The sequence below is a fragment of the Streptomyces sp. NBC_00019 genome (assembly GCF_045041015.1).
GTDB lineage: Bacteria > Actinomycetota > Actinomycetes > Streptomycetales > Streptomycetaceae > Streptomyces.
Genome location: NZ_CP108302.1, coordinates 8,987,212 through 9,100,360, shown reverse-complemented (window position 1 = coordinate 9,100,360; position 113,149 = coordinate 8,987,212). Strand labels below are relative to the sequence as shown.

Below are 113,149 nucleotides of genomic sequence, written 5' to 3'. Positions count from 1 at the left end.
CGGCCGTCGGGGTGTCCGGCATGTACGAGGGCCGCTTCTCCGCGAACGTCACCAGCGGGGTCACCTTGCCGGCCTCGATCTGGGGTTGGGCCTCGCCGAGCTGGATGGAGGCGACGTCGACCTGGCCGCCCATGACCGCGGTGAGGGTGGGGGCGCCGCCGTCGAAGGGCACGGCGGTGGCGTCGACCTCGGCCTGGGAGAACAGCAGTGCCTGGCTGAGATGGCTGCCCGTACCGACGCCGGTGGTGCCGTACTTGACTGCCTGATCGGCGTCGACGATGTCCTTGACCGTCTTGAAGCCCGACTTGGCGCTGGCGACGAGGACGTAGTCGTCCTGGGAGAGGCCGGTGACGACCTCGTAGTCCTTGATGTCGACGGCTTCGTCGGCCGGGACGGCCAGCGGGGTGATGTAGGCCAGGGAGCCCACGAAGACCATCGCCGTGTAGCCGTCCGCCTCGGCCCCGGCGAGCTCCTTCGCGGCGAGGGCGCCATTGGCACCGGGCTTGTTGAGCACGGTGATGGTCTGCCCGAGGTCGGAGCCCGCGGGATCGGCGGCCGCTCGCGCGATCAGGTCGGTGCTGCCGCCGGCGTCCTGGCCGACGAGGAGGGTGATCCCGCGCTCCGGGAAGGCGGCGTCGTCCCCGGACTTCTGATCCCCGACGTTCCCACCGCAGCCGGCCAGCGCGAGTGCGGCGGCGAGCATGGCAGCCGCTGCGATGCGGGGGCGCACCCCGAGCCTTTTCTGCATGAGATCTCCTCAGGCGCGATGTGGGGGGGGTGGATCGTGCCGGGTTCACGGCGTCGCGCAGCCTAGGATCACCCTTCATGCCTGTCCAACTCCCTTAGTGCATCGGCTGATACCTTCTGTGCATGGGGTACACCCTGGAGCAGCTTCGCGGACTGGTCGCCGTTGCCGAGGAGTTGCACTTCGGCCGGGCGGCCGCGCGACTGCGGATCACCCAGCCGCCGTTGAGCCGCCAGATACAGAAGCTCGAGGCTGCCGTCGGCGTCCAGCTGCTGGAGCGCGACAACCGTCCCGTGGCACTGACTCCGGCCGGTGAGGCCTTTCTTGTCGAGGCGCGACGGATCCTGGCCATCGCCGAGGCGGCGCCGCATCTGGCGCAGCGCATCCACTCGGGATCGCGCGGTGTGGTCCGGCTCGGCTTCACCGCGGCTTCGACGTTCGGCACACTCGGCCACATCCTCAACGCGCTCGAAGAGCAGTTGCCGCAAGTGCGCATCGAGCTCCACGAGATGGTCACCCGCGAGCAGATCGCGGCGCTGGCGGGCGAGGAACTCGATCTGGGCCTCGCCCGCCCGCCGTTCGACTCCGAGCTCTTCGCGTCCCGGCTGCTCCAGCGGGAGGCGCTGCTGCTCGCGGTGCCCGCGGGGCACAGGCTGGCCGGTCTGGGCCGGCCGGTGCGCGCCGAGGACCTCACCGGGGAGCCGCTGATCTTCCACTCACAGCAAAAGGCCCGGTACTTCTACGACTTGATGGTGAGTCTGGTCCAGGTGGCACAGGAGCGCGTGGTGCACAGCGTCAGTCAGGTACTCACGATGCTGTGGCTGGTGTCGGCCGACCGCGGTGTCGCCTTCGTCCCTGCCTCCGCCGCGTTGCTCGGCATCCCCGACGTCGCGTTCGTGCCGCTGGCCACGCAGATTCCCGAACCGGTGGAACTGCATCTGCTGTGGCCCCGGCACTCACGCAATCCCGCACTCGCCCGTGTCCTGCTCGCCCTTGAGGACATCAGCCCCGAGTCCCCGTACCCGCACCGGACTTGACAGCCGAGTACGGGATGTGAACCGTCGTGGGTCAGCGGCCAGGTCACGGACACCGACGGCAACCCGGTCGCCGGGGCCCGTGGCGAGGTGGGGGAGGCCGACGACGGCCGCTACCGGTTCTGGGGGCCCACGTCAACAGGTGTGCAGGTCAGGCCCAGGCCGTCACCGGCGTGAACGAGCTGTCCTGACGGAAGGTGTCCGTGCCGTCCGAACGATCCACCCGCAGCTGGTAGCTGTAGTGGCGCAGGTAGTAACCGGGGTAGTTGTACGACTCGAAGCGAATCGAGCCGCTCGCCGTTCCCGTCCGGGCGACGAACGTCGCGTCCTTGGCGAACGTCGACGTGCCGTCGTTCGCGTCGAAGCGGGCGCGGAAGTCCCAGTGGCGCAGGTACTTGCCGGAGGAGTCGCGGAAGGAGTAGCCGTTGGAGTCGGCGAGGCCGGCCACGACGGTGAAGGTCGACGCCGTCTTCTCGGCGGTGGTGCTGGAGCTGGTCACCACCGGGAGGTTGAGCAGGGAGGACTGTGTCTGCCAGTAACGGGTGGAGTAGTTGGCCGACTGGAAGGACCGCGTGACGTTCTTCGCCAGGCTCGGGCCGCCCGTCACCGTCTCCTTGATCACCGTGAAGTGACGGGCCGTACCGGAGACCACGGGCAGGGCCGCCGGGGCGGACCAGGTCGCGAAGGTGTCGTAGCTGTCGCTGTAGTAGTAGTTGCCGTCGCCGTAGCCGTCGAAGAAGAGCCGCCAGGCGCCGTTGTCGAGCTGGACGAGCGCCGGACCCTCGCGGTAGCTGCCCCAGCCGGCCCAGTCGCCGGTCCTGGAGATCGTGTAGGGGCCGGTCAGCGAGGAGGCCGTCGCGTACTCGATGTACTTGGTCGTCTCGTTCTTCGTGAACGCGTGGTACGTCGAGCCGATCTTCACGAGGAACGTGTCGATGTGGTTCGAGCCGATGCCGGAGAGGGCCACCGGTGAACTCCACGCGGTCAGCGCGGAGTTCGTCGCCTTCAGCAGATACGGCGTGAAGATCCACTCGTCGCTGGTGACCGAGCAGGACACGATGACGCTCACGCTGCCGTCGCTGTCGACGAACCACTCCGGCGCCCACGCCCGGGACAGATTGGTGATCGGGACCGTGTAGTCGTACAGGAAGGTCCAGTTGACCCGGTCGGAGCTGCGGGCGAAGCCGATCGTGGTGCTGGCGTCCTGCCAGGTGTGGGTGGTGTAGGTGATGTAGTAGTAGCCGTTGGTGTGCTTGAAGATGCTGGCGTCGCGGATTCTGTTGCTCGGCGGGGTGTAGGCCGAGGACTTCAGCAGCCGGAAGTCGAGGGCGTCGTCCGACTGGTAGACGTTCACCGTGCCGTCGTTGCTGTTGAGGAACGGCACGATGGTGTAGCGGGTCGCGGAGCCGCTCGGCGGGGCGGCGGCGAAGGCCGCGCCGGGCAGGCCGCCCATCAGCACGGCCGAGGCGGGCAGGGCCGCCATCGCACGCAGCAGGGTACGACGGGACGGTGCGGGGGGTCGTGTGGTCACGGGCGGCTCTCCCTCGGACAAACAAACAACGCGGCTCTAATGTCCGACATGCCGAACGAGGTTCGGAAAGTCGATCAGAAGGTAGGGGCGAGGCCGAATCGCGTCAATGCTTTGCGCACGACCTGGTGAGCCCTGTGGGAAAGCTGTGCCGCACACTGGACTTCCGCCCCCGCCACGAGCGTTCCGGGACAGCGCTTCCACAGGTTACCGTTCGGTAGACAACGCGCTCCAAACGCGGAGGGGTTCACATGGCGCTCGACCGTGCCACAGGCCTGGCGGAGTCGGCCCGCGCCCTGGCCGACGGGGAGGTGACCTCCCGGGCCCTCGTGGAGCAGGCCCTGGAGCGGATCGCCACCAGCCAGGGTTCCCTCAACGCCTTCCGGGTCGTCCGGGCCGAGGCCGCGCTCGCCGAGGCGGACGCGGCGGACAAGGAACTCGCCGCCGGAGTGCGCAGGCCGCTGCTCGGCGTACCCGTCGCCGTCAAGGACGACATGGACGTGGCGGGCGAGCCGACCGCGTTCGGCTGCCAGGGAGAGTTCCCCGCGGTGGCCCAGGACGGGGAAGCCGTACGGCGGTTGCGGGCTGCCGGAGCCGTCGTCGTCGGCAAGACCAACACCTGCGAGTTCGGGCAGTGGCCCTTCACCGAGGGGCCCGCCTTCGGCGCCACCCGCAATCCATGGAGCGCCGAGCACACCCCGGGCGGCTCCTCGGGCGGCTCGGCCGCCGCCGTCGCCGCCGGCCTCGTACCGGCCGCGCTCGGTTCGGACGGCGCCGGATCGGTGCGCATCCCGGCCTCCTGGACCCATCTCATCGGCATCAAGCCGCAACGCGGCCGCATCTCCACCTGGCCGCTCGGCGAGTCCTTCCAGGGCATCACCGTCAACGGCACCCTGGCCCGCACGGTCGCCGACGCCGCGCTCCTGCTGGACGCGGCGAGCGGCAACCACGACCTCGACCCGCACCGGCCGCCCGGCATCGACGCCTGCGGCGCCGTCGGACGCGACCCCGGCAGGCTCCGCATCGCGCTCGCCCTGAAACCGCCGTTCACCGCGCTGCCCGCACGGCTCCGGCCCGAGGTACGGGCGAAGGTCGTCGAACTCGCCGAGAAACTCGCCGCGTTGGGGCACACCGTCGAGGAGGCCGACCCCCCGTACGGGCAGATCGGGCTCACCTTCATCCCGCGCGCCACCGTCGGCCTCGCCGAGCGGGTCGGCGAGGCCCCCTTCCCCGCGCTGCTCGACCGGCGCACCCGGGACGCCGCCCGACTCGGCCGACTGCTCGGCGGGGCACCGCTGCGGGCGGCGCGGCGGGCCGAGGCGGTCCTGCACCGTCGTATCGGCGGATTCTTCACGTCGTACGACGTGATCCTCGCGCCGACCACGGCCGCTCCCCCGCCGCGCATCGGCTCGATGCTGAAGCTGGGCGGACTGGCCACCGACCGCGCCATGATCGCCGCCTGTCCTTTCGCCTGGCCGTGGAACGTGCTGGGCTGGCCCGGTGTCAACGTCCCCGCCGGGTTCGTCGGCCAAGGGCTGCCCGTCGGGGCGCAGTTGCTCGGTCCGGCGAACAGCGAGCCGCTGTTGGTCTCGCTGGCCGCGCAGTTGGAGGCGGAACTGCGCTGGCACGAGGCGTGGCCGCCGGTGCGGGAGATCGCGACGGATTCCCCGGCCGCGTGACGGCGTTCGGCCCTTACCCTGTGACCATGGACGATGCGTCGATGGTCGGGCTCATGGGTCGGGTCACCGGAACGGTGGGGCCCGGGCTCGTCGGCGAGGTGATCGTCCGCGTGCGGGGCGGCGCCGAGCACTTTCTCGCCTACGCGGCGACCGGCACGGACCGTATCGAGCGGGGCACCGTGGTGATGGTGGTGGAGTACCAGGCGCCGAGGACCGTCTACGTCCAGGCGGCGTACGACAGTTGAGCATGCTCCACCGCAGGTGAGAGCGGTATGCGTCAAGGTTGTGACAAGGATCCGCAAGGGTCTGTACCCCGGCCTCGGCGAGGCGCACACTCCCTTCGTTCGGTGCCGAAAGGGCACCATCCAAAGGGGGCGAATGCCGATGGTCATCGGCGTCGTTGCGGGGGTCGCGGTACTGGCCGTCCTCGCGTTGATCGGTGTGTTCAAGATGATGTGGCGCGTGGCCGAGCCCAATGAGGCGCTCATCATCTCCGGCTCCAAGCACAAGACCGAGGGCCTCGAGGAAGGCATGGGGTTCCGCATCGTCACGGGGCGCGGCACGCTGGTGCTGCCCGGCGTGCAGGCGGTGCGCAAGCTCTCGCTGGACCTCAACGAGACCGAGCTGCACGTGGATTGCGTGACCCACCAGGGCATTCCGCTCAAGGTGCGGGGCGTGGTCATCTTCAAGGTGGGCGACGACTTCGTGTCGATCGCCAACGCGGGGCGCCGTTTCCTCGACCAGCAGAAGCTGATGTCGGAGCGGGTGCACAACGTGTTCGCCGGTCATCTGCGGTCCATCGTCGGCGGGTTGACCGTCGAGGAGATGATCCGCGACCGGGAGAAGCTCACCGGGCAGACCCGGGCCGCCTGCGGCACGGAGATGGAGAAGCTGGGGCTCATCGTCGACTCCCTGCAGATCCATGAGATCGAGGACCCGACCGGGTACATCCAGAACCTGGCGATGCCGCACGCGGCGGCCGTCCAGCGGGACGCGCGCATCGCGCAGGCGGAGGCGAACCGGCTGGCCACGGAGGCCGAGCAGAAGTCGTTCGCACGGATGGCGGAGGCCACCCGGGACAGCGAGATCCTCCAGGCCGGCTACCAGGCCGAGCGGGACAAGGCGGGCGCGAAGGCGCGCCAGGCCGGTCCGCTCGCGGACGCCGCGGCCCGGCAGGAGGTCGTCGTCCAGGAGACCCGGATCGCCGAACTCGAGGCGAACCGGCGGGAGCAGCAGCTCCAGGCGGACGTCCGCAAGCCCGCGGACGCCCAGGCCTACGAGAAGCGCACGCTCGCCGAGGCCGAGCGTGACGCACGCATCTCCGCGGCCGAGGCCAAGGCGAAGGAGACGGAGCTCGCGGCGGCGGCCGAGGCGACCCGGGTCAAGACGGCCGCGGGTGCCGAGGCCGAGGCGACCAAGGCCCGGGGTACGGCCATGGCGGCGTCGACCCGGGCCACCGGTGAGGCGGAGGCCGCGGCGGCTCAGGCCAGGGGTCTGGCACAGGCCGAGGCGACGAAGGCCAAGGGTCTCGCCGAGGCGGAGGCCATCAAGGCACGGGCCGCCGCTCTCGCCGAGAACCAGGAGGCGGTGGTCGCGCAGCAACTCGCCGAGAACTGGCCGGAGATCGTCAGGGCGGGTGCGTCCGCGTTCGGCAGCGTCGACAACATGGTGGTGCTCAACGGGGCCGACGGCATGGCGGACATGCTCGCCAAGGCGCTCACCATGGGCGGCACCGGGCTGGGGCTGGCACGTCAGCTGCTGGCGTCCATGAACCAGAACGGGCAGGAACCGGCGGGCACTTCGTCCCTCAACGGGATCGCGACGCCGCCGCCGGTTCAGAAGGTGCCGATGGACGACAAGTGACCCGTCACGCCTGATCACGGGGGCAGCCTCTAAGGTGCCCCCGTGACTGCGTTTACCGATGAGAACGTCCCCGGCCGCTTCGGCCCCACCGCGACCACCGAGGCCGACGTCCGCGAGGTGGGCCGGGTGCGCACCGAGTACTCACCCGCGCACGACGGCGACCCCGACCCGGGCGAGATCGTGTGGACCTGGGTGCCCTATGAGGAGAACGACGGACGCGGCAAGGACCGGCCCGTGCTCGTGGTCGCCCGGGAGGCCGCCGGAACGTTCCTCGCCGTGCAGCTGTCCAGCAAGCGCCACGACGGCGACCGGGAGTGGGTGGCGATCGGCAGCGGCCCCTGGGACCGCACCGGCCGGGACTCCTGGGTGGACGTCGACCGCGTCCTGCGACTGCACGAGGACGGTATGCGCCGGGAGGCCTGTGCGCTGGACCGGATGCGGTTCAACCTGGTCAGGCAGCGGTTGCACGAGCGCTACGGCTGGACCTGAAAGGTCTTCTCGAAAGCCCCCCGCACCACGCGGCCGGGCGTGCGGTCCAGCACCCCGAACACCACGTGCTCGAACGCGGACGCGAACCGCCCGTCCGGCCTCAGCAGTGCGTGGAACGCCCCCGCCACCTGCACGGGGTCGTTCTGGAACACCCCGCAGCCCCACGCGCCGAGCACCAGCCGCCGGTAGCCCTCGGCCGCCGCCACCTCCAGCACCCGCTCGGCACGCACCGCCAGTGCGTGCGGCAGCTCGGCCGTGCGCTGCGGCACCGTACGCCGTACGACGCCCGCGTTCGGCGCGGCGGCGGTCAGGAAGCCGGCGGTGTACGGCTCGTCCAGCAGACGGCCGCGGTCGTCCCGGAACACGGGCACGGCCGGTGAGTGGATGACACGGTCCGTGTAGAACGCGTCGCGGTGGGCGCGGTGGTGGTCGTAGAAATCCCTGGCCTCCCGTACACAGACGTACAGCGCGGAGGCTCGGCACAGGGCCTCCTCCTGGGCCTGGGCTCCGTTGAGATAGCCACCGCCCGGGTTGCGGGCCGAGGCGAAGTTCAGGACGGCCGGCACACCGCCGAGCCGGCGGGCGGCCTCCAGGCTGCTCTCGCCCGTGACCTCGACGAGCGTGTCGCCGGGCGGGCTCTCCGGCACGGGCACGGGATCCGGCCCGTACATCCGCGTACCGGCCCGTGCGGCCTCGGTCCGCGCGGCGATGGACACCTCGCGTCCGTCGGAGGCGCGGTAGAACCCGGCCTCGACGATCTGCTCCGTCTGCTGTGCGATGCCACGCAGGCGCGCGCTCATGGCGCCACCCCCGTGGGCGCCGCGAACGCGCGCCGTGCGCGCTCCCCCGTCGTGCTCATGCAGACATCGTGGGCGATGCTGGTCATACGGTGCAACGGAGTTTCCCGGCCTCGAAACACCCAGCAAACGCATAGAAAACGGAGATCGTCAGCCCCGATTACGACGATATGCACTCTTGTGCGATTCGCCGCGAGGGTTTTGGGTGGGACGAGTTCTGCCGGTCCGGCCAACATCATCCGGGCCGGCGGCATGGTGGAATCTCAGGAGGATCCCGACATGTCCGATTCGGTTACCGACTGTAGCGACTGTACGGAGCCCCGCACCGCTCTGTCCGCCGCCGAAGTGGAGGCCCTCGTCCGGGGCATCTGCTTCAAGACCGGACCACCCCGCACCGTCGGGGTCGAGGTGGAATGGCTCGTCCACGAGCTGCGCCTGCCGCAGCTCCCCGTCACACCCGAACGGCTCGAAGCGGCCTACGCCGCACTGCGGACCGTTCCGCTGAACTCGGCGCTCACCGTCGAGCCCGGCGGCCAGCTGGAGCTGAGCTCCCTGCCCGCCGCCTCCCTGACGGAGTGCATCAGCACCGTCTCTGCCGACCTCGACGCCGTCCGCGCGGCGCTCGCCGGGCACGGTCTCGGCCTCGTCGGCGTCGGCCACGATCCCTGGCACTCACCCCGCCGGTTTCTGCACGAACCCCGCTACGACGCCATGGAGGCGTGCCTGGACCGCACCGGCCCGGCCGGTCGCGCCATGATGTGCACCTCCGCCTCCGTGCAGGTGTGCCTGGACGCCGGCTACGAGGAGCCAGGGCCGCTCGGGCACGGGCGGCGCTGGTGGCTGGCCCACCAGCTGGGCCCGGTCCTGGTCGCCGCGTTCGCCAACTCCCCGCTGGCCGGCCGCGAGCCCACCGGCTGGGTCTCCACCCGCCAGCTGCTGTGGATGGAGATCGGCGCGGGCCGCGCGGGCGCTCCCCCGCTGGACGGGGACCCGCGCGAGGCATGGGCGCGGCACGTGCTCGACGCCCCGGTGATGTGCATCCGCCAGGACGACCGTGCCTGGGACGTCCCGGACGCCATGACCTTCCGCGACTGGACCCGCTCCGCGGCACCGAGGCTGCCGACCCGGGAGGACCTCGACTACCACCTCACCACGCTGTTCCCGCCGATCAGACCGCGCGGCCACCTCGAGCTGCGCATGATCGACGCCCAGCCCGGCGACGACGGCTGGATCGTGCCGCTCGCCGTGACGACGGCGCTCTTCGACGACCCCGAGGCCGCCGAGACCGCCTACCGCGCGGTGAAGCCGCTGGCCGAGCGGGCGCTGGGGCTGCCCGCCCCGCACAACCCGCTGTGGCTCGACGCGGCCCGCACCGGCCTCGCCGACCCGGAACTGCACGACGTGGCCGTCCAGTGCTTCACCGCCGCCCTCGACGCCCTGCCCCGGATCGGCGCGACCGCCGAGGTCAAGGGTGCCGTCGCGGCATACCTGGAGCGGTACGTCCTCCAGGGCCGCTGCCCCGCCGACGATCTGCTGGACCGGTTGCACGGGAAGGACCTCCGCTCATGACCGACGACGCCGAGACGCTCCGCGTCCGGGCGCTGCTCACCCTCACCACGGCGCGCGACCGCACGACGCTGCTGACCAGTTGTGTCGAGGACCCCGACCTCACCGCCCAGCACTCGCCGCTGATGTCCCCGCTGGTGTGGGACCTCGCGCACATCGGCAACCAGGAGGAGCTCTGGCTGCTGCGGGGTGTCGCGGGGCGGGAGGCGATGCGGCCCGAGATCGACGGCCTCTACGACGCCTTCGAGCACCCGCGCGCGGAACGGCCGAAGCTGCCGCTGCTCCCGCCCGACGAGGCCCGGCGGTACGCGGCGGAGGTGCGCGGCCGGGTCCTGGACCTGCTGGAGGGAACCGCGTTCCACGGCACGCGGCTCACCGAGGCGGGGTTCGCCTTCGGAATGATCGCGCAGCACGAACAGCAGCACGACGAGACGATGCTGATCACCCATCAGCTCCGCACGGGCCCCCAGGCCCTGACCGCCCCCGACCCGGACCCCGCACCCCTCCACACCGGCCCGGCCGAAGTCCTGGTGCCCGGCGGCCCGTTCATGATGGGCACCTCCGACGAGCCGTGGGCGCTGGACAACGAACGCCCGGCGCACCGGCGGGAGGTGGCGCCGTTCTACATCGACACGGCTCCGGTCACCAACGAGGCCTACCAGGAGTTCATCGAGGACGGCGGCTACTGGCTCGACCGATGGTGGGCGCCGGCCGGCTGGGACTACATCCGGCAGCACGACATCGACGCCCCGCTGTTCTGGCGGCGCGACGGCAACCAGTGGCTGCGCCGCCGCTTCGGCGTCACCGAGATCGTGCCGCCCGACGAGCCCGTGGTGCACGTGAGCTGGTACGAGGCCGACGCGTACGCCCGCTGGGCCAGGCGGCGGCTGCCCACCGAGGCCGAGTGGGAGAAGGCCGCCCGCCACGACCCCACCACGGACCGCTCGATGCGCTACCCGTGGGGTGACGCCGACCCGGCGCCCGAGCACGCCAACCTCGGCCAGCGGCATCTGCGCCCGGCCCCGGCGGGCAGCTATCCTGAGGGCGAATCCCCGCTCGGCGTACGGCAGTTGATCGGCGATGTCTGGGAGTGGACGGCGAGCGACTTCCAGCCGTACCCGGGCTTCGAGGCGTTCCCGTACAAGGAGTACTCGGAGGTGTTCTTCGGCCCCGAGCACAAGGTGCTGCGCGGCGGTTCGTTCGCCGTCGACGCGGTGGCCTGCCGGGGCACGTTCCGCAACTGGGACTACCCGATCCGGCGGCAGATCTTCTCCGGCTTCCGCACCGCCCGTTCCGCGGAGGGCGTCTGATGTGCCGTCATCTGGCGTATCTGGGCGACGAGGAGCCGCTCGGGCGGCTCCTCACGGAGCCCCCGCACAGCCTGTACCGCCAGTCCTGGGCGCCCCGGCACCAGCGCTACGGCACCGTCAACGCCGATGGTTTCGGGGTCGGTTGGTACGCCGAGGGCGACCCGGCGCCGGCCCGCTACCGCCGGGCCGGGCCCATCTGGGCGGACCAGTCCTTCGCGGACCTGGCCCGGGTCGTACGGACCTCGGCACTGCTCGCCGCGGTCCGGGACGCCACGCTGGCGGGCGCGGACGCCGAGGCCGCGGCGGCGCCGTACGCGAGCGGGTCGTGGCTGTTCAGCCACAACGGCGCGGTCAAGGGCTGGCCGCGCTCCCTGGCGCCGCTGACCCCGACACTGCCCGCCGCCGACCTGCTGTCGATGGAGGCCCGCAACGACTCGGCGTTCGTCTGGGCCCTGGTCCTCGCCCGCCTCCGCGCCGGCGACGACGAGAGCCAGGCACTGGCCGACACGGTCCTGGAGGTCGCCGAGGCGGCCCCCGGCTCGCGCCTCAACCTCCTCCTCACCAACGGCGAGACCATCGCCGCGACCACCTGGGGCGACACCCTCTGGTACCTGACGTGCTCCCGCGGCACGGTCGTCGCTTCCGAGCCCTATGACGACGATCCGCACTGGCAGGAGGTCCCCGACCGCACCCTGCTCGCGGCGAGCCGCACCGACGTGCTGCTCACCCCACTGAAGGAGCCGAGTGACGCCGCCTCGGCCATCGCACCGTCGAAGGAGCCCCGTACGTGAGCCCGTTCCTTCTCACCCGCACCCTGCCCGAGGACGCCACCGAGGCCGCCCTGCGCGCCGACGTCCTGCGCGGCCTGACCCGCACACCGAAGACCCTGCCGCCGAAGTGGTTCTACGACGCCCACGGCAGCGAACTCTTCGACCGGATCACGGAGTTGCCCGAGTACTACCCGACCCGCGCCGAGCGGGAGATCCTCGTCGCCCGGGCCGGCGAGATCGCGGCGGCCTCCGGTGCCCGCACCCTCGTCGAGCTGGGCTCCGGCTCCTCGGAGAAGACGCGGTACGTCATCGCCGCGCTGAGCGACCTGCACACGTACGTGCCCGTCGACGTCAGCGAGAGCGCCCTCACGCAGGCCGGGCACGCGTTGATCGCGGAGCGGCCGGCGCTGAACGTGCACGCCCTGATCGCCGACTTCACGGCCGAGCTCGCCCTGCCCGGGACACCGGGCCCCCGGCTGGTGGCGTTCCTCGGCGGCACGATCGGCAATCTGCTGCCGGCCGAGCGGGCGGAGTTCTTCACCTCGGTCCGCGCCCTGCTCTCCCCCGGCGACGCCCTGCTGCTCGGCACAGACCTCGTCAAGGACGAGAACGTGCTGGTGAGGGCATACGACGACGCGGCAGGGGTGACGGCGGCGTTCAACAAGAACGTCCTGACCGTCGTCGACCGCGAACTGGGGGCCGACTTCGATCCCGGCGCGTTCGACCATGTGGCGCTCTGGGACGCGGAGAACGAGTGGATCGAGATGCGGCTGCGCTCCCGTACGGCACAGACCGTGAAGATCCCCGCGCTGGATCTCGCCATCGACTTCGCGGCGGGCGAGGAGCTGCACACCGAGGTGTCGGCGAAGTTCCGGAAGGAGGGTGTGCGGGCCGAACTGTCCGCCGCGGGCCTGGAACTGGCCCACTGGTGGACGGACGAACAGGGCCGGTTCGCGCTGTCGCTGAGCACGGTGCGGTGACGGACGGCTCGCGCTCCGCCGCCACCTGGGGCACGGTGGAGCCATGACGAATCACACCTATCGGGTGACCGAGATCGTCGGCACCTCGCCCGACGGCGTCGACCAGGCCATCCGCAACGGCATCGGCCGTGCCTCAGAGACCCTCCGGAACCTCGACTGGTTCGAGGTGACCCAGGTGCGGGGCCAGATCGAGGCCGGACAGGTCGCGCACTGGCAGGTGGGCCTGAAGGTGGGCTTCCGCCTGGACGAGTCGGACTAGCGGCACCGGCTCAGGTCCGCCCCTCCCGCTCCTGCGCGGTCCTCAGCGCGGCGGAGGGGGCGGTCCAGCGCGCCCGTACGACGGTGAATCCGGCCCGTTCGGCGTCCTCGCAGACCAGTTCGTCGTCGTCCACCAGCACCCGGATCTCACGGGTGCGGGCGAGCCGGCGGAGGGTCTCCAGCTTGGTTCGCCGGGCGGGCCTGCGGTCGTTGTCGCGCCGCATGTGGACACGGCCCTCGGGCAGTCCCTGGGCGGCGAGCCAGTCGAGCGTGTCCTGTCGGCAGCGCTCGGGCCGGCCGGTGAGATAGACGACCTCGCACTCCTCGGCGCTCTCCAGGACCAGCGCGATGCCCTGCGCGAGGGGTGGGTCCAGGGGCGCGGCGGCGAAGAAGCCGTCCCAGTCGCGGGGCTTGCGCTCCAGGAAGCGCTGCCGGTGAGCCGTGTCCGCGAGGGTGTTGTCCAGGTCGAACACGGCGACGGGCGGTCTGCTGCTGTCGGTCACGCGCTCCACCCTAGAACCCGGCAACCCCATGGGCGGCCAATTGTTAATGGGATCCATTTTCATGTAGCGTCCTCGGTGCTCGCTGTCCCACCGAGGAGGTCCCTGTCATGGCTGTCCCCAAGCGGAAGATGTCCCGCAGCAACACCCGTCACCGCCGCGCGCAGTGGAAGGCGACCACCCCGTCACTGGTGCCCGTCACGATCGACGGCGTCCAGCACCTCGTACCGCAGAACCTCGTGAAGGCCTACGAGCGCGGCCTGCTGCGTCCCGAGGGCTGAGCCCCGATGCCCTACGACCGTCTGCCGGTCACCGTCCTGTCCGGGTTCCTCGGGGCGGGCAAGACCACGCTGCTCAACCATGTCCTGGCCAACCGCGAGGGCCTGCGCGTCGCCGTGATCGTCAATGACATGAGCGAGGTCAACATCGACGCCGCCCTGGTGCGGGGCGGCGAGGCCGCGCTGTCGCGGACCGAGGAACGCCTGGTCGAGATGACCAACGGCTGTATCTGCTGCACCCTCCGCGACGATCTGCTGGAGGAGGTGGACCGGCTGGCCCGGGAGGGCCGCTTCGACCACCTGCTCATCGAGTCGTCGGGCATCTCGGAACCGATGCCCGTCGCGGCCACCTTCGCGTTCGCCCGCGACGACGGGGCCACGCTCGGGGACGTCGCCCGCCTGGACACCATGGTCACGGTCGTGGACGCGGCCAACTTCCTGCCCGAGCTGGACAGCGGCGACGAACTGGCCGAGCGCGGGCTCGCCCCCTTCGAGGACGACGAGCGCACGGTCAGCGATCTGCTCGTCGACCAGATCGAGTTCGCGGACGTCATCGTCCTCAACAAGCTCGACCTGGTGGACACGGACGCCGCGACCCGGCTGCGGGCGGCGTTGCACCGGCTGAACCCCGTCGCCCGGATCGTCGACGCACGCCACGCCCGCGTGGACCTCCAACAGGTCCTGGGCACCGGCCTGTTCGACCTGGAGCGCGCCCAACAGGCGCCGGGCTGGGTCCGGGAACTCAACGGCGAGCATGTCCCCGAGACCGAGGAGTACGGCGTCTCCTCCACGGTCTTCCGCTCCGAACTCCCCTTCCATCCGGCCCGGTTGTGGACGTTCGTGACGGAGCACCTGGACGGCGGCGCGTACGGCCGCGTCCTCCGCTCCAAGGGCTTCTTCACCCTGGCCAGCCGCCCCCACGTCACCGGCCTGTGGTCACAGGCCGGCTCGGTGGCCCGCTTCGAGCCGTCCGCGGCGCGCGACGACGAGGCACCGTACGCGCAGGAACTGGTGTTCATCGGCACGGGGTTGGACCACGCGGAGCTGCACAGGGCACTCGCGACTTGCCTCATGGCGCCGGACGACGGCACGCTTTCCCCGGACCCCTTCCCGGCGTGGGACACGTACGGCATCGACGACGCCTGCGAGCACGAGGGCGTTCACGCGGCGGCCCCCTTGTAGCAGCGGGTCACTGCGCTGTGCGTTCCGTGATCAGTCGGTGGCACTGCCGCGCTCGTTCCGCCATCTCCGCCTCCGCACCGGCGAGTTCGGCCAGGTAGTGCAGCAGGTCTGTGATGGCGTCGCGATCCGGATCCTGTGCGAGGAACGCCAGAACGTCCTCGGTGGGGTCCGTCTCCGGTTCGAGCAACAGCGTCCGGAACAGGCCGAAGAACCGCGTGGAGTCAGCGTCCGGCGTCTGTGGCGAAGAGCTGAGCAGTTCGCTCCACCGCGCCCGGACGGTCGCGGGGCCCGACACGATCGTGTCCAGCATGAGCCTTTCGAACAGAAAGGCAGGATTTTCCGGCTCGGATGCGTCCGCCGCCGTGAGATCCTCCCGCGCACGATCGTGGTTGTCCGCCTCCCGGTGAGTGACGCCTCGCCGCCCGAGCGCCCAGGAGTACCCGGGATCGAGTTCGAGTGCGGCGGTGAAGTCGGCGATGGCCTCCTCGAAGTGGCCGGCCTGCCGGTGGGCTTCACCTCGCTGGGCAAAGACCCAGTCCAAAGTGGCATCGACGGTGAGGGCCGCGGTGAGGTCGGCGATGGCTTCGTCGTAGTGGCCCGCCACCCGATGGGCGCGGCCGCGGGACCCCAGCACCCAGACGTCATCCGGTACGAGCTCGAGAGCCGCCGTAAAATCGGCGACGGCCTCCTCGTAGCGGCCCGCCAGCCGGTGGACCTCACCGCGCTGCGCGAGCGCCCAGTCATACTCTGGGGCGAGAGCGAGGGCCGCGGTGAGATCGGCGACGGCCTCGTCGAGCCGGCCCAGTCCCCGATACGCCTGACCACGGGAGCCCAGAGTCCAGGCGTCATCGGGTACGAGGTCGAGGGCGGCGGTGAAGTCGGCGACGGCCTCCTCGTAGCGGCCCGCCAGCCGGTGGACCTCACCGCGCTGCGCGAGCGCCCACTCGTAGTCCGGGGCGAGGTCCAGGGCGGCGCTGAGATCGGCGACGGCCTCCTCGTAACGCCCCGCCTGCTTATGGGCCTGGCCTCGGGAGCCCAGAGTCCAGGCGTCAACCGGGCCGAGGTCGAGTGCGGCGGTCAGATCGGCCACCGCGTCTTCGCAGCGGCCCGTCAGTCGCAGGGCTTCACCGCGTTGGGCAAGGGCCCATCGGTCCCCGGGATAGAGCTCCAGAGCCGCGGTCAGGTCCGCCACCGCTTCGTCGTAACAGCCCGCCAGCCGGTGCACAAGGCCCCGGGAACCCAGCGCCCAGTGCAGGTCGGGGGCGAGAGCGAGGGCCGCGGTGAGGTCGGCGACGGCCTCCTCAGGGCGACCCGCCTGCTGATGGGCCTGGCCTCGGGACCCCAGAGCGAACGCGTTGGCGGGATCGAGACCAAGGGCGGCCGTGAAGTCGGCGACCGCCTCCTCGTGGTGACCCGCCAGCCGGTGCGCTTCACCGCGCGTTTCGAGCGCCCAGGCGTAGTCGGGCGCGAGGTCGAGGGCCGCCGTCAGATCCGCGACGGCCTCCTCGTAGCGGCCCGCCAGCCGGTGGGCCTCACCCCGCTGCGCGAGCGCCCACACGTACTGGGGATCCATCCCGATCGCCGCGGACAGGTCGGCGATGCTCTCGTCCAACCGCCCCGCCTGACGGTGAGCCTGACCGCGGGCCGCGAAGACGAAGGCCGATCCGGGCGAGAGCTCGAGGGCCGCGGTGAGATCGGCCACGGCCTCCTCATGGCGGCCCGCCAACCGGTGGGTCTCACCTCGCTCTGTCAGCGCCCAGTCGAGCGTGGGGTCCAGCTCGAGCGCGGCTGTGAGATCGGCGACGGCCTCCTCGTAACGCTCCATGCGCTGAAGCGCCTGGCCACGGGACCCCAGAGCGAACGCGTTGGCGGGATCGAGACCAAGGGCGGCCGTGAAGTCGGCGACCGCCTCCTCGTGGTGACCCGCCAGCCGGTGCGCTTCACCGCGCGTTTCGAGCGCCCAGGCGTAGTCGGGCGCGAGGTCGAGGACCGCCGTGAAGTCGGCCACCGCCTCCTCGTAACGCCCCGCCAGCCGGTAAGCCTCACCCCGCTGCGCAAGCGCCCACGTGTAGTGCGGATCGATCTCGAGCGCGGCGTTGAGATCGGCCACGGCTTCCTCGTAGTAACCCGCCTGACGGTGAGCCTGGCCGCGGAACGCGAGCAGCCAGTCGAGGGCGGGGCCGGTCTCGAGCGCGGCCGTGAAGTCGGCCACGGCCTCCTCGTAACGGCCGCACTGACCGTGCGCTTCGCCACGTTCGGCCAGGACCCAGGCAACGCCGGGGTCCAGTTCGAGCGCGGCCGTGAGGTCTGCCACGGCTTCCTCGTGGCGACCTGCCTGACGGTGAGCCTGGCCACGGCATCCCAGGGCGAGTGCGTGCCCGGGGTCGATCTCCAGGACGGCGGTGAAGTCGGCGATCGCCTCGTCGTAGTGGCCCGCCACCCGGTGCGCTTCGCCGCGGGCTCCGAGGGCGTCCTCGCGGACCGTGGGGTCGAGTTCGCAGGCGGCGGTGAGATCGGCCACGGCCTCCTCGTAGTGACCCGCCTCGATGTGAGCCAGACCGCGCCGGCCGAGGGCGCCGGCGTTCCGGGCGTCGGCCTGAAGGACCGTGGTCAAGGCGGCGATGACCTCGTCCCAACGGCCCAGCTGAGACAGTGCCTCGATGCGGACCTCCATGACCCAGTCGAGGGTCGGGTCCAGCTCGAGGGCGGCGGTCAGGTCGGCGATCGCCTCCTCGTAGCGGCCGGCTTCCTGATGGACCTGCCCTCGGCTTCCGAGGGCGAAGGCGTTCCGGGCGTCGGCCTCGAGGGCGGCGGTGAAGTCGGCCAGGGCTTCCTCGTGACGACCCGCCAGCCGGAGGGCCTCGCCCCGCTCGGCGAGGACCCAGCCGAGCGTCGGGTCCAGCTCGAGGGCGGCGGTGAAGTCGGCCAGGGCCTCCTCGTGACGACCCGCCAGCCGGAGGGCCAGACCGCGAGCCCCCAGGACCCAGTCGACGGCGGGGACGAGGTCGAGCGCCACGGTGAAGTCGGCCACGGCTTCCTCGTAGGCACCCATCAGCCGGTGGGTGTCCGCCCGGTCGGTCAGGACCCAGTCGAGAGCGGGTTCGAAGACGAGCGCGGCCGTGAAGTCGGCCACGGCCTCCTCGTAGCGGCCCGCGTCACGGTGGGCCCGGCCACGGCACCCGAGGGCGAAGGCGTTCTTGGCGTTGAGGCCGAGGGCCGCGGTGAGGTCGGTGACGGCCTCGGCGCTGCGGCCGGCCATCCGGTGGGTCTCACCTCGCTCGGCCAGCGCCCAGTCGAGGGTGGGTTCGATGGCGAGCGCGGCCGTGAAGTCGGCGATCGCTTCGTCGTAGCGTTCGGCCAGGCGGTGCACCTGACCACGGCACCCGAGGGCGAAGGCGTTCTTGGCGTTGAGGCCGAGGGCCGCGGTGAGGTCGGCGATGGCGTCCGCGTAGCGGCCGGCCTGAGAGTTGGCTTCTCCTCGTACGGCCAGCGCCCAGTCGGTCGTGGGTTCGATGGCGAGCGCGGCCGTGAAGTCGGAGATCGCCTGGCCGGGGCGTCCGGCCAGGCGATGGGCTTCACCTCGCTGGGAGAGGGCGAACGCGTCCTGCGGATCGATGTCGAGTGCGGCCGTGAGGTCGACGATGGCTTCCTCGATCCGTCCGGCCTGGACCAGGATTCCCCCACGAGCGCCGAGCGCCCAGGCGTCGCCCGGGCTCAGAGTGAGCGCGGTCGCGACGTCACCGAGCGCGGAATCGATGTGGCCGAGCAGCCGGTGGGCCTCACTGCGATACGCCCAGGCGCGGGCGTTGCGGGGGTCTGTGGCGACGGCGAAGTCCAGTTCGGCCAGGGCTTCCTCTTCCCGGTTGTCGAGGTACAGCATGCGGCCGCGATAACTGTGGGCCCAGGACCGTGCGCCGGTGCTCAGACCGGCGTGACGGAGCAGGGTGCCGAGAACCGTCAGACCGGGATCGTCTCCGGCGACGGCGTTCTGGAGGCGGCTCGTCCAGTCGAGGAGGGCGGCGTCGTCGGTGTCGCGGGCCGCCGTCCCCAGGGTGTCGGCCCACTGCCGCAGGATCGCCGTGTCATGGCCGGCGGCATGGACGGTCAGTTCCGCCGCGGCCGGCAGTTCGGCCGCGGGATGTGCGCACAGCCGGTGGTAGGTCTCGTCCAGACGGTGCCGCCGCCAGCCGGGATCGTCCCACCGTTTCGCCTCCGGAAGGCCCCGCTCCGTATCGGCCCGCCAGGCGGCGTGCGCCTCGGCGAGCCGCAGATGCGCCGCGGTCCAGCGCTGGGGGGACTGTGCGCGCTGCTGGCGGACCATGCTCGACCGCACCACCGCGTGGTACTGCTTGAAGTCACCGTGGCCACTGACAAAGGGCTGCCGGCACAGCCACTCCCACAGTCCTTCCGCCTCCTGCGGTACCGCCGCGGTGAAGACGTCCTCGTTCAGATACGGCGCGATCGCGCACGCCAGCACGGTCTCACGGTGTCGCAGGTCCGGGATCCACTGCACGAAGCGCTTGACCGCGCTGTCCACAACGTCCCCGCCCGCGTCCACGTCGTCGGCGGAGTCGGGCCGTGCCAGGGCCAGGAGTTCGACCAGCAGCGGCAACCCCATCGACAGTCGCAGCACCGCCTCCACCACCGCGGTCTCCGTCACGCCCCGCGCGGCGAGCAACGTCCGGGTCTCCGCCTCGGTGAAGACGTCCAGCGGTACGTCCGCCACCCACGCGCGCAGGGAGGACCACTCCCGTTCCCCGAGTTCGTCACGCCCGGCCAGCACCACCACGACATTGGCCGACAGCGGTCCGTAAGCGTCCTGCAACAGGTCACGCAGCCACTCGTCCAGGTAGCGGGCGGTCTCCTCCCACGTGTCGAAGAACAGCACCACCCAGCGGTGCCCGTCGCACAGCCGGCCCAGCTCAGCGACGAACGCGCGGCTCAGTCCGGTCGGGTCGCCGCCCCGTCCTCGCCGCTCATGCGCCCTCAATCCGGCCTGCAGGCGGTGCACCCCCTGAGCGACGGTGTCCGGGCTGGCCATCGCGGCGACCGTACTCACCACCGGAACCAGCGACGCCGCACCGAGTAACACCTCCGCCCCCACCCGGCTCGACGCCGACACCTCGCCCTCGGCCGCGCCTGACGCCGCCGTCGGTTCCGCGGCCGCCTCCTGCTCCCGCCGGTACCGCTCGGCCGCCCGGTCGAAGTCCTTGAGCCGGCCCGTCTGCTGACCGAGCTGGCGGGCCATCTCCGTCATGGCCTGGTGCACGTCGTGGACGTCGTTCTCGTCCACCACCGCGGTCACCGCGTCCGCGCGTCGCGCCGCCTCCTGCCATTGACGCAGCAGGGTGGACTTGCCCACCCCGCCGACGCCCCGCACATGGAACAGGAAGGCGGCCGGATCCGTCTCCGCGAGGGGGTCCTTCGCCAGGTTCTCGACGAACAGCGAGATCTGGGCACGACGGCCCACGAAATGCGCTTGCGCCCCTTGCCGGATGAGTTCACCGCGCGACCGGCCCCTGCGTTCTGCCCCCGTCATGCCCCAACCCCCTGCTCGGCCCGCCGAGCCCCTTCGTCTTCGGTGTCCCCGATCCGCACGGGGAAAACGCCAGAGGAAGAATGCCTCCCCACTGGAATACCAACCACCTCCCCCGGCGTCGAATAGATGTCCCCGGCACATCGCGGACGGATACGACGCGGACCACGGAGTCAGCACAGGAGGCCGGCAGATGCCCACCGAGTCGAAAGCACGCGGTTCCTCCGGCTCGCCACGGACGTCGGCGCGCCTCTCCGTCCTCGACCGTTCCCGCACCCGCGAGGGGCACTCGAACGCCGAGGCGCTGCGCGACACCGTGCGGTTCGCGCAGGAGGTGGAGGCTCTCGGCTATCACCGGTTCTGGGTGTCGGAGCATCACGGCGTGCCCGGTGTCGCCGGTTCCGCGCCGACGGTCCTGGCGGCGGCCGTGGCGGCCGCGACGCGGCGCATCCGGGTCGGCACGGGCGGCGTGATGCTGCCGAACCACCGCCCCCTGGTCGTGGCCGAACAGTTCGGCGTGCTGGAGTCCCTCTTCCCCGGCCGTGTCGACATGGGCCTGGGCCGCTCGGTCGGCTTCACGGACGGCGTCCGCAAGGCGGTGGGCCGCGACAAGGACGCCGCCGACGACTTCGCCGCCCAGCTCGACGAACTGCTCGGCTGGTTCACCGGCACCTCCCCGACCGGGGTCCACGCCCGCCCCGCGGAGGGCCTGACCGTCCCGCCCTTCGTCCTCGCGATGGGCGAGGGCGCCGCCGTCGCCGCCCGGGCGGGCCTGCCCATGGTCATCGGCGACCTCCGCAACCGCGAGAAGATGCGGCGCGGCATCGACCACTACCGCAACCACTTCCGCCCCTCCCCCTGGGCGCCGGAGCCGTACGTCGTCATCTCCGGCACGATCGCGGTCGCCGCCACCCCCTACGAGGCCCGCCGCCTCCTGATCCCGGAGGCCTGGTCCATGGCCCACTCCCGCACCCACGGCACCTTCCCACCCCTGCCTGCCGCGGAGCGCGTCGAGGCACTCACCATGACCGCCAAGGAACGCGACCTCTACGAGTCCGGCCTCACCGGCCACATCGCCGGCACGGAGGACCAGGTGGCGCACGAGCTGGAGACCGTACTCAAGGAGACGGGCGCGCAGGAGGTCCTCGTCACCACCAGCACGCACGACCGTGACGCGCTGCTGGACTCCTACCGACGGCTCGCCCGGATCGTGGACAGGGCGCGGGTTCCCTCCGCGTAGGACACAGAGGGAACAGCCTCAGAAGAGCGCTACCACGGCCTGCTGCACGGCGGTCGCCGCACCGGCCGGCGCCGCCACGGTCCGGCCCATGACGCCGATGGTGTCGGATGCGCTCTCGATGGTGCCGCGCTGGTCCGCAGGATTGCCGAGAGCCTGCTCGATGCGGTCGGCGGCCCGCAGTCCTGCGTCACGGTTCTCGTCGGCCTCGAGCACGATCTCAAGGGTGTGGACGTCGACATCCCCCGGGACGTGCTGGCCGTGTTCACCGGGGTCTCCGGGTTGGGGAAGTCGTCGTTGGCGTTCGGGACGATCTACGCCGAGGCGCAGCGGCGGTACTTCGAGTCCGTCGCGCCGTACGCCCGCAGGCTGATCCATCAGGTGGGGGCGCCGAAGGTCGGGGAGATCACCGAGCTGCCGCCGGCGGTGTCGCTGCAGCAGCGGCGTTCGGCGCCGACGTCCCGTTCGTCCGTGGGGACGGTCACCAACCTCTCGAACTCCTTGCGGATGCTGTTCTCCCGGGCCGGTGACCACCCGGCGGGGGCCGAGCGGCTCGACTCCGACGCCTTCTCGCCCCATACCGCGGCCGGGGCGTGTCCGGAGTGTCATGGGCTGGGCCAAGTGCACCGGACCACCGAGGAGTTGCTGGTCCCCGATCCGTCGCTGTCGATCCGGGAGGGTGCGATCGCGGCGTGGCCCGGCACCTGGCAGGGGAAGAACCTGCGGGACATCCTGGACGCGCTCGGGTAAGACGTGGACCGGGCGTGGCGCGAGCTGCCCGCCGAGGCGCGGGAGTGCATCCTGTTCACCGACGGGCAGCCGGTGGTCACGGTGCACCCGGTGCGGGACGCGGACCGTATCCAACGGCCGTACCCGGGCACCGACGGCCGGCGCGGCTAGTCGTTCGGCTGGGTGAAGCGGATGCTGTTGCCGAAGGGGTCGCGTACGCCGCAGTCGATGCCGTACGGGCGCTCGGTGGGTTCATCGGTGATCTCGACGCCGCGGCCGCGCAGGGTCTCGCACGTCTTGCGGCAGTCGTCGGTGCTGAAGATGAGGTGGCCGCCCATGGCGCCCTTGGTGAGAAGGTCGCGGACCTGGGCCGCCGTCTCCTCGGACAGCGCCGGCTGCCCCGGTCGCTCCAGCAGGATCTGCCGGTCCGGGTGGCCGGGGACGTTGACGGTGAGCCAGCGCATGAAGCCGAGGTCGGCGTCGGTGTTGACCTCCAGGCCGAGCTTGCCGACGTAGAAGTCGAGGGCCTCGTCCTGGTCGAGGACGTAGATCTGTGAGTGTGTGATGGCGGTGAACATGCGCCTCACGCTACCGAGCGGGCCGGACGAAAACTTATCCAAAACTGCTCAGTCGGCCGAGGCCCTCGGCCGGGTCCACGCCTTCGTGAAGCACGTGGGTACGGCGATCGCCGAGGTCTGCTTGCGGTACGTCCTCGGTGACCGGCCGACGATGTCGCTGAAGGTGCGGCTGAACGTCCCCGGGCTGCCGAAGCCGACCGCGAAGCAGATGTCGGTCACGCTGCGGTCTGTCTCCCGCAGCAGGAACATCGCCCGCTCGACACGGCGCCGCTGGAGATAGCGGTGCGGTGTCTCGCCGAACGTGGCGCGGAAGGTGCGGGTGAAGTGCGCCGGGGACACATGGGCGATCCGGGCCAGGGCCGGTACGTCCAGCGGCTGCGCGTAGGCGCGGTCCATGGCGTCCCGGGCCCGCAGCATGCGGCGGTTGGTCTCTTCGGCGGCGCGGCTCACACCGCCATCACATCACCTGTGCGACCAGCGCCGAGTGGATCCAGCCGGGTCGGTGCGACGTCGCGGGCTGGGCGGCCAGCGCGAGGGAGCGGCGGTCGGCGTGGCTGCCGGGCGGGATGACGTCCCGTACCTCCACCTCGGCCACCAGCCCCCGCGCCGACACCACCCGCCACACCGAGGCGAGCAGGGTGTCCTCGCCGACGAAGGCGGGCGCGGTGCTGGCCATGCCGCCGTCGAGCCGGTAGCGCAGCCGCACCGGCTGGACGGGGACCCCGGCGTCCAGGGCGGCCTGGAAGACGGCCCGGCGGAAGGTGCCCTGGGCGCGGCCGCACCAGGTGCTGCCCTCGGGGAAGACCGCGACCGCCTGCCCGCCGCGGAGCCCCTGTGCGATCCGGGCGACCGTGTCCGGGAGGGCGCGCAGCCGGTCCCGCTCGATGAACAGCGCTGCCCGGGCCACCACCGCGCCCGCCACCGGCCACTGTCGGATCTCGGTCTTGGCGACCATCCGGGCCGGGCGCACGGCGGCGAGCAGCGGGATGTCCAGCCAGGAGATGTGGTTGGCGACCAGGAGCAGTCCGCCGGTGGGCGCGGCGGCGCCGGTGACCCGGACCCGGACCCCCGCGGCCCGTACGATCCACCGGCACCACCGCCTCACGGACTCGGCGGGGATCAGCCCGCCGAGCGGCGACAGCACGACCCCGGCGAGCACCAGGACCAGAACCGCCGCCAGACGCAGCACGGCGCGCGGTACCGCCGTGCCGGACCCCGTCGGCTCCACACACGCCCCGGGGGTGCAGGGCGCGCTGGGCAGCCAGACGCTCATCAGGCCGGTACGAGGGAGAGGAAGTGCCGCAGATAGCGCGGGTTGACCCGGCGCATCGACAGCAGCACGTACAGGTCGGCGACCCCGAAGTCCGGGTCGTGGGCGGGCTTCCCGCAGACCCAGGCGCCGAGGCGGAGGTAGCCGCGCAGCAGGGCGGGCAGCTCACCGCGGCCGGCGGCGGGCTGTCCCGGGACCCAGGGCAGCAGCGGGCGTACGCGGTACTCCTCCGGCGCCAGGTGCTTGTCCCGCACCCGCTCCCAGGTCGCCGACGCCAGCGCACCGCCGTCCGCGAGCGGGATCGAGCAGCAGCCGGCCAGCCACTCGTGGCCGCGGTCGAGCATGTAGCGGGCGATACCGGCCCAGATGAGCCCGATGACGGCACCGTCCCGGTGGTCGGGGTGCACGCAGGAGCGGCCGACCTCGACGAGGCCGGGACGGAGGGCGTCGATGCGGGACAGGTCGAACTCGCTCTCCGAGTACAGCCGTCCGGCCACCGCGGCCCGCTCCGGCGGCAGCAGTCGATAGGTGCCGACGACCTGGCCGGTGAGGGTGTCGGTGACGAGCAGGTGGTCGCAGTAGGCGTCGAAGGGATCGATGTCGTGGCCCGGCTGCGGGGAGGACAGCAGGGCGCCCATCTCCCCGGCGAACACGTCGTGGCGCAGCCGCTGGGCGGCGCGTACGTCGGACTCGTCACGGGCGAGGGTGACGGTGTAGCGGGTGGGAGCGGCGGAGAGGGGCGGGGAGTCGAGAGCGGATACGGCGGTCATGGCTCACTCCAGGTCACGGGCCGGTTCGGGGACGGCACCCGGTGGGCCGGTTGATCCGGCCCGCACCCTCTGTTCTTCCTACGCCGATTGGCGTGTACGTGACCGGTTCCGGGAGCGCTGATGTGGGGAGGTTGAACGGCTCGGGCCGGATGTCCGGGGTGCCGGGCTCCGTCGACGGGCCGGTGTCGGACAGATGGCCGGCAGGAGGCAACCCCCGGACCCGGAGGACCGTCTCCCTTCTGGAGCTGATCACCGGGAACGGAGGCGCACGCGCGTGGGGGAACTGTCGGTACAGGTGCTGGAGGAGTTGCCCTGGGAGCGGCTGACGTCGATGTATCCCGGCGTGTCGATCCAGGAGGCTCGCCGGGTGCTGCTCCATCTCCTGCGCAGCGGTCCGGCGTCGACGGAGGACGACTGCTGGCCGCTGTTCTCCGCGCTCGCGCAACAGGAGCTCGGTGTCGGCTCGGCGGCCACGGCCACCCTGCCGTTCGTCGTCGCGCTCGCCGCCGACCCCGGCACGGGCGCCCGCGCCACGCTCGTCGAGCTGCTGGACAGCCTGGCCTCGTGTGCGAAGCACTGCGCGCCGCACCTGGTGGACCCGGGCTGGCCGGAAGCCTGGGAACAGGAGCGCGCCACGATCCAGTCCCTGCTCTCCGACCCGGATCCGACGGTGCGACGGCTGGCCGTGCCCCTCGCGGACGGCTCCGCTCGGCTGCTGGAGCGGTGGCGGGCCGAGCCGGATCTGTCGGTACGACTGCCCGTGCTGTTCATGCTGGGACGGCTCCCCGAGGACACCGAGGTCCGCGCGGTCCTGGCCGAGGCGCTCGGCGACGACGACCCCGTCGTACGGCTCGCGGCCGTGCACGCCGCCTCGGAGACGGACCCCGGGATCGCGCTGCGGGAACGGGAGCAACTGCTGGCGGCCCTCGTCGACCCCTCCGTTCGGTCACGCCGGGAGGCCGTCTGGTACAGGCCGGACGTGGAGTACCCGTACACCCGCGAGGATGTCGCCTTCTGGACAGCCGTCCTGTTCGAGGACATGCCCGCCGAGGCGACCGCGTTCCTGGCCCGGCTGGCGGCGACGGCTGACCCTGGCGAGGACACCGACCTGCTGCGGGCCGTGCTGAACCACTCCTGGCAGCTGCTGACCCGTCGGCGGTCCGTCGAACCCGCGCTGATCCCGCTCGCCGCCGGTCTCCTGGACCACCCCGACCCCGCCGTGCGCTATCGGGCCGTCCATCTCCTCGCCGCTCTCGGATCCGGGGCCGCCGCACACGCCGACCGGCTGGCCGCACTGCTCGACGACCCCGGCGAGGACGAGTTCCTGGAGGGCTCCGTCGGCGAGCAGGCCCGCTGGGCGCTGGCCCGGATGGACGACGCGAGGGCGCTGCCGGGCCTGGTCGAGGGACTGTGTGCGACATGGCGCGGGCGCCAGGGCCGGGGCTATGTCATCAGCGACCCGCGCAGCCCCGACCTCGCGGACGTCCTGGGCCCGCTCCAGGCGCACGCGGGCACTCTGCTGCCGGCGCTGCGGGAGGAGCTGCGGCGGGAACTGGCCGACCCCGACCTGCCCGGCTCGGTGCCGGCCGACCTCCTGGCGACGCTCAAGGCCTGGGGACCGGTCGCGTTGCCCGCGCTGCCGGAGGTCACGGCCTACCTGGCGGACCGCTTCCGCTGGCACGACGCCGCCGAGGCACTGGCGGCGATGGGCCCTGCGGCCGTCTCCGCCGCGCCCGCGATACGCGAGCGGATGGCCCTCGAACCACCGGAGAACCGCCGCTGGCTGCACTGGGTCCTCTGGCGCGTCGGCGGCGCGGACCCGGCCGAGGCGCTCCGGGCGCTCGGGGAGACCCTGCCGAAGCCGGGAGAGCCGCCGTATTTCCCGTTCTCTCAGCTCGCCGACTTCGGCCGCCGGGCCGCACCGTACGCCGACGAGCTGCGGCGCATTCTGGCGGAGGCCGAGGACGTCTTCGGGGTGGACGTGGCCGCGGCCCTGTGGACGGTGACGGAGGAACCCGAGCCCGCCCGCCCGCTCCTGGAGGAGCAGGTTCTCGCGTTCGCCTCGGGCGGCCACGAGCTCTACGGACTGTTCCACTCCGCGTTGCGGACGCTGATCCGCTTCCGCGCGATCGGCCCGACGGTACGGGACGCCCTGCGGGCCCTGCGCGACCAGGACCGTCGCATCTCGGCGTACGGCGACTATCGCGCGATCCTCCAGGACGAGGAGTTCCGCGAGCTGATCGACGAGGCGCTGGCCGTGTGAACTTGGCGGGACCGGGGATGAGCACCACGCCCGGTCCCGCCCGTCCGCACTGGACGGCGAACGGTCGGTGAGGGGCGCTACCGCTTCGCCACCTTGCGTGTGGCCCGCAACCACTCCTTGTTCATGCCGGTGATGGAGACGAGCGGGATGCCCTTGGGGCAGGCGGTCGCGCATTCGCCGGTCAACGTGCAGCCTCCGAAGCCCTCTTCGTCCATCTGCGCCACCATGTCCAGCACCCGGGTTTCCCGCTCGGGGGAGCCCTGCGGCAGCACGTTGAGATGGTTGACCTTGGCCGAGGTGAAGAGCATCGCGGCCCCGTTGGGGCAGGCGGCGACGCAGGCTCCGCAGCCGATGCACTCCGCGTGCTCGAACGCGAAGTCCGCATCCGGCTTCGGGACCGGCGTGGCGTGGGCTTCCGGTGCGGCGCCGGTGGGTGCGGTGATGTAGCCGCCGGCCTGGATGATCCGGTCGAAGGCGGTGCGGTCCACGACCAGGTCCTTGATCACCGGGAACGCCGACGCCCGCCACGGCTCGATGTCGATCGTGTCGCCGTCCTTGAAGGACCGCATGTGCAACTGACACGTCGTGGTGCGCTCCGGGCCGTGCGCGTCGCCGTTGATGACCAGCGAGCAGGCGCCGCAGATCCCCTCACGGCAGTCGTGGTCGAAGGCGACCGGGTCCCCGCCCCTGAGAATCAGCTCCTCGTTGAGGGTGTCGAGCATCTCCAGGAACGACATGTCCGAGGAGATGCCGTCCACCTCGTAGGTGGACATGGCGCCGTCGGCGTCGGCGTTCTTCTGCCGCCAGACGCGCAGGGTGAGCTTCATGCGTAGCTCCGCTGAGTGGGATGAACGTACTCGAAGACCAGGTCTTCCTTGTGCAGAACAGGGGCGTCACCGGTCCCGGTGAACTCCCACGCGGCCGCGTAGGCGAACTCCTCGTCCCGGCGGGCCGCCTCCCCCTCCGGGGTCTGGGACTCCTCACGGAAGTGACCGCCGCAGGACTCGGCGCGGTGCAGCGCGTCCAGGCACATCAGTTCGGCGAGTTCCAGGTAGTCGACGACGCGATTCGCCTTCTCCAGCGACTGGTTGAACTCCTCGCCGGTGCCGGGGACCTTGATGCGGCGCCAGAACTCCTCGCGGATCTGCGGAATGCGCTCCAGGGCCTTGCGCAGACCGGAGTCGGTGCGGGCCATGCCGCAGAACTCCCACATCAGTTCGCCGACTTCGCGGTGGAAGGAGTCGGGGGTGCGGTCGCCGTCCACGGACAGCAGGAGGTTCAGCCGGTCCTCGGTCTCCGCCAACACCTCCTGCACCACGGGGTGTTCGGTGGTGACCGCGTCCTGGTGGGGGTTGCGGGCGAGGTAGTCGTTGATGGTGGCCGGCAGGACGAAGTACCCGTCCGCCAGACCCTGCATCAGCGCGGAGGCGCCGAGCCGGTTCGCGCCGTGGTCGGAGAAGTTGGCCTCGCCGATCGCGAACAGCCCGGGGATGGTGGTCTGGAGGTCGTAGTCGACCCACAGCCCGCCCATCGTGTAGTGCACGGCGGGGTAGATCCGCATCGGCACCGCATACGGATCCTCGTCGGTGATCCGCTGGTACATGTCGAAGAGGTTGCCGTATTTGGCCTCGACGGCCTTGCGCCCCATCCGCGCGATGGCATCGGCGAAGTCGAGATAGACGCCCTGGCCCCCGGGGCCCACTCCCCTGCCCTCGTCGCAGACGTTCTTGGCGGCGCGGGAGGCGATGTCCCGCGGGACGAGGTTGCCGAAGGACGGGTAGATGCGCTCCAGGTAGTAGTCGCGCTCGTCCTCGGGGATCCGGTTCGCGGGACGGGTGTCACCCTTGGCCTTCGGCACCCAGATCCGGCCGTCGTTGCGCAGCGACTCGCTCATCAGCGTCAGCTTCGACTGGTGATCGCCGGTACGCGGAATACAGGTGGGGTGGATCTGCGTGAAACACGGGTCGGCGAAGTAGGCGCCGCGCCGGTGGGCCCGCCAGACGGCGGTGGCGTTGGAGTTCATGGCGTTGGTCGACAGATAGAAGACATTGCCGTAACCACCGGAAGCCAGCACGACGGCATCCGCGAAATAGGTGTCGATCTTCCCCGTCACGAGGTCCCGCGCGACGATCCCCCGCGCCTTCCCGTCAATGACGATCAGATCCAGCATCTCGGTGCGCGGGTGCATCTCGATGTTGCCGGCGGCGATCTGCCTGCTGAGCGCCTGGTACGCGCCCAGCAGCAACTGCTGGCCCGTCTGCCCCCGCGCATAGAAGGTCCGCGACACCTGCACACCACCGAACGACCGCGTGTCCAGCAGACCGCCGTACTCCCGCGCGAACGGCACACCCTGCGCAACGCACTGGTCGATGATCTCGACCGAGATCTGGGCAAGCCGGTGCACATTCGACTCCCGCGCCCGGAAGTCCCCGCCCTTGACGGTGTCGTAGAACAGCCGATGAATCGAGTCACCGTCATTGCGGTAATTCTTCGCCGCGTTGATACCGCCCTGCGCGGCGATCGAATGCGCCCGCCGAGGCGAATCCTGATAACAGAACTGCACGACGTTGTAGCCCTGTTCGGCAAGCGTGGCACCCGCGGAACCACCCGCAAGACCGGTACCGACGACAATGACCGTGTGCTTGCGCCGGTTGGCGGGGTTGACCAGTTTGGCCTCGAAGCGGCGCTTGTCCCAGCGCTCGTTGACGGGTCCGGCAGGGGCCTTGCCGTCGACGACCGGCTCACCGGTCTCATAGTCCACGAAGGTAGTCATGTTCAGCTCACCACTCCGGTCATCACGCCCACGGGCACGGCGAGGAAGCCGACCGTGAGCAGCAGCGCGAGGATGTCGGCCGTGGCCTTGAGGGCTCGGTCACGGGTGCGGCTGCCGGCGCCCAGGGTCTGCGCGGCGCTCCAGAAGCCGTGCCGGATGTGCAGGCCCAGGGCCAGTACCGCCAGGATGTAGATGACGTTGCCGTACCAGGTGGAGAAGGTGTCCACGACGTTCTGGTACGGCCGCCCCTCCTGGAAGCCGCCCGAGTGCACGGTGCCGGTCGTCAGGTCCAGCAGGTGCCAGACGATGAACAGGCCGAGGATGATCCCGCCCCAGCGCATGGTCCGCGTCGCGTAGCCGGCCCGCGGCTTCTTGTGCACGTACTTCGTCGGGCGCGCCTTGATGTCGCGGCGGCTGAGCTGGTACGCCGAGGTCGCGTGGGCGATCACCGCGACCACCAGCACCACCCGGATCAGCCACAGCGTCCACTCGTAGTGCATGAAGGGCTCGCCGAGCGTGCGCAGCCAGTGCGCGTAGTGGTTGAACTCGCCCGGCCCGAAGAAGATCTTCAGGTTGCCGATCATGTGGACGACCAGGTACATCAGCATGATCAGCCCGCTGACCGCCATGACGGTCTTCTTGCCGACGGAGCTGTCCCACACCGTGCGTGCCATGGACGGTCGTCGGTCCGTCCGCGTTGCCAGAGCCATGGCTCAAGACGCTAGGGCCCAGAAGCCTGATCGGTCCAAGACATGGTCCGGCTTGATTCGATAGTCAGCGGCTATCGTACGAGGATGCAGTTCCAGCAGCTCCAGTACTTCGTGGCGGTCGCGGAGACCCGGCACTTCACCCGGGCCGCCGACCTCGTCCACGTCGCGCAGCCGTCCCTGTCCCAGCAGATCAAGGCGTTGGAGCGGGAGCTCGGGGCGGACCTGTTCCTGCGGGCCCGGGGCAACATCACGCTCACCGACGCGGGCGAGGCTCTGCTGCCGCTGGCCCGGCGGATCCTCGCCGACGCGGACACGGCCCGGCACGAGGTGCAGGAGCTGGTGCAGCTGCGCAGCGGCCGGGTGCGCCTCGGAGCGACGCCGAGCCTGTGCACGGGTCTGCTGCCGGACGTGCTGCGCGCCTTCCATGACCGCTATCCCGGCATCCGCCTGATGATCGAGGAGGGCGGCTCGCACGATCTCGTACGAGAACTGGCCCGCGGCGCCCTCGACCTCGCGCTGGTCGTCCTCCCGCTGCCGACACCCTCACCGGCCCTGACGACGGTGGAGCTGCTGCGGGAGGACCTGGTCGTGGTGTCGTCCCCGGAGGCGCCCAAGCCGGGCGACGGCCGGCGCGCCGTACGCATCGCCGACCTGGAGGGCGAGCGTCTGGTGATGTTCCGGCACGGCTACGACCTGCGTGAACTGACGGTCGCCGCATGCCGCGCCGAGGGCTTCGAGCCCGACTTCGCGGTGGAGGGCGGCGAGATGGACGCGGTCCTGGGCTTCGTCCGGGCGGGGCTGGGCGTGGCGGTCGTACCGCGCATGGTGGCCGCGCGCTCGGGGCGGGGGCTACGGGTCACACCGCTGGCCCGGCCGGGGCTGCACCGGACCATCGCGCTGGCCCACCGCAGCGACGTGGCCCCGCCTCGGGCGGCGCGGGAGTTGCAGCGTATGTTGCTGGAACGCTGAGACGGAGGGGCCGTTGGATCCGAGTTTCCGGCCGGGTGATGTGCTGCGTGTGAGCTGCCCGGCCACTCCGGCCACGGTGGCGTGCGTCACCAGGTACGACATCTCCCTGAACTGGCCCTGGTGGCAGCGGGACCCCGACTGCGGGATCCACTGGACCGGCGGGGTGGTCCTGCCCTTCAGCACCACGCCCGGCAGCCGCTCCCTCTTCCGTACCGATCCGTCGCCGGACCGGCTCACCGCCGGCGACACCTGCACGGTCGGGATCCCCTCGACCGTCGTGCACGTCATCCGGGTCGACCGCTTCGACCCGCCGCTGGAGACGGGATGGCTGCCCCGCCCCACCGTGGCGGTGACGGTCCTGGAGGCCGGGGTGGCCCGCGACCCGGAACCGGGGGAGTTCGACGAGCAGGGCGAGGAGTTCCACCCCGAGGACGACATCCCCTTCGTCCTCGAACTCCTGCTGCGCCCCTACGCGTTCCTCGAACCCGGCGACGAGATCGCGGACGCGGCGGGGCGGGCCTGGCGCTTCGACGGGCCGTGGGAGTGGCGGCCCTTCGACGGGGCGGAGCCGGGCACCCCCGTGTGGCCGTTGACCCTGCTCGCCCGGGACGGCGGCCCGCTCGCGCCGGACGCGCCGGATCCGGTCGCGCGGGCCACCGCGACCGGCTCGCATGCGGCCGAGGCGGCGCGGTGGCAGGCGCTGGCGCGGGTGCGGCCGGCCGGTGTCGCGGGGCCGTGACGGCTCACCCCGTCCCGCGCCGCCGTACGACCGTGAGGTTCAGCCCGTCGCGTCCACCAGCGCCAGCTCGTGCAGCCGCTCCGGCGGACCCGGCCGGGCGTAGTACCAGCCCTGGGCCGTGTCGCAGCCCAGTATCCGCAGCTGTTCGGCCTGGGCGCCCGTCTCCACGCCCTCGACCGTGACCGCGAGGTCGAGGCTGTGGGCGAGGGAGACGATCCCCTCGACGATCTTGAGGTCGACGGGGTCCGCCGGGAACTGCTGCATGCTCTGGGTGAAGGAGCGGTCCAGTTTGAGGATGCTCACCGGGAGGCGGCGCAGGTTGGCGAGGTTGGAGTAGCCGGTGCCGAAGTCGTCCAGGGCGATGTCGACGCCCATCTCGGCCAGCCGGCGCAGCGGCTTCAGCAGGTCGTCGTCGGCGCCGATCAGCGCCGACTCCGTGACCTCCAGGCACAGCGCGTCCGGCTCCACACCCGCGCGCTCCAGGATGTCCACCGTGTCCTGCACCAGGCCGGGGTGGGTGAGCTGGCACGGCGACAGATTGACGTTGATGCGGAGCGGACCGGCTTCCTCGTGACGCTCTCGCCATGCGCGGGCCTGGCGGACCGACTGCTCCAGGACCCAGCGGCCCAACGGGACGATCAGGCCGGTGTGTTCGGCGAGCGGGATGAAGCGGTCCGGGCCCAGGACGCCGTGTTGCGGATGCAGCCAGCGCACCAGCGCCTCCGCGCCGCGCACGCTGCCGTCGCCGAGGTGCACCAGCGGCTGGTACTCGATGAAGAACTCGCCGCGCTCCAGGGCCGTCGGCAGAGCCGTGGTCAGACCGTGGCGGGTGATCGCGCGGGCGTCCGCCTCCGCGTCGGCGAGCTCGAAGCGGTTGCCGCCCGACGCCTTGGCCCGGTACATCGTGATGTCCGCGCTGCGCAGCACCTCCGCCGCGCTGCGCTCCCCCGCCGGGCCCTCGACGATGCCGATGCTGCCGCGCACGGTCAGTTCACGGCCGTCGACGCTGATCGGGGCGAGCAGCGCGTTCATGATCCGCGAGGCCAGCTCGTCGACCTCGCGCTCGGTGTCGGTGCCCGTCGTCAGCGCGACGAACTCGTCACCGCCCAGACGGGCGACCATCTCGCCGGGCGCGGTCGTGCAGGACTGCAGCCGGTCGGCGACCTCGACGAGCAGCCGGTCGCCGGCCGCGTGGCCGAGGCTGTCGTTGATGGTCTTGAAGCCGTCCAGGTCGAGGTAGCACAGGCCGAAGCGCTGGCCCGCGCCGGCGCCCAGCGCCTTCTCCAGCCGTTCGAAGAAGAACGTCCGGTTCGGCAGGCCGGTGAGCGCGTCGTGCGTGGCCTCGTAGCGCAGCCGGAGGTTGAGCAGCCGGCGCTCGGTGGTGTCCTCCATCAGCGCGAGCTGGTACTGCGGATTGCCGTCCGCGTCACGGAGCAGGGAGACGGTCAGGTTGGTCCACAGGACCGTTCCGTCAGGGCGGGAGAACGCCTTCTCCAGGTGGTAGTGCTCGCGCTCACCGCGGACGAGTTCGTCGTAGAGGGTCCATGTCTGGGGCGCGTCCTCGGGGTGCGTCCACTCCATGACGTTGCGGCCGCGCATCAACTGCTCGTTGATGCCGAACATGCGCAGCAGCGCCTCGTTGACCTGGAGGATGTTGCCCTCCAGGTCGGCCATGCCGATGCCTATGGCGGCGCCCTCGAAGACCGCGCGGAAGCGGGCCTCGCTCGCGTGCAGCGCCTGCGCCACCACGCCCTGCGCCTTCAACGCGGCCGCCGAGATGGCCTCCTGCTCGGCCAGGGTCCGCTCGCGCAGCGCCGAGGCGAACCCGGCGGCCATGGCGTGCTGCAGCCGCGAGGCGCGCACCCGCAGGTCCTCCTGGTCGCCCTCGCCGCCGCAGTACAGCACGAGGTAGGCGTCGACGCAGTCCAGCGTCCGGCTGAGCGCCTCCGGGTCGGTGCAGTGCACCGTGACGAGCGCGGCGCCGAGCGCGCGGCCCTCGTTCGCGTCGAAGGTCCTCGCCCGCAGTGCCTCGCTCAACCGGCGGGCCAACGGCAGGAGTTGTTCCTCGAACTCGGGCCGGGTCGAGGACGTCGTGGTCACCGGGAAGACGGCCCGGCTCCAGATCGTCGCGAACCGGCGCAGTCTGCCCTCCGGCCCGTCCGGCTCGGCGATCACGCGGTACGCCCCACGCCGGCGAAACCGGAGAAGGACCAGGGATCCTCGTCGTCGGGGTCCCAGGTCTCCGACTCCGGCCGCCAGTGCGGCATCGGCACCAGTCCCGGTTCCACCATGTCGTACCCCTCGAAGAACCGCGCGATGTCCTCGCGCGACCGCATGATCAGCGGGTTGCGGATGTCCTTGTACACGTCGACCGTGCCGGCGGCCCGCTCGGCCGGCAGCGGGATTCCCGCGTAGGACGCGTGAGTGAGCACCAGCAGACTGCCGGGCGCGAGCGCGTCACGCAGCTCGGCCACCGCACTGTACGGGTCGTCCTCGTCTTCCACGAAGTGCAGTATGGCAACGAGAAGCAGGGCCACCGGCCGGTTCAGGTCGATCAGTTGCTGTACTTCGGCGCTCGCGAGGATCTCCTGGGGCTTGCGGAGGTCCGCGGCGACGACGCCCGTGTCCGCGTTGTCCCTCAGGACGGCCTCGCTGTGGGCGACCGCCACCGGGTCGTGGTCGACGTAGACGACCCGGGCGCCGGGGCTGGCGGACTGGGCCACCTCGTGGACGCTGCCGAAGGTCGGGATGCCCGAACCGATGTCCAGGAACTGGGTGATGCCCTGGTCCGCCGCGAAGCGCACCGCGCGGCGCATGAACGCCCGGTTCGCCTGCATGATCTTGGGGAGTCCCGGCATGAACTCCATCGCCTTGCGGGCCGCCTCGCGGTCGACCTCGAAGTTGTGCGAACCGCCCAGGTAGAAGTCGTAGATCCGCGAAACGCTAGGCACCGAGATGTCGATGCTCCGTGGGGCCCAGGCGGGACGCTCCATCTATCTCTCCAAGGCGTAGGCGATCCGGTGTTCGAGCTGAGGCTACTGATCGCCTGCCAAAGGAGCGAGCGGAACCGGAAATTGACCGTCCGTTCCCGGTCACTGCCTGCGGCACGTGCCTGGTTGACCATGCCCAAGTCCCGCTGAAACAAGGCAAAACGGCCCGCCCCCTGCGTGCGGTGCGCAGGGGGCGGGCCGGTGGACCGCGCGCGGTGCGTGCTGTCCGGACTCCGCTGTCGCCTCGAACCTCCCTTCCGCGGTTCGGTTCTGACGGGTGGGGCTGTTCGGCCCGGGGAGATGACCTACTTCTTGATCGCCTTGCCGTCGGGTGCCACGGCGTACCACGTGCCGCCGACGCCCTGACCGTTGGTGTCGCCGGGCTTCTTGTCACCGGCGAAGGTGTAGATCGGCACACAGTCGATGGTCTGCTGCTTCAGTCCGTCGGGCCGGTCGAAGACCACGTAGCCCTGCCCCGTGGGACCGGACCCCTTCAGATCGATGCCCTTGGTGTCCTCGGCGTCGACCGGTGCGATGACCGGCCACTTCTCCAGGCACGCGCCGGTGCACGCCGTCTTCATCGGCCAGGGCGAGTCCTTCAGGAAGCGGTAGACCGTGTGGCCGTTCTTGTCGACGACGATCTCGCCGAGCTCCGGGTCGTTGCGCGTGGACAGCCCGGGCAGGTCGGCCGCCTCGGCGCCGCCCTCGCCCCCGCCTCCGCCACCGGCCTTCTTGCCGTCGGAAGCCAGCGCGTACCACTTGCCGCCCACACCCTGACCGTTGACGTCCCCGGCGTTGACGTCCTTCACATAGCGGTACGCCGGCCAGCCGCCGACCGTCAGCTGCTTGCTGCCGTCGGAGCGGGTGACCTCGCCGAGCAGCGACTTGTCGATGCCGTCGCCGGCCGTGGCGTCGTCCGCGGGCACGGGCGGCCAGGTCGTCGCGCAGTCGCCGTCACAGCTGGACTTCGGCGGTTCGGCGGTGTCCGTGTCGAAGCGGTAGAGGGTCAGGCCGCCGCTGTCCGTCAGCACCTTGCCGAGCTCGGGATTGGTGACGACGGCCAGCTTGCCCGCAGAAGTGGCCGGGGCCGCCGCGGAAGCGGAAGCCGAGGGGCTTGCGCCGCCGTTGCCCAGGCCGGACCCGATGCCGGTGCCCGCGCTGCCGTAGCCACCGGCCGCGGCCGTCGCGCCGACGTTCTGGCTGCTCGCGGACGGCGCTGCTTCCTGGCCGCACGCCGTCGTCAGCGCCAGCACCGCCGCAGCGCTCGCCACGAGCGATGCACTCCGCCAGGAGGTCTTCATCGTCAACTCCCCAAATTCGTACGGGTGTTGCAGCGCCCTTTTGCGCCGCCGCACGGCCATGAGTACGGACGGAAGTGGCGGTTGTGTTCAGCAGAGGCACATTTTTCTTTTGGGAGCCTGTGACGCGGGCCGCTCACTCGTTCGGGGCAATCCATCGGTACCCGGGAGCGGGGCAGCGCGTTCTGGGTTCATGATCTCCGTCGTGCAGCGACCCGAATCGACTCAATACGCCCCGACCATACGGGTGTTGTTGCTCTTGACACTGACATGGCTGGCCGTGGGCGTCCCGGCGAACACGGCGGCGGCCGATGCCTGCGCGTCCGCCTCGACCGGACCGGACGGAATCAAGGCGGTGGCGGTCGCCGGAAGCCTCACCTGGCCGACGCCCCCGTCGTGCCCGACGCCTTCGCCGAGCCCCAAGCCCACCCCGACGCCCACGCCGGTCCCGACATGCCCACCCGAGCCGTCACCGACGCCATCCCCACCCCCGCCCTCGAAGCCGAAGCCCACACCGTCACCGACACCCACGCCCACGCCGCCCCCGCCACCGGCGCCGCCCGCCCCACGGCCGGCGGCACCCCAGCCACAGCCGACACCCACCCCTACCCCCACACCCACACCAAGCCCGACCCCGACTCCGACCCCCACACCGCCGGCCGAGCCGGCCCCGGCCCCCACCGCGGCCCCCGTGCACTATCCCGCCTACAAAGCCCGAGCACCCCGGCAAGCCCCCCGCAGCGGCACCTCGCCGCTCACCTTCGTCCTGCTCATCACGGTGCCCGCGCTGGTCGCCGTCGCCGCGCTGCGTCCGCGCTGATCCCTGGAGGCATCCCTTGCCGGAATGGCTTGTTCTCACCCTCGCGATGCTGGCCGCCTGTGGCGTGGTGGTCATCATCTCCGTCGTCCGCCACAACGCGGCGGCCCAGGACGAGGACCCCAGCGAGACCCCGGACGTCATCGAGTACATGACGATGTGGATCGGTGTGGTGTACGCCATCGTCCTGGGCCTGGCCATCGCGGGCGTCTGGGAGGGGCGCAGCGCCGCCCAGGACCACGTCCAGGCGGAGGCCGTGGCCCTGCACGAGATCTCGGAGCGCGTGCGGGTCTACCCGGCCGACGCCCGTGACCGTATTCGGGACGATGTCAACGCCTATGTCGGACACGTGGTGAACACCGAGTGGAAGGCGATGGCCGACAACGGCAAGGCCACCCAGCGGGGCGCCGACCTCCTCGAGCAGATCCGCCACGACGTCACCGACTACGAGCCGAAGACGGACTTCCAGGCCCAGGCCTACCAGCCGCTCGTCGACCAGGTGGCAGCGGCCGACCAGGCGCGTACCGCCCGTATCAACTCGATGGGGGCGACGATGCCGGGCGTGGTGTGGTTCGGGCTGATCGGCGGGGCCGTCGTCACCATCGGCATGGTCCTGGCCCTGCAGATCCGGCGTACGGCGCGCGAGCTGATCCTCGCCGGGATCTTCTCCGCGCTGATCGCCTTCCTGCTCTTCCTGATCTGGGACTTCGACGCGCCCTACAGCCGGGGCATCACGGCGTCGGCGGAACCGTTCCTGAACCTCTTCCCGGACGCCAGGTCCTGACGCGCCCTCACCCCACCAGCCACCGGGGGACGGCCGCCACGCCGTCGCCGTCCCCCGACCGGCCCACATCTGTGCCCCATTCGCCCGACAGCGTTCGCGCACATGTGCGTACCTTCCTAGCGTTCCGATCATCGAGGTGCATTTCTGGCGCAAGCGGAAAAGGTCCGCTGCTGCTCCTCGGGGACCCGGAGGATTCACCATGCGCGCGATACGCGTAGCTTCGGCCGCTCTGCTGGGCGTCAGTGCCCTCGCCCTCGCCGCACCGGCCGCCGTCGCCCAGGGCGACAACATCACGCCGTTCGGCTTCAGCGTCCTGCCCTCGACCGTCGCGGCGGGCGGCCAGGTCACTCTGCAACTGGACCGGGACAAGGGCGGCTGCGTCGGGTCCGCGACGGTCAGCTCGGGGGTGTTCGACACGATCTCCATCCCGGGCAACCGCTCGTCCGCTACGGCGGTGGTCGACTGGGACGCCAAACCGGGCGCCACGTACAAGGTGACGTTCTCCTGCGACGGCGTCAGCGGTTCGACGCAGCTGACCATCGCCACCGGCCGCACGAACCCCACGCCCTACCCGTACACCAACCAGGGTGTGCACGCCGGTGAGGGCGGCACGGTCGCCGGGTTCGACCTGAAGGAGATCGGACTCGGTGCCGCGCTCATCGTGGGCTCGGTCGGGGCGGCGTACTACTTCTCGCGCCGCCGCACCGGCGAGGACGGCGCCTGACCGCTCCCCCGGACAGGCCTTCGCCCCGGATCCCTTCCCAGGGTCCGGGGCGAAGGCCTGTGCACGTGCGCGCAGCTGTGTCCGAAGGGGGAGATCAGATGCGCTTCTCCGAGCGGCGGCGCATCCAGAACACCCCACCGCCGACGGCGGCCGCGGCCACGAGTCCGCCGCCGATGGCCATGTCGGTCGGGGTCGCCCCGTTCGAGCTGCTGCCGCCGAGGCCGCCGCGGACACCGCCGATGACGGTGAAGGCGTCGTCCCTGGTGAGGGGGTTGCGGCCGTTGGTGCAGTTGACCGTGATGGAGTACAGGCCCGGGTTGGCGGTCGAGCTGACGGTGGCGGTGCCCCTGGCCGGGTTGCCAGGGGTCAGGCTCACCGGAGCGGTGAACGCGGGCGAGGTGGCGGTGCCACCGTGGACGCAGTTGTCGACGGTGATCGTCAACTGGCCACCGCGGGCGATGACGCTGGGCAGGGCGACGATGTTGCTCGGGCTGACGGCGCTGCCCGAACCGCCCGGCATCCCGTCGCGCGCTACGGCGGCGGGGGCGGCGAGTCCGAGGGCGGCGACCGCGGCGACAGAGGCCGCCAGGGCACGGGTGGTACGCATGTGATCCTCCGCGGAAGACGCCCCGGGAACGGTCCCCGGTGGATCGGCGAGAAAGCGCCTCCCAGAACGACCCTCAGATGCCGTGCACGCGGGCGCATTTCGGCGATGGTCCGTACTGGTGAGAGGACACGCCGAGCGATGAGCGCACAATCGGATATTGCCGCAGGTCACGGACCGTCAGAAAATTCCTGCCGTCGGCAACTCGGATGGCGCACCCATGGCGAGGGGGCCACCCGTTCGCTTCTGTCGCGTCGCCGGTTACGTCCGCCGTACTTAGCGTTCTCGTATGCGCGAATGACGGGGCGACGGTCGCGTCGAGAGGGGTAGTCGAATGTCTGCGTCCGAGCTGGCCGAACTGGCCGAGGAGGAGGAGCGGCGGAAGAAGCGCGCTCCTTGGGGCGTGATAGCGCTTGTTCTGCTGACCGGCCTCGCTCTCATTCGGAACGGTTCGGGAGAGTTCGATGTGGGTCCGCCGCAGCCGGCGACCGCCGCTGCGGCGGACAGCCGTGTTCCCGGCACCTTCGCCGGATCGGCGACACCGCAGCCGTTCTCCGAGCCCGACCGCATCAGGATCCCGACGATCCAGGTCGACGCGCCGGTCATGCCCGTCGGGCTGGACGCCGACGGCTGGGTGGGCGCGCCCCCACCGGAGGACCCGAACCTGGCCGGCTGGTTCACCGGCGCCGTCTCTCCCGGTGAGAAGGGCACCGCCATCCTCGTGGGCCATGTCGACAACAAACTGGGCCCCGCCGTGTTCTACGGACTCGGGGCCCTGAAGAAGGGAAATCGCGTCGAGGTGCAGCGCAAGGACGGAAAGACGGCCGTGTTCGAGATCTACGGCATCGAGGTCTTCGAGAAGAACAACTTCCCGGGCGACCGCGTCTACGGCTCCAAGGGCACACCGGAATTGCGAGTCATCACCTGCGGCGGAGGTTTCTCCAAGCAGAACGGTTACGCGGGGAATGTCGTCACGTTCGCCCGCCTGGTCGAGGTCCGCTGAGCGTCCCCGACCGGGCGGGCCGATCCGGCGCTATGCGTAATGCCGTCTCGGGACGGTGATGTGATAGCCGGAGTCCAGGAGTTGCGGCAGATAGTCGCGCAGCGCCCGGACACTCTGGGAGCGGTCGCCCCCGGCGTCGTGCGAGAGCACCACGACACCGGGGGCGGCGCCGTTCTCGACCCGGCCGACGATGGTGCGGGCCGCGGGGGCGGTCCAGTCGAGGGTGTCCACGGTCCAGGCGAGGGGATCCATGCCGAGTTCCGCGCCGAGCTGGAAGGCGGCACGGTTCCAGGCACCGTAGGGCGCGCGGAACCATTGAGGGCGTTCGCCGTAAGCCTCCTCGATGACGTCGCAGGTGCGTTCCATCTCGGAGCGGATGCGACCCCGGCTCAACCGGGTGAGCAGGGGGTGGGACCAGGTGTGGTTGCCGACGACATGACCCTCGTCGGACATGCGGGTCAGCAGGTCCTTGTTGTCGACCGCCATCTCGCCGCACACGAAGAACATCGCGCGGACGTCGTACTCCGCCAGGGTGTCCAGGATGTCGGGGGTGTAGCGGGGATCGGGCCCGTCGTCGAAGGTCAGCACCATGGTGCGGCCGCGCCCGGACACCCGTAGCAGGGGCTCGTGGCGCACCAGGGTGCGGCGGGGGGCGGTGCGTGGTGGGCCGTAGCCGGTCAGGGGCTGGAGGCGGTAGGCGGACGGCTTGAGCGGGCGGCGCGCCGGGGGGCCCGCGGCGGGGAGCACGGGCCGCTTCGAGGTGTCGCCGGTGCCGGCCGCGAACAGTCCGGCCGTGCCGGCCGCGCCGACGGCGGCGGCGCCGACGAGCAGGGCCCGGCGTCGCGAGAGCAGCCGTGTGAGGAACTGATCCTTCGTCATGACTCATCAGTCGCCCCAACCATGGCCGACGCACCAGGACTACACCGGTGCGGCGGCAGGAAAGCACCCGCCCGGCCTATGACGGACCGTCAGCGGCGGCGCACCAGTGGGAACGGCAGCGTCTCCCGGATCGTCAGGCCGGTGAGGAACATGACGAGCCGGTCGACGCCGATGCCGAGGCCCCCGGTGGGCGGCATCGCGTACTCGAGGGCGTCGAGGAAGTCCTCGTCGAGTTCCATCGCCTCGGGGTCTCCCCCGGCGGCGAGCAGAGATTGGGCGGTGAGGCGGCGGCGTTGCTCCACGGGGTCGGTGAGCTCGGAGTAGGCGGTGCCGAGTTCGGTGCCGAAGGCGACGAGGTCCCAGCGCTCGGCGAGCCTCGGGTCCTCCCGGTGCTGGCGGGTGAGCGGGGAGACGTCGGTCGGGAAGTCCTTGTAGAAGGTAGGCAGTTGGGTCTTCTCCTCGACGAGCCGCTCGTACATCTCCAGGACGACGTCGCCGCGGCCGTCGTCGCCGGTGTACGGCACGCCCACGCGGTCGCAGTGCCGGTGCAGCCGCAGCAGCTCGGTGTCGGCGTCGATCTCCTCCCCCAGTGCCTCGGAGATGGCGCCGTAGACGGTCTTGACCGGCCAGTCACCGGAGATGTCGTACTCGGTTCCGTCCTTGCGGGCGATCGGCGAGCCGAAGGCGGCGGTGGCGGCGCCCTGGATGAGTTCGCGGGTGAGGTCGAGCATGACGTCGTAGTCGGCGAAGGCCTGGTAGGCCTCCAGCATCGTGAACTCGGGGTTGTGCTTGTAGGAGACGCCCTCGTTGCGGAAGGTGCGGCCCATCTCGAAGACCTTCTCCAGGCCGCCGACGCACAGCCGTTTCAGATACAGCTCGGGGGCGATGCGCAGATACAGGTCGAGGTCGTAGGCGTTGATGTGGGTGGTGAAGGGGCGGGCGTTGGCGCCGCCGTGGATCTGCTGGAGCATCGGGGTCTCGACCTCGAGGTAGCCGCGGCTCAACAGGCCCTGGCGCAGGGCCTGTACGGCGGTGGAGCGGGCGCGGACGACGTCGCGGGCGGCCGGGCTGGAGACGAGGTCGAGATAGCGCATGCGGACCTTGGCCTCGGGGTCGGTCAGGCCGCGGCGTTTGTCGGGGAGCGGGCGCAGGCACTTGCCGGTGAGCTGCCAGGAGGTGACGAAGACGGTGGGTTCGCCCTTGTCGCTGGCGCCGGCCGTGCCCGTCGCGGTGATGTGGTCGCCGATGTCGATGTCGGTGCGGAAGCCGTCGAGGCCGCCGCGGTCCCGGGTCAGGGCGAGTTGGTGGTCGCCGGACCAGTCCCGCAGGGTGACGAAGACGATGCCGCCGAGATCCCGCACCCGCATGACCCGGCCCGCGACGGTGACCTGTTCGCCCTCGCGGACCTCGGCGAGGGTGTGGGTGCGCTCCGGGATGCCGACGGGGTAGGGGTCGATGCCCTCGGCGCGCAGCCGGTCCAGCTTCTGGTGCCGGATGCGGGCCTGTTCGGGCAGGCCCGCATCCGGGCCGGCTGTCCCGGCCTCGTCCCCTCCGTCGAGGCCGAGCGCCGACAGCGACGGCAGGCCCTCGGTGGTGGCCGGCCGCGGCTGGGCCTTCGGGTGCCCCTTTCCCCAGAGTTTGCGCAGTGACGGTACGGAAACGAAGCCCTCGGCGATCCCGGAGGCGAGGCCGATGCGGGCGAGGGCGCCGGTCTCGCCGTAGCAGATGAAGCGCGGGTACCACTCGGGGTGGTACTTGGCGTTGGAGCGGTAGAGGGCCTCCAGCTGCCACCACTTGGAGAAGAACAGCAGCAGTCGGCGCCAGAGCCGGAGCACCGGTCCGGCGCCGATGCGGGCGCCCTCCTCGAAGACCGAGCGGAAGACGGCGAAGTTGAGGGAGATCCGGCGGACGCCCGACTTGGGTGCCACGGCGCACAGTTCGGCGACCATGAACTCCATGACGCCGTTGGGTGCGCTGCGGTCACGGCGCATCAGGTCCAGGGAGACGCCGTCGGTGCCCCAGGGCACGAAGGACAGCAGGGCGAGCAGGTTGCCGTCCTCGCCGAGGGCTTCCACGAGGAGACAGTCGCCGTCGGCGGGGTCGCCGAGGCGGTCCAGGGCCATGGAGAAGCCGCGTTCGGTCTCGGTGTCGCGCCAGGCGTCGGCCTTGTCGACGACCTCCTCCATCTCCGCGTCGGTGAGGGCGGCGTGGCGGCGGATGCGGCAGTGGGCGCCGGTGCGGCGGACCCGGTTCACGGCCTGCCGGGTGACCCGCATGTCGCGGCCGCCCAGGTCGAAGTCGGCCACGTTCAGGATCGCCTCGTCGCCGAGTTGGAGTGCGCCGAGTCCGGCGCGGGCGTAGGCCTTGGCGCCGTCCTCGGAGGCGCCCATCGCGGCGGGCGCCCAGGCGTGCCGACGGGCCGCGTCGAGCCAGGCGGCGATGGCGTGCGGCCAGGCCTCGCGGTCGCCCACGGGGTCGCCGCTGGCGAGACAGACGCCGGCCTCGACGCGGTAGGTGACGGCGGCCTTGCCGCTGGGCGAGAAGACGACGGCCTTGTCGCGCCGGGTGGCGAAGTAGCCGAGGGAGTCCTTCTCGCCGTAGGCCTTCAGCAGCGCCCTGATACGGGCCTCCTCGTCGCCGTGGAGGGAGGCCTCCATGCGCTGGGAGCGGAAGAGGGTGGCGGCGGCGTTGAGGAGGGCGAGGGCGCCGAACAGACCGAGGAGGAAGAACAGGGCGCGGGGCGGTGCGCCGTCGAAGGAGCGGCCGGAGACCAGGCCGCCGCAGACCCGGTTGGCGGCCCACAGCAGGTGCTGGCCGCGCGGCAGGGTGCCGGGGAAGAGCTCGACCAGGCCCCATCCGGCCAGGATGCCCAGGACGAGGCCGGCCAGCAGGACCAGGACCGCCCGTCGGACGGCGGCGCGGCGGGAGGCGCCGTAGAACTCCTGGCGGGCGACGACGAGCAGGGCCAGCGCGAGTCCGCACACGACGAGGGACGGAACGGAGTCGGCGTACAGGCCGACGACCACGCCCAGGGCGTCGACGAGGACGAGCAGGCCCAGGTAGACGACGACCAGCCACCAGGCGACCTTCTTGCGGGCGGCGGTGGCGCCGGCGAGCAGGAACAGGAAGACGGCGTAGGCGAGGTTGGCGCTGACCGGGACGATCAGCACGTCGAGGAGGCGGACGACGGGGCGGAGGAGTCTGCGCAGCGGCGGGATGAAGGCGAGCAGCAGGCACAGCAGTCCGAGGGCGCCGAAGAAGGCCGCGAAGGCTTCCGGCACCCTGCTGAGGAGGCCGCTGCCGGGCCGTCGGGTCGGGCCCGTGGTGTCCTTCGCCGGTACGGCCTCGACGGTGGCACTCATGTTCCGACTGTAGGAACAGCCGGGCCGTATCGCCCGTCGGGAGGCCCCGCTCGGCGGCGGGACCTGGGGATTCCGATAGCCTCCAGCCGTGACGGAACAGCACTCGCACCAGTTCGAGCGGGGCACGGACGGGCCGAAGGTCATCGTGGTCGGAGTGGACGGCTCCGACTCCTCCTTCCGAGCGGCGGCATACGCCGGCGGCCTGGCCCGCCGCCAGCACGCTCTCCTCGCGGTCGTGTACGTGCAGCCGGTGATGACGGCGGGCGCGGCGCTCGGGGCGCCGGTCGCGGAGACGACCGACGAGATCGCCGAGGATCTGGTCGCCCAGATCCGGGAGGCGACCGAGCGCACCAAGGGGATATTCGATGTGCGGTGGGAGTTCCACACGTTCCGTGGGGACCCCTACAGCGGCCTGGTGCGGGCCGCGGACGAACTCAAGGCGGACGCCGTGGTGGTGGGCGCCTCCGAACAGGCCGGTCACCGGATCGTCGGCTCGGTCGCGGTGCGACTGGTGAAGGCCGGACGGTGGCCGGTGACCGTGGTCCCGTAGACCCGTTCAGAGGGTGCGGAGGAAGTCGAGCAGGATCTCGTTGAACTGCTCGGGCTTCTCCATGTGCGGGTAGTGCCCGGCGCCCTCGATGGTCACGGAGCGGCCGTCGGGCACGGTGTGCGCGAGCCGGTCCGCCATGGCTATGGCGTCGGAGGCGTCGAGGGTTCCGTGCACGGCGAGCACCGGGACCTCGATCTTCGGGACCCGTGACCAGGGGTCGGCCAAGGGCGTGAGCCAGTCCGTCTCGCCGGCCGTGTGCTTGGAGATGGTGTGCGCCGCCATCTCCCGCAGCCGTCGCACGACGTCCGGGGCGACGTCGTCGACCGTGCGGTGCGGTCCGGCCGCGTTCCGTCCGAAGGCCTCGACCCAGCCGTCGAGGTCGCCCGCGGCCAGCATGCGGGCCGACTCGCCCGCGCGCTCCAGCGTCCACGGATCGGCGTACTCGAAGGCGCTGGTCCCGGCGCCGCAGACGACCACCGCTCGGACCAGCTCGGGGTACTCCAGCACGGTGTCCGTCACCACCGCCGAGCCCATGCACAGACCGACCAGGACCGCGGGCCCGGCGTCGAGGTGGCGCAGCAGACCACCGAGGTCGTCCGCCCAGCGGAACGGCTTGCTCGCGTTGGCGGAGAAGCCATGACCGCGCACGTCAGGTGCGACGACCCGGAAGCCGGCGGCGACCAACGCCGGTATCTGCTCGTCGAAGACACGGTGGTCGGCGTACCCCGAGTGCACCAGCACCACGAGGTCCCCGGTGCCCAGGTCGCGATAGGCGAGGTCGCCGTCGGCGGACGTGTAGTAGCTCAGTTCAGAAGCAACTGTCATGACAACCAAGGTGTCATCTTCTGGCGGCTTTGACAACCCAGGTGTCACAATGGCGGCGTGAACGACATCGACTCACCTCTCCCGCCCGACGAGCTCGGCCACCGCGTCAGCGAGGTGTTCGACCTGGTCGGCGCGCTCTACCGGCGCGGCCTGCGCAAGCTGGAACAGGGCGAGGAGGTCGAGGGGGTCTCCGTCGGGGTGCGTTCCCTGCTCGTCCTGCTGCACAGATACGGACCCATGACGGTGCCTCAGATGGGCCGGATCATGGCGCTGACCCGGCAGTTCGTGCAGCGGATGGCCAACGAGGCGATGGACCGAGGCTGGGCGGAGGCCACGCCCAACCCCGCGCACCAGCGGTCCTCGCTCATTCGCATCACGGGGGACGGCGAGGCCGTCATCACCGCGATCCTCGCGCGCGAGCACGCCCTGAACCGGCAGGTCGGCGGCGATCTGACCGAGGCCGAGCTCAAGGCGTGCGCGCGCGTGCTGAAGGAGATGCTGCGGACGTTCGACCACGTGGACGTGGACTGACCGCCGGTTTCTCCCCCCTCACTACTGCCCCATCGTCAGACCGTCCTGCGCCGCGCCCCGGCTCAGCACCACCTCCCGGATGCGGTCGCGCACGCCGGTCAGCTCGGCGCCCGCCGCGATCACCTCGTTGAGGTTCACCACCCGGCCGGCGTCGACGTCGAACAGCTGCGGGATGAACTCTGCCTTCCTCACCTCCCAGCGGCCGCCCGGCTTCACCGGCGCGACGAAGGTGAAGCGGCCGATGGTGGACTGGTTGCCGCGCGGATCCTGCGCGCCCTGGTGGTTGAACATCTCGCCGGCGACCTGGTCACCCATGCCGTAGACCACCCAGGTGCCGTTCACCTTCTCGTACGCCTGCGGGACATGGGCATGGGTGCCGAGGATCAGGTCGATGTCGGGGCGGCCGCCCGTACGGGCCGCGGTGAGGGAGCGCGCCAGCGTGAGCTGCCGGTCGTCGGGGGCGTCCTGCCATTCGGTGCCCCAGTGCACGGACACGACGACCACGTCGGCACCGGCCTGCCGGGCGGCGCGGGCATCGGCGAGGATCTTGCTCTCGTCGATGAGGTTGACGGCCCAGGGCTGCCCCTGCGGCAGGGGGTAGCCGTTGGTGTCATAGGTGTACGCGAGGTGGGCGACCTTCGCGGCGCCCGCGCGCAGGACCGTGACGGTCCGGGCCTCGGCCTCGGTGCGTGCGCTGCCGGCGTGCCGTACGCCCTGGCGGTCGAGGGCGTCGAGGGTGCGGCTGATGCCCTGGGCGCCGTCGTCGAGGCTGTGATTGGAGGCGGTGGAGCAGCCGTCGTAGCCGGTGGCGGCGAGGCCCTCGGCGACTTCGGGCGGGGATTTGAAGGCGGGGTATCCGGTGTAGTCGCCGTCGGCGCCGTAGACGGTCTCCATGTGGCACAGCGCCAGATCGGCGCGGGAGACCACCGGTTCGGCACCGGACAGCATCGGGCGGAAGTCGTAGCCGGTACCGCCCGCGTCGAAGCGGGCGCGGTCGATGATGGAGCTGTGCGGGAGGACGTCGCCGGAGGCGACGAGTGTGAAGCCGCGGGACCCGTCGGCGGACGGGGCCGGACGGCCGGGGCGTTCGGGAGGTTCGTGGTCCTGGGCCTGGCAGGCGGCGCCCGCGGCCAGGAGGGCCGTGAGGGCCAGGGCCACCTGTCGTCTGCGTGCAATCATCAGCTCACCCCACTGTGATCATATTTACGCACAAATAAGTACGAAGATGAGCACCGCCGCAAACTGTCCGGGCACGTTCATTCGCCCTATGGGCGATGCGGAGGGAACCGTTCGTCGTACCGTTCGTCGACGCGATCGACCGTCCGCCGCAGATCCGGGTACATGCCCTGTCCCTCACCCGCACGCTGCGATGCCATACGGCCATGACGGCCGGAACCACGCTCACGAACGGGACGACCGCCGAGCACGAGCTCGCCGCACTGCAGCGGGAGCACGGCCGGCCTCTCTTCGCACTACTGCTCCGGCTGTGCGACGGAGACCGGCAGCGCGCCGAGGACCTCGTCCAGGAGACCCTCGTACGGGCCTGGCAGCATCCCGAGGCACTGCGCGCCGACGACTTCGATTCCGTACGCCCCTGGCTGCTGACCGTGGGACGGCGGCTGGCGATAGACGCCCGGCGGGCCCGGCAGGCGCGTCCACCCGAGGTCGGGGACGCGATCCTGGAGAACGCGCGGGTCTGTGCCGATCACGCCGAGCGGGCGGCGGCGACCCTCGATGTGCGCGAGGCTGTGAAGACACTCACTCCGGAGCACCGTGAAGTCCTGGTGCTGGTGTATTTCCAGGGGGCGAGTGTGGCGGAGGCCGCGGCAACGCTCGGGATTCCGCCCGGTACCGTGAAGTCCCGCGCGTACTACGCGCTGCGTGCCCTGCGCCGGGTCCTTCCCGGATATGCGGCCGACCTGCGCTGAAACCCATGTTGCGGCAAAGCCTTCGCAAAGCGCCTTGCTGAGGACCATGGTTGAGTAATCGGCTGTCTTCATCCGTGTTCCGCACTGGGGCCCGGCAACGGGCGACGCGCACGCACCGGAGGAAGGCAGGAAGGGATGCTGCACAGAGGTCAAGAGAGCACGGACGGCGCCGGCGGCGGTGAACTCACCGTCCCCATGGCCTGGTTGTACGCCGAGTACATCGCCGACGAGCTGCTGCGGACCGGCGATCTGATGCCGCCGACGTCCTTCGAGTTCCGCGCCGGGCGCGACGCCCTGGCGCTGACCATCTTCCTGTCCGACACCGACGGCGAGCTGTCCGGCATCCGGGTCGTCTCCCAGCTGGAGACGTGGCTGTCACTGACGGCGTACGACCAGCCGTGGCAGGACTGGGTGCGCGAGCGGATGGCGGGGCTCGCGGCCGAGGCGATCGAATCCGGGGCTCCCGCACCCGACTTGGACCTGGCCGAGGCGGCCTGGCAATGGTTGGAGGAGACCGAACTCCTCGCCCCGGACCTCAACGCGGTGCCCGGTGGAGGTTCGGGCATCGGCGACGACGAGGGCCCGCAGGTGTGGACGAAGGCCTGGCAGCTCGGGCTGCCGCTCGGGCATCTCGCCATCCACCTGTTCTAAGCCATGCACAGCCTCGGGGTTCCGGCCGCGCACGGTGTCGCAGGGGACGGTCCCGGACTTTTTTCGAACGGGACCAATCCTCGTGTTTGGCCGCTCCGAATCCAATGGTTGCGATTCTGTGCGGGGCTTGAGTGATTCGACGGTCCGCTGCGTACGGGTGGGAGCAAGGAGTAACCCCACCCACACCCAACGGCACGAGGATTCCGCATGAGGTCCCAGGAGAGGCATCGCGACGTCGCCGCGTACGCGCTCGGCGTGCTGGACGAGGCGGACGCCTTCCGCTTCGAGGATCACCTCATGGAGTGCCCTCGGTGCGCGGCGCACGTCACCGAATTCGGCCCCATAACCCGTCAGCTGATGCTGTACCGGCGCTCCACCCCGCAGTTCGTGAGTCCGCTGGCCAAGCCCGGCCCCCGGATGCTGGACCGGCTGCTCTCCGAGGTCGGGGCGCGCCATCGGTCCGGACGCAGGCGGTTCCTGTGCGCCGTGGCGGCGACCGTCGCGTTCGCGGTGGCCGGACCCGGGATCGTGGTCGTCGCCGGCGACGGGGACAAGGCCCGGCAGATCGAGGCGACCGACGCACGGTCCGGGGTGTGGGCCCAGGTCACGGCCGCGGACGAGACCGCGGGCGCCCAGGTGGAGCTGAAGGTGAAGGACGGGGCGGGCCCCCGCACCTGTCTCCTGGTGATCGTCGGCCACGACGGCACCGAGGAGACGGTCACCACCTGGAACGTCCCGCGCCACGACGCCCGTGAGCTGATCATGAACGGCGCCTCGTCCTACCACCCCGACCAGATCGCCCGTTACGAGGTCCGCTCCACCGACGGCGAGCACCTGGTGACACTCAACTCCGGCTGAGAGCGAACGCGGAGCACGGTCCCGGCGTCTCAGGAGCGACAACCGTTCGGTCCTGGGGGAACACATGCGTACACGCATCGCACGAACTGCCGGTCTATTGGTTCCGTTCGCGCTGCTCCTCGCCGGCTGCGGCAGCGAACACGGCTCACGCGCCCAGAGCGACGAGTCCAAATCCCGGGCCCAGAAGGTGGCCGACGCCTGGGACGGTTCACGGGCGGCCGAGGTGTGGCGCAAGGGGTACTACCCGATGGCGGACGTGGTCCAGCTGCCCGACAACGCCTTCCGCAACGAGGCCGACAAGCTGGCCTACGGGGCACAGAACTTCGTCCTCGACGGTGAACTGCCCACCACCTCGCCCGAGAAGGGCGAGGTCGAGTGGCGGAGCGGCGGTTCGCTCACCCTGCCCCTCATGGACGCGCGGCAGGCGTACGACAGTGTGGCCCGCGGCGGCGACGACGGACCGCATCTGACCGTGACCGAGGCGAAGTTGGGAGAGACGACCCTGGTCACCAGCCGGGGTCCGGCCACCGTCCCGGCCTGGCTGTTCACGCTGAAGGGGTACGACACCCCGCTCAAGCGCGTCGCGATCGAACCCTCGGAGCTTCCCAAGTCCCCGATCGGACCCGCCCGGGAGACTCCCACGGACTCGCAGATGCCGCTGGAACAGTTCATCAAGACCAGCGCGGACGGCCGGTCCGTCACTGTCCTCGCGGGCCACGGAGCCTGCGACGACGGGCCCGCGGTGCGCGCCCTGGAGACCGACGGCAGCGTGGTGCTGTCCGCGGCGATCGTGGGAACGGACGACGGTCCGTGCACCTCCAACCTGCTCATGGACAACGTGACCGTGAAGCTGGAACGCCGGCTCGGCGAACGGGTCCTCCTCGACGCGTTCACGGGCACGCCGGTGCCGTACGGGCGCCAGACCGAACACGGCTGACGCGCTACTTGAGCAGCCTCGACATCCTGCGGTCCGCCAAGGGCTTTCCGCCCGTCTGGCAGGTCGGGCAGTACTGCAGGGAGGAGTCGCTGAAGGAGACCTCGCGGACGGTGTCGCCGCACACGGGACAGGGCTCGCCGGTGCGGCCGTGGACACGCAGACCGCTCTTCTTCTCGGCCTTCAGCCGCCCGGCCGCCACACCGCGGGAGCGTTCGACCGCCTCTGTCAGGGTGCCTCTCAAGGCCTCGTACAGACGTCCCGTCTCCTCCGGGGTGAGGGCGGCGGCCAGTTTGAAGGGGGACATCTTCGCCGCGTGGAGGATCTCGTCGCTGTAGGCGTTGCCGACTCCGGCGATCAGGCTCTGGTCGCGCAGGGCGCCCTTGAGCCGGCGGCGTTCGTCCTTCAGCAGGTCCGCGAACCGCTCCTCGTCGAAGTCGGCCGCGAGCGGGTCGGGGCCGAGCCGGGCCACGCCCGGGACGTCCTGGGGGTCCTGGACGACGTACACGGCGAGGCGCTTCTGTGTGCCCGCCTCGGTCAGGTCGAAGCCGGCGCCCGTCTCCAGGGCCACCCGCAGGGCGAGGGGGCCCTTGCCGGGCCGGGGCGGGCCGTCGGGGAGCCGGTCCTTCCAGTGCAGCCAGCCGGCGCGGGCCAGGTGGGTCACGAAGTGCGGGCCGCCGTCGGTGACGAGGTCCAGGAACTTGCCGTGCCGGTGCACCGCGGTGACCTCGTGGCCCTCCACGGCGGTGAGCGGAGGGTCGTACGTCTTCAGGACGCTGATCGCCACGGGCAGCACCCGCACGATCTCGTGGCCGACCAGGTTCTCGGTCAGGAAGTCCTTGAGCGCTTCGACCTCGGGGAGTTCCGGCATACGTCCAGAGTGCCACCGGGGGCCGGAGTGCTCAGCTCCGTTCCCGCACCACGAACTCGCACCACACGCACTTGCCGCCGCCCCGCGCTTCCACGCCCCACACGTCGGTGAGCAGGTCGACCAGGAGCAGGCCCCGCCCCGAGACCCCCGACTCCCCCGCCTCGCGGCGGCGCGGCAGGGCGCTGGAGGAGTCCTCGACCTCGACGCGGAGCCGGCGGTCGGAGCCGGCCATGACCCGCAGGGTGACGATGGCGGAGCCCTCGGTGTGCATGAGGGCGTTGGTGACCAGTTCGTCGGCGACCAGCTCGATCTCGTCGGCCCGGTCCCGGGCGCCCCAGGCCCGGACCGCCGCGCGGATCATGTGCCGGGCCTCGGCCAGCGCCTCCGGATCGCCCGAGGCGACGTGCTGCTGGAGCCGGCCGCCGGACTGCGGGGCGTCCAGGCCCCGGCGGCGCAGCAGGAGCAGGGCCACGTCGTCGTCGCCGCCGCGTTCCTCGGCCACGTCGATCAGCCGGTCGGCGAGGTCGCGGACGTCCGCGGGACCGGAGGCGATGAGGGCGGTGAGGGTCTGCATGCCGTCGTCGAGGTCGGCGCCGGGCGTCTCGACCAGGCCGTCGGTGCACAGCATCAGCGTGTTGCCGGGGTCGAGTTCGACCGTGCCGACGGGGTACTCCAGACGCCCGAACTCGGCGGACAGACCGAGCGGCAGCCCGCCCTCGACGGGGACACGGCGGCAGCTGCCGTCGGCCTGCCGTACGAGGGGGTCGATATGGCCCGCCCGGACGACCTGGACGACTCCGGTGGCGAGGTCCGCCTCGGCGTACAGGCAGGTCGCGAAGCGGTCGGTGTCCAGTTCGTGCAGGAAGACGGAGGCGCGGGCCATCACGGTGGCGGGGGTGTGCCCCTCGGCGGCGTAGGCGCGCAGGACGATCCGCAGCTGGCCCATGACGGCGGCGGCGTGGGTGTCATGGCCCTGGACGTCGCCGATGACGGCGCCGACCCGGCCGCCGGGCAGCGGGATGAGGTCGTACCAGTCGCCGCCGATGTCCCGGCCGAGGGCGGCCGAGCGGTAGCGGACGGCGACGTCGGCACCGCGCACGCTGGGAATGGTGCGCGGCAGCATGGCCTGCTGGAGCCCGCTGGCGAGGTCCTTCTCCTGCTCGTAGAACATGGCCCGTTGCAGGCTCTGCGCGATGCTGGAGCCCAGCGCGACGAGGACGTTGCGGTCCTCGGGCGAGAAGCCGCGCCGGTCGCTGTAGAGCAGGCCCATGGCGCCGATGGGCCGGGCCTGGGCGATCAGCGGAAGGTAGGCGGCCGAGGTGATGCTCAGGTCGGTGATGTGCGGCCACAGCACCGGATAGCTTTCGGCGAACTCCTGCGGCGACTCGATGAAGCGCGGGGTCAGGGTGCGCACGACCTCGCTCATCGGGTACGGCTCGTCGATGCGGGTGACGTCGGTGCCGGGGACGAAGCTGCCCGCGGGGCCCTCCGCGACCAGCCGGATACGGCCCGCCTCGACCAGACCCATGACGAGGCTGGTGGCGCCGAGGTGGGTGAGGCCGTGGGTGTCCTTGAGGACGTCGATGACGTCGTCGACGGTGCGGGCGTACGCGAGGGCCGCCGTGGTCAGCTGGACGACGTTGGTCTGCTCCTGCCGGGCCTCGTCCCGGCTGGCCTGTCTGCGGCGGTCCTCGATGTCCTGGACTTCCTGGGTGGCGTCCCGGACGATGCCGACGATGCGGCGCGGGCGGCCCGTCTCGTCCCGCCGGATGTAGCCCTGGGTGTGGGTCCAGCGCAGTTTGCCGTTGCGGCAGCGGATGCGGAAGTAGGTGCCGTAGTTCTCGCTGCCGTCCTTCATGGCCTGGGAGACCAGGGCGTCGAGCCGGTAGGCCTCCGGGGACGGGACCCGGATCGCGAGGGTCTCGGGGTGGCCGTTGTATTCGTCGGGGCGCAGGTCGAAGACCTCGTGGGCCTGGGCGTCCATGTGGAACAGACCGGTGTCCAGGTCCCAGTCGAAGCTGCCCATGCGGTTGAGCGCCAGGATCGGGTCCGGGTGGGCGGGCCAGTCGTCCGGGAGTGACAGGGCGCTCGCTCCCCGATCAACCATGGGCCCACCTTGCCAGGGTTTGTCTGATTCTTCGACTGGTAGGGACCGACGCGTAGGGGTCAGCCTCCGAATACGCCGGTGGGGCTGTCGAAGATGCTGTCGGTCGCCGTCGGCTGGTCGGGACCGTCGGGGATCAGGCCGCCGCCGTCGGGGACGTCGGGGGTGTCCGGGACGGTCTCGGGACCGACCTCCTCCTCGGTGACCGACGGGTCCTCGACCGTGGGCTCGTCGGGCACGGTCGCGGTCGGAGGCGTCCCCGTGACCGTGGCGGCGGGGCAGGCGGGGTCCTCGGGGGCGGGAGTGCCGGTCACGGGGACGCCCGGGGTGGCGGTGACGGTCGGGGTGACGCAGTCGGTCGCCGGCCTGTCCGGCGCGGAGCTCTCGTCGCTCGGGGAGGCGCTCTCACCGGCGCTCGGGCCGACGCTCGGGTCTGCGCTCGCGTCCGTACTCGGACTCGCGTCGGACCAGCTCTCCGGAGCGCCGGACTCGCTCCTGGACGGGCTCGGCGTATGAGTCGATGTCGGCGCCGGCGGCTGCGGACGCGGTACGACGTGGTCGTGCCGGGTGTCATGCCCGCAGCGCCGCTCGATCCAGGTGTTGTCGACGATGTCGATGATCGTGATGTGGGTGATCACCCGGGGCGATGGGGCCACCACGACCACCTGGCCGTGCCGGTAGCCGGACCACGGCCGCCCGCTGGTGACCGTGCCGCCGCTCGTCGCCCGCGCCGGCGTGAGCGGGTTGCCGCAGGCACACCGGACCCGCGGCACGCCCCGGGTGTCGACGAGGACCGCGGTGCCGCTCTGGAGGACGGACTGGTAGGTGGTGGTGCGCCCGTCCCGGTAGCCGTGGTTGGTGACACGGGTGTCGGCGCGCAGCACGACCGAGGTCAGCGAGCGCAGATACGACGGGATCGAGTCCTGGGAGATGCCCTCGACCTGTGCGAAGGCCTGCCCCTTGGCCCGGTCCGTCGTGAGATGGCCGATCTGCCGGTTCACGTCACAGCTGCCGGACCCGACGGTGCCGCCGTACAGGCCGGGCGTCCCGCCGGAGATCGACCGCACGCCCGACTGTGCCGGTTGCCGCGTTCGGGTGACGGGCGAGGGTGTGGCCGCCGAGGTCTGCGTCGAGTCCGTGAAGGGGTCGGGACCCGGGGCCGCGACGGGCTGGAGAAAGAGTTCTCCGCTGGAATTCGTGGTCTCGTCGCCGGAGCCGACGCAGCCGACGGCGATCAGTGCCGTCGAGAGCGCGCAGGCCGTGACGAAGGTTCCGGTGGATGGACGCACCGTGCTCTCCCGCCTCACGCTGGGCAGTTCGTCACCATTGTCTGCTTCACTCACTTGGGTTACGCAAGCGGAGGCGCGGTACACGGAGCGTGACATAGGGTTCCGGCGCGACACTGGACGGAGGAGTACTGGCCGTGGACTGGTTCACCGCACCCGACTACTGGCTGAGCCGACTGGTCTTCCAGCGGGCCCTGGCCGGCGTCTACCTCGTCGCGTTCCTGACGGCGGCCCTGCAGTTCAGGGCCCTGCTCGGCGCGCGCGGCATGCTGCCCATCCCCCGCCATGTCCGGCGGATCCCTTTCAAGGCGGCACCGAGCCTGTTCCAACTGCACTACTCGGACCGCTTCTTCGCGGCCTGCGCCTGGTCGGGCTGCGCGATCTCGGCGGCGCTGCTGGCCGGCCTCGACTCACAACTGCCGTTGTGGGGCGGCATGTTGCTGTGGCTGATGCCGTGGGTGCTGTATCTGTCGATCGTCAACGTCGGCCAGACCTGGTACAGCTTCGGCTGGGAGTCCCTGCTCCTCGAGGTCGGCTTCCTCGCCGTGTTCCTCGGCAACGACGAGGTGGCCCCGCCGATCGTCGTGCTGTTCCTGTTGCGCTGGATCCTGTTCCGGGTGGAGTTCGGCGCGGGGCTGATCAAGATGCGCGGCGACGCGTGCTGGCGGAAGCTGACCTGCCTGGACTACCACCACGAGACCCAGCCGATGCCGGGCCCGCTGAGCTGGTTCTTCCACCATCTCCCCCGCCCGCTGCACCGGGCCGAGGTGGCGGCGAACCACTTCACCCAACTCGTCGTCCCCGTCCTGCTGTTCACCCCGCAGCCGATCGCCACGGCCGCCGCGTCCCTGATGATCGTCACCCAGCTGTGGCTGGTCCTGTCGGGCAACTTCTCCTGGCTGAACTGGATCACGATCGTGCTCGCGGTCTCGGCGCTGGAGCTCCCGGGCGACCCGCCTTCCCGGCCAGCCGCCCCGCTCTGGTACGAGATCGTGGTCCTGACCGTCGCCACGCTGATCGCGTACCTCAGCTACCACCCGGTGACGAACATGATCTCCCGCCGCCAGATCATGAACCGCTCCTTCGACCCGCTCCACCTGGTCAACACCTACGGGGCGTTCGGCAGTGTCAGCCGGTTCCGGTACGAGGTGGTGGTCGAGGGCACGGCCGACGAGGTGCCGCGCGAGGACTCGGACTGGCGGGAGTACGAGTTCAAGGGCAAGCCCGGCGACCCCCGGCACTGGCCGCGTCAGTTCGCGCCGTACCACCTGCGCCTGGACTGGCTGATGTGGTTCGCCGCGCTCTCCCCGTCCTACGCCGATTCATGGTTCGGCACCTTCGTGGAACGGCTCCTGGAGAACGACCGCGACACCCTCAAGCTGCTGCGCCGCTCCCCCTTCCCGCCCGACGCACCGCCCCGCTACATCCGCGCCCGCCTCTTCCGCTACCAGTACACGAGCTGGCGCGAGCTGCGGGAGACGGGCGCCTGCTGGGAGCGGACGTATGTGCGGGAGTATCTGCCGCCGACCAGGCTGGCGGGGGTGACTCAGAGGTCGTAGACCCTGGTGGCGGTCGTCTCGAAGATCCGCCGGTCATGGGAGCCGACCAGTTCCTGTGCCGCGTCCAGGACTTGGGCGTACGTCGCCGCCAGGCCGCACACCGGCCAGTCCGAGCCGAACATCAGACGGTCCGGGCCGAAGGCGTCCAGGACGACGTCGGCGTACGGGCGCAGGTCGTCCACGGTCCAGCCCGCGGGGTCGGCCTCGGTGACCATGCCGGAGAGCTTGCAGACCGTGTTGGGGTGCGCGGCGAGGGCACGGAGGCCGGCGGCCCAGGGTTCGAGGGGGCCGGAGGCGATGGGGGGCTTGCCCACGTGGTCCAGGACGAAGGTGAGTTGTGGCAGGGCGGCGGCCGCCTCGACGCAGGCGGGCAGTTGGCGGGGCAGGACGAGAAGGTCGTAGACGAGGCCTGCCGCGGCCACGGCGGCGAGACCCCGCCGTACGTCCGCCCGCAGCAGCCACTCCGGGTCGGGCTCGCCCTGGACCTGGTGGCGGATGCCCTTGAGGTACCGGCCGCCGGGGAGTTCCTTGAGGCGGGCCAGTTCGTCGGCGATGTCGGGACGGGTGAGGTCGGTCCAGCCGACGACACCGGCGATCAGGTCGTGTTCGGCGGCCAGCGCCAGGAACTCCGGGGTCTCCTCGGCGACGGTGATCGTCTGGACGAGTACCGTCCGGTCCACTCCGGCGGCCGCTGCCTCGGGGGCCAGGTCCGCGACGGTGAAGTCCCGACGGATCGGGCTGTCCTCGGCGATCCAGTCCTGGTCGCGCACCGACAGGTCCCACACGTGGTGGTGCGCGTCGACCGTCACGGCAGCTCCCACACGACGGGCAGGCCGGCGGCCGAGCCCTCGTCGGAGTAGTCGTGGACGACGTCGAGGAGCTCGGCCATGCGGGCCTGCCAGGCGACGTTGACCGGCAGTTTCTCCAGTTCGGCGAGGAGCCGGCCGTAGTCCTCGCACTCCAGGACGTGGAAGAGGTCGGTGCCGCTGCGCCAGATGGTCCAGGAGGTGGCGCCGGCGGCGCGGATCGCGTCGGTGAGTTCCTTCGGGACCTCGCGGTGGGCCGCGTCGTACTCGGCGATGCGGTCGGCGCGGACCTTGGTGTGCAGGGCGACTCTCATGACGGCTCCTCCACCGGCAGGTATCCGGTGTCCCTGAGCTCCTGCCAGAACTCCGGTGGCACCGCGGTCTCGAACTGGTCGGCGCAGTCGTGGACTTCGGCCGCCGAGCGGGCGCCGACGAGGACGCTGGTCACCGCCGGGTGGGCCGCGCAGAAGGCCAGGGCTGCGGCCCGCAGGGTGGTGCCGTGACGCTCGGCGACGGACTTCAGGTGCAGGGCCCGGTCCAGCAACTCGGGCGTTGCGCTGGTGTAGTTGTACGTCGCTCCCGGGCGCGGGTCGGCCAGCAGGCCGGAGTTGAAGGCACCGCCGACGACGACGGAGGTGCCGCGGGCGACGGCCGCGGGCAGCAGGTCGGTCAGCGCGCTGTGGTCCAGCAGTGTGTAGCGGCCCGCGCACAGCACCACGTCCACGTCGGTGTCGCGCACGAAGCGGGTGAGCATCTCCGTCTGGTTCATGCCGGCGCCGATCGCTCCGACCACGCCCTCCGAGCGGAGCTTCTCCAGGGCCGGGTAGCCCTCCCGGAAGGCCGCTTCGGCGTGGTCGTCGGGGTCGTGGAGGTAGACGACGTCGACGCGGTCGAGGCCGAGCCGTTCCAGACTGGCGTCCAGAGTGCGTCGGATGCCGTCCTCGGTGAAGTCCCAGACGCGGCGGTGCGTGGCGGGGACCGCGAAGCCGTCCGCGAGGTCGTCACCGCCGCCGGCCCAGGGCTCCAGGCGGCGGCCGACCTTCGTCGAGATCGTGTACTCCTCGCGCGGGTGCTCGCGCAGGGCCGCGCCGAGGCGGCGTTCGGAGAGGCCGATGCCGTAGTGGGGTGCGGTGTCGTAGTAGCGGATGCCGCGCTGCCAGGCGGCGGACACGGCCTCGTACGCCTGCTCGTCGGTGACCTCGGTGAAGAGGTTGCCGATGCCGGCGGCCCCGAAGCCCAGGCCGCTCGGGGTCCCGGGGGTCGTCACTGGCCCGCCGGGCGCAGTCGCAGGCCGTGCATGCCGCCGTCGACCGCGAGGGAGGTGCCGGTGGTGGCGCCGGACAGCGGGCTGGCCAGATAGGCGATGGCGCCCGCGACCTCGTCCGCCGAGACGAGACGGCCGGTGGGCTGACGGGCCTCCAGGGCGGCGCGTTCGGCGGCGGGGTCGGGGGCCTTGTCGAGGAGGCGGCCGATCCAGGGCGTGTCGGCGGTGCCGGGGTTGACGCAGTTGACGCGGATGCCCTCGCGGACGTGGTCGGCGGCCATCGCGAGGGTGAGGGAGTGCACGGCGCCCTTGGTCGCGCTGTAGAGGGCGCGTTGCGGGAGGCCCGCGGTGGCGGCGATGGAGCAGGTGTTGACGATGGCCGCATGCGTGGACCGGCGCAGGTGGGGCAGGGCGGCACGGGCGGCGCGGACCATGCCGACGACGTTGACGTCCAGGACGCGGTGCCACTCGGCGTCGTCGTTGTCCTCGACGGTGCCCTGGGCGCCGATGCCCGCGTTGTTGACCAGTATGTCGAGGCCACCGAGCTCCGCGACGGCGGCGGCGACCGCCTCGCGCACCGAGGCGTCGTCGGTGACGTCGGCCTTGAAACCGAGCAGCGGCTCCGCCACCGAGGAGGGGTTCAGGTCGAGGACGGCGACCTGGGCGCCGCGTGCGGCCAGGAGTTCGGCGGTGGACCGGCCGATGCCGGAGGCGCCGCCGGTCACCAGGGCTTTCAGCCCCTCGAAGTCACTCATGCCGCATGCCCCTTCTTGCCCGAGGTCTCGAGGTCGGCGGCCCAGAAGGCGCCGTCCGGGAATGTGTACCGCGCGATCGACTCGGCCTTCATGGCGGCCGAGAAGCCCGGTGCGGTGGGTGTCATGTAGTGGCCTTCCCTGATCACCACCGGGTCGAGGAAGTGGTCGTGCAGATGGTCGACGTACTCGATGACCCGGTCCTCGGTGGTGCCGGTGACCGCCACATAGTCGAACATCGACAGGTGCTGGACAAGTTCGCACAGACCGACGCCGCCCGCGTGCGGGCACACCGGTACGCCGAACTTCGCGGCGAGCAGCAGGATCGCGAGGTTCTCGTGCACGCCCCCGACACGGGCCGCGTCGATCTGGACGACGTCGAGGGCGCCGGCCTGGAGGAGCTGCTTGAAGACGACGCGGTTCTGGACGTGCTCGCCGGTGGCCACCTTCACCGGGGCGACGGCCTGGCGGATCGCCGCGTGGCCGAGGATGTCGTCGGGGCTGGTGGGCTCCTCGATCCAGTAGGGGTCGAACTCGGCGAGCGCCTTGGTCCAGCGGATCGCGTCGTCGACGTCCCAGCGCTGGTTGGCGTCGATGGCGATGCGGACGTCGGGGCCGACGACCTGGCGGGCGACACGGCAGCGCCGTACGTCGTCGTCGAGGTCCGCGCCGACCTTCAGCTTGATCTGCCGGAAGCCGTCGGCGACGGCCTGGGTCGCGAGCCGGGTGAGCTTCTCGTCGCTGTAGCCGAGCCAGCCGGGGGAGGTCGTGTAGGCGGGATAGCCGCGCTCCAGCAGCCCGGCCGTGCGTTCCCCGGCGCCCTCCCGGCCCTTGCGGAGGATCTCCAGCGCCTCTTGGGGGGTGAGGACGTCCGTGAGGTACCGGAAGTCGATCTGGGCGACCAGCCACTCGGGGTCGGCGTCGGCGAGCAGCCGCCACAGCGGCTTGTCGGCGCGCTTGGCTGCCAGGTCCCACACGGCGTTCATGACGGCGCCGATCGCCATGTGCATCACGCCCTTCTCGGGGCCGAGCCAGCGCAGCTGGCTGTCGCCGATCAGGTCGCGGTTGAGGGTCCCCGGGTCGGCGCAGAGTTCGCCGACGTCCCGGCCGATCACGTGGTGCCTGAGCGCGTGGATCGCGGCCACCTGGACCTCGTTGCCCCGCCCGATGGTGAAGCTGAAACCGTGCCCCTCGTGCCCGTCGGTCCCGTCGGTGCGCAGGACGACGTACGCGGCCGAGTAGTCGGGGTCCGGGTTCATCGCGTCGGAGCCGTCGAGCTCGCGCGAGGTCGGGAAGCGGATGTCGTAGGTGTCGAGCGCAATGATGCGAACAGGGGGGCCGGGGGTCGGTGACACTGAGGGCCTCTCGGTCGGGGTCGTGGGAACAGGCGGGTCAGTCCTGGGCGCGGCCGGTCGTCACCCGGGCGATGATCAGGGCGAGCAGGATGATTCCGCCGTAGATGGCCTGGATCCAGAAGGACGGCACCTGGGCGAGGGTGAGCAGGTTCTGGACGACGCCGAGGAGGAGTACGCCGGTCAGGGCGCCGAACATGGTGCCCTTGCCGCCGTCGAGGCTGATGCCGCCGATCACCGCGGCCGCGAAGACGGTGAAGATCATGTTGTTGCCCTGGTTGGCGCTGATCGCGCCCACGTACCCGGTCTGCATGATCCCGCCGACCGCGGCCAGCGTGCCCGCGACCACGAACACGCCGAGCATCACGCGTTCGACGCGGATACCGGCGGCGCGGGCCGCGTCGGCGTTGCCGCCGATGGCGTACAGGGCGCGGCCGATGCGGTGGTACTTCAGGACGAGTCCGGCGACCGCGAAGGCGACCGCCGCGACCCACACGGACATCGGGACGGTCAGGAAGGTGGTGGTCGCCAGGGAGTAGAAGCTGTCGGGCATCCCGAACAGCGTCTTGCCCTTGGTCGCGCCGACCAGCAGTCCGCGCAGCACGATCAGCATCGCGAGCGTCACGATGAACGCGTTGAGCTTGAACTTGACGACGAGGATGCCGTTGAAGGCGCCGACGGCGGCGCCCACCAGGAGCACCGCGAACAGCGCGAGCGCGGGCGGGAGTTCGGTGCCCCAGCCGGACTGGGCGGCCGGCAGCACCAGCAGCGCGCCCACGGCGGGCGCGATTCCGACGACGGACTCCAGGGACAGGTCGAACTTGCCGGTGATCAGCACCAGTGACTCGGCCAGCACGACCATGGCGAGTGCGGCGGAGGCGCCGAGGATCGAGATCAGGTTGCGTTCGGTGAGGAACGAGTCGTTGACGATCGTGCCCAGCACCATGAGCACCAACAGGGCGGGTACGAGGGCCAGTTCGCGGGCGCGGCGCAGCAGGACCGTACGGGCCGACCGGGGGGCCAGGGCTCGTACGGGCGCGAGCGGCCGGGCCGCCTTGGTGTCAGCCATGGTCCACTCCTTCGATGGAGGCGATCAGCTCGTGGTCGCGCCAGCCCGCCGGGTGCTCGGCGACCACGCGGCCGTGGAAGAGGACGAGGACGCGGTCGCAGCGGCGCAGGTCGTCGAGTTCGTCGGAGACGACGAGTACCGCGGTGCCGTCCTCGCGGGCGGTGTCCACGCGGGCCAGCAGGGATTCCTTGGACTTCACGTCGACGCCCGCGGTGGGGTTGATGAGCACCAGCAGGCGGGGGTCGGAGGCCAGGGCGCGGGCCATGACGACCTTCTGCGCGTTGCCGCCGGAGAGGTCGGACACCGGCTGGTCGGGGCCCTCGGTGTGGATGTCGAGACGCTCGATCAGCTCGGTGGCGAAGCCGCGCTTGCGGTCACTGCCGACGAAGCCGAAGCGGCCGAGCCGGTCCAGGACGGTCATGGTGGCGTTGTCGCCGATGGTCATGCCGAACACCAGGCCCTGGCCGTGCCGGTCGCGCGGGACACACCCGACGCCCGCTTCCAAAGATCTGTGCACGTCCCCGAACGGCAGCGGCCGGCCGTCGAGTCGGGCTGTGCCGCCGGTGGGCGTGTGCAGCCCCGTGAACGATTCGGCGAGCTCGGTCTTGCCGCTGCCGCTGATGCCGGCGAGCCCGACGACCTCGCCGCGGCGGACGGTCAGGTCGACGTCCCGGTAGGCGCCTGAGGTGAGGCCTCGGGCCTCCAGGACGACGGGTGCGGTGCGGTCGACGTCCCTCACCGCCACGGTCTGCTCGGCGATGGTCTCTCCGGCCATGGCCTCGACGAGGGCCGCGCGGGGCATGTCGGCCACGGGGGCCGTGGTGATCCAGCGGGCGTCCCGCAGGACGGTGACGGTCTGGCAGACCTCGTAGACCTCCTGGAGATGGTGGGAGATGAAGAGGAACGTGACGCCGTTCTCCTGCAGGGCCCGCATCCGGGCGAAGAGCCGCTCGATCTCCCGCTTGTCGAGCTGGGCGGTCGGTTCGTCGAGGACGATGAAGCGGGCTCCGAAGCTCAACGCCCGGGCTATCTCCACCATTTGGCGGTCCTCGACCTTGAGGTCGGCGGTGCGTGCCTCCGGGTCGACGTGCACGTCCCAGGTGTCGAGGAGCGCCGCGGCTTCTTCCCTGAGGCGGCGCCAGCTGATGAAACGGCCCTTGAGGGGCTGCCGGTTGATGAACAGGTTCTCGGCGACGGTGAGTTCGGGGACGACGGTCGGCTTCTGGTAGACGCAGGCGACCTTGCGGCGCCAGGCGTCCCGGTCGGCGAGCGCGGGTGCGGGCTCGCCGTCGAAGCGGACCTCGCCCTCGTCGGGCGCCTGGAGGCCGGTGAGCACGGTGACCAGGGTCGACTTGCCGGCGCCGTTGCGGCCGACGAGGGCGTGGGACTCGCCGGGCAGGACGGTGAGCCTGCCGTCGGCGAGCGCGGTGGTGGGGCCGTAGCGCTTGACGATGCCGCGGGCCTCGACGAGGGGGGTGCCGGCCTGGCTGCTCATCCGACCGTGTTGCCCCACAGCTCGGGGTCGTCGACGTTCTCCTTGGTGACCAGGGGGGCGGGCAGCTGGTCCTCGAGGATGCCGCTGGGCAGCTTGACGATGGTGGAGTCGTGGTCCGTCGGGCCGGGCTGGAACGTCTTCCCCTGCATCGCCGCCTTGATGTAGTACATGCCGTACTTGGCGTACAGGTCGGCGGGCTGGGAGACGGTGGCGTCGATCTCGCCCTTGCGGATGGCGTCGTACTCCTGCGGGATGCCGTCGTTGGAGACGATCGTGATGTGGCCGGACTGGCCGGCCTTCTTCAGCATCCCCTTCGACTTCAGGGTCTGCAGCGTCGGCGCGAGGTAGACGCCGCCGGCCTGCATGTAGATGCCCTTGATGTCGGGGTTGGCGTTGAGGAGGGTGTCCAGCTTGGAGGCCGCGGTGTCGGACTCCCACTTGGCGGGGATCTCCAGCACCTTCAGCTTGGGGAAGTTCTTCTTCACACAGGCGCGGAACGCCTCCGAGCGGTCCCGGCCGTTGACCGAGGCGAGGTCGCCCATGATCTGCACGACCTTGCCGGAGGGGATCTGCTTGCCGAGGTAGTCGCAGGCCTTCTCGCCGTAGGCGACGTTGTTCGCGCGCACGACCATGGCGACCTTGCCCTTGTCGGGCGCGACGTCGACGGCGACCACGGGGACGCCCTTGCGTTCGGCCTGGTCGAGGCCGGCCTCGATGGCGGCGCTGTCCAGCGGGGCGACGACCAGACCCTCGACACCCTGGTTGAGCTGGTTGTTGATGTCGGTGATCTGCTGCGAGGGGTCGCTGTTGGAGTTGACGGTCTTCAGCGCGTCCACGTCCTCGGACTTCGCCATCTTCGGGACGTAGTCGTTGTACGACTGCCAGAACGGCGAGGTGAGCAGGGGCAGGATCACCCCGACCTTGCCGGTGCCGTCCCCTTTCCCGCCGCCGGCCGAGTCGGCGCTGTCCTTGGTGCTCCCGCACGCGCCGAGCACGAGCGAGGCGACCGCGGCCGCTGCCACCGCGCCGACCATCCGAGACCTGTTCCGCTTTCGCACTGTCCTGCAGGGCATCTGACGGCTCCTCGTTGAGCGTGTTCGAGCAGATGACCGCATACTTATCAGACCACTCTGCCGGAAGAACACCCTCCGACGGCGTATTTTCCGGAGTTTGGGCCGTAGTGGTCGGACCACATCCGTGGCTAGACTTCCGCCACCTGGTGAGTGGAGGAATGGCGTGGCCGACGAGACCGCCCCGCAGAAGGGCACCGTGACCCAGCGCGCCATCGACCAGATCAAGGCGATGATCGGCGAGGGACGCCTGGAGCCGGGCCAGCGGCTGCCCACCGAACGGGATCTCGCGGTCCAGCTCGGCATCTCCCGCAGCTCGATGCGCGAGGCGATCCGCGCGCTCACGGTGCTGGGGGTGCTGGAGGCGCGACACGGGTCGGGCATCTACGTCACACAGCTGGAGGCCGGGGATCTGCTGGAGACGTTCGGCGTGGTCGCCGATCTGTCCCGGGGGCCGCGTCTGGTGGAGCTCCTCGAGGTGCGGCGCATCCTGGAGTCGACGGCGACGGCACTGGCGGCGGCGCGGATCACGCCGGATCAGCTGGCCGAGGTGGAGAAGCATCTGACCGCGATGAACGCCACGGAGGACCCCGAGGAGATCCTCGCCCACGACATCGCCTTCCACCGCGAGATCGCGACGGCCGCGGGCAACGAGACCATGGCGGCGATTCTGGACGGCCTGTCCTCGAGGACGTTCCGCGCCCGGGTCTGGCGGGGCTACCAGGAAGAGGGTGCCTTCGAGCGGACGCGGCGCGAGCATGCCGCGATCCACCGGGCGCTGCTGGCCCATGATCCGGAGGCGGCGCGGGCCGCGGCGGCCGCTCATGTGGGGGAAGTGGAACAGTGGCTCAAGAGCCAGCTCGGGACCTAGACGGGGAGCGTTCGTACCTGCGCCTCCGGCAGCTTGCTCCACCAGTGGCCGTAGCGGCTGTAGACGTTCGGCTCCCGGTCGGCCAGTAGCGCGCCGAGCGAACGGGCCTCCTCGGCCAGGCCCTCCCATGCCGCACGCGGCAGGTCGTGGAAGGCCGTCGCCTCGATGCCGCCCGCGACCGGCCGCCACACCCCGGCCACGTAGCCGTCGACCAGCAGTGTCGGCAGTACGTCGCCGTTGGTACGGATCACCAGGCGGCGGTGGTCGGGCGGGATCACCCGGCTGCGGTCGTGATGGGCGAGCAGGGCGCTGTCCCACATCGCCATCAGGCGGGGCGGGGCCGGGGTGTCGGCGGGTGGACGCGGGCTGCCGGGGACGTCGTACACCTTCGTCCCCTCCGGCCCCTCCAGTTCCTCCACCGTCTCGCCCAGCGCGCTCAGCGCCATCCGGACCCGCGCCCGCTGCACCGTGGCGAACTGCGCCACGTCCGCGATCGAGGCAGGCCCGAAGCCTTCCAGGTACCGCAGGGTTAGGGCCTGCAACGCCTTCTCCTGCGGCGCCGGTTCGCCGGTGAAGCGTCCCTCGGCCGCCGCGACGTACGCGGGCGCGTACGCGAAGGACCACGGCCCGCCCGTCGGCACATGCACCAGCGGCGCATACGACCGCAGCCCCCACCACGCCCCGTCCTTCTTCTCCGCGCCCACCCGTTCCGCGAGCCACGCCGTCATGTCGCCGTTCGACCGGGGCTGCCCGGCGAACTCCAGCAGCCCCGGCTCCAGTTCGGCCGCGTCCGCCGGTGTGAGCCCGGCGGCGGCGAAGCGGTGGCCGAACCGGGAGGCGTACAGCGTCGGCCGCATCGCCTCCCGGACCATCCGGTAGTCGTCGCAGTGGACGGCGTGCAGGGTGATCCGGAGCAGGGTCGCCTTGACGAGAGTGCGGTCGGCGAAGGCGGCGTCCAGGTCGGCCGGTGCGAAGCCGTCGATCCGGTTCCACAACGCGAGGTACGGCGACGCCGGCTGTTGCGCCTGGAGGGCCAGGAGCCGCCGGACCGCTTCGGCGACCCCCGACGGCTCCCGGCGCAACAGCAGCTGACGGGCGAGCGTGGCCCGGTTGAGTTCCCGCGCGGTGATCGTCACGTCCCGGATTGTGCCCTCCGGAACCGGAGCGTCACCAGCTCGAACGGGCGCAGTCGCAGCGCCACCCGGTTGCCGTCACGCTCCACCGCTTCGTCGGCCAGTTGCCGCTCCAGCAGGTCCGTGGCCGCGACGTCCACGACCTCGAAGCCCGCCGTGAGCGTCGCCCTGGCCCGGCCCCCGTGCGCCTCGTGCAGCCGCACCACGACGTCACCGCTCCCGTCGTCGGCCAGCTTCACCGCTGTGATCACGACCGCGTCCTCGTCGACCGTCACCAGCGGCGCCACCGCGACGGCCCCGGTCACCCGCCGTTCCGGCAGGTTGATCCGCCACCCCTCGCGCACCGCGTCCCCGATGGACGCCCCGGGAATCAGCGCGTGCCGGAAGCGGTGGACGCCCTGGTCGGTCTCGGGGTCGGGGAAGCGGGGGGCGCGCAGCAGGGAGACGCGGACTGTCGTCGTCGTACCCCTGTCGCTCTCGGTGCGGACCGTGCGGGTCACGTCGTGGCCGTACGTCGAGTCGTTGGTGAGGGCGACGCCCCAGCCCGGTTCCTCCAGGTGGACGAAGCGGTGGTTGCAGGCCTCGAACTTGGCCGCCTCCCAGCTGGTGTTGGTGTGGGTGGGGCGGTGGAAGTGTCCGAACTGGGTCTCCGAGGCATAGCGTTCGGCGTGCACGTCCAGGGGGAAGGTCAGTTTCAGGAACTTCTCCGTCTCGTGCCAGTCCACCTCGGTGTCCAGCAGCAGCCTCCGCTGGCCAGGCGCGAGTGACAGCACCTGGGTGACGCGGGACGAGCCGAAGGACCGTACGATCCGGACGCCTTCGCCTTCGGGGGCGATCTCGTCCGCGTCGGTCAGGTCCGTCACCGTGTTGCGGTAGAACTCGTCGACGTCCCACGCGTCCCACATGTTCGGGAAGTCCGGGTGGAGTTGGAGGAGGTTGGCCGCGGCGCCCGGGGCGACGGTCTCGCGGTCCGCCTCGATGTCGTACGCGGAGACGACGAGGCCCTGGGCGTCGATCTCGATCCGCAGCAGGCCGTTGTCCAGGACGAAGCCGCCTGAGGGGCGCGGGGTGAGGCGGGTGCGGCCCTCGGCGGCAGGTGTGTTCGCGCCGCCCGCGGGGACGCCGTCGCGGGTGTGCGGTGCCGAGTTGAACACCAGCTCCCGCACGCCCTCTCCGGCCAGGGCGCGTTGGGCTCCCTCGATGATCGCGGTCAGTTCCCCGGCGATCCGCTCATACGTCCGCCGCGCCTCGCGGTGCACCCAGGCGATCGACGAACCCGGCAGGATGTCGTGGAACTGGTGGAGCAGCACCGTCTTCCAGATCCGGTCCAACTCCTCGTACGGGTAGGGGAGTCCGGCGCGTACGGCAGCCGTCGCCGCCCACAGCTCCGCCTCTCGCAGGAGGTGTTCGCTGCGCCGGTTGCCCTGCTTGGTCTTCGCCTGGCTGGTGAGGGTGGCGCGGTGGAGTTCGAGGTAGAGCTCGCCGACCCAGACGGGCGCGTCGGGGTATTCGGCCTCGGCCTTCTCGAAGAACTCCGCCGGAGTCTCCCAGACCACGGTCGCCGAGCCCTCCAGGTCGCGCAGTCGGGCCGCCTTGGCGACCATCTCGCGTGTCGTGCCGCCCCCGCCGTCACCCCAGCCGGTCGGGGCGAGGGAGTGCCGGGCGACCCCCTTGTCCTTGAAATTCCGGGCCGCGTGGGCGATTTCACTGCCCTTCATGGAGCAGTTGTAGGTGTCGACGGGCGGGAAGTGCGTGAAGATCCGGGTGCCGTCGATGCCCTCCCAACGGAAGGTGTGGTGCGGGAACTTGTTCGTCTGCGACCAGGAGATCTTCTGCGTCAGCAGCCACTTGGAGCCCGCGGCCTTGATGATCTGCGGGAGTCCGGCGGCGAAGCCGAAGGTGTCCGGCAACCACGCCTCGTCGTTCTCGATGCCGAACTCGTCGAGGAAGAACCGCTTGCCGTGCACGAACTGACGGGCCATCGCCTCCGAGCCCGGCATGTTGGTGTCCGACTCCACCCACATACCGCCGGCCGGCACGAACCGCCCGTCCGCCACCGCCTTCTTCACCCGCGCCCACACCTCGGGCCGGTGCTCCTTCACCCAGACCCACTGCTGGGCTTGGGACATGGCGAAGACGAACTCCGGCTCGTCGTCCAGCAGGGCGGTCATGTTGGAGGTCGTACGGGCCACCTTCCGTACCGTCTCCCGCAGCGGCCACAGCCACGCCGAGTCGATGTGGGCATGGCCGACGGCGCTGATGCGGTGGGCGGAGGGCACGGCGGGTTCCGACAGCACCGTCTCCAGGCGTACCCGCGCCTGCGCGGCGGTGCCGTTCACGTCCTGGAGGTCGATCGCGTCCAGCGCCTTCTCCAGCGCCCGCACGATCTCCCAGCGGCGTGCGGAGTCCATGGGCAGCTCGTGCATCAGCTCGCCGAGCACTTCCAGGTCGAGGACGAGCTGCCACACCGTCTCGTCGAAGACGGCGAGGTCCATGCGGGTGAGTGTGTACTGGGGCTCGCTGCCCGCCGTCTCCTTGTCGCCCAACTGCGTGGGCAGGAAGGGGTGGTAGTCGAGGATGACGGGGTTGGAGGCGGCCTCGATGTGCAGCCGCACCTCCTCGCCGCCCTCGACGGGCGCGCCGATCCTGACCCACTGGTTGCGCGGGTTGAGGCCCTTCACCGGGGTGCCGTCGGGCCGGTACACCAGGCCCTCGCACTGGAAGCCGGGCATGTTCTCGTCGAAGCCGAGGTCCAGCAGGGCCTCGACGGTCCGGCCGGCCCATGCTCCGGGGACGGTCCCGGTGACCCGGAACCAGCTGGTCCCCCACGGAGCACCCCACCGGGCGCCGACCTCGATCGGCTCGGGCTCGGCCGCCAGCCCCTCGGCGACCGGCACGGGTTCACCGGGGGCGTTCCACACCGCCACCTCCAGCGGCACGGACTCGGGGTACACGGCGGGGCGGATGCGCTCGTCGAGGACGCGCTTGAGACGGGCCTCGACCAGACGGCGGTCGTCATGCATGCGGGGTGCTCCCAGGCTGAGGGGGGATGGTTACCAGGTGTGGGTGACGGTGGCCGGAGCCGACGACGTGTACAGCTCCCCCACGGAACGCGGTTCGAACCGTGCCGTCCGCTCACCCTGTCCGGACCGGAGGCCGTCGAGGAAGTACGCCTTCCGGCAGGTGAGGACGGTGCGTCCGGTGGGGTTCACGAGCGGGTGCCTCCTTGTGGGGTGCGGAGTACCTGGTCGGACGTGACGACCTCGGTGATGCCGCGCGCGGTGAGGTGGTCGCGGTCCGCGGTGCGCGTGTCGAGGACGGTGGTGGGTCGGGCGCCGTCGGCGACGAGGCGGAAGAAGGCGTCGTAGACCGGCCCGCCGGGTGTGCACAGCGAGCGCCTGGACGGGTGGGCGGGGACGACGAGTGCCGTGGTGCGGGGTGCCGGGGCGGATCTGTGCTCGCCGGCCGCCTTGGCCAGCACCCGGGCGATGTCCTTGGGCCGGCGGTCGTTGGTCAGCAGGCCGAGCCCGTATTCGAGCGCGGGGAAGTCGGCGAGGTCCCGCGACACGTCGTGCGAGCACCACCAGGTGATGCCCCACAGGTCGGGGCAGTCCAGGGCGTTCGCGACGGTCGCCTCGGTGAAGGCGGCGGCGTGCTCGGGCGGGACGAGGGGCGCGGGTGCGCCGACCTCCTGGAGCCAGACGGGGCGGTGCGGGTCGTCGGCCCATGCCTTGCTCAGCTCGACGAGGTACGCGGCGTGGTGCTCGGTCGGCACGGAGGTACGGCCGTGGCGCTGGGCGGTGCCGTTGAAGACCCAGGAGTGCACGGCCGTGACGGCGCCCAGGCGGGCGGCCTGCGCCGGGGTGAACGGCTGGTCGTCCTGGTACCAGGTCGCGTCGTACTCGGCGTGCAGATGCAGCCTGCCCGGCGCCCCTTCCTCGCAGGCGGCGAGCAGGCTCGTGAGCCAGGCGTCGATCTGGTCGGAGGTGGCCCGGTCGGGGTCCGGATGGGGGTCCGCAGAGAACTGGTTGACCTCGTTGCCCAGGGTCATGCCGATGAAGTTGGGCCGGTCGGCCAGTGCCGCGGCGAGGGTGCGCAGGTAGGCCGCCTGGCCCTCGACGACCTCCGGGTCGGTGAAGAGGTTGCGCCGGTGCCAGGTCCGGGTCCAGGCCGGCAGGAAGTCGAAGCTGCTCAAGTGCCCCTGCAGACCGTCCACGTTGACGTCGAGTCCCCGTTCGGCGGCGGCGTCGGCCAGCCGCACGAGGTCCGCGACGGCCCGCTCGCGGATCAGGGTGCGGTTGGGCTGGAAGTACGGCCACAGCGGGAAGACCCGGATGTGGTCCAGGCCCAGAGCGGCGATCGAGTCGAGGTCGGCGCGGACGGAGTCGAGGTCGAAGTCGAGCCAGTGGTGGAACCACCCTTCGCTGGGGGTGTAGTTGACGCCGAAGCGCACGGCAGCAGGCATGCGGTAGTCCTTGAACTCGGTGGCGAAGACAGCCTGTTCAGCCCTTGACCGCGCCCTCGCCGACCCCGCGGAAGAAGTACCGCTGGAGACAGGCGAAGAGGACGATCAGCGGTGCCACGGCGATGACGGTGCCCGCGGCGACGAGGCGTTCGTCGTTGGCGAAGGTGCCGTGCAGATAGTTGAGGCCGATGGTGAGCGTGAACTTGGACGGGTCGCTCAGCACGATGAGCGGCCACAGGAAGTCGTCCCAGGCGCCCATGAAGGCGAAGATCGCGACGACCGCGAGGGTTCCCTTCACCGACGGCACGGCGATGCGCAGGAACCGCTGCCAGACGTTGGCGCCGTCGACGTAGGCCGCCTCCTCGATCTCGTACGGCAGATTGAGGAAGGCGTTGCGCATCAGCAGGACGTTCATGGCGCCGATGCAGCCCGGCAGGACCACACCGATCAGGGTGTTGTTGAGGCCGAGCTCCCGCATGGTGGTGAACTGGGCGATGATGATGCCCTCCACGGGCACGAGCATCGCCAGGATGAAGGCCAGGGTGGCGGCACGGCGGCCCCGGTAGCGCAGCCGGGCCAGCGCGTAGCCGGCGAGGGCCGAACCGACGCAGTTGATCACGACGTTGGCGGTGGCGACCTTCAGGGAGTTGAGGGCGTAGTCCCAGACGGGGATGGTGTCGGCGACCCGTTCGTAGTTGTGCAGGGTCGGGTCCCCCGGCAGGAACTTCGGCGGCGAGCTGAAGATGTCCTCGGTGGGGCCCTTCAGCGAGGTCGACAGCTGCCAGAGGAAGGGGCCGACGGTCAGGGCGAGTACGGCGAGCAACAGCACGTACCGCAGGGCGAGTTCCCCCACCCGTACGCGACGGCCGTGCTCGTCGGTGACGCGGGGTTCGCTCGCCGCGGGAGCGGGACGGACCTTCTCGATGACGCTCATGACTCGTCCTTCCGGTCCGCGCGCAGCACGAGCAGCATCAGGGCGACGGTGACGACGAAGACGACGACCGAGATGGCGGAGGCGTAGCCGACCCGGCCGGTCAGACCCGTGCCGGTGCGTTGGACGAGCATGACGAGCGTCGTGTCCTCGCCGGCCGGACCACCGCTCGGTCCTGCCATGAGATAGACCTCGGAGAACACCTTGAAGGCGGCCACTGACGACAGCGCCCCGACCAGCACCATGGTCGACCGGACGGCGGGCACCGTGACCGACAGGAAGCGCCGCACGGCGCCCGCGCCGTCCACGGAGGCGGCCTCGTGGAGTTCGCGCGGCACGTTCGCCAGTGCCGCCAGGTAAATGATCATGTAGTAGCCGAGGCCCTTCCAGACCGTGACGGCCATGGCGCTCAGCAGGAGCAGCCACTGGTCGCTGAGGAAGCCGACCCGGCCGACGCCGATGGTCTCCAGCAGGGAGTTCACCAGACCGCGCTCGTCGAGCAGCCACACCCAGATCAGTCCGACCACGACGATGGATGCGACGACCGGGGTGTAGAAGGCGGACCGGAAGAAGGTGATGCCGGGGATGTTCTTCTGCACGAGCAGCGCGAGCAGCAGGGGCAGGATCACGAGTGCGGGGACGACCCCGAGGACGTAGAGCGTGCTGTTGCGCAGTCCGATCCAGAACATGTCGTCGTGGAGCAGCTCACGGAAGTTGGCCAGTCCGACGAACTTGCCGGGGATGAGGGTGCGGCGGTCGGTGAAGGCGTTGACCAGCGTCGACACGAACGGGTACAGGATGAACGCGCCGGTGATCAGCAGGCCGGGTGCGGCGAACAGCCAGGGGCTGGTGGGCAGTTGGCGCCGTACGCGCCGCACCCCGCGGGCCTCGCGCACCCGGGACAGAGTGGAAGCCATCGTGCGCTAGCCCTGCTGCTGGAGCAGTGTGTCGCAGGCTTTGACAGCGTTGTCGAGGGCTTCCTTCGGGCTCTCCTTACCCTGCAGTGCCTTCGCGACCTCGTTGCGCAGCGCTGTCTTCATCTGCTCGCTGAACAGCACCGGTGTGTAATTGACGGCGTTCTTCAGCGACTTGGCGGCGGCGATCCGCACCCGTGTCTCGTCGGTGCCGTCCTCCTTGGTGAAGTACGGGTCGTCGAGCGAGCCGGCGGTGCTCGGGAAGATGGCTACCTGCTTGGCGAAGGACATCTGGTGCGCGGCGTCGGTGACGTAGTGCGCGAAGGCGACCGCGGCGGGCTTCTTCTTGGTCTGCGCGTTCACCATCACACCCATCACGTACATGTTGACGTGGCCGGTGCTGGTGATCTGGTCGGTTATGCCGATGTTCTTGTACAGGTTCGGCGCCTGCTTCTTGAAGTTGCCGAGGTCGAGGGCGCTGCCGGGGTTCATGGCGACGGCCCCGGTGAGGAACTTCTTGCCGGAGGACTCGGGGGTGGCGGTCAGCGCCTGCGGGTCGAGGGCCTTCGCGTCGTACAACTCCTTGTACTTCGTGAGGAGTTCGACGCCCTTCGCGTCGTTGAAGGCGAAGGCGGTGCCCTCCTTGTTCATGAGCTCGACGCCGTAGCGGCCGAAGTCCTCGACGGTGGGCACGTTGGCGAGGGTGGCGACCTTGCCGTCGGTCTTGTCGGCCAGCTCGAGGGCGTCGGTGAAGAGTTCGTCGTACGTCTTCGGCGGCTGGTCGGGGTCGAGGCCCGCGTCCTTGAACAGGGCCTTGTTGTAGAAGAGCGGCCCGGTGTTGAGGTACCAGGGGAAGGCGTACGTACCGGTCATCCCAGGTATCTGATGGCTGGCCCAGGCCCCCTCCAGATACTCCTTCTTGTACTTCGCGGCGGCCTTGTCCAGGTCGAGTGCCAGGCCGGCCTTGGCGAGCGGGGCGACGAGGTCCGGGGAGACGTTGACGACGTCGGGCAGGGTGCCTCCGGCGGCGTCGGCGCTGATCTTGTCGGCGTATCCCTCGGCGGGCTGGTCGATCCACTTCACCTCGGTGCCGGGGTACTCCTTCTCGAAGTCGGCGATGACTCCCTCGAAGTAGTCCTTGAAATTGGCCCTGAGGTTCCAGGTCTGGAAAGTGATGTCGCCCTCGATCTTGCCGGAAGCGTCGGTCGAGGAGCCGTCGTCGCTCCCCGAGCCGCAGGCGCTCAGCGGCAGGACGAGACAGACGGCGGCGGCGACGAGGGCTCTGCGGGAAACGGGCACGGCGGAACGGCCTCCTTGTGCAGCGGGGTCGGTGCGGCGGGGTTGGCCAACGACGGAGACCTTGCACGCCGGTTCCCAGGCCCGTCAATGGAGCCGGCCGAGCTAATTTCTTTAGTTACTAATACGCATTAGGATCTTCCAGCTGAACCGCATTAGCTTGACCTCACTGAACCGCATTAGTGCATACTGGCCGGAAATCCACCGCAGGAATGGGGAAACACCGTGTCAGGCAAACGCTCACCCGCGCGTCGGCCGACGATGAAGGACATCGCGCGGCACGCCGCGGTCTCCCAGAGCGCCGTCTCCTTCGCGCTGAACGGCCGGCCCGGTGTCTCGGACGACACCCGCGAACGGGTGCGCCAGGTCGCCGAGGAGCTCGGCTGGCGGCCCAGCACCGCGGCCCGGGCACTGTCCGGCGAGGGCGCGGCCACGGTCGGCTTCGTGCTCGCCCGCCCCGCGGACACTCTGGGTGTGGACTCGTTCTTCCTCCAACTCGTCTCCGGCATCCAGGAGGTGCTGGCGGAACGTCATCTCGGGCTGCTGTTCCAGGTGGTGGAGGACGTCGACGACGAGTGCGCGGTGTACCGGCGCTGGTGGGCCGAGCACCGGGTGGACGGGGTGCTGGTGGTCGACCCGCGCACCGCCGACCCGCGCCCGGACCTCCTCGACGAACTGGGCCTGCCCGCCGTGGTGATCGGCGGCGCGCCGGACGAGCGGCACCCCGGTCTGTCGACGGTGTGGGCGGACGACGCGGGGGCGATGGCCTCCGTGGTGGACGGCCTGTACACCCTCGGCCACCGCCGGATCGTGCACATCGCGGGGCTGCCGGGGCTGGCCCACACCGAGCGCCGGATGCGGACGCTGCGCGCCGAGGCCGAGCGGCGTGGGCTGACCGGGGTGGAGTCGGTGACCACCGACTACTCGGACGCGGAGGGCGCTGCCGTCACCCGCCGGGTCCTGGAGGCCGCCGATCCGCCGACCGCGCTGATCTACGACAACGACGTGATGGCCCTCGCCGGTGCCGCCGCCGCGACCGGGCTCGGCCGCCGCGTACCGGCCGACGTGTCGGTGGTGTCCTGGGAGGACTCGGCGCTGTGCCGCATGGTCAAGCCGTGGCTGTCCGCGCTGTCCCGGGACAGTGTGGAGTTCGGCCGTACCGCGGCCCGGGAGCTGACCGCGCTGCTGGACGGGGGGCCCGCGCGGACCGTACGGGTACCGGTGCCGCGGTTGATCGAGCGGGACAGTACGGGGCCGGCGCGGGGAGTCTGAGACACGAGGTGGCTGACAGGCCGGGTGGCTGATCCACTCGGTGGCTGACAAGCCCGGTGGCCGACAAGCCCGGTGGCCGATCCACTTCTCGCGCTCGCGCGGCGCGGCCCGGGCCGCCCGAAACGAGCCCGTCCCTTCCGCGCCCCTCCGGGAGATAATGGGCCGCATGCGGTTACGGGGAACGGCCTGTGCCACCGCCGGGCTGACGCTGGTCGTCGCGATCGGCTGCACCGGGGTCGACGACGAGGCTGCGCCGGCACCGAAGAAGACCTCCGCGTCGGCCCAGCCCTCCACGGTCACCCCCACGCCCTCCCCCAGCAGAAAGCCCGTCAACCCGGTCTCCCTGCCCGCCCTCATGGCGAAGAAGCACCGGGGCTCCGACCTCCGCCTGGGCACCGTCCTGGCCCGCACCGACGCCTACACCAGTTACCGGGTGACGTACGAGTCGAACGGTCTGACGATCTCCGGGCTCATGAACATCCCCCGCGGCAAGGGCCCCTTCCCGGCGCTGGTGCTGGCGCACGGCTACATCGACCCCGCCGTGTACACGACCGGCCGCGGGCTCGCCCGGGAGCAGGACCTCCTGGCCCGCAACGGCTACGTCGTCCTGCACACCGACTACCGCAACCACGCGGCCTCGGACGACGACCCGAACAGCGACATCGACCTGCGCCTCGGCTACACCGAGGACGTCATCGGCGCCGCGCTCGCGCTGCGCGACTCCGGCCGCCCGGAGATCGACGGCGACCGGCTCGGGCTGCTCGGCCGCTCGATGGGCGGCGGCGTCGTGTACAACACCCTGGTCGTGGCGCCGGGCCTGTTCGACGCGGCGGTCGCCTTCGCGCCGGTCAGCTCCCGCCCGGACGAGAACATCGACCAGTTCCAGCGCTCGGACGACGACCCGATCGTCACCGAGATCGACGCCAAGTACGGCACACCCGAGGAGAATCCGACGTTCTGGCGGGAGGTCTCGCCCCGCACCTATGTGGACCGGGTGACCGAGCCGCTGCTGATCCACCACGGCACCGCGGACGACACCTGCCCGATCGTCTGGTCGGAACAGATGGCCGCCGCCCTGAGCGCGGCCGGCAAACGCGTCGAGCTCCGCAAGTACCAGGGCGAGGGCCACACCTTCTACCCGCGGTGGCCGTCCTCCATGGATGCCACGATGGACTTCTTCTCCCGGCATCTGCGGTGACCCGACGGGCGGCCACCAGGTCGCCGACGCCCTGGTGACCGCCCTGCCCGAGTACCCTCAGCGCCGCGACCTGTACATGGCGAACTCCGCCATCCGTACGGCGGTCCGGGACCCGGTGACCCGCACCCGCCACCGCCGCGCCCGCACCGGGACCGGCAGCAGCAGGATCCGGCTCGCCCCGACCGTCCCGGCCCGGGTCACCTCCGTCCAGGCTCCGTCGCGCAGCGCCTCCACCACCAAGCTCTCGACCTGCTGACCGTGCGCGATGTCCTCGGCCAGCCGGAACCGGTCCACCTCGCGGGCGGTGCCGAGGTCGACGGTCACCAGGCCGGGTGCCACGGTCGTACGGGCGCCGCGCGCCAGGTCCTCGGGCAGCTCCCGGTCGATGCGTTCCCGGAACTCACGCAGCCGGGTCACGTCCGCCGCGGGCAGCAACCCGTCGGTGTCCGGCGGGATGTTGAGCAGGAGCACCGAGTTGCGCCCGACGGACCCGAAGTAGATGTCCGTCAACTGGTCCACGCTCTTGGGTTGTTGGTCGGCATGGTAGAACCAGCCGTCCCGGATGGACACATCGCACTCCGCGGGCCACCACTGGAGGTAGTCGGTGGTGGGCTGCGCCCGCACCAGCGCGGCACGGCTGCCCTGGTCGGCGGTGTCGTAGGACAGGGCCCAGTCGGTGCGCCCGTACTGGTTCTCCTTGACCGGCACGACGCTCCACTCGTCCTCGCGCGCCAGCCCGCTCTCGTTGCCGACCCAGCGCAGGTCGGGGCCGGTGACGGCGATCGCCGCGTCCGGCGCGAGAGCTGGGCTCGCTCCCACCTAGCGAACAGGGTGCGGAGGCCGGCCACTCGATCGGGTGATCGTCGGCTGGTCGACTTGCGGCTCGTTGGGCCAGTCGGGGTACTGTCGCCGTGCGATTTGGGACGCCGGGTGCGGTGCCAGCGTGCGGGGCCCCTGTTCCACCAGTGAGATGGTTCAGGGCCTCCCCGTCGCCTCTGGCCGCACCCACAGGCCAGATCGTGAGGGACTCTGCCCACTCGGCTCGGACCACGGACACGATCCGTGTCGCCGCCCGGGATGCGAAAGCAGATGACCAGTGCGCTCAAGACCGTTCGGGGCGTGCCGGCAAGCGGGCTCACCCCCGCTCGCTGCTCAGGAACGGTAGAGGACGAAGCCGTTGTGGTCCTCAACCGTTAAGGGCGACGAGCCCGAAGTCGCCGTCGCGCAGGCTGCGGGCCCACTGGTCGGTATCTAGACCGGTGGGCCGGCACCCATCGACGTCCTCGTCCCCCGTCCCCCATTCCAGGCCGGTGAAGGTGTTGACGCCGAAGTGCAGGAACGCGGTGCGCTCCAGCGCCTGCCAGGCGATCTGCCGTGGGGTGGGCCGGACTTGGGACGCCTTGCGCACCAGGTCCTCGGCCGTGTCGTCGGGGCTGACGGGGATGCGGTACGCGGGTTCTGCCGGAAGGGGGGCTCCGGCGGCGGACGTCGGGGTGAGGCCGGTCGCGAGGAACGCGGAGACCGAGCCGGCGACGAAGGTGCGTCTGGAGACGGTCATGGAGGTGGGGCTCCTCAGGTCAGCTGCCATACGGCGGGCGGGTGCTGGTCGGGCGGGTACTGCACGATCCGGCCGTTCGTCACGCTCATGGACATCTGCGTGATGGCGTTGACGAGGCGGTATCCGTCCCCGGTGCGCCGCAACTCCCAGCGTTGCAGCGTGTTCGCGGCGGCGCAGGTGTCCCAGGTGGCCTCGACGCCGGGCTGGAGCGGGACGTTGAGCGTGAGCTTGCCGCCGCTCACGGCGAGGCAGCCGGCCGGGCCGCGCAGGGTCACATAGCCGTCCGGTGTGCGCGCCACGTCGGCGTCGAAGGACACACCGTCCGCCTCGAAGGTGTACGTCCCGTCCGCCACCGGCGGCTTCGTCGGGTCCCGCCATCCCGGCGCGTGCCCGACAGCCGTACCGCGCGCGGTGAACTCGGCGTACGTGGCGTCCGGATGCGGGTCGCCCCAGGTGGCCTGGGCGATGTGGCGCAGGGCGGGCCAGAGCCGTACCGCGACCTCGTTCTCCGTCTCCCCGCGCCCGTTGTCCGGCCAGAGGCTGATCTTGGCGCCGGTGATGCCCTCGGCGGAGGTGAGCCGCTCGCCCTCGAAGCTGCGCGGGTCCCAACTCTGGTCGTACAGGCCCTCGGTGTCGCTGTGGAAGCCGCCGCGGACGAGGTAGAGGGCGTAGGCCGCGTTCATCAGCGGATAGCCCTGGGCGATGATCCGGCTGGGCTTGACCGTCACGTTCAGCCAGTGCTCGACGGTCGTGCCGGCCGTCACCGGGACGGTGTTGGCGCCGCTGAGCCCGTCGTTCCAGATGCGCAGCTTCTTGCCCTTGCCCGCCGCGTAGGTGTGGACGCGGTTGACGAAGTCGATGAAGGCGTCCTGCGGGGTGGCGCCGGAACCGTACCTGTCCTGGGCGTACTTGAGGATCTGCGGGTACTTGGCGAAGTCGGAGCCGAGCATGTACTCGTCGGCGCCCATGTGCCAGGCCGGGGCCTTGAAGACCTGGGTGTACTCGTCGATCAGGCCGGTGTAGTAGTCGAAGGCGGCGGGCCGGGTGATGTCGAGCCGCGAGGGCTGCTTGTTGCCGTCGGAGTCGGTGAGCTGGAGATCGGGGCGGTTCTCGATCCACGGGTCCATGTGCCCCGGGGAGTTGATCTCCGGGATGATCTCGACGTGGTACTTCTCGCCGAGGGCGACGAGCCGGCGGATCTCGTCCTTGGTGTAGTAGCCCCAGGTGTTCGCCTCGGGGTGGGCGTCGCTCTTCACCTTCAGTTCGAGGAGCAGCTGGTTGAGCTTGTTGTACGCCATCTCCCGGACGAGGTTCTCCAGCCAGGGCAGGGAGATGTGGATGTAGCAGGCGCAGACGCCGACTCCGCGTTCCTTGTAGCGCGGCACGTCGACCGTGCGTCCGGCGGGGATCCTGTCTTCCTGGGCGAGGAGTTGGAGGAGGGTCCGGGTGCCGTGGAAGGCACCGGTCTCGGTGGCGCCGGTCACCGACAGCCGCTTTCCGGACCGGAGTTCGTAGCCCTCGGCTCCGAGCGACTTCCGGGACGGCTGGATGCCGACAACGATGTCCCCGGCTCGCGCCGCGCCGCCGACGACCGGCACGGTGCCGTGTCCGGCCTCCCGCAGATCGTCGGCGAGGGTGTCGGCGACTCTGCGCTCGGCCGGACCGTCCGCCACGAGACGGGTACCGGGTCCGAAGTCGTAACGGCCGGATTCCGGTGTCCAGTTGCTCAGCGCGGGCACCGTGATCGGCGGCCGCGTCCCCTCCTCGGCGACCGCCGGGACCGGCGCCAGGAGCAGGGCCAGTGCGGCGGCGACGCCCAGGATCTGACGTCTCGGAAACGTTCTCACGAGCGACTCCCATTCATCGGATGACTGATGATTGGGCGACCCCCAGGGACTGTCAATGGGACGAGAAGTCGGCCAAGTTGAGCCATTGATCGGATGACCTGGGCTTCTTCGGATGCCCGGTCGCGAAAAGTCCAAGAACACCGGCGCGAATGTCCAAGGCGGCTCTCCGCCCGCCCGAAGGCCCGGCCCGGGCCCGTCCCCCTCTCGACGTGACGCCCGAGCAGAGGCACAGTTCTCCCTACGTACTCGCCAGTACCCCCCGAGGAGCACCCGTGACCAGCTGGATCGGCCGGACCGCCGCCGAGATCGCCGCCGCCGTGCAGGAGAAGCGGGCCACACCCCGTGAGGTGGTGGCCGAGCACCTCGCCCGGATCGAGCGGCTCGACGGCCGTATCGGTGCCTTCCGGACGGTACGGGCCGAGGCCGCGCTCGCCGAGGCGGACGAGGTGGGTGCCCGCGCCGACCTGGCCGAGCTGCCCCTCGCGGGCGTGCCGATCGCCGTCAAGGACAACCTCGCCGTACGCGGCGAGTCCAAGCGCGTCGGCTCCGCGGCCACGCCGGACACCCCCTCCACCGAGGACCATGTCACGGTGGCCCGGCTGCGGGCGGCGGGTGCGGTGGTCGTGGGTCTGACCAACGTGCCGGAGCTGTGCGTCTTCGGTACGACGGAGGGCGTGCACGGCACCGCCCGCAACCCCTGGGACACCTCGCGCACCGCGGGCGGCTCCTCGGGCGGCAGCGCGGCCGCGGTCGCCGCGGGCCTTGTGCCGATCGCACTGGGCAACGACGGAATGGGCTCCCTGCGCATCCCGGCGGCCAACTGCGGCCTCGTCACCATCAAGCCCGGCCACGGCGTGGTCCCGGCGGGCGTCAGCGACGGCGACTGGTTCGGCATGTCCGAGAACGGGCCCCTGGCCACGACGGTCGAGGACGCCCGGCTGATGCTGGACATCCTTGCGGACACGGAGCCGGCGTCCCCGTCCGCCGCCGCGACGCACACGATCGCGCTCTCCCTGCGCAGTCCGATCGCCGGCATCGCCATCACCAAGCCGTACACGGCCGCCGCCCGGGAGGCCGCCGGAGTCCTGATGAAGGCGGGCCACCAGGTCCGCCGCGCCGACCCGTCCTACCCGATGTCGCTGAGCTTCACCTCGCTCGCCCACTGGACGGCGGGCACCTCCGAGGACGCCCAGGGCCTGGACCCGCGACAGCTGACACGCCGCACCCGGGTCCACGCGGCGGTGGGCCGCCGCTTCGTGAAGGGAGTGCGCACCGGCGCGAGCCGCGACGCACTGCGCCGCCGCCTGGAGCCGTTCTTCGAGGAGTACGACGTCCTGCTCACCCCTGCCCTGGCCCGCCGCTCCCCCAAGTCGGTGCCCTGGCACGAGCGGGGCTGGCTCCGCAACGTCCTCGCCAACACCAACTACTCGCCGCTCACCCCGCCCTGGAACCTCACCGGCTGGCCCGCGATGTCCGTCCCCTTCGGCAAGCTCCCGTCCGGCGCCCCCACCGCCGTACAACTGGTGGGACGACCGGGCTCGGAGGCGGTACTGCTGGAGGTCGCGGAGCAGCTGGAGAAGCTGCACCCGTGGGAGCGGACGGCACCGCTGGACTGAGCCGGGTCAGCCCCAGCCGGGCGGCAGGTGGTCCACGGAACTGCGTGGCGAAGCCGCAGCCGTGCTCCTGGACGACACTCCGTACTCGTCGTCCCACGCCTGCCAGGCGGCCTGATAGGCGCCGGCGTCGGAGAAGTCCTCGGCACACGGCTCACGGTCGCTGAGCCGGTCGTCCTCGCCGACGTAGGAGTCGGGGTGCGGGAAGGGGACGGCGAGCAGCTCGTGCGCGGCACGGGAGTTGTTCTCCCACCACCAGTCCTGTTCCGTCCGCGCCAGCCGGGAGACGGTCCCGCCCGCGCCCGCCTCCAGCAGATACGCGCGGTACTCGGCAGGGAAGGAGACGCCCAACTCCCGCTCGGCCGCTGCCACCTCGGCCGTACTCAGAGGCGGTGTCCCCACCTAGAGCGCCTTGTACATCACGTGCAGCCCCACCAGTCCCTGCCGCGGATGCTCATACGCGTCCGGCACCGTGCCCAGGACGGTGAAGCCGAGGGAGGTCCACAGGGCGACGGCCGGGTTCGTCTCGACGACGGCGTTGAAGACCATGCCGCGGTATCCGTCGGACTTGGCGGCGGTCAGGACATGCTCGGCGAGGGCGCGGCCGATGCCCCGGCCCGTGTGGTCGGGGTCGACCATGAAGCCCGCGTTGGCCACGCGGGCGGCGGGGCCGCCGTAGTTGGGGGTGGTGTAGGCGGAGGCGACGACGGCGCCGGTCTCGTCCTCGACGACGTACACGCGCTTGGCCGGGCTCATCCACAGTGCCCGTGCCGCCTCCTCGGAGGTGTCCGGATCCCAGGCGTAGGTCTCCCCCTCGGCGACGATCCGGTGCCAGAAAGGCCAGATGCGCGGCCAGTCGTCGGCCGCGGCTTCTCTGATCAGCATGGGCATGAGTCTGGCACGCCCATGCTGACGGCGATCGCGACGGGGCTCAGTCCACGCTGGGCAGGATGTGGGGCTCGGCCAGGTCGTCCTCGTATCCCGCGAGACGGATGGGCGCGGACCGCGCCCACACGTCGAGGCTGCCGAGCTGTCCGGGCCGACGGCCCGCTCGCTCGGGGCGTTCCTTGGGCCGTTGATCGCGATTGGTCTTCTCCGGTGTCACCGCGCACTCCTTATGTGTCGGGTCACCCTCGGGGCATACCGGTCAGTGTGCGATCTGTCACCGGACGCCCGCTCGGGTCTGAGTCGAGAACAGCTCGGACGCGGTGGCGCCGGTCACTCATGTCAGAACAGGCCGTGGTGATCGGCTGCCCCAGGACGGACCGTGGGTGTGGGTGGGACCCCGTACTGCTGTCCGTCCGCTACAGATTAACCAAATGAGCGGAGGCCCGCTCGATGGGGCTGAAAACAAGGGGTTACTTTCCCAAGTCGCCTGTGTGCGCTCGGTCCTACTATGTGCGGGTTTGCCATCTGATGCCCCGTCGAGACATCACCCGTTCGGCCTACGTCGGCGATCGCGCCTTCGAGCACCCCGACAGCGCAGTTCAAGTCCCGTTGGCCGAATCGCAAGGCGGCCATGATCTGCTGACGGACGGCAACGGCTTGTCCGGCGGGAGGACTGGCGCATGGAGCTGCGCAGTGTCGAAGAGCTGATGGATCTGCTGTACGCCTGTCGGCATGAGCACGCGCTGCGGACCGCCGCGCTGCTGCGCCGGGGCCGGCCCGCCGACAAGGAGCTTCAGGTGGCGGGGCTGGTGCACGGCATCGGGCAGCTGCTGTGCCCGGGCGACGAGACCTTGCGGGCCGGGCGCGCGGCCGAAGCCGTGCGGCCCCTGCTGGGCGAGCGGGTCTATCACCTCGTACGCCGTCGGGGTCCCGTCGGCGACGAGGACCTGCTGCGTCTGCGGCTGGCGGACGAGGAGAGCCGGACCGCGGGTTTCGACGCCGGGGTCCTGGAGGACTGGCGCACCGTCCTGGAACTGGTGGCGGCCCGGAACTCCCGTCTCGGGGCTGTCGACTGAGGGTCCGTCATGAGACGGTACGCCGATGACGTCGCCGTACGGACTTCAGGGCAGGGCCGCGATCGTCACCGGCGGCACACGTGGCATCGGGCGGGCGGTCGCCGGGCAACTGGCGTCGGCGGGCGCGCTGGTGTGCGTGACCGCGCGGGACGCGGCGGAGGTGCGGCGGGTCGCCGCCGAGCTGGACGGCGTCGGCGTGGCGGGGAGTGTGGCGGATCCGGCGCATCTGGACGAGGTCGTCCGGCTCACCCTGGGTGCGTTCGGCCGGATCGACGTCGTCGTCAACAACGCGGCGACCAACCAGCCGTACGGCCCGCTCATGGACGCCGATCCGCAGGCGTGGCGGAAGGCGTTCCTCGTCAACGTGGAGGCGCCGCTGCGGCTGGTGCAGGGCGCGTGGCGGGCGTGGATGCGGGAGCACGGTGGTGCGGTCGTCAACATCTGCACGGAGGGCGCGGAACATGTGGGCCCGCAGATCGGTGCCTACGGAACCAGCAAGGCCGCCTTGCTCCACCTCACCCGACAGCTCGCGGGCGAGCTGGCCCCGCGGGTCCGGGTCAACTCCGTCTCCCCCGGTCTCGTACGCACGGAGATGGCCCGTTTCGTGTGGGAGCCGGGCGAGGACGAGCTCGCGGCGGGGCTGCCGCTCGGACGGATCGGGGAGCCGGAGGACGTGGCCCGGGCCGTCGTCTGGCTGGCCTCGGACGCGGCGGAGTGGGTGACCGGGGCGGACCTGCTGGTGGACGGGGGGACACGGGTGCGGGCCGCGTACTCCTCCGGGGCGAACGCGGTGCACGAGCGGCTGCGCTCGCAGGCGCCGGGAGCCGGCTGAGTGCGCGTGCCCGAGATCAAAGCGGTTACGCGGTGCCCTCCGACAGGGCGACAGGCCCGCGGGCCTGCGTGGGATCGAACCAGAAGAACGCGTGACCATCGCACCGGGCACACCGGCGCTCCACCGTCACGGTAGAACGCCGGCGCCCGGGCCCGCGAGCGAATAAGGGCCTACCACTTACCGGGTGCGTAGTCCTTCATGAAGACGCCGTACAGGTCCTCGCCCGCCTCGCCGCGCACGACCGGGTCGTAGACGCGGGCCGCGCCGTCGACCAGGTCGAGGGGGGCGTGGAAGCCCTCCTCCGCGAGCCGCAGCTTGTCGTAGTGGGGGCGCTCGTCGGTGATCCAGCCGGTGTCGACGGAGGTCATGAGGATGCCGTCGCTCTGGAACATCTCCTGGGCGCTGGTCCGGGTGACCATGTTCATCGCGGCCTTGGCGGCGTTGGTGTTGGGGTGGCCCGCGCCCTTGTAGCCGCGGCCGAAGACGCCTTCCATCGCCGAGACGTTGACGACGTAGGCGCGGCCGCTCGCCGCCTTCCTCGCCGCCTCGGCCATCGCCGGGCGGAGCTTGCTGATGAGGATGAACGGCGCCGTGTAGTTGCACAGCTGGGTCTCGAGGAGCTCCACCGGGGAGATCTGCTCGATGGTCTGCACCCAGGTGTTGGTGTCGACGACGTCCGGGACGAGACCGCCGGCGTCGATGGCGGTGCCGTCCAGGTGCCGGGCGACGCTGGCGTTGCCGGCGACCAGGGCGAGGTCGGCGACCTGCTGGGCGTCGAGGCCGCTGATACCGACCGGCAGCGCGGCGAGGCCGTCCACGGCGCCGGAGCCGAAGGCGCCGATGACATGGTGGGCGGGCAGCTCACCGGCGGGCAGCGGGGCGCTCTCCCCGTCGACCAGCGCGGCGTAGGCGGAGGGCAGGCGGCGTACGGTCTGCGTCGCGTTGTTGATCAGGATGTCCAGCGGTCCCGCCTCGGCGACCTGGTCGGCGAGGGCCACAGCTTGGGCCGGGTCGCGCAGGTCGATGCCGACGACCTCCAGGCGGTGGATCCAGTCCGCCGAGTCGTCCATGGCCTTGAAGCGGCGGATGGCGTCCTTGGGGAAGCGCGTGGTGATCGTGGTGTGCGCGCCGTCGCGCAGCAGCCTGAGCGCGATGTACATGCCGATCTTGGCGCGGCCGCCGGTGAGCAGGGCGCGCTTGCCGGTGAGGTCGGCGCGGACGTCGCGCTTGTCCCGGTTCAGGCCGGCGCAGGCCGGACAGAGCTGGTGGTAGAAGTAGTCGACTTCCACGTACCGGGTCTTGCAGGTGTAGCAGGAGCGCGGGCGCTGGAGTATCCCGGCGATCCTCCCGGCCTCGGTGACCGACGACGGCAGGATGCCCTCGGTCTCGTCGTCGATGCGCTGGGCGGAGCCGGTCGCCGTGGATTCGGTGACCGTCTTGTCGTGCGCGGTCTTGGCGGCCCGGCGCTCCTGGCGACGGCGCTGCTTGACGGTGCGGTAGACGCTGGCGGTGGCCCGGCGCACGGCGATCGCGTCCGGGTGGTCGACCTCCAGCTTGTCCAGCTCGTCGAGCACGCCGAGGCAGACGGCCAGTCGCTCCGGGTCGATGCCGGGTCCGTACACGGCCTCGTCACCGGGCTCGTGGACGACCTCGTCCGTGGTCGCCGGGCCTTCCTCTGTCACCGTCATCGCGCTGCCGTTTCCTTGGCTCACCGTGCGGCGCTCCGACCGCGTCCGCTTTCGAACAGGGAATTCTACGGAGCGCCGGGCCGGTCCTCCAAAAACGGAGACGGTCAAGCCTCGCAGGCGGTGATGAGCGTCTCGACCTCCTCGGTGAGGGCCCTGGCCAGTACGTCGAGGTCCGGTACCGCCTCGGCGTCGGCGACGAGGCCGTAGTGGACCCGCCCGCGGTACGTCGAGACCGCGACCGCGAGGGACTGGCCGCGGGCCAGCGGCGCGAAGGGGAAGACCTCCGTGACCTGGTTGCCGCCGAGCTTCAGACCCATGCTGGGCAGGGGGACGCTGGTGACGAGGATGTCGAACCAGAGCCGGGCGGCCTGGCTCACCAGCGGCCCGCCGAGGCGGTGTCCCAGCGCGGGGACGTGGTCCGCGAGCAGGGCGACCGCGCCCGCGCCCCGGTTGGGCCCCGCGTCCTTGTTGCGGTCCATCGCGGTGCGGACCGTGTCGAGGCGGGCGAGCGGGTCGGGGTCGTCGACCGGAAGCCGTATCAAGTAGCCGGAGAGCCGGTTGCCCTGTGGGTGCGCGGTGCGCGGGCGGCGCTTGGAGACCGGGATCAGGGCACGGGGTGCGACGCCCTCGCTGCCGTCGCCGCGCTCGTCCAGCCAGCGGCGCAGGGCGCCGGCGACGACCGCGATCAGGACGTCGTTGACGGTGCCGCCCTGGGCCTTGCGCACCCGGTGCACGTCGTCGAGGTCGACGACGACTCCCGCGGTACGGCGGGTTCCGCTCGGCTCGGCGGTCAGTGCGGACGACGAGCGCACCCCGACGGTGGACAGGGCGACGGACGCGCCGATGTCGAGGGCGCGGCCCACGTCGGAGACGGTGCCCTTGATGAACCCCGGCAGCTTGCGTACGTCGGGGAAGAAGCCCTTCGCGGGCTCCTCGGGACGCGGCTTGCGGGCCGGCAGGTCCATCGGGTCGAGGATGGCGGCCGCGAGGGTCAGCGCGCGCAGCCCGTCGGCCAGGGCGTGGTGGAACTTGAAGAGCACGGCGAAGGAGAAGCCGTCCTCCCCGGGGAGCACATGGGCCTCCCACGGCGGCCTGCCCCGCTCCAGCGGACGCTCCATGAGCCGCCCGGCCACCTCGTGGAAGTCGGCGGTGGGCGCGTGCAGCCGGACATGGTCCAGGGGGTCGAAGTCGGGGGCGAGCTCGCGCGTGGCGCCCCCGAAGGCCAGCGGCTGCCAGACGTCCCGGATCCGCATCCGCAGCCCCGGCACCGCCGCCGCCCGTGCGGCGAGCAGGTCGGCCGCGTGGGCGCCCGCGGCGGGCGAGTGGGCCGAGAAGACGCCGAGGGCGCCCAGGTGCATGGGGTGTTCCGGGGACTCGATGTTCCAGAAAGCCAGGTCGAGAGGGGCGAGCAGGTCAGATGTCAATGGCTTGCCTCGCGTCGACGACGGGTGAGCAAGCAGTCAATCGCCCACACGTGATTACGGTCAAGTACGATCAAGCTACGCACAGTTAACAGCAGATTAAGTCCAGCCATGGGCGCCCCAGCAGCCACAGGGGCGCCCTTCACTGTGTCTCAGGACACCTGCTGGCCCTTCCCGAGCGCGATCACGCCCCCCTTGGAGACGGTGTAGAGCTCCGCGTCCCGCTCCGGATTCACCCCGATCGTCGCACCCGGCGGCACCTCGACGTTCTTGTCGAGGACGGCGCCGCGCACCACCGCGCCCCGGCCTATGCGGACGTTGTCGTGCAGGATCGAGCCCTGGACCACCGCCCCCGGGTCCACTCTGACGCCCGGCGACAGAATCGACCGCGTGACCTGGCCGCGGATCAGGCACCCCGCACTGATGATCGACTCGCTGGCCATGCCGCCCGCGTTGAACCGGGCCGGGGAGAGCTGGCCCGAGTGGGTGTAGATGGGCCACTGCCGGTTGTAGAGGTTGAACGCGGGGCGCTCGGCGATGAGGTCCATGTGGGCGTCGTAGTAGGCGTCCAGGGTGCCGACGTCACGCCAGTAGCCCTGGTCGCGGGTCGTCTCACCGGGCACGTGGTTCAGGCTGAAGTCGTACAGCTGTGCCTCACCCCGGTCGGTGAGCTGGGGCAGGATCGAGCCGCCCATGTCGTGCACCGAGTCCTCGTCCTCGGCGTCCCGCTGCAGCGCCTCTATCAGGGCCTTGGTGGTGAAGATGTAGTTGCCCATCGAGGCGAAGACGCACTCCGGGTCGTCCGCGAGCCCGGGCGGGTCGGCGGGCTTCTCCAGGAACCGCTCCACGGTCAGCCCGTCCGACCCTGGCGTGATCACGCCGAACTGCGAGGACTCCGAGCGCGGCACCCGGATGCCGGCCACCGTCACCCCCGCCCCGCTCTCGATGTGCTGGGTGAGCATCTGCCGCGGGTCCATCCGGTACACGTGGTCGGCACCGAACACCACGACGTACTCGGGCTCCTCGTCGTGCACGAGGTTCAGCGACTGCAGGATGGCGTCGGCGCTGCCCAGGTACCAGCGCGGGCCGAGCCGCTGCTGGGCCGGGACCGGGGTGACGTAGTTGCCGAGCAGGCTCGACATCCGCCAGGTGGTGGTGATGTGCCGGTCCAGCGAGTGCGACTTGTACTGCGTCAGGACGCAGATGCGCAGGATGTCGCCGTTCACGAGGTTGGAGAGGACGAAATCGACCAGCCGATACGTTCCTCCGAAAGTGACCGCTGGTTTCGCGCGGTCCGCGGTCAGGGGCATCAGGCGTTTGCCTTCTCCGCCCGCCAGTACGATGCCGAGCACCGAAGGTCCGCCACGACGCATGGCCGCTCCCCTCACCCTGGTTGACCCATGCCTGCCCTGGACTGGGGCTTAGTACGCCTGTTTGAGGATCTCCTCATAGAGCCGCACCGTCCGCCGCGCCACCGCGTCCCAGCCGAACTCGCCCACGGCACGCTCCCGTCCGGCCTCGCCCATCCGCCGGGCCCCCTCCGGATCACTGAGGACCGAGTCCAGCGCACGTGCCAGCGCGGGCTCGAAATCGTCGTCCACCGGGACGAGCACGCCGGTCTTGCCGTCGTCGACGACCTCCGGGATGCCACCGACCCGCGAGGCCACCACGGGGGTTCCGCACGCCATGGCTTCCAGGTTGACGATACCGAGAGGTTCGTACACCGAAGGGCAGACGAACACGGCGGCGTGCGTGAGGAGTTGGATCACATCCGGACGCGGCAGCATCTGCGGGATCCAGTGGACGCCCTCGCGGACGCTGCTCAGCTCCTGGAACAGCTCGCGGAACTCGCGGTCGATCTCCGGGGTGTCGGGCGCTCCGGCGCACAGCACGACCTGCGCGGCCGGATCGATGTCCCGTACCGCGCGCAGCAGATGGGGCACGCCCTTCTGCCGGGTGATGCGGCCGACGAAGAGCACGAAGGGGCGGTCCGGGTCGACGCCGATGCGGGTGAGGGCATCGGTGCCGTGGTCGGGCCGGTAGAGCGCGGTGTCGATGCCGTTGTGCACGACGTGCACGCGGGCCTGGTCCAGGGCCGGATAGCAGGCGAGGATGTCCTCGCGCATGGCTCCCGACACGGCGATCACCGCGTCGGCGGCCTCGATCGCGGTGCGCTCGGCCCAGCTCGACAGGGCGTACCCGCCGCCGAGTTGCTCGGCCTTCCAGGGGCGCAGCGGCTCCAGCGAGTGCGCGGTCATCACGTGCGGGATGCCGTACAGCAGCTTGCCGAGGTGGCCGGCGAGGTTGGCGTACCAGGTGTGCGAGTGCACGAGTTCGCGGCCTGCGAGGCCCGCGGTCATCGCGAGGTCCACGGAGAAGGTGCGCAGCGCGTCGTTGGCGGTGTCCAGCACGGGCCAGGAGCGATGGCGTACGACGCCCTCGGCGCGGCCCTCGCCCCAGCAGTGCACGTCGAGGTCGATCAGGGAGCTCAACTCCCGGGCGAGGAACTCGACATGGACGCCCGCGCCGCCGTACACGTCCGGCGGGTACTCCCGGGTCAGCAGTCCCACTCGCACCCGGAACCCCCTGTTCTCAGCGGCTGGTTGTTCCTCATGGTCACCCAGATGCGGCGCCCGGGGAAGACCGCGGGGGCCGTGTGAAGCAACAGTCGCCGCAGACACCCCCGCCGGGCACGCGGTAGTAGAGGCAGCAGCTGCGGCGCCGGAGGGTGCCCGCGTCGAGCGCGCCGGCGAGACCGGGATGGGCCAGGAGTTCCGTGACCAGGGCGCGGGTGCGGGCGACGGCGTCGGGGCGGTCGTTCGCCCGCGCCCATCCAGCCAGCTGCCGGGCGGCGCCGGCCAGCGCGGAGGCCGCGTTGCCGCGCAGCAGACCGGCCGCGACCCGGTACCGGGTGCGCAGCGCCACCGCCAGCGGTTCGAGGTGGCCCTCCAGTACGGCCTCCGCGAGGCTCGCGGCGTCCCCGGGCAGCGGGCGGACCTCGGTGAGCCACAGGTCGTCGGGGGCGCTGGCGTCGGCGTCCCAGCGCACGAGCCGGGCGTCCAGGTCGGGGATGCGGCCGTACAGGACGGCACAGCCGAGCGCCGCCGACCACAGCCGGGACGCGAGTCCCTGGTGGGCGATCGAGGCGGCGATGCGTGGCTCGGGGGCGCTCAGCAGGCCGGAGACCTTTTGAACACGGAAAGTCATGGAATTTCCGTAAACATCATACTTTTCGTCTTCGTATGCCTGAGCGAGCGTCGGCAGTGTTGAACGCGGCGCTGCGCCCGTGCGTAGGAGAAAGAAGCCGCCGAGCGGGCGGAGCGCGGCGAGATCGGCATCGAGGTCCACGAGGAGCAGTAGTACCAAGGCCCCTAGGGGCTGCCCCCAGGAGGGCTCTGCGTGGTGTCACCCACCTTGGGGAGGACCCACCCTCCGTAGTACTCCATCGGCAGTAGGACCCATTGCCTGCTCAGGTACGACGACGGGAATGGCTTTTCGCGGCATCGTGTTGCACATGGAAGCCGACCGTTCGCCGCGCCGGGGCCATTGCCCCTGCCTCACGCAGAGGAGCAGCTCATGAGCGCCCTCGCGTTGTCCGTGGTCCTGTCGCTCGTTTCCGCCGTCGCGTACGCCGGTGGGGCGATCGTCCAGGAGCAGGTCGCGGTGTCCTCCCCCGAGCAGCAGTTCGCGCCCCTGCGGCGGGCGAGCTGGTGGGCGGCGGTCGCGCTGAACGGCCTCGGCGGACTGCTGCACGTGGTGGCGCTGGCGTACGGCCCGCTGAGCCTGGTGCAGCCGCTGGGCGCCCTGACCATCGTGTTCGCCCTGCCCATGGCGGCGCTGTTCGTGCGCCGCAAGGCCGGAGCGACGGCCTGGCGCGGCGCGATCATGTCGACCGTGGGTCTGGCCGGTCTGCTGTCCCTGGTCGGCACGTCCGACGCGCAGTCGCTGGACACGACACAGCGGGTGGCCGTCGCCACGGCCACCGGCCTGGCCGTCGTCGCGCTGATGATCGCGGGCCGGGCGGCCCACCGGCACCCGGCGGTGCGCAGCATCCTGCTCGCCACCGCGTCCGGCATCGCGTTCGGCATGTCCTCGGTGTTCACCAAGACCGTCGCGGTCGACTGGACCGGCGGTGTGTCGACGGCGGACGTTCCCTCCCTGGCCGTGATCGGCGTCCTGGCCACGGCCGGTGTGCTGCTCTCCCAGGCCTCCTACCGCGGTGCCGGTCTCGCGGCCCCGCTGGCCACCCTCACGGTCGTGAACCCGGTGGCCGCGGCCGCGGTCGGCATCACGATGTTCGGCGAGACCTTCCGCTACGGCACCACGGGCACCCTGCTCGCCCTGGGCTGCGCTGTGGTGGCGGCGGGCGGTCTGATCCTGCTGACGACCGAGCGGCTCGCACGCACCGAGACGCAGCCGCTGCCCGAGCCTGCCGCCGCAAAGGTGAGCGTGCCGACCGCCAGGGTGAACGTGCCGGAGCCCGCCACCGCCCAGCAGCTGCTGGCCGGCCTGGCCGAGCCCGCCACCGCCGAGGAACTGCTGGCCGGCCTCCCCGAGCAGTCGGCGGTCCGGGAGGAGGTCCTGGTCCCGGCGCCGGAGTCGGTCCAGGACGTCGCGCCGCAGGAGCCCGACGATTCACCGGTCTTTCTCTACGGCCCGCTCTACGGCGCGTCGTACGTCCCGATGCGGGTCCCCGACCGGCATCGCATGCGGGTCAAATCCTGACCGCACGCGACCCGCACACGACCACGTCCCCGACAGATCTCAGAGCCTGACGCCGCCCGTCCGCAGATACGTGACCGGATCGATGTCGGTGCCGAAGCCGGGCCCCGTCCGCACTTCGAAGTGCAGATGCGGGCCCGTGCTGTTGCCCGTGGACCCCGAGCGGCCGATCCGCTGGCCGGCGCCGACGCCCTGTCCGCTCTTCACGGAGATCGCCGACAGATGCGCGTACTGGGTGTACCTGCCGTCCCCGTGCCGGATCACCACCTGGTAGCCGAACGAACCGGCCCACCCGGAACTGACCACCCGCCCCGCCGCGACCGCCTTCACGGAGGTGCCGGTGGGGACGGCGAAGTCGACGCCGGTGTGATAGCCCTTCGACCAGGACGAACCCGCCTTGTGATACGGCGTTCCGGTGGGGGCGTCGACCGGGGCGACGAGGGAACGACTCGTCTCCCTCGTCTCCTCCGTGTCCGAAGCCGACTTCTCCGACGTCGACTTGGAGGACGTCTGGGTGGTCGTCGTGACCGCCTTGCCGCGCAGACTGAGCCGCTGTCCCGGCAGGATGAGGTCGGGATCGGCTCCGATGGTCTTCCGGTTCGCGGCGTAGAGCCGCTGCCAGCCGCCCTTGACGTCCTCCCGGTCGGCGATGCCGGAGAGGCTGTCGCCGTGGACCACGGTGTACATCTCGGCCGTCCCTGCCCGGGACTGGGGTGTGGTCTGCGGCTGTACGTCCTGGACGGAGCTCTTGGTGGACCCGGCGGGGTGGATGTCCGGGGTGTCGCCCCCGCGGGTGAGCCCGGCCCCGACCGAGCACACCGGCCAGGCTCCCGGCCCCTGCCCGTCCAGCACCTTCTCCGCCACGGCTATCTGCTCGTCCTTGGTGGCGAGATCGGCCCGCGGCGCGTACCGCGTGCCGCCGAACGCCTCCCAGGTGGACTGGGCGAACTGCAGTCCGCCGTAGTACCCGTTGCCGGTGTTGATGCTCCAGTTGTTGGTCGACTCGCACGCGGCGACCTTGTTCCAGGTGTCCACGTCGGCCGCCTGGGCCGTGCCGGCGCCGATGAGCGGCATCGCCATTCCGGCACCGCCCGCCGTGACGGTGAGTGAGGCGCGGTTGATCCTGTTCGGCTGATACCGGCGGTGCCGGCCGCGTACGGCCATGGAGCTCCCCCTCGACATTCGTCAGGAGGGCCAAAAGTAAGCGCCCCGAACAGGCCATGACAAGACGGCAATCAGCCGCCCTGCACCGCGAACAACCAGGAACGCGCCGCACTTTCACAACGGCTGAGGCAGATGGGGCCGTCGTCCGTATCTGCGTACGCCACGCCGAGCACCCCGGACATGCGCTCGGCGTAGCGGCAAGTCAGGATGGTCGGTGGGGCGATACTGACGTGCACGACCGGCACCACCGATACCGGATCCTTTAGGAGCCAACCGAATGAGCAATACAGCCCAGATCGGCGTCACGGGACTCGCGGTCATGGGCCGCAATCTCGCCCGGAACTTCGCACGCAACGGCTACACGGTCGCGTTGCACAACCGGACGGCGGCGCGTACGCACGCCCTGGTCGAGGAGTTCGGGAACGAGGGCGACTTCATCGCGGCGGACACCGCCAAGGAGTTCGTGGCGGCACTGGAGCGGCCGCGGCGGCTGGTCATCATGGTCAAGGCGGGCGATCCGACGGACGCGGTGATCGACGAGTTCGCACCGCTCCTGGAGCCCGGCGACATGATCATCGACGGTGGCAACGCGCACTTCGCGGACACCCGCCGCCGTGAGAAGGCACTGCGCGAGCAGGGCATCCACTTCGTCGGCATGGGCGTCTCCGGCGGCGAGGAAGGTGCGCTCAACGGGCCGAGCATCATGCCGGGCGGCCCGAAGGAGTCGTACGACTCGCTCGGACCCATGCTGGAGAAGATCTCCGCGAAGGCGGTCGACGGTGCGCCCTGTGTGACGCACGTCGGTCCCGACGGCGCGGGGCACTTCGTGAAGATGGTGCACAACGGCATCGAGTACGCCGACATGCAGCTGATCGGCGAGGCGTACCAGCTGCTCCGCGATGTCGCCGGGTACTCGCCCGCGCAGATCGCGGACATCTTCCGGACCTGGAACACAGGCCGGCTGGACTCCTACCTGATCGAGATCACCGCCGAGGTGCTGTCCCACGTGGACGCGGCGACCGGCAAGCCCTTCGTGGACGTGGTCGTGGACCAGGCGGAGCAGAAGGGCACGGGGCGGTGGACGGTACAGATCGCCCTCGACCTCGGCGTCCCGGTCTCCGGCATCGCCGAGGCGGTCTTCGCCCGGTCGCTGTCCGGGCACGCGGAGCTGCGGGAGGCCTCGCGGGGGCTGGCTGGGCCCAAGGCGACCGCGCTGAGCGAGGCGGAGGCCGGCGCGTTCGCCGACCGGGTCGAGCAGGCGCTGTACGCCTCGAAGATCGTGTCGTACACGCAGGGCTTCCACGAGATCGCGGCCGCTCGTGAGGAGTACGAGTGGGACATCGACCTCGGTGCGGTGTCGGCCATCTGGCGTGGTGGGTGCATCATCCGCGCCGCGTTCCTGGACCGGATCCGGGCCGCGTACGACACGCGGGCCGATCTGCCGAGTCTGCTGTCCGACGAGACGTTCGCCCGTGAGATCGCCGACGCGCAGGACGACTGGCGTGAGGTGATCGTCGCGGCGACCCGGCAGGGGGTGCCTACGCCGGGGTTCTCGGCGGCTCTGGCGTACTACGACGGGCTGCGTTCCGAGCGGTTGCCTGCGGCGCTGACGCAGGGGCAGCGGGACTTCTTCGGGGCGCACACGTATCGGAGGGTGGACCAGGAGGGGTCGTTCCACACGCTGTGGGGTGGGGACCGGTCCGAGGTGTCCGCGTAGTGGGGTGAGTGCGGGCCCGTGGGGGCTGGTCGCGCAGTTCCCCGCACCCCTCCGGGCACATCCAGGTGGGCGGTGTTCTTACGCCGCCCACCTGTTGCGTTCAGCTCAGTGGAGGTCCGGGCTCCGGGTTCGGTACCGGCTCCGGGCCCGGTGGGACCGGGGTCGGTGCGGGATCGGGAGTCGGGGTCGGGCCCGGTGCCGGAGGGGTCGGCTGCGGTGGGGGGCCCGGGTAGGGGCCCGGGGTCGGGCCCGGGTGGACGGGGTCCGGGAACGGAGTGGTCATCGTGTCCTCCAGCCAGTGGTGACGTCGGCTCTGGACTACTCCCCCGCGTACCCGGCGTCCGCCGCCCCAGTCACCCGGATGGACCGCGTCAGAAGCGCCCGGGGTGGGCCGCCAGCCAGCCCTTCGCCGCGCGGAGCAGCTCGGGGCCGGCGGGCGGGGCCTCCTCGGGGTGGCGTTCGGCCCACTTGACGACGTAGGGGCAGAGCGGGGCCACCACGATGCCCTCGCGCTCGGCGGTGGCGTAGAGCTCGCGGGCCAGGGAGCCCGCGATGCCCTTTCCCTCGTGGGCCGGTTCCACGATCGTGTGGACGGGGACCAGGGCGCGCTCGGGCGATTCGAGGACGAAGTACTCGATGCGGCCCACGACTTCACCGTCGCCGAGGGCCTCCAGGCGGCCGGCCGGGCGGTCGTCGCGGATCTCGATGTCGCTCATGGGCACGCTCCTGGTCGAAAGCCGTACAGGGATCAGGCCGGTACCGACTGCGGGCTGCGCTCCTGGTCCGAGCCCGGCACCGGCTCCGACGGGTCCGCGCCCAGGGCCACGATCCGGTTGTCGCGGTCCACGTGCACGACCCTCGGCTCCAGGGTCCGCGCCTCGGCATCGGTCACTTGAGCGTAACTGATGATGATCACCAGGTCGTCGGGGTGGACGAGATGCGCGGCGGCACCGTTGATGCCGATCACTCCGGAGCCTCGCTCGCCCTCGATGACGTACGTCTCCAGGCGGGCGCCGTTGGTGATGTCGACGATGTGCACGAGCTCGCCGGGCAGCAGGTCGGCGGCGTCGAGGAGGTCCGCGTCGATGGTCACCGATCCCACGTAGTGCAGGTCGGCCTGGGTGACGGTGGCGCGGTGGATCTTGGACTTGAACATGGTACGAAACATGAAGAAGCTCCCGTTTGGTCAGCTCCCTGCCTGCTGTGCAGGTCAAGGGCGGTGGCGGAAGCGTACAACCCGGTGCGACGGCGGGAACGTGAGACCCGTCACGCAGCAAATCGATGACCTGCCGACTCGCTTCCGTGCCCGTCATCCGCCGCGGTCCTCGGCCCGGAACGATCAGTGATGCGGACGGCCCCGGTGGTGACGCCGGCCGGCACGGCCGGGTGCGCCGGCGTCGCACCGGGCCGTCAGCTACGTCGACTGACCGGCTCAGCCGCCGCTCTTGCGCCTGAACGAGCGCTGGCTCGAAGCCGGGCCGTGTGCCGCGCGTACCTTCGACGCGTCGGGGTTGGCGGCGACATCGGCGGCGTCCGCCTGGACACCGCGCTTGCGGTCCAGGGCTTCGCGGAACTTGCGCTTGAGGTCGTAGTTGCCGTCCTCGTCCGGCGCCAGAGGGGACGTCTCGGCGGCAGCCGGCTCCGAACCTTCCGGGGATGCGGGCTCTGCGGTCATGGTGACCTCCTGGGTTCGGGGTGGGGAAGCACAGCTTGTCATGCCGGGCGCGGTACGGGTTGCCGGGTCCCGGCCACGCACCGGGACCCGTGCCACCGCGATGTTCCGTCGGGGCGCCTCACTCCAGGCCGGTGGGCCTCCGTGACGCCGCCATCGCCTCGTCCACGTCCGTCAGCGGCCGCAGCCGGTAGGTGTAGGCGTAGTCGCGGTCGGCGAACAGCTTGTACTCGTCGTGGGTGTGCGCGCCCCAGCTGTTGTCGCCGCCGACGCCCATCTGGTGGTGGCTCAGACGCAGGACGACCTCCTTGCGCGGGGTGAGCTGGTAGTCGTGGCGGGCGCCGACCGAGAGGTCCTCCGGGGTGAAGTGGGAGGCGTTGACCTCCAGGAGCGGTTCGCCGGTGACGAGCAGCCCGGGGCCGTCGCCGCCGGTGAGGGCGATCCAGCGGACGTCGGTCTTGTTGCCGCTCTCCTGGGGGCGCAGGTAGGAGGTCCGCTGGCCGGTGACGGTGCCCGAGTACAGGCCCACGTCGGTGGCGTTGTTGCGGTCCCAGTGGTTCTCCTCGGGCCCACGGCCGTAGTAGCGCAGCTTCTCCAGACGGGCGGGCAGGAAGAGCAGGGTTCCCACCTCCGGGATGTACGGCAGCGAGGAGGCGCCCGGGTGCAGGGTGTTGTCGACCTTGATCTCGCCGTTCCCGAAGACCGTGTACGTGGTGGTGTACGTCGACTCGGTGGTGGTGGGCAGGGTGCCGGCGACCTTGATCACGACGGCCTTGTCGTCCAGGGTGCTGACGACGACGTCCGTGACCTTGCGGTCGGTACCGGCGTCGCGCCAGGTCTGGTTGCGGATGTGCTGGCCGTTGCCGTGGTCGTTGTCGGTGGGGGCCCGCCAGAAGTTGGGGGCGGGGCCGGAGGAGATCAGCTCGGCGCGCCCGGCCCGGTACGAGGTGATGACGCCGGTCTTCTTGTCGACGGTGACGGAGAAGCCCTTGCCCGTGACGGTGACCGCCCCGTCGGCGTCCTTGTGGCTCAGCGCCGGGACGCGGGCCGGCGGCAGCGGTGTCACGGCGGGGCTGTCGGAGTCGACGGCGAGTTGCTGCCTGGCCACCTCGAAGCCGGCCTTGGCCCACTTCGTGGTCTCCGTGGTGGTGAAGGACAGCTGCAGGAAGTACTCCGCGCCCGGCGCCGGGTCGTCCGGCACCTCGAAGGGCACGGTGATGTCCTTGCTCGACAGCGGCGCGAGGTCCAGCTGGGCCCTGCTCAGTCTGCCGCGCCGGACCACCTTTCCGTCGGCGACGAGCTCCCATCGTCCGTCGAACTCGCGGAGGTTGGTGAAGAGGTACTCGTTGGTGAGGGTCACCGCCCCCGAACCGCCGGACGCCCAGGCCGCGTTGATCGCCTGGTAGATCTGCCTGACCTCGGCGGACTTGCCGGTGAGGCCGCGGTCGGCGGTGACGATGCCGTCGCCGGAGAAGGCCCCGTCGTTGGGGTTGTCGGCCCAGTCCCCGCCATAGGCGTAGAACGTCCTGTCCCGGGGCCGCTTCTCGCTGAGGTCAACGGTGGCGGCGTCGAACCAGAACCGTACGCCGTCGTCACCGGGTCCCCGGCCGGCGGAGGCGATGTCGGCGGCGCTCAGCGCGCGGGCGTACACCCGGGCCCGTCGGACGGTGCCGCTGAACTCCCGGGTGGGGTTGTCGACGTCGGTGGCCAGAGCCAGGGACGCGGTGTTGTTCGAGGGACGCCGGGTGGTGGTGCGGGTGGCCCGTATCTCGCCGTCGACATGGAGGGTCAGGGTGCCCGCGTCCGCGTCGAAGACGCCCGCGACGTGGTGTTCGCGGCCGGTCCAGTCGTCCGGCAGCGGCCAGCTCGCGCTGACCCACTGACCGCCGCCGTAGATGAAGAACTCCAGGTTCCTGTCCGTCTGCTTGAGGGCGTACTGGGTGTCGCCCTTGGCGAGGATCGGCTGGTGGTAGCCGGTCACATGCGGGGTGACCCAGGCCTCCAGGGTGAGCGAGCCGGTGAGGTCGAGGCTCGGGTCGCGGGCGAAGACGGTGCCGCCGGAGACGCCCTCGGTGCGGGTGAACGTGCCGGCGGGGGCCTGGATCTCGCCGCGCAGTGCGGCGGGTCCGGACTCGGTGAACCGCTTGCGCGTGGGCGTGGGCCACTCGAGGGCCTGGTCGACGAAGTCCCAGATCCAGCCGCCCTGGAGGACGTCGTAGCGGCGGACGATGTCCCAGTACTTCTTGAAGTTGCCGTTGGAGTTCCCCATGCCGTGCGAGTACTCGATCATCACGTACGGCCGGGTGTCGTTCGTGTCCTTCGCACGCGCCTCGACGCGGGAGGGACTGTCGTACATCTCGGAGCGGATGTCGCTCATGCCCGGGCGGTCGTCGCCCTCGTACTGGATGACCCGGGTGGTGTCGTACGACTTGATCCAGTCGTACATGGCGTTGAAGGTGCTGCCGCCGCCGGCCTCGTTGCCGAGCGACCAGATGACCACCGAGGCGTGGTTCTTGTCGCGGTGGACCATGTTGCGGGCGCGGTCCACGCAGGCCTCGGTCCAGTCGGCGTGGTTGCCGGGGTACTCGCCGCGGATGCCGTGGGTCTCGAGGTTGGTCTCGTCGACGAGGTACAGGCCGTACTCGTCGGCGAGTTCGAGCCACTGCGGGTTGTTGGGATAGTGCGAGGTGCGGACGCTGTTGATGTTCAGCCGCTTGATGATCTCGATGTCCTCGACCATGTCCGCGCGGGTGAGGGCCGAGCCGCGCACCGGGTGCATCTCGTGGCGGTTGGTGCCCCGGAAGGAGACCGGCTTGCCGTTGATGCGCATCAGGCCGTCCTTGAGCGCGAACTCGCGCAGGCCGACACGGTGGGAGAGGGTCTCGATCACCTTGCCCGCCGGGTCGCGCAGGCGGAGCACGGCGGTGTAGAGGTCGGGGCGTTCGGCCGACCACAGGCGCGGCCGGGGCACGGCCTTCGCGGCCTGTACGGTCTCCTCCTTGCCGGAGTCGAGTGCGACGGCCTGCTGCAGCGGTCTGGGCCAGACCGGGTGCCCGCTCGGGTCGTACAGCTGGGTCTCGACGGAGTACCGGCCGCCGCCCTGGCCGCCGTAGTCCCGCACGCTCGCGGTGACCGACAGTTCCGCGGACCGGTAGTCGTCGCTCAGCGGGGTGTCCAGCCTGAAGTCGCGCAGGTGCACGGCGGGCGTGGAGTACAGGTGGACCGAGCGGAAGATGCCGCTCAGCCGGATCATGTCCTGGTCCTCGAGCCAGTCTCCGTCGGAGTAGCGGTAGACCTCCACCGCGATCTGGTTGATGCCCGGCTTCAGGTGCGGGGTGATGTCGTACTCGGCGGGGTCGTAGGAGTCCTCGTGGTAGCCGACCAACTCCCCGTTGATCCACACGTAGTGGGCGGACTTGACCCCCTCGAAGTGGAGGAAGGTCCGCCGGCCCTTCCAGTCGCGCGGCACCGTGAAGGTGCGGCGGTACTGGCCCACGGGGTTGTGGCGGGTCGGTGCGGCCGGTGGCTGCGCCTCCTCGCCCAGGCCGTTGGGGCCCCACCAGGGGTAGGTGATGTTGATGTAGATCGGGCGGTCGTAGCCGTGCAGTTGCCAGGCGGAGGGGACGGGGATGGTGTCCCAGTCGCTGTCGTCGACGTCCGTGCGGTAGAAGTCCGTGTCGCGGTCGTCGGGGCGGTCGGCGTACGCGAACTTCCACTTGCCGTCGAGGCTCAGCCGGTACGGGGAGCGGGTGCGGTCCGCGGCCAGGGCCTGTCTCACGTCCGCGTACGGCATGAGGGTGGTGTGCGCCGGCTCGGACCCCAGCCGGAAGACGGCGATGTTGCCGTTCCACTCGGGAGTGGCCGCCGCGTCGGCGGCTCGTGCCGCGGTGATCGATCCGGGCAGGGCGAGCGCGCCGAGGACAGCGGCACCTCCCTCCAGCAGACGGCGGCGGCTGACGGGCGACACGGGAAAGTGCGACATGACCGTGGCCTTCCTCGGGACGACAGTGTGGGGGCACTGCTTGAGTGAGCGTCAGATCCTGTTCGGTGCTGTTGGGAAACCGAACGCACACTAGGTTGTCGGCCCGAGCGAGGCAATGATGTTGTCGGTCTTTGTGTGAACCTGCGGGGTTGACGTGCCGCGTGTGACTCTTCTATGCGGCCGCCTCGATCTCCGTGGCGTCGGCCGACCGCTCCTCGAACTGCGTGCGGTACAGCTCGGCGTACCGTCGGCCGGCCGCCAACAGCTCCTCGTGCGTGCCCCGTTCGACGATCCGACCGCCCTCGACCACCAGGATCTGGTCGGCCGCCCGGACCGTGGACAGACGGTGGGCGATGACGATCGCGGTCCGTCCTTCCAGAGCCTCGGTCAACGCCTCCTGGACCGCCGCCTCCGAGGTGTTGTCCAGGTGGGCGGTGGCCTCGTCGAGGATGACGACGCGCTGGCGGGCCAGCAGCAGCCGGGCGATGGTCATACGCTGGCGTTCGCCGCCGGAGAGACGGTAGCCGCGCTCGCCGACCACCGTGTCCAGGCCGTCGGGGAGGGAGTCCACGAGGGCCTCGAGGCGGGAGCGGCGCAGGGCGTCGCGGAGTTCGTCCTCGGTGGCCTCCGGGCGGGCCAGCAGCAGGTTGGCGCGGACCGTGTCGTGGAAGAGGTGGCCGTCCTGGGTGACCATGCCGAGGGTGGCGCGCAGCGAGCCCGCGGTGAGGTCGCGGACGTCGGTGCCGCCGATCCGCACGGCGCCCTCGTCGACGTCGTACAGCCGCGGGAGCAGTCCGGCGATCGTCGACTTGCCCGCGCCGGAGGAGCCGACGAGTGCGATGGTCTGGCCCGGTTCGGCACGGAAGGAGATGCCCTTGAGGACCTCGTCGCCGCCCCGGGTGTCGAGGGAGGCGACCTCCTCCAGGGAGGCCAGGGAGACCTTGTCGGCGGACGGGTAGCCGAAGCGGACGTCGTCGAACTCGACCGCGACCGGCCCGTCGGGGGCGTCGAGAGCGTCCGGCTTCTCCTCGATCAGCGGCTTCAGGTCGAGCACCTCGAAGACCCGCTCGAAGCTGACCAGGGCGCTCATCACCTCGACGCGGGCTCCGGCCAGGGAGGTGAGCGGGGCGTACAGCCGGGTCAGCAGCAGGGCGAGGGAGACGACCGCGCCGGGCTCCAGGGTGCCGCGCAGGGCGAACCAGCCGCCGAGGCCGTAGACGAGGGCCAGTGCCAGGGCGGAGACCAGGGTGAGGGCGGTGATGAACACCGACTGCGCGGTGGCCGTGCGGACACCGATGTCGGCGACCCTGCGGGCGCGGGCCGCGAACTCCTCGGACTCCTGCTCGGGGCGGCCGAACAGCTTGATCAGCGTGGCGCCGGGCGCGGAGAAGCGCTCGGTCATACGGGTGCCCATCGACGCGTTCAGCGCGGCCGCCTCCCGCTGCATACGGGCCATCCGGCGCCCCATCCGGCGGGCCGGGATCACGAAGACCGGCAGCAGGACCAGCGCGAGCAGGGTGATCTGCCAGGACAGGGTGAGCATGACGGCGAGGGTGAGCAGCAGGGTGACCAGGTTGCTGACGACTCCGGAGAGTGTGTTGCTGAACGCTCTCTGTGCACCGATGACGTCGTTGTTGAGTCGGGAGACCAGCGCTCCCGTACGTGTCCGTGTGAAGAACGCGACCGGCATGCGCTGCACATGATCGAACACAGCCGTCCGCAGATCGAGGATGAGTCCCTCTCCGAGCGTCGACGACAGCCGTCGGCCGAGGATGCCCAGCGCCGCCTCGGCGACCGCGATGAGCGCGATGAGCAGGGCGAGCCGTACGACGGTGCCCTCGTCATCGCCCGTCACGATCGCGTCCACGACGTGTCCGGCGAGCACCGGGGTCGCGACGGCGAGCAGCGCGGTCGCCACCCCCAGCGCCACGAACTGTGCGATGCGGGTGCGGTGCGGTCGGGCGAACGCGCCGATGCGGCGCAGCGTCGCGCGGGCGAAGGGCCGCGTCTCCTGCTCGGCGTGCATCACGCTCTGCAGCTGTGTCCAGGCTGTGGTTTCCATGCTCATGGGAGCGAACGTACGACCTCAAGCGTTGTTGAGGTCAACACCCCCTGGACGTCCGTCCCCAGGATGTCCATCCCCAGGACCTCTCCCCGCCCGAAGGATCCGATGACCGTACGCAATCCCCCGGCCGCCCTTCCGCAACCCGCAGTTGGCACGGCCCGGAAAACCTCTGAGGACGTGAGCCTCCGTCGCGTCCCCGCCCGCAGGATCCGTCAGATCCTGTGTCTGCTTCCGCTTCTGCTCGTCACGGTCGTCGCCGTGCAGCACCGCTCGGTCCTGTCCGAGGGCTTCGGCCATCTGGAGTCGGCCGAGTGGCCCTGGCTGCTTGTCGCGGTCTGCGCGACCTGTCTGACCTGGGTCGCCGCCGCCTGCACCCGCCAGGGCGCGGTCGTGGAGGGGCTGCCCAAACGGCGGCTGCTGGCGACCCAGTTCGCGGCCGGCGCGGCCAATCACCTGCTCCCCACCGGCCTCGGCGCGAGCGCGGTCAACCTCCGGTTCATGACGGTGTGCGGGCTCCCGCTGGCCCGTTCCTCGGCCGCCCTCGCCCTGTATCTGCTGGCGGAGTCGATCGGCCGGCTGACCCTGCTGGCCGCGCTGCTGATCGCCTTCCCCGACGCGCTGAGCCTGGGAGCCCTCCTTCCCGAGGGCGCGCTCGGCGCGCTGCTGCCCGCCCTGGGCCTGGTGCTGCTCGTGGCGGCGGGCGTGCTCGTGTTCGTACGGCGGGTGCGTACGACCGTGACCTCGTTCCTGCGCACGGCGCTCTGCGAGGCACGCGAGGTGCACACCCGGCCCGCCCGGGCGTTCGCCCTGTGGGGCGGTTCGCTCGCCTTCCCCGCGCTGCAGGCGGCCGGGCTGGCCGCGGTGGGGCAGGCGCTGGCGCTGCCGGTGGCGCCGCTGCACATCGCGGTGGCGTATCTCGCGGCGACGGTCGCCGTCGCGCTGGTGCCGACGCCCGGCGGGATCGGCTCGGTGGAGGCGGCGCTGGTCGTGGCGCTGGTGGCGGCGGGCGGTCCGGCGGCGATCGCGACGGCCGTGGTACTGGCCTACCGGATCATCACCGTGTGGCTTCCGCTGGTTCCGGGGGCGTTGACGCTCGGGGCCCTGGTACGAATGAAGGTCATCTGACTCAAGGCCGCCTGACCGAAGGAGCCCGCGATGCCCGTCCGGAGCGAACGCAACGGCCCCGTCACCACCGTCGTCCTGTCCCGCCCCGGTGTACGCAACGCGGTCGACGGCCCGACCGCCGCCGAACTCGCCACCGCCTTCCGGGAGTTCGAGTCCGACCCTGAGGCGCGGGCGGCGGTGCTGTGGGGCGAGGGCGGCACGTTCTGCGCGGGCGCCGACCTCAAGGCGCTCGGCACCGAACGCGGCAACCAGGTCACCGAGGAGGGTGACGGCCCGATGGGGCCGACCCGGATGCGGCTGTCCAAGCCGGTGATCGCGGCGGTCGCCGGGCACGCCGTGGCCGGCGGGCTGGAGCTGGCGCTCTGGTGCGATCTGCGGGTCGCCGAGGAGGACGCGGTGTTCGGGGTGTTCTGCCGACGCTGGGGCGTCCCTCTGATCGACGGCGGTACGGTACGGCTCCCCCGGCTGATCGGCACGAGCCGCGCACTGGACATGATCCTGACGGGGCGGCCGGTGGCGGCCCCGGAGGCGTACGAGATGGGCCTCGCCAACCGCGTCGTCCCCACCGGCACCTCCCGTGCCGCGGCCGAGGAACTGGCGGCCGCCGTCGCGGAGTTCCCGCAGGCCTGTCTGCGCGCGGACCGGGCGTCGGTGCTGGACCAGGAGGGGTTGGCCGAGACGGCGGCCCTGCGCGGTGAACTCGGCTACGGCATGGGTGTGTTGGCGGAGGGCCTGGAGGGCGCCGCCCGGTTCGCCGCCGGGGCGGGGCGGCACGGGTCGTTCAAGAACGCCTGGACGGTGCCGGCCACCCGCGCACCGGCGCGGGCGGCCTCGGCCGCGCTCTCCCCCGGGTGCAGCAGACCGCCGGCGGCGAAGACTCCGGGCCGTGAGGTCTCGGGGGCCAGGGTCAGCCCTCCTCTGCGCGCCAGCTCGTTCTCGGGCACGAAGTCGCCGGTGAACACGACGGTGTCGCACGCCAGGACAGCCGTACGACCGTCTCGGTGCCGGACGCGGACGCCGGACAGCTGTCCGTGGCCGAGGAGTTCGACGACCGCGGTCCCGGTGAGCAGGGGGACGCGTCGGCGAAGGCGGGCGTCCTGGGCGCGGAGTCGGGTGGTCCGCGCCCGGTCCGACTCCGTGACCATGGCGACGACGTCGGCTCCGGCGGCCCGTACGGTGTCGGCGGCCGAGTACGAGACGCCTTCCGCACCGACGATCACCGCCCGCGTCCCGATCCGCTGCCCGTACAGGTGCACGGCCTGCTGAAGTTCACCGGTGGTGTAGACGCCGGCCGGCCTGGTCCCCGGCACCAGGCGTGCGGCGCGCGGGCGTTCGCGGGCGCCGGTGGCCAGGATCACGGCCCGCCCCTCGACGGTCTCGGGGCCGTCCCGGCCGACGGTGGCGAGCGTGAGGGGGCCGTGGGGCGGGCCCGCCCAGTCGAGCACGCTCACTCCGGTCCGTACGACCGCCCCGGTCCGCAGCGCGGCGTCAGCGAGCAGCCGGGCGTACGCGGGACCGGTCAGCGGATGCAGCCAGGTGCCGTAGCCGCCGTGCGCGCAGTGCCGTGGCACTCCCCCGGCCCGCTGCTCCCGGTCCAGCACCTCGACCCTGCCGGCACCGCTGACGGCCAGGCGGGCTGCGGCGGCGAGGCCCGCGGGGCCGGCGCCGACCACGAGGACGTCGACCTGACGCGTCACGTCCTGGCCTCCTCGAACAGCTCCCGCACGGCAGCCCCGCAGTAGAAGCCCTGGCAGCGCCCCGACCGGGCCCGGGTGCGGCGGCGCAGCCCGTCGAGGCTGCCCGGCGGGACCGTACCGGCCAGGGCGTCGCGGATCTCGCCGCGGGAGACGCGTTCGCAGTGGCAGACGAGGGTGCCGTACTCCGGGTCGGCTGCGATGAGTTCGGGGCGCTGGTAGGGGCGGGGGAAGACTTCGCCGAGGTTGGGCATGTGCACGGGATCCAGGTCGCGCAGGGGCCCCAAGTCGAGCCCGGTCTTGGCGAGTTGTCCGACGACATGTCCCGCGATGGCGAGCGAGGCGGTCAGGCCGGTCGAGCGGATGCCGCCCACCGTGACGTAGGACTGTTCCGGGTGGACGTGGATGCGGTAGTCGTCGTGCTCGGTGGCGGCGCGCAGTCCGGCGTAGACGGCGGTGACCTCCTCGTCGAGCAGTTCGGGCAGGATACGGCGGCCCTTCTCGCGCAACTGGGACAGGCCTTCGGCGGAGGACTGCGTGGCCTGTTTGTCGTCGAGGTCCTCGGCGGTGGGGCCGAGGAGGACGTTGCCGTACACGGTGGGCGCCACGAGGACGCCCTTGCCGAGGGCCGTCGGGACGGGCAGGAGGATGTGCCGGACCAGGCTCCGGGCGAACTTGTCGAAGACGATGAGCTGGCCGCGGCGCGGGGTGACGGTGAAGTCGTGGTGGCCGAGCCGCCGGTCGAGGGTGTCGGCGTCGAGACCGGCCGCGTTGATCACCCAACGGGCGTGGAGGGGACCCCGGGTCGTGACCTGGACGCCTTGTTCCACCCGGCAGTTGAGGTGCAGGTCCACCCCGTGCCGGACGGCCTGCGTGGCGTAGGCCAGGGTCGTCGTCCAGGGGTCGATGATGCTCTCGCCGGGGACCTCCAGAGCCCCCAGCGCACCGGGGCCGAGGTGCGGCTCGCGCTCGTACACTTCGGCCGCGCCGAGCAGCCGGGACTCCGTGTAGTCGTTGCGTTCGGCCTTCTCCGCGAGGCGGGGCAGCTCGGCGAGCTGTTCCTCGTCCCAGGCGACGAGAAGGGCGCCGACCGGCTCGACGGGGATGCCCGACTCGGCGGCGAATTGGGCCAGTTGGCGGGATCCCTCGCGGACGAGCCGTGCCTCCAGCGAGCCGGGGACCGCGTCGAACCCGGTGTGCAGGATCGCCGTGTTGGCCTTCGAGGTGCCCTGGCCCACGTCGTCCTGCGCCTCGACGAGCGCGACGCGCAGCCGCGGGTGGCGGGCGAGTTCGCGGGCGATGGCACAGCCGACCACTCCGGCGCCGACGATCGCCACGTCGTATGTCGTGGCGGGCAGCGGTCCGGCCGTGGTGACCGTCATGCGGGTGTCCGGTCGAGCAGTGCGGCGACCTCGGTGCGGAAGCCGGCGCGGCGCTCGGCGGCCTCTTCGCCGGTGATGCGCGGCTCGTAGACGGCGGCCGGCTTCCAGTCGGGCAGCGCTTCGGCGACCGTCAGGTCGGGCTCTGCGCCCAGCCGGGCCAGGGCGCCGACGCCGAGCGCGGTGGCGTCGGGCAGGGCGGACACCTCGACGGGGCGTTGCAGCAGGTCGGCCTGGGTCTGCATGAGCAGGGCGGAGCGGGTGAGGCCCCCGTCGACGCGCAGGGCGGTGAAGGGCGCACCGAGGTCGGTGCCGGCCGCGTCGGCGAGCTCGGCGACCTGGGCGGCGATGCCCTCGCACAGGGCGCGCACGACGTGGCCGGGACCCGTGTCGAGGCCGAGCCCGGTGAGCGAACCGCGCACGTCGCCGCGCCACCAGGGGGCGGCGAGCCCGGCCAGTGCGGGGACGAAGGTGACGCCGGCGCTGTCGGGTACCGTGGCGCCCACGGCGTCGAGGTCGGCGGCGCCCTTGATGACGCCGAGGTCGGTGAGCCAGCGCACGGCGGACGCGGCCGTGTACACCTGGCCGTCGAGGCAGTAGCTCGTCCGTCCGCCGAGCCGCCAGGCGACACAGCTGACCAGCCCGGAGGTGCCGTGTCTCGGGGTGTCGCCGGTGTGGGCGAGGAGGAAGGCCCCGGTGCCGTAGGTGCACTTGGCGCCGCCGGGTGCGGTGATGCGCTGGGCGAGCAGGGCGGCCTGCTGGTCGACGGCGAGGCCGGTGAGCGGGATCTCGGGCCCGAACTCCTTGGTCAGACCGATCGGTTGGGCGTTGTCGACGACCTTGGGGAGCCGTTCGTCGGCGAGTCCGTACAGGTCGAGGGCGCGCGGTGACCAGCGGGCGCGGTCGAGGTCGAGGAGCTGGGTGCGGCCGGCGGTCGCGGCGTCGGTGACGTAGGCGCCGGTGAGACGGTGGACGAGCCAGGCGTCGGTGGTGGTGACGACGCCCTCGCGGGTGCGGTGGCAGCGTATCCAGGCCATCTTGGGCGCGGCGAAGTACGGGTCGAGGGGCAGGCCGGTCAGCTCGCGCAACTCGTCGGCGTACGGGGTGAGTTCCTCGCACACCGACTCGGCGCGGCGGTCCTGCCAGACGAGCGCCTCGGTGAGCGGGCGGCCGGTGTCGGGGTCCCAGGCGAGCACGGTCTCGCCCTGGTTGGCGAGGCCCAGCGCCACGACGGGTTCGCGGGCTTCGGCCAGGGCGCGGTGGCCGGCGTCGACGACCGAGGCGTACAGCTCCTCGGGGTCGACCTCGACCAGCCCGCCGGGCAGATGACGCGGCCGCACCTCGGCGAAGCCGGCGCCGATGACACCGCGTTCGGGGCAGACGACGAGGGCCTTGGTGCCGGATGTGCCCTGGTCGACAGCGAGCACCGGACCTGTCATCGAGCCCTCCCCAGGGCGTGTCTTCGGATCATTCCTCGGCGATCACCGTGCGACAGCCTGCCGCCGTCCGACACATCGCGTCAAGCGAGGCTGACTGTGAGTCAACCCTTCTGCCCCGCAAAGGAGTTCGAAAAGATCGGGAAACGGGAGGAGATGCGGAACCTGCGCCTCTATAGTGACCGCCGCGACCGACGTGAGCTCCTCAACTGCCGCCCAGAGGAGGGCTGTTGTTACTCCACCCTGCCGTCAGAACCCGCCCGCTGCCCGGGGCGGGAGGCTGATGGCCAGAGAAGGAGCACGCCCCGCCTACGATCCCGCAGGCCATGACACCGCGCTGCGCGCCACCCTCCAGGAGTTACGCACGGGGCGCTGGATGTCGATGCGCCGGATCCTCACCGAGACCACGGCCTGGTGGCAGTGGACCCAGCGCACCCAGGTCCTCGCCACCGCCGCCGCCGGCACCGACGTGGTGCGCACCTGGCTCGAGGAGGAACCGGACAGCGTCCCGGCCACGGTGATGCACGCCAGGGTCGCCGTGGAACGGGCGCTGCGGGCACACCGCGAGGGCCACCCTCACACCCTCGACCTGTGGCACGAGGCCTGGCGGGCGAGCCACACCGCGACCCGGGCCGCCCCGCCGGACCCCGTCCCCTGGGTGTGTCTGCTGGCGCTGGCCCGGCTCGACCGGGAGCGGCAGTGGGCCGAGCACCGGGTGGCACCGCCCGGGCCGATGCTGCCGCCGGGCCCGTGGGGTCTGCTCGCCGAGGCCGACAAGCGCGACCCGTACAACCGCGAGGCCCACCACCGGATGCTCCAGTTCCTCTACGAGCACGGCACCTCGGGGCGGCTCGCGGAGGCCGCCGGCTACGCGCACTGGGCCACCGACACCGCTCCCCCGGGCTCCGCGCTGCACGTCCTGCCGCTCTACGTCCGGGTCGAGCGCTACCGCCGCTCCGGCGGCCGCGACGCCGCACTCGACCTGCACTGGGTCGCCGAGGACGCCACCCGCGAGGCCCAACGCGCGCTGTACGCCTGGTTCGAGCAGACCTTCACCGCCGAGCGCTCCCTGCTGGACCTGAACCATGTCGCCCACGCCCTGTGGGGCGCCCTCCAGTTCACCGACGCGACGCGGGTGTTCGAGGCGCTCGGCCCGTACTGGACGCCCCTGCCCTGGGCGTACCGCACCCCCGATCAGGGCGACGTCGCCCAGGCCGTGGAGATCTTCCTCCAGGCCCGGGCGCGCTGCCGCCCCGCGTGATCCACCACCAGTCCCGGAGGTACGAATGTCCCGCACCATCGACGGCCGCCCACCGCGCGACGAGGAGGAGCGCCTGCGCGAACTCGGCTACCGGCCGGTCCTCGCCCGCCGCATGGGCGGCTTCGGCAACTTCGCGATCAGCTTCTCGGTGATCTCGATCCTGTCCGGCTGCATGACCCTGTACGGCTTCGGGCTCGGCGCGGGCGGTCCCGCGGTGATGTTGTGGGGCTGGGCCGGGGTCGGCCTGTTCGTCCTGTGCGTGGGCCTCGCGCTCGCCGAGGTCACCAGCGCATATCCGACATCCGGCGCGCTCTACTACATGGCGGACCGGCTCGGCGGCCGCCGCTGGGGCTGGTACACGGGTTGGCTGAATCTGCTCGGTCTGCTGGGTGCGATCGCCGGCATCGACTACGGCGCGGCACTGTTCGCGGGCGCGTTCGCCAATCTCCAGTGGGGCTTCGAGCCGACGCCGGAGAAGACGATGCTCATCTTCGTCGTGATCCTGCTGCTGCACGCCGTGCTGAACCTCTTCGGCGTGCGCCTGGTCAGCGTGCTCAACTCCATCAGCGTGTGGTGGCACCTGGCGGGCGTCGCCCTCATCGTCGGCGCGCTGGCGATCGTCCCGGACCACCACCAGTCGCCGTCCTTCGTCTTCACCGAGTTCGTCAACGACACCGGCTGGTCGAGTCCCCTGTACGTGGCGGCGATCGGCCTGCTCCTGGCCCAGTACACCTTCTCCGGCTACGACGCCTCCGCCCATCTGTCCGAGGAGACCTCCAACGCCTCCGTGTCGGCCGCGAAGGGCATCGTCCGCTCCATCTGGGTCTCCTGGATAGCGGGCTTCGTCCTGCTCGCCGGTCTCACCTTCGCCATCCAGGACTACGACGCCACCCGGGCCACCGACACCGGGGTGCCGCCGGCGCAGATCCTGCTGGACGGCCTCGGCACCGACGGCGCGAGCGCGCTCCTCATCGTGGTGATCGTCGCCCAGCTGTTCTGCGGCAACGCCGAAGTCGCCGCCGCCAGCCGGATGGTGTTCGCGTTCAGCCGGGACGGGGCACTGCCGGGCTCGGCCCTGTGGCGCAAGGTCAGCAGCCGCACCCAGACCCCGGTCGCGGCCGTGTGGCTGTCGGTCTCGGTGGCCGGCCTCCTCGCCCTGCCGTCCCTGTACTCGGCGACGGCGTACGGCGCGGTCACCGCCATCAACGTCATCGGCATCACCCCCGCGTACGCCATCCCCGTACTGCTGCGGCTGCGCGCGGGCGACCGGTTCCAGCCGGGGCCCTGGAGCCTGGGCCGGTGGAGCAAACCCGTCGGGTGGATCGCGGTGGTGTGGGTGGCGTTCGTCACGGTGCTCTTCTGTCTGCCGCAGTCCTCGCCGGTGACGGCCGACACGATGAACTACGCGTCCGTCGCCCTCGCCGTCGTACTCGTCCTCGCCACCGTGTGGTGGTACGCCGCCCGCCGTTCGTACGGGACGCCCACCACGGCGGCGTACGGCTCCGACCGTGACCAGGCGGAACTGGCCGAGGGGATCGTCTGAGCAGGGGCATCCGCCCCCAGGCCGTCTACGAACTCCTGTGCCGGATACGGCAGGATGAGCGGTCGCGCCCGTCGTGGCGCCTTCACGGCCCGCGCGGTCGCTCATCCAGCACTTTCGAACAGGTGGCAACGTGACAGCATTTCAACGGGATCTCACCATGGACGACCTGGTCGTCCCCGGAATCGCCGTGGTCGCGGGCCTGGTTGCCGCGTTCCTGCTGCGGATCCTGCTCAAGTGGCTGGGCAAGCACGCCGACCGCACGAAATGGAGCGGCGACGACGTCATCGTGGCCGCGCTGCGCACGGTGGTGCCCGCTGCGGCGATCGCGGGCGGCATCGCCGTCGCCGCGGCGGCGCTGCCGCTGACGAAGACGACCCAGCGCACCACCAACCAGGTCCTGACCGTCCTGCTGATCTTCGTGGTCACGGTGGCGGCGGCCCGGCTGGTGGCCAGCCTGATGCGGTCGGTCACCCAGTCCCGCCCCGGCGTCGCCGGCTCGGCCACGATCTTCGTCAACATCACCCGCGTGCTGGTCCTGGCGATCGGCTTCCTGGTGGTGCTCCAGACCCTGGGCGTCTCCATAGCGCCGATGCTGACCGCCCTCGGCGTCGGCGGTCTGGCGGTCGCGCTCGCCCTGCAGGACACCCTCGCCAACCTCTTCGCGGGCATCCACATCCTCGCCTCCAAGACGGTCCAGCCCGGTGACTACATCCGGCTGAGCAGCGGTGAGGAGGGCTATGTCGAGGACATCAACTGGCGTCAGACGACGGTCCGGGCGCTCTCCAACAACCTGGTCGTCATCCCCAACGGGGAGCTCGCGAAGTCGAACATGACCAACTTCATGCGCCCCGAGCAGCAGTTGACGATCCTGGTCCAGGTCGGGGTCGGCTACGACAGCGACCTGGACCACGTCGAGCGGGTGACCATCGAGGTCGTCGCCGAGGTGATGACCGAGATCACCGGCGCGGTCCCCGACCACGAACCGCTGGTCCGCTTCCACACCTTCGGCGACTCCCGGATCGGTCTCACGGTCATCCTGGGCGTCGGCGAGTTCAGCGACCAGTTCCGCATCAAGCACGAGTTCATCAAGCGCCTGCACAAGCGCTACCGCGCGGAGGGCATCCGCATCCCGGCGCCGACGCGCACGGTGGCTCTTCAGCAGGGTGCCGTGGTCATCCCGCAGCAGCGGGGTGCCGAGGAGGCGGGCGAAGTGACCTCCGCCCGCCTCGACTGACCGGCTCGGTGCCGATCGCCTTACAGAGTGGCCGAGTTGTCGTGATAACCGCTGCTCGGCCTGGTCTGCGGTTGGCGCAGGGCCGAACTCACCGGCGTCACGGTCCAGTCGGGGTGGCCGGGCATCCGCGGGGTCTTCGTGCCGTAGAGCCAGTCCCGCAGGAACCCTGACCGGTCGGTGCCGGAGACCTCCGAGGCGACGGCGATGTAGTCGTCCGTCGTCGCGGAGGAGTT

At 71.1% G+C, this 113,149-nt stretch carries 99 protein-coding genes and 3 pseudogenes (2 of these 102 running past the window's edge); 41 read left to right on the top strand and 61 right to left on the bottom strand.

What is annotated here, in order from left to right; genetic code table 11:
- Positions 1-748, bottom strand: the 5' portion of a protein-coding gene (locus tag OHU89_RS42145; RefSeq protein WP_405650446.1) for a tripartite tricarboxylate transporter substrate binding protein. 260 nt of this gene lie to the left of the window's left edge; the window shows 748 of its 1,008 coding nt (coding positions 1-748); it begins with the start codon at positions 746-748; its stop codon lies off the left edge, out of view.
- 122 nt (positions 749-870) lie between these two features.
- Between OHU89_RS42145 and OHU89_RS42140 the strand changes: the two genes are divergently transcribed.
- Positions 871-1,782, top strand: coding sequence for a LysR family transcriptional regulator (locus OHU89_RS42140; RefSeq protein ID WP_405650444.1), 912 nt, complete (start codon positions 871-873; stop codon positions 1,780-1,782).
- A 148-nt stretch (positions 1,783-1,930) separates the two neighbouring features.
- On the opposite strand, the gene OHU89_RS42135 is transcribed toward OHU89_RS42140, so the two are convergent.
- Positions 1,931-3,310, bottom strand: coding sequence for an AbfB domain-containing protein (locus OHU89_RS42135; RefSeq protein WP_405650443.1), 1,380 nt, complete (start codon positions 3,308-3,310; stop codon positions 1,931-1,933).
- A gap of 248 nt (positions 3,311-3,558) precedes the next feature.
- Here OHU89_RS42135 and OHU89_RS42130 point away from each other — a divergent pair, with 248 nt between their 5' ends.
- The 4 genes from OHU89_RS42130 to OHU89_RS42115 all read left to right on the top strand — a co-directional run bounded on the left by OHU89_RS42130 (position 3,559) and on the right by OHU89_RS42115 (position 7,338).
- Positions 3,559-4,986, top strand: a complete 1,428-nt coding sequence (locus OHU89_RS42130) for an amidase (protein WP_405650441.1) — start codon at positions 3,559-3,561, stop codon at positions 4,984-4,986.
- A gap of 26 nt (positions 4,987-5,012) precedes the next feature.
- Positions 5,013-5,231, top strand: coding sequence for a hypothetical protein (locus tag OHU89_RS42125; RefSeq protein WP_171139045.1), 219 nt, complete (start codon positions 5,013-5,015; stop codon positions 5,229-5,231).
- A gap of 133 nt (positions 5,232-5,364) precedes the next feature.
- On the top strand, positions 5,365-6,849 hold the full coding sequence (locus OHU89_RS42120; RefSeq protein ID WP_405650440.1) for an SPFH domain-containing protein: 1,485 nt from the start codon (positions 5,365-5,367) through the stop codon (positions 6,847-6,849).
- A 42-nt stretch (positions 6,850-6,891) separates the two neighbouring features.
- Complete coding sequence (locus tag OHU89_RS42115) at positions 6,892-7,338, top strand: type II toxin-antitoxin system PemK/MazF family toxin (protein WP_405650439.1); 447 nt, start codon at positions 6,892-6,894, stop codon at positions 7,336-7,338.
- Here the strand turns inward: OHU89_RS42115 and OHU89_RS42110 are convergent.
- A complete protein-coding gene (locus tag OHU89_RS42110; RefSeq protein WP_405650437.1) occupies positions 7,323-8,138 on the bottom strand; it encodes a TIGR02452 family protein in 816 nt (271 codons plus the stop codon). The genes OHU89_RS42115 and OHU89_RS42110 overlap by 16 nt on opposite strands.
- 276 nt (positions 8,139-8,414) lie before the next feature.
- On the opposite strand from OHU89_RS42110, the gene egtA reads away from it, so the two are divergent.
- The 5 genes from egtA to OHU89_RS42085 are packed head-to-tail and all read left to right on the top strand — an operon-like array spanning position 8,415 to position 13,020.
- A complete protein-coding gene (gene egtA / locus OHU89_RS42105) occupies positions 8,415-9,704 on the top strand; it encodes an ergothioneine biosynthesis glutamate--cysteine ligase EgtA (RefSeq protein WP_405650436.1) in 1,290 nt (429 codons plus the stop codon).
- A complete protein-coding gene (gene egtB / locus OHU89_RS42100; RefSeq protein ID WP_405650435.1) occupies positions 9,701-11,011 on the top strand; it encodes an ergothioneine biosynthesis protein EgtB in 1,311 nt (436 codons plus the stop codon). Before egtA ends, egtB begins: the two co-directional genes overlap by 4 nt.
- The gene (gene egtC, locus OHU89_RS42095) at positions 11,011-11,802 is read left to right on the top strand and encodes an ergothioneine biosynthesis protein EgtC (protein ID WP_405650433.1); all 792 of its coding nucleotides are present in this window, start codon (positions 11,011-11,013) and stop codon (positions 11,800-11,802) included. The genes egtB and egtC overlap by 1 nt, the downstream gene beginning before the upstream one ends.
- Positions 11,799-12,761 carry an L-histidine N(alpha)-methyltransferase gene (gene egtD, locus OHU89_RS42090; RefSeq protein ID WP_405650432.1) on the top strand — a complete coding sequence of 321 codons (963 nt, stop codon included), beginning with the start codon at positions 11,799-11,801 and terminating at the stop codon, positions 12,759-12,761. Before egtC ends, egtD begins: the two co-directional genes overlap by 4 nt.
- A gap of 43 nt (positions 12,762-12,804) precedes the next feature.
- Positions 12,805-13,020: a dodecin gene (locus tag OHU89_RS42085; protein ID WP_405650430.1), complete on the top strand. Its 216-nt coding sequence runs from the start codon at positions 12,805-12,807 to the stop codon at positions 13,018-13,020.
- A gap of 10 nt (positions 13,021-13,030) precedes the next feature.
- Here the strand turns inward: OHU89_RS42085 and OHU89_RS42080 are convergent, their stop codons facing one another.
- Positions 13,031-13,522 carry a hypothetical protein gene (locus OHU89_RS42080; RefSeq protein WP_405650428.1) on the bottom strand — a complete coding sequence of 164 codons (492 nt, stop codon included), beginning with the start codon at positions 13,520-13,522 and terminating at the stop codon, positions 13,031-13,033.
- Between the two features lie 107 nt (positions 13,523-13,629).
- On the opposite strand from OHU89_RS42080, the gene rpmF reads away from it, so the two are divergent.
- Together rpmF and OHU89_RS42070 are read left to right on the top strand one after the other, a co-directional pair.
- A complete protein-coding gene (rpmF, locus tag OHU89_RS42075) occupies positions 13,630-13,800 on the top strand; it encodes a 50S ribosomal protein L32 (protein ID WP_266885087.1) in 171 nt (56 codons plus the stop codon).
- Between the two features lie 6 nt (positions 13,801-13,806).
- Positions 13,807-14,979 (top strand): GTP-binding protein, encoded by a 1,173-nt coding sequence (locus tag OHU89_RS42070; RefSeq protein ID WP_405650426.1) that lies wholly within the window; start codon positions 13,807-13,809, stop codon positions 14,977-14,979.
- Between the two features lie 7 nt (positions 14,980-14,986).
- Here OHU89_RS42070 and OHU89_RS42065 read toward each other — a convergent pair whose 3' ends face one another.
- Entirely contained in the window at positions 14,987-20,449 is a 5,463-nt protein-coding gene (locus tag OHU89_RS42065; RefSeq protein WP_405650425.1) for a tetratricopeptide repeat protein, read from the bottom strand.
- A gap of 259 nt (positions 20,450-20,708) precedes the next feature.
- Here OHU89_RS42065 and OHU89_RS42060 point away from each other — a divergent pair, with 259 nt between their 5' ends.
- Entirely contained in the window at positions 20,709-21,755 is a 1,047-nt protein-coding gene (locus tag OHU89_RS42060; protein ID WP_405650423.1) for an LLM class flavin-dependent oxidoreductase, read from the top strand.
- Positions 21,756-21,773: 18 nt separating this feature from the next.
- On the opposite strand, the gene OHU89_RS42055 is transcribed toward OHU89_RS42060, so the two are convergent.
- The gene (locus OHU89_RS42055) at positions 21,774-21,968 is read right to left on the bottom strand and encodes a hypothetical protein (RefSeq protein WP_405650421.1); all 195 of its coding nucleotides are present in this window, start codon (positions 21,966-21,968) and stop codon (positions 21,774-21,776) included.
- A gap of 12 nt (positions 21,969-21,980) precedes the next feature.
- Here OHU89_RS42055 and OHU89_RS42050 point away from each other — a divergent pair.
- Positions 21,981-22,634: pseudogene (locus OHU89_RS42050) on the top strand (ABC transporter); the annotation flags it as partial.
- Positions 22,635-22,648: 14 nt separating this feature from the next.
- Here OHU89_RS42050 and OHU89_RS42045 read toward each other — a convergent pair.
- The 4 genes from OHU89_RS42045 to OHU89_RS42030 are packed head-to-tail and all read right to left on the bottom strand — an operon-like array spanning position 22,649 to position 25,099.
- The gene (locus tag OHU89_RS42045) at positions 22,649-23,059 is read right to left on the bottom strand and encodes a VOC family protein (protein ID WP_361557629.1); all 411 of its coding nucleotides are present in this window, start codon (positions 23,057-23,059) and stop codon (positions 22,649-22,651) included.
- 48 nt (positions 23,060-23,107) lie between these two features.
- Positions 23,108-23,509, bottom strand: a complete 402-nt coding sequence (locus OHU89_RS42040; protein ID WP_405650420.1) for a helix-turn-helix domain-containing protein — start codon at positions 23,507-23,509, stop codon at positions 23,108-23,110.
- 7 nt (positions 23,510-23,516) lie between these two features.
- Positions 23,517-24,332, bottom strand: coding sequence for a lysophospholipid acyltransferase family protein (locus OHU89_RS42035; RefSeq protein ID WP_405650419.1), 816 nt, complete (start codon positions 24,330-24,332; stop codon positions 23,517-23,519).
- On the bottom strand, positions 24,332-25,099 hold the full coding sequence (locus OHU89_RS42030; RefSeq protein ID WP_405650417.1) for a GNAT family N-acetyltransferase: 768 nt from the start codon (positions 25,097-25,099) through the stop codon (positions 24,332-24,334). The genes OHU89_RS42035 and OHU89_RS42030 overlap by 1 nt, the downstream gene beginning before the upstream one ends.
- A gap of 274 nt (positions 25,100-25,373) precedes the next feature.
- On the opposite strand from OHU89_RS42030, the gene OHU89_RS42025 reads away from it, so the two are divergent.
- Positions 25,374-27,362: a HEAT repeat domain-containing protein gene (locus tag OHU89_RS42025; protein ID WP_405650415.1), complete on the top strand. Its 1,989-nt coding sequence runs from the start codon at positions 25,374-25,376 to the stop codon at positions 27,360-27,362.
- 77 nt (positions 27,363-27,439) lie between these two features.
- Here OHU89_RS42025 and OHU89_RS42020 read toward each other — a convergent pair whose 3' ends face one another.
- The 3 genes from OHU89_RS42020 to OHU89_RS42010 are packed head-to-tail and all read right to left on the bottom strand — an operon-like array spanning position 27,440 to position 30,809.
- Positions 27,440-28,189 (bottom strand): succinate dehydrogenase/fumarate reductase iron-sulfur subunit, encoded by a 750-nt coding sequence (locus OHU89_RS42020; RefSeq protein WP_405650414.1) that lies wholly within the window; start codon positions 28,187-28,189, stop codon positions 27,440-27,442.
- On the bottom strand, positions 28,186-30,135 hold the full coding sequence (locus tag OHU89_RS42015; protein ID WP_405650412.1) for a fumarate reductase/succinate dehydrogenase flavoprotein subunit: 1,950 nt from the start codon (positions 30,133-30,135) through the stop codon (positions 28,186-28,188). Before OHU89_RS42015 ends, OHU89_RS42020 begins: the two co-directional genes overlap by 4 nt.
- A 2-nt stretch (positions 30,136-30,137) precedes the next feature.
- Complete coding sequence (locus OHU89_RS42010; protein ID WP_266899165.1) at positions 30,138-30,809, bottom strand: succinate dehydrogenase; 672 nt, start codon at positions 30,807-30,809, stop codon at positions 30,138-30,140.
- Positions 30,810-30,929: 120 nt separating this feature from the next.
- Between OHU89_RS42010 and OHU89_RS42005 the strand changes: the two genes are divergently transcribed.
- Together OHU89_RS42005 and OHU89_RS42000 are read left to right on the top strand one after the other, a co-directional pair.
- On the top strand, positions 30,930-31,814 hold the full coding sequence (locus OHU89_RS42005; RefSeq protein ID WP_405650411.1) for a LysR family transcriptional regulator: 885 nt from the start codon (positions 30,930-30,932) through the stop codon (positions 31,812-31,814).
- Between the two features lie 13 nt (positions 31,815-31,827).
- Positions 31,828-32,553, top strand: a complete 726-nt coding sequence (locus OHU89_RS42000) for a hypothetical protein (protein WP_405650409.1) — start codon at positions 31,828-31,830, stop codon at positions 32,551-32,553.
- A 39-nt stretch (positions 32,554-32,592) separates the two neighbouring features.
- On the opposite strand, the gene OHU89_RS41995 is transcribed toward OHU89_RS42000, so the two are convergent.
- The 4 genes from OHU89_RS41995 to OHU89_RS41980 form a co-directional block, all read right to left on the bottom strand.
- Positions 32,593-34,728 (bottom strand): putative bifunctional diguanylate cyclase/phosphodiesterase, encoded by a 2,136-nt coding sequence (locus OHU89_RS41995; protein ID WP_405650407.1) that lies wholly within the window; start codon positions 34,726-34,728, stop codon positions 32,593-32,595.
- Positions 34,725-35,546 (bottom strand): SAM-dependent methyltransferase, encoded by an 822-nt coding sequence (locus tag OHU89_RS41990; protein WP_405650405.1) that lies wholly within the window; start codon positions 35,544-35,546, stop codon positions 34,725-34,727. Before OHU89_RS41990 ends, OHU89_RS41995 begins: the two co-directional genes overlap by 4 nt.
- A 302-nt stretch (positions 35,547-35,848) precedes the next feature.
- On the bottom strand, positions 35,849-36,844 hold the full coding sequence (locus OHU89_RS41985) for an SCO0930 family lipoprotein (RefSeq protein WP_405650403.1): 996 nt from the start codon (positions 36,842-36,844) through the stop codon (positions 35,849-35,851).
- 222 nt (positions 36,845-37,066) lie between these two features.
- Positions 37,067-37,456: a hypothetical protein gene (locus tag OHU89_RS41980; RefSeq protein WP_405650401.1), complete on the bottom strand. Its 390-nt coding sequence runs from the start codon at positions 37,454-37,456 to the stop codon at positions 37,067-37,069.
- A 76-nt stretch (positions 37,457-37,532) separates the two neighbouring features.
- On the opposite strand from OHU89_RS41980, the gene OHU89_RS41975 reads away from it, so the two are divergent.
- The 3 genes from OHU89_RS41975 to OHU89_RS41965 all read left to right on the top strand — a co-directional run bounded on the left by OHU89_RS41975 (position 37,533) and on the right by OHU89_RS41965 (position 39,166).
- Entirely contained in the window at positions 37,533-37,661 is a 129-nt protein-coding gene (locus OHU89_RS41975) for a hypothetical protein (protein WP_266885122.1), read from the top strand.
- A gap of 16 nt (positions 37,662-37,677) precedes the next feature.
- Complete coding sequence (locus tag OHU89_RS41970; RefSeq protein WP_405650400.1) at positions 37,678-38,442, top strand: DUF4239 domain-containing protein; 765 nt, start codon at positions 37,678-37,680, stop codon at positions 38,440-38,442.
- A gap of 199 nt (positions 38,443-38,641) precedes the next feature.
- Complete coding sequence (locus tag OHU89_RS41965) at positions 38,642-39,166, top strand: hypothetical protein (RefSeq protein ID WP_405650399.1); 525 nt, start codon at positions 38,642-38,644, stop codon at positions 39,164-39,166.
- A gap of 94 nt (positions 39,167-39,260) precedes the next feature.
- Here OHU89_RS41965 and OHU89_RS41960 read toward each other — a convergent pair whose 3' ends face one another.
- A complete protein-coding gene (locus OHU89_RS41960; protein ID WP_405650398.1) occupies positions 39,261-39,773 on the bottom strand; it encodes a hypothetical protein in 513 nt (170 codons plus the stop codon).
- Positions 39,774-40,104: 331 nt separating this feature from the next.
- Here OHU89_RS41960 and OHU89_RS41955 point away from each other — a divergent pair, with 331 nt between their 5' ends.
- Positions 40,105-40,773 carry a class F sortase gene (locus OHU89_RS41955; RefSeq protein ID WP_405650397.1) on the top strand — a complete coding sequence of 223 codons (669 nt, stop codon included), beginning with the start codon at positions 40,105-40,107 and terminating at the stop codon, positions 40,771-40,773.
- A 30-nt stretch (positions 40,774-40,803) separates the two neighbouring features.
- On the opposite strand, the gene OHU89_RS41950 is transcribed toward OHU89_RS41955, so the two are convergent.
- Positions 40,804-41,652: a polysaccharide deacetylase family protein gene (locus OHU89_RS41950; protein ID WP_405650395.1), complete on the bottom strand. Its 849-nt coding sequence runs from the start codon at positions 41,650-41,652 to the stop codon at positions 40,804-40,806.
- Between the two features lie 89 nt (positions 41,653-41,741).
- On the bottom strand, positions 41,742-45,014 hold the full coding sequence (gene lysX / locus OHU89_RS41945) for a bifunctional lysylphosphatidylglycerol synthetase/lysine--tRNA ligase LysX (protein WP_405650393.1): 3,273 nt from the start codon (positions 45,012-45,014) through the stop codon (positions 41,742-41,744).
- Between the two features lie 88 nt (positions 45,015-45,102).
- Between lysX and OHU89_RS41940 the strand changes: the two genes are divergently transcribed.
- A complete protein-coding gene (locus OHU89_RS41940; RefSeq protein WP_266885137.1) occupies positions 45,103-45,564 on the top strand; it encodes a universal stress protein in 462 nt (153 codons plus the stop codon).
- Positions 45,565-45,570: 6 nt separating this feature from the next.
- Here OHU89_RS41940 and OHU89_RS41935 read toward each other — a convergent pair whose 3' ends face one another.
- Positions 45,571-46,389 (bottom strand): alpha/beta fold hydrolase, encoded by an 819-nt coding sequence (locus OHU89_RS41935; RefSeq protein WP_405650391.1) that lies wholly within the window; start codon positions 46,387-46,389, stop codon positions 45,571-45,573.
- Between the two features lie 57 nt (positions 46,390-46,446).
- Between OHU89_RS41935 and OHU89_RS41930 the strand changes: the two genes are divergently transcribed.
- Positions 46,447-46,920: a MarR family winged helix-turn-helix transcriptional regulator gene (locus tag OHU89_RS41930; protein ID WP_405650389.1), complete on the top strand. Its 474-nt coding sequence runs from the start codon at positions 46,447-46,449 to the stop codon at positions 46,918-46,920.
- 21 nt (positions 46,921-46,941) lie between these two features.
- Here OHU89_RS41930 and OHU89_RS41925 read toward each other — a convergent pair whose 3' ends face one another.
- Positions 46,942-48,099, bottom strand: coding sequence for a CapA family protein (locus OHU89_RS41925; protein ID WP_405650387.1), 1,158 nt, complete (start codon positions 48,097-48,099; stop codon positions 46,942-46,944).
- Between the two features lie 203 nt (positions 48,100-48,302).
- Between OHU89_RS41925 and OHU89_RS41920 the strand changes: the two genes are divergently transcribed.
- The 4 genes from OHU89_RS41920 to OHU89_RS41905 all read left to right on the top strand — a co-directional run bounded on the left by OHU89_RS41920 (position 48,303) and on the right by OHU89_RS41905 (position 51,294).
- Entirely contained in the window at positions 48,303-48,848 is a 546-nt protein-coding gene (locus OHU89_RS41920) for a sigma-70 family RNA polymerase sigma factor (protein WP_266899167.1), read from the top strand.
- Between the two features lie 135 nt (positions 48,849-48,983).
- Positions 48,984-49,499 carry a hypothetical protein gene (locus OHU89_RS41915; protein ID WP_266885145.1) on the top strand — a complete coding sequence of 172 codons (516 nt, stop codon included), beginning with the start codon at positions 48,984-48,986 and terminating at the stop codon, positions 49,497-49,499.
- A gap of 207 nt (positions 49,500-49,706) precedes the next feature.
- On the top strand, positions 49,707-50,357 hold the full coding sequence (locus OHU89_RS41910; RefSeq protein WP_405650386.1) for an anti-sigma factor family protein: 651 nt from the start codon (positions 49,707-49,709) through the stop codon (positions 50,355-50,357).
- 64 nt (positions 50,358-50,421) lie between these two features.
- Entirely contained in the window at positions 50,422-51,294 is an 873-nt protein-coding gene (locus tag OHU89_RS41905; protein ID WP_405650385.1) for a hypothetical protein, read from the top strand.
- A 4-nt stretch (positions 51,295-51,298) separates the two neighbouring features.
- Here the strand turns inward: OHU89_RS41905 and OHU89_RS41900 are convergent, their stop codons facing one another.
- The 3 genes from OHU89_RS41900 to OHU89_RS41890 are packed head-to-tail and all read right to left on the bottom strand — an operon-like array spanning position 51,299 to position 55,555.
- The gene (locus OHU89_RS41900) at positions 51,299-52,162 is read right to left on the bottom strand and encodes an Fpg/Nei family DNA glycosylase (protein WP_405650383.1); all 864 of its coding nucleotides are present in this window, start codon (positions 52,160-52,162) and stop codon (positions 51,299-51,301) included.
- Between the two features lie 31 nt (positions 52,163-52,193).
- Positions 52,194-54,269, bottom strand: coding sequence for a SpoIIE family protein phosphatase (locus OHU89_RS41895; RefSeq protein ID WP_405650381.1), 2,076 nt, complete (start codon positions 54,267-54,269; stop codon positions 52,194-52,196).
- 59 nt (positions 54,270-54,328) lie between these two features.
- Entirely contained in the window at positions 54,329-55,555 is a 1,227-nt protein-coding gene (locus tag OHU89_RS41890; protein ID WP_405650380.1) for a DUF6777 domain-containing protein, read from the bottom strand.
- A 134-nt stretch (positions 55,556-55,689) separates the two neighbouring features.
- On the opposite strand from OHU89_RS41890, the gene OHU89_RS41885 reads away from it, so the two are divergent.
- Positions 55,690-57,111, top strand: a complete 1,422-nt coding sequence (locus OHU89_RS41885) for a lipase maturation factor family protein (protein WP_405650378.1) — start codon at positions 55,690-55,692, stop codon at positions 57,109-57,111.
- On the opposite strand, the gene OHU89_RS41880 is transcribed toward OHU89_RS41885, so the two are convergent.
- Genes OHU89_RS41880 through OHU89_RS41845 form a run of 8 tightly spaced genes read right to left on the bottom strand, consistent with a single transcriptional unit; the run spans position 57,099 to position 64,922 of the window.
- Entirely contained in the window at positions 57,099-57,920 is an 822-nt protein-coding gene (locus OHU89_RS41880; protein ID WP_405650376.1) for an amidohydrolase family protein, read from the bottom strand. The genes OHU89_RS41885 and OHU89_RS41880 overlap by 13 nt on opposite strands.
- Positions 57,917-58,231: an L-rhamnose mutarotase gene (locus OHU89_RS41875; RefSeq protein ID WP_266885161.1), complete on the bottom strand. Its 315-nt coding sequence runs from the start codon at positions 58,229-58,231 to the stop codon at positions 57,917-57,919. The genes OHU89_RS41880 and OHU89_RS41875 overlap by 4 nt, the downstream gene beginning before the upstream one ends.
- Positions 58,228-59,184 carry an aldo/keto reductase gene (locus OHU89_RS41870; RefSeq protein ID WP_405650375.1) on the bottom strand — a complete coding sequence of 319 codons (957 nt, stop codon included), beginning with the start codon at positions 59,182-59,184 and terminating at the stop codon, positions 58,228-58,230. The genes OHU89_RS41875 and OHU89_RS41870 overlap by 4 nt, the downstream gene beginning before the upstream one ends.
- Positions 59,181-59,936 (bottom strand): SDR family NAD(P)-dependent oxidoreductase, encoded by a 756-nt coding sequence (locus OHU89_RS41865; RefSeq protein ID WP_405650373.1) that lies wholly within the window; start codon positions 59,934-59,936, stop codon positions 59,181-59,183. The genes OHU89_RS41870 and OHU89_RS41865 overlap by 4 nt, the downstream gene beginning before the upstream one ends.
- Entirely contained in the window at positions 59,933-61,288 is a 1,356-nt protein-coding gene (locus OHU89_RS41860; protein WP_405650371.1) for an L-fuconate dehydratase, read from the bottom strand. Before OHU89_RS41860 ends, OHU89_RS41865 begins: the two co-directional genes overlap by 4 nt.
- Positions 61,289-61,325: 37 nt before the next feature.
- A complete protein-coding gene (locus tag OHU89_RS41855; protein WP_266885170.1) occupies positions 61,326-62,354 on the bottom strand; it encodes an ABC transporter permease in 1,029 nt (342 codons plus the stop codon).
- On the bottom strand, positions 62,347-63,849 hold the full coding sequence (locus tag OHU89_RS41850; protein WP_405650369.1) for a sugar ABC transporter ATP-binding protein: 1,503 nt from the start codon (positions 63,847-63,849) through the stop codon (positions 62,347-62,349). The genes OHU89_RS41855 and OHU89_RS41850 overlap by 8 nt, the downstream gene beginning before the upstream one ends.
- The gene (locus OHU89_RS41845) at positions 63,846-64,922 is read right to left on the bottom strand and encodes a sugar ABC transporter substrate-binding protein (protein WP_405650368.1); all 1,077 of its coding nucleotides are present in this window, start codon (positions 64,920-64,922) and stop codon (positions 63,846-63,848) included. The genes OHU89_RS41850 and OHU89_RS41845 overlap by 4 nt, the downstream gene beginning before the upstream one ends.
- Before the next feature lie 163 nt (positions 64,923-65,085).
- Here OHU89_RS41845 and OHU89_RS41840 point away from each other — a divergent pair, with 163 nt between their 5' ends.
- Positions 65,086-65,790: a FadR/GntR family transcriptional regulator gene (locus OHU89_RS41840; RefSeq protein ID WP_405650367.1), complete on the top strand. Its 705-nt coding sequence runs from the start codon at positions 65,086-65,088 to the stop codon at positions 65,788-65,790.
- Here OHU89_RS41840 and OHU89_RS41835 read toward each other — a convergent pair.
- The 7 genes from OHU89_RS41835 to OHU89_RS41805 are packed head-to-tail and all read right to left on the bottom strand — an operon-like array spanning position 65,787 to position 74,532.
- Positions 65,787-66,926, bottom strand: a complete 1,140-nt coding sequence (locus tag OHU89_RS41835; protein ID WP_405650365.1) for a winged helix DNA-binding domain-containing protein — start codon at positions 66,924-66,926, stop codon at positions 65,787-65,789. The genes OHU89_RS41840 and OHU89_RS41835 overlap by 4 nt on opposite strands.
- Entirely contained in the window at positions 66,923-69,946 is a 3,024-nt protein-coding gene (locus tag OHU89_RS41830) for an alpha-mannosidase (RefSeq protein WP_405650364.1), read from the bottom strand. Before OHU89_RS41830 ends, OHU89_RS41835 begins: the two co-directional genes overlap by 4 nt.
- 30 nt (positions 69,947-69,976) lie before the next feature.
- Positions 69,977-70,135 carry a hypothetical protein gene (locus OHU89_RS41825; protein WP_405650362.1) on the bottom strand — a complete coding sequence of 53 codons (159 nt, stop codon included), beginning with the start codon at positions 70,133-70,135 and terminating at the stop codon, positions 69,977-69,979.
- Positions 70,132-71,388 (bottom strand): glycosyl hydrolase, encoded by a 1,257-nt coding sequence (locus OHU89_RS41820; protein ID WP_405650360.1) that lies wholly within the window; start codon positions 71,386-71,388, stop codon positions 70,132-70,134. Before OHU89_RS41820 ends, OHU89_RS41825 begins: the two co-directional genes overlap by 4 nt.
- A 37-nt stretch (positions 71,389-71,425) precedes the next feature.
- Entirely contained in the window at positions 71,426-72,322 is an 897-nt protein-coding gene (locus tag OHU89_RS41815; RefSeq protein ID WP_405650358.1) for a carbohydrate ABC transporter permease, read from the bottom strand.
- Positions 72,319-73,236, bottom strand: coding sequence for a carbohydrate ABC transporter permease (locus tag OHU89_RS41810; RefSeq protein WP_405650357.1), 918 nt, complete (start codon positions 73,234-73,236; stop codon positions 72,319-72,321). The genes OHU89_RS41815 and OHU89_RS41810 overlap by 4 nt, the downstream gene beginning before the upstream one ends.
- Positions 73,237-73,242: 6 nt before the next feature.
- Positions 73,243-74,532 carry an ABC transporter substrate-binding protein gene (locus OHU89_RS41805; protein ID WP_266885192.1) on the bottom strand — a complete coding sequence of 430 codons (1,290 nt, stop codon included), beginning with the start codon at positions 74,530-74,532 and terminating at the stop codon, positions 73,243-73,245.
- Positions 74,533-74,790: 258 nt separating this feature from the next.
- Between OHU89_RS41805 and OHU89_RS41800 the strand changes: the two genes are divergently transcribed.
- Both OHU89_RS41800 and OHU89_RS41795 read left to right on the top strand, forming a co-directional pair.
- Positions 74,791-75,801 (top strand): LacI family DNA-binding transcriptional regulator, encoded by a 1,011-nt coding sequence (locus tag OHU89_RS41800; RefSeq protein ID WP_405654885.1) that lies wholly within the window; start codon positions 74,791-74,793, stop codon positions 75,799-75,801.
- A 166-nt stretch (positions 75,802-75,967) separates the two neighbouring features.
- On the top strand, positions 75,968-76,999 hold the full coding sequence (locus OHU89_RS41795) for an alpha/beta hydrolase family protein (protein ID WP_405650355.1): 1,032 nt from the start codon (positions 75,968-75,970) through the stop codon (positions 76,997-76,999).
- 57 nt (positions 77,000-77,056) lie between these two features.
- Here OHU89_RS41795 and OHU89_RS41790 read toward each other — a convergent pair whose 3' ends face one another.
- From OHU89_RS41790 to OHU89_RS41780, 3 genes are all read right to left on the bottom strand, one after another.
- The gene (locus OHU89_RS41790) at positions 77,057-77,818 is read right to left on the bottom strand and encodes an alpha-L-fucosidase (RefSeq protein ID WP_405650353.1); all 762 of its coding nucleotides are present in this window, start codon (positions 77,816-77,818) and stop codon (positions 77,057-77,059) included.
- A 367-nt stretch (positions 77,819-78,185) separates the two neighbouring features.
- Positions 78,186-78,557 (bottom strand): hypothetical protein, encoded by a 372-nt coding sequence (locus OHU89_RS41785; RefSeq protein ID WP_405650352.1) that lies wholly within the window; start codon positions 78,555-78,557, stop codon positions 78,186-78,188.
- A 14-nt stretch (positions 78,558-78,571) separates the two neighbouring features.
- On the bottom strand, positions 78,572-80,404 hold the full coding sequence (locus OHU89_RS41780; protein WP_405650350.1) for a family 20 glycosylhydrolase: 1,833 nt from the start codon (positions 80,402-80,404) through the stop codon (positions 78,572-78,574).
- A gap of 272 nt (positions 80,405-80,676) precedes the next feature.
- On the opposite strand from OHU89_RS41780, the gene OHU89_RS41775 reads away from it, so the two are divergent.
- Positions 80,677-82,020 carry an amidase gene (locus OHU89_RS41775; protein ID WP_266885200.1) on the top strand — a complete coding sequence of 448 codons (1,344 nt, stop codon included), beginning with the start codon at positions 80,677-80,679 and terminating at the stop codon, positions 82,018-82,020.
- Positions 82,021-82,026: 6 nt separating this feature from the next.
- On the opposite strand, the gene OHU89_RS41770 is transcribed toward OHU89_RS41775, so the two are convergent.
- From OHU89_RS41770 to OHU89_RS41760, 3 genes are read right to left on the bottom strand one after another with little or no spacing between them, the layout of a single operon-like run.
- Positions 82,027-82,419, bottom strand: coding sequence for an SMI1/KNR4 family protein (locus OHU89_RS41770; protein WP_405650348.1), 393 nt, complete (start codon positions 82,417-82,419; stop codon positions 82,027-82,029).
- Positions 82,420-82,902, bottom strand: a complete 483-nt coding sequence (locus OHU89_RS41765) for a GNAT family N-acetyltransferase (RefSeq protein WP_266885202.1) — start codon at positions 82,900-82,902, stop codon at positions 82,420-82,422. It abuts the gene before it with no gap.
- 46 nt (positions 82,903-82,948) lie between these two features.
- A complete protein-coding gene (locus tag OHU89_RS41760; protein WP_107080540.1) occupies positions 82,949-83,122 on the bottom strand; it encodes a hypothetical protein in 174 nt (57 codons plus the stop codon).
- 463 nt (positions 83,123-83,585) lie between these two features.
- Here OHU89_RS41760 and OHU89_RS41755 point away from each other — a divergent pair, with 463 nt between their 5' ends.
- Together OHU89_RS41755 and OHU89_RS41750 are read left to right on the top strand one after the other, a co-directional pair.
- Complete coding sequence (locus OHU89_RS41755) at positions 83,586-83,981, top strand: hypothetical protein (RefSeq protein WP_405650346.1); 396 nt, start codon at positions 83,586-83,588, stop codon at positions 83,979-83,981.
- A 25-nt stretch (positions 83,982-84,006) separates the two neighbouring features.
- Positions 84,007-84,813, top strand: coding sequence for an SDR family oxidoreductase (locus OHU89_RS41750; RefSeq protein WP_405650344.1), 807 nt, complete (start codon positions 84,007-84,009; stop codon positions 84,811-84,813).
- 170 nt (positions 84,814-84,983) lie between these two features.
- Here OHU89_RS41750 and OHU89_RS41745 read toward each other — a convergent pair whose 3' ends face one another.
- The 5 genes from OHU89_RS41745 to OHU89_RS41725 all read right to left on the bottom strand — a co-directional run bounded on the left by OHU89_RS41745 (position 84,984) and on the right by OHU89_RS41725 (position 91,288).
- Positions 84,984-86,501, bottom strand: coding sequence for an SDR family NAD(P)-dependent oxidoreductase (locus OHU89_RS41745; RefSeq protein WP_405650343.1), 1,518 nt, complete (start codon positions 86,499-86,501; stop codon positions 84,984-84,986).
- 104 nt (positions 86,502-86,605) lie between these two features.
- A complete protein-coding gene (locus OHU89_RS41740; RefSeq protein ID WP_405650341.1) occupies positions 86,606-87,925 on the bottom strand; it encodes a wax ester/triacylglycerol synthase family O-acyltransferase in 1,320 nt (439 codons plus the stop codon).
- Between the two features lie 149 nt (positions 87,926-88,074).
- Positions 88,075-89,295: a glucose-1-phosphate adenylyltransferase gene (gene glgC / locus OHU89_RS41735; RefSeq protein ID WP_365400788.1), complete on the bottom strand. Its 1,221-nt coding sequence runs from the start codon at positions 89,293-89,295 to the stop codon at positions 88,075-88,077.
- Positions 89,296-89,343: 48 nt separating this feature from the next.
- The gene (gene glgA, locus OHU89_RS41730) at positions 89,344-90,498 is read right to left on the bottom strand and encodes a glycogen synthase (protein WP_405650340.1); all 1,155 of its coding nucleotides are present in this window, start codon (positions 90,496-90,498) and stop codon (positions 89,344-89,346) included.
- 40 nt (positions 90,499-90,538) lie between these two features.
- Positions 90,539-91,288, bottom strand: coding sequence for a (2Fe-2S)-binding protein (locus OHU89_RS41725; RefSeq protein WP_405650339.1), 750 nt, complete (start codon positions 91,286-91,288; stop codon positions 90,539-90,541).
- Positions 91,289-91,498: 210 nt separating this feature from the next.
- Between OHU89_RS41725 and OHU89_RS41720 the strand changes: the two genes are divergently transcribed.
- Positions 91,499-92,647, top strand: coding sequence for a DMT family transporter (locus tag OHU89_RS41720; protein ID WP_405650338.1), 1,149 nt, complete (start codon positions 91,499-91,501; stop codon positions 92,645-92,647).
- 39 nt (positions 92,648-92,686) lie between these two features.
- On the opposite strand, the gene OHU89_RS41715 is transcribed toward OHU89_RS41720, so the two are convergent.
- Positions 92,687-93,808 (bottom strand): transglycosylase family protein, encoded by a 1,122-nt coding sequence (locus OHU89_RS41715; RefSeq protein WP_405650336.1) that lies wholly within the window; start codon positions 93,806-93,808, stop codon positions 92,687-92,689.
- A 277-nt stretch (positions 93,809-94,085) separates the two neighbouring features.
- On the opposite strand from OHU89_RS41715, the gene gndA reads away from it, so the two are divergent.
- Complete coding sequence (gene gndA / locus OHU89_RS41710) at positions 94,086-95,525, top strand: NADP-dependent phosphogluconate dehydrogenase (RefSeq protein WP_405650335.1); 1,440 nt, start codon at positions 94,086-94,088, stop codon at positions 95,523-95,525.
- A gap of 371 nt (positions 95,526-95,896) precedes the next feature.
- Here the strand turns inward: gndA and OHU89_RS41705 are convergent, their stop codons facing one another.
- The 5 genes from OHU89_RS41705 to OHU89_RS41685 form a co-directional block, all read right to left on the bottom strand.
- Positions 95,897-96,241 (bottom strand): GNAT family N-acetyltransferase, encoded by a 345-nt coding sequence (locus OHU89_RS41705; protein WP_266885222.1) that lies wholly within the window; start codon positions 96,239-96,241, stop codon positions 95,897-95,899.
- 32 nt (positions 96,242-96,273) lie between these two features.
- Complete coding sequence (panD, locus tag OHU89_RS41700; protein ID WP_405650334.1) at positions 96,274-96,693, bottom strand: aspartate 1-decarboxylase; 420 nt, start codon at positions 96,691-96,693, stop codon at positions 96,274-96,276.
- A 264-nt stretch (positions 96,694-96,957) separates the two neighbouring features.
- Positions 96,958-97,200, bottom strand: coding sequence for a DUF5302 domain-containing protein (locus tag OHU89_RS41695; RefSeq protein WP_266885226.1), 243 nt, complete (start codon positions 97,198-97,200; stop codon positions 96,958-96,960).
- A gap of 118 nt (positions 97,201-97,318) precedes the next feature.
- A complete protein-coding gene (locus OHU89_RS41690; RefSeq protein WP_405650332.1) occupies positions 97,319-101,179 on the bottom strand; it encodes a glycoside hydrolase family 2 TIM barrel-domain containing protein in 3,861 nt (1,286 codons plus the stop codon).
- A 172-nt stretch (positions 101,180-101,351) separates the two neighbouring features.
- Entirely contained in the window at positions 101,352-103,241 is a 1,890-nt protein-coding gene (locus OHU89_RS41685; RefSeq protein WP_405654883.1) for an ABC transporter ATP-binding protein, read from the bottom strand.
- A 228-nt stretch (positions 103,242-103,469) separates the two neighbouring features.
- Between OHU89_RS41685 and OHU89_RS41680 the strand changes: the two genes are divergently transcribed.
- Together OHU89_RS41680 and OHU89_RS41675 are read left to right on the top strand one after the other, a co-directional pair.
- A complete protein-coding gene (locus tag OHU89_RS41680) occupies positions 103,470-104,369 on the top strand; it encodes a lysylphosphatidylglycerol synthase transmembrane domain-containing protein (protein WP_323185203.1) in 900 nt (299 codons plus the stop codon).
- A gap of 30 nt (positions 104,370-104,399) precedes the next feature.
- A pseudogene (locus OHU89_RS41675) lies at positions 104,400-105,152 on the top strand (crotonase/enoyl-CoA hydratase family protein); the annotation flags it as partial.
- On the opposite strand, the pseudogene OHU89_RS41670 reads toward OHU89_RS41675, so the two are convergent.
- The 3 genes and pseudogenes from OHU89_RS41670 to OHU89_RS41660 all read right to left on the bottom strand — a co-directional run.
- Positions 105,098-106,066 (bottom strand): annotated as a pseudogene (locus OHU89_RS41670) (NAD(P)/FAD-dependent oxidoreductase); the annotation flags it as partial. The pseudogenes OHU89_RS41675 and OHU89_RS41670 sit on opposite strands and share 55 nt — an antisense overlap.
- Positions 106,063-107,445, bottom strand: coding sequence for an FAD-dependent oxidoreductase (locus OHU89_RS41665; protein ID WP_405650330.1), 1,383 nt, complete (start codon positions 107,443-107,445; stop codon positions 106,063-106,065). The gene OHU89_RS41665 and the pseudogene OHU89_RS41670, both read right to left, overlap by 4 nt.
- Positions 107,442-108,881, bottom strand: a complete 1,440-nt coding sequence (locus tag OHU89_RS41660) for an FGGY family carbohydrate kinase (RefSeq protein ID WP_405650328.1) — start codon at positions 108,879-108,881, stop codon at positions 107,442-107,444. Before OHU89_RS41660 ends, OHU89_RS41665 begins: the two co-directional genes overlap by 4 nt.
- A 280-nt stretch (positions 108,882-109,161) precedes the next feature.
- Here OHU89_RS41660 and OHU89_RS41655 point away from each other — a divergent pair, with 280 nt between their 5' ends.
- From OHU89_RS41655 to OHU89_RS41645, 3 genes are all read left to right on the top strand, one after another.
- Positions 109,162-110,139, top strand: a complete 978-nt coding sequence (locus tag OHU89_RS41655; protein WP_266885242.1) for a hypothetical protein — start codon at positions 109,162-109,164, stop codon at positions 110,137-110,139.
- A gap of 25 nt (positions 110,140-110,164) precedes the next feature.
- Entirely contained in the window at positions 110,165-111,682 is a 1,518-nt protein-coding gene (locus tag OHU89_RS41650; protein ID WP_405650325.1) for an amino acid permease, read from the top strand.
- A gap of 157 nt (positions 111,683-111,839) precedes the next feature.
- Entirely contained in the window at positions 111,840-112,916 is a 1,077-nt protein-coding gene (locus OHU89_RS41645) for a mechanosensitive ion channel family protein (RefSeq protein WP_266899173.1), read from the top strand.
- Between the two features lie 20 nt (positions 112,917-112,936).
- On the opposite strand, the gene OHU89_RS41640 is transcribed toward OHU89_RS41645, so the two are convergent.
- Positions 112,937-113,149, bottom strand: partial view of a M1 family metallopeptidase gene (locus tag OHU89_RS41640; protein ID WP_405650324.1) — the end only. Its footprint extends 1,323 nt past the window's final position; the window shows 213 of its 1,536 coding nt (coding positions 1,324-1,536); its start codon lies off the right edge, out of view; its stop codon occupies positions 112,937-112,939.

What these genes read in the sequence shown, in the direction of transcription:
- OHU89_RS41990 (WP_405650405.1), bottom strand. Translation starts at nt 35,546, where the DNA reads ATGGAGCGTCCCGCCTGGGCCCCACGGAGCATCGACATCTCGGTGCCT.
- OHU89_RS42060 (WP_405650423.1), top strand. Translation starts at nt 20,709, where the DNA reads ATGCCCACCGAGTCGAAAGCACGCGGTTCCTCCGGCTCGCCACGGACG.
- OHU89_RS41705 (WP_266885222.1), bottom strand. Translation starts at nt 96,241, where the DNA reads ATGAGCGACATCGAGATCCGCGACGACCGCCCGGCCGGCCGCCTGGAG.
- OHU89_RS41925 (WP_405650387.1), bottom strand. Translation starts at nt 48,099, where the DNA reads ATGATTGCACGCAGACGACAGGTGGCCCTGGCCCTCACGGCCCTCCTG.
- panD (WP_405650334.1), bottom strand. Translation starts at nt 96,693, where the DNA reads ATGTTTCGTACCATGTTCAAGTCCAAGATCCACCGCGCCACCGTCACC.
- OHU89_RS41765 (WP_266885202.1), bottom strand. Translation starts at nt 82,902, where the DNA reads ATGCTGATCAGAGAAGCCGCGGCCGACGACTGGCCGCGCATCTGGCCT.
- OHU89_RS41755 (WP_405650346.1), top strand. Translation starts at nt 83,586, where the DNA reads ATGGAGCTGCGCAGTGTCGAAGAGCTGATGGATCTGCTGTACGCCTGT.
- OHU89_RS42085 (WP_405650430.1), top strand. Translation starts at nt 12,805, where the DNA reads ATGACGAATCACACCTATCGGGTGACCGAGATCGTCGGCACCTCGCCC.
- OHU89_RS42015 (WP_405650412.1), bottom strand. Translation starts at nt 30,135, where the DNA reads ATGACTACCTTCGTGGACTATGAGACCGGTGAGCCGGTCGTCGACGGC.
- OHU89_RS41965 (WP_405650399.1), top strand. Translation starts at nt 38,642, where the DNA reads ATGCGCGCGATACGCGTAGCTTCGGCCGCTCTGCTGGGCGTCAGTGCC.
- OHU89_RS41950 (WP_405650395.1), bottom strand. Translation starts at nt 41,652, where the DNA reads ATGACGAAGGATCAGTTCCTCACACGGCTGCTCTCGCGACGCCGGGCC.
- OHU89_RS42030 (WP_405650417.1), bottom strand. Translation starts at nt 25,099, where the DNA reads ATGACCGCCGTATCCGCTCTCGACTCCCCGCCCCTCTCCGCCGCTCCC.
- rpmF (WP_266885087.1), top strand. Translation starts at nt 13,630, where the DNA reads ATGGCTGTCCCCAAGCGGAAGATGTCCCGCAGCAACACCCGTCACCGC.
- OHU89_RS41875 (WP_266885161.1), bottom strand. Translation starts at nt 58,231, where the DNA reads ATGAGAGTCGCCCTGCACACCAAGGTCCGCGCCGACCGCATCGCCGAG.
- egtA (WP_405650436.1), top strand. Translation starts at nt 8,415, where the DNA reads ATGTCCGATTCGGTTACCGACTGTAGCGACTGTACGGAGCCCCGCACC.
- egtC (WP_405650433.1), top strand. Translation starts at nt 11,011, where the DNA reads ATGTGCCGTCATCTGGCGTATCTGGGCGACGAGGAGCCGCTCGGGCGG.
- OHU89_RS42020 (WP_405650414.1), bottom strand. Translation starts at nt 28,189, where the DNA reads ATGAAGCTCACCCTGCGCGTCTGGCGGCAGAAGAACGCCGACGCCGAC.
- OHU89_RS41650 (WP_405650325.1), top strand. Translation starts at nt 110,165, where the DNA reads ATGTCCCGCACCATCGACGGCCGCCCACCGCGCGACGAGGAGGAGCGC.
- OHU89_RS41745 (WP_405650343.1), bottom strand. Translation starts at nt 86,501, where the DNA reads ATGACGGTGACAGAGGAAGGCCCGGCGACCACGGACGAGGTCGTCCAC.
- OHU89_RS41865 (WP_405650373.1), bottom strand. Translation starts at nt 59,936, where the DNA reads ATGAGTGACTTCGAGGGGCTGAAAGCCCTGGTGACCGGCGGCGCCTCC.
- OHU89_RS41850 (WP_405650369.1), bottom strand. Translation starts at nt 63,849, where the DNA reads ATGAGCAGCCAGGCCGGCACCCCCCTCGTCGAGGCCCGCGGCATCGTC.
- OHU89_RS41960 (WP_405650398.1), bottom strand. Translation starts at nt 39,773, where the DNA reads ATGCGTACCACCCGTGCCCTGGCGGCCTCTGTCGCCGCGGTCGCCGCC.
- OHU89_RS42045 (WP_361557629.1), bottom strand. Translation starts at nt 23,059, where the DNA reads ATGTTCACCGCCATCACACACTCACAGATCTACGTCCTCGACCAGGAC.
- OHU89_RS41795 (WP_405650355.1), top strand. Translation starts at nt 75,968, where the DNA reads ATGCGGTTACGGGGAACGGCCTGTGCCACCGCCGGGCTGACGCTGGTC.
- egtB (WP_405650435.1), top strand. Translation starts at nt 9,701, where the DNA reads ATGACCGACGACGCCGAGACGCTCCGCGTCCGGGCGCTGCTCACCCTC.
- OHU89_RS41935 (WP_405650391.1), bottom strand. Translation starts at nt 46,389, where the DNA reads ATGACAGTTGCTTCTGAACTGAGCTACTACACGTCCGCCGACGGCGAC.
- OHU89_RS41845 (WP_405650368.1), bottom strand. Translation starts at nt 64,922, where the DNA reads ATGCCCTGCAGGACAGTGCGAAAGCGGAACAGGTCTCGGATGGTCGGC.
- OHU89_RS41720 (WP_405650338.1), top strand. Translation starts at nt 91,499, where the DNA reads ATGAGCGCCCTCGCGTTGTCCGTGGTCCTGTCGCTCGTTTCCGCCGTC.
- OHU89_RS42005 (WP_405650411.1), top strand. Translation starts at nt 30,930, where the DNA reads ATGCAGTTCCAGCAGCTCCAGTACTTCGTGGCGGTCGCGGAGACCCGG.
- OHU89_RS41665 (WP_405650330.1), bottom strand. Translation starts at nt 107,445, where the DNA reads ATGACGGTCACCACGGCCGGACCGCTGCCCGCCACGACATACGACGTG.
- OHU89_RS41690 (WP_405650332.1), bottom strand. Translation starts at nt 101,179, where the DNA reads ATGTCGCACTTTCCCGTGTCGCCCGTCAGCCGCCGCCGTCTGCTGGAG.
- OHU89_RS41915 (WP_266885145.1), top strand. Translation starts at nt 48,984, where the DNA reads ATGCTGCACAGAGGTCAAGAGAGCACGGACGGCGCCGGCGGCGGTGAA.
- OHU89_RS41905 (WP_405650385.1), top strand. Translation starts at nt 50,422, where the DNA reads ATGCGTACACGCATCGCACGAACTGCCGGTCTATTGGTTCCGTTCGCG.
- OHU89_RS41820 (WP_405650360.1), bottom strand. Translation starts at nt 71,388, where the DNA reads ATGCCTGCTGCCGTGCGCTTCGGCGTCAACTACACCCCCAGCGAAGGG.
- OHU89_RS41895 (WP_405650381.1), bottom strand. Translation starts at nt 54,269, where the DNA reads ATGGTTGATCGGGGAGCGAGCGCCCTGTCACTCCCGGACGACTGGCCC.
- OHU89_RS41910 (WP_405650386.1), top strand. Translation starts at nt 49,707, where the DNA reads ATGAGGTCCCAGGAGAGGCATCGCGACGTCGCCGCGTACGCGCTCGGC.
- OHU89_RS42130 (WP_405650441.1), top strand. Translation starts at nt 3,559, where the DNA reads ATGGCGCTCGACCGTGCCACAGGCCTGGCGGAGTCGGCCCGCGCCCTG.
- OHU89_RS41655 (WP_266885242.1), top strand. Translation starts at nt 109,162, where the DNA reads ATGGCCAGAGAAGGAGCACGCCCCGCCTACGATCCCGCAGGCCATGAC.
- OHU89_RS41785 (WP_405650352.1), bottom strand. Translation starts at nt 78,557, where the DNA reads ATGACCGTCTCCAGACGCACCTTCGTCGCCGGCTCGGTCTCCGCGTTC.
- OHU89_RS41695 (WP_266885226.1), bottom strand. Translation starts at nt 97,200, where the DNA reads ATGACCGCAGAGCCCGCATCCCCGGAAGGTTCGGAGCCGGCTGCCGCC.
- OHU89_RS42070 (WP_405650426.1), top strand. Translation starts at nt 13,807, where the DNA reads ATGCCCTACGACCGTCTGCCGGTCACCGTCCTGTCCGGGTTCCTCGGG.
- OHU89_RS41660 (WP_405650328.1), bottom strand. Translation starts at nt 108,881, where the DNA reads ATGACAGGTCCGGTGCTCGCTGTCGACCAGGGCACATCCGGCACCAAG.
- gndA (WP_405650335.1), top strand. Translation starts at nt 94,086, where the DNA reads ATGAGCAATACAGCCCAGATCGGCGTCACGGGACTCGCGGTCATGGGC.
- OHU89_RS41955 (WP_405650397.1), top strand. Translation starts at nt 40,105, where the DNA reads ATGTCTGCGTCCGAGCTGGCCGAACTGGCCGAGGAGGAGGAGCGGCGG.
- OHU89_RS41985 (WP_405650403.1), bottom strand. Translation starts at nt 36,844, where the DNA reads ATGAAGACCTCCTGGCGGAGTGCATCGCTCGTGGCGAGCGCTGCGGCG.
- OHU89_RS41830 (WP_405650364.1), bottom strand. Translation starts at nt 69,946, where the DNA reads ATGCATGACGACCGCCGTCTGGTCGAGGCCCGTCTCAAGCGCGTCCTC.
- OHU89_RS41645 (WP_266899173.1), top strand. Translation starts at nt 111,840, where the DNA reads ATGGACGACCTGGTCGTCCCCGGAATCGCCGTGGTCGCGGGCCTGGTT.
- OHU89_RS42120 (WP_405650440.1), top strand. Translation starts at nt 5,365, where the DNA reads ATGCCGATGGTCATCGGCGTCGTTGCGGGGGTCGCGGTACTGGCCGTC.
- OHU89_RS41920 (WP_266899167.1), top strand. Translation starts at nt 48,303, where the DNA reads ATGACGGCCGGAACCACGCTCACGAACGGGACGACCGCCGAGCACGAG.
- glgC (WP_365400788.1), bottom strand. Translation starts at nt 89,295, where the DNA reads ATGCGTCGTGGCGGACCTTCGGTGCTCGGCATCGTACTGGCGGGCGGA.
- OHU89_RS41900 (WP_405650383.1), bottom strand. Translation starts at nt 52,162, where the DNA reads ATGCCGGAACTCCCCGAGGTCGAAGCGCTCAAGGACTTCCTGACCGAG.
- lysX (WP_405650393.1), bottom strand. Translation starts at nt 45,014, where the DNA reads ATGAGTGCCACCGTCGAGGCCGTACCGGCGAAGGACACCACGGGCCCG.
- OHU89_RS41750 (WP_405650344.1), top strand. Translation starts at nt 84,007, where the DNA reads ATGACGTCGCCGTACGGACTTCAGGGCAGGGCCGCGATCGTCACCGGC.
- OHU89_RS42125 (WP_171139045.1), top strand. Translation starts at nt 5,013, where the DNA reads ATGGACGATGCGTCGATGGTCGGGCTCATGGGTCGGGTCACCGGAACG.
- OHU89_RS41715 (WP_405650336.1), bottom strand. Translation starts at nt 93,808, where the DNA reads ATGGCCGTACGCGGCCGGCACCGCCGGTATCAGCCGAACAGGATCAAC.
- OHU89_RS41810 (WP_405650357.1), bottom strand. Translation starts at nt 73,236, where the DNA reads ATGGCTTCCACTCTGTCCCGGGTGCGCGAGGCCCGCGGGGTGCGGCGC.
- OHU89_RS42010 (WP_266899165.1), bottom strand. Translation starts at nt 30,809, where the DNA reads ATGGCACGCACGGTGTGGGACAGCTCCGTCGGCAAGAAGACCGTCATG.
- OHU89_RS42035 (WP_405650419.1), bottom strand. Translation starts at nt 24,332, where the DNA reads ATGAGCGTCTGGCTGCCCAGCGCGCCCTGCACCCCCGGGGCGTGTGTG.
- OHU89_RS41800 (WP_405654885.1), top strand. Translation starts at nt 74,791, where the DNA reads ATGAAGGACATCGCGCGGCACGCCGCGGTCTCCCAGAGCGCCGTCTCC.
- OHU89_RS42110 (WP_405650437.1), bottom strand. Translation starts at nt 8,138, where the DNA reads ATGAGCGCGCGCCTGCGTGGCATCGCACAGCAGACGGAGCAGATCGTC.
- OHU89_RS41815 (WP_405650358.1), bottom strand. Translation starts at nt 72,322, where the DNA reads ATGAGCGTCATCGAGAAGGTCCGTCCCGCTCCCGCGGCGAGCGAACCC.
- OHU89_RS41855 (WP_266885170.1), bottom strand. Translation starts at nt 62,354, where the DNA reads ATGGCTGACACCAAGGCGGCCCGGCCGCTCGCGCCCGTACGAGCCCTG.
- OHU89_RS41685 (WP_405654883.1), bottom strand. Translation starts at nt 103,241, where the DNA reads ATGGAAACCACAGCCTGGACACAGCTGCAGAGCGTGATGCACGCCGAG.
- OHU89_RS42140 (WP_405650444.1), top strand. Translation starts at nt 871, where the DNA reads ATGGGGTACACCCTGGAGCAGCTTCGCGGACTGGTCGCCGTTGCCGAG.